This is a genomic window from Flavobacterium sp. FlaQc-28, from assembly GCF_044007415.1.
In the GTDB taxonomy this organism is placed as follows: domain Bacteria; phylum Bacteroidota; class Bacteroidia; order Flavobacteriales; family Flavobacteriaceae; genus Flavobacterium.
The window spans coordinates 1-115,343 of sequence record NZ_JBIPCM010000008.1 but is presented as its reverse complement, the minus strand read 5'-3'; the positions used below and the strand labels follow the sequence as shown (position 1 = coordinate 115,343).

The 115,343-nt window shown below is 32.8% G+C and carries 98 protein-coding genes and 2 tRNA genes (1 of these 100 running past the window's edge); 57 read left to right on the top strand and 43 right to left on the bottom strand.

The features are described from left to right. From fmt to ACHRVL_RS18615, 3 genes are all read left to right on the top strand, one after another. Window positions 1–839 carry the 3' portion of a methionyl-tRNA formyltransferase gene (fmt, locus tag ACHRVL_RS18625; protein WP_395414884.1) on the top strand. It extends 109 nt beyond the left edge of the window, so only the last 839 of its 948 coding nucleotides appear in the window; its start codon lies beyond the left edge, outside the window; its stop codon occupies window positions 837–839. A gap of 180 nt (window positions 840–1,019) precedes the next feature. Then, window positions 1,020–1,292, top strand: coding sequence for an HU family DNA-binding protein (locus ACHRVL_RS18620; protein WP_042567273.1), 273 nt, complete (start codon window positions 1,020–1,022; stop codon window positions 1,290–1,292). Between the two features lie 128 nt (window positions 1,293–1,420). Next, the gene (locus ACHRVL_RS18615) at window positions 1,421–1,981 is read left to right on the top strand and encodes a YqgE/AlgH family protein (RefSeq protein ID WP_089054126.1); all 561 of its coding nucleotides are present in this window, start codon (window positions 1,421–1,423) and stop codon (window positions 1,979–1,981) included. Here the strand turns inward: ACHRVL_RS18615 and ACHRVL_RS18610 are convergent. Next, entirely contained in the window at window positions 1,978–2,814 is an 837-nt protein-coding gene (locus ACHRVL_RS18610) for an aminotransferase class IV (protein ID WP_395414883.1), read from the bottom strand. The two genes, ACHRVL_RS18615 and ACHRVL_RS18610, sit on opposite strands and share 4 nt — an antisense overlap. Before the next feature lie 54 nt (window positions 2,815–2,868). Next, window positions 2,869–3,261, bottom strand: a complete 393-nt coding sequence (locus ACHRVL_RS18605) for an START-like domain-containing protein (RefSeq protein WP_026984135.1) — start codon at window positions 3,259–3,261, stop codon at window positions 2,869–2,871. A 150-nt stretch (window positions 3,262–3,411) separates the two neighbouring features. Between ACHRVL_RS18605 and ACHRVL_RS18600 the strand changes: the two genes are divergently transcribed. From ACHRVL_RS18600 to ACHRVL_RS18580, 5 genes are all read left to right on the top strand, one after another. Continuing rightward, a tRNA-Met gene (locus ACHRVL_RS18600) sits at window positions 3,412–3,485 on the top strand. Window positions 3,486–3,619: 134 nt separating this feature from the next. Continuing rightward, a complete protein-coding gene (locus ACHRVL_RS18595; protein ID WP_089054124.1) occupies window positions 3,620–3,877 on the top strand; it encodes a hypothetical protein in 258 nt (85 codons plus the stop codon). Window positions 3,878–4,233: 356 nt separating this feature from the next. Further along, window positions 4,234–5,703 carry a glycoside hydrolase family 130 protein gene (locus ACHRVL_RS18590; RefSeq protein ID WP_395414882.1) on the top strand — a complete coding sequence of 490 codons (1,470 nt, stop codon included), beginning with the start codon at window positions 4,234–4,236 and terminating at the stop codon, window positions 5,701–5,703. Between the two features lie 146 nt (window positions 5,704–5,849). Continuing rightward, window positions 5,850–6,413 (top strand): Crp/Fnr family transcriptional regulator, encoded by a 564-nt coding sequence (locus ACHRVL_RS18585; protein WP_395414881.1) that lies wholly within the window; start codon window positions 5,850–5,852, stop codon window positions 6,411–6,413. 67 nt (window positions 6,414–6,480) lie between these two features. Then, a complete protein-coding gene (locus ACHRVL_RS18580) occupies window positions 6,481–6,807 on the top strand; it encodes a DMT family transporter (RefSeq protein WP_395414880.1) in 327 nt (108 codons plus the stop codon). A 61-nt stretch (window positions 6,808–6,868) separates the two neighbouring features. On the opposite strand, the gene ACHRVL_RS18575 is transcribed toward ACHRVL_RS18580, so the two are convergent. After that, entirely contained in the window at window positions 6,869–7,777 is a 909-nt protein-coding gene (locus ACHRVL_RS18575; protein WP_395414879.1) for an EamA family transporter, read from the bottom strand. A gap of 163 nt (window positions 7,778–7,940) precedes the next feature. Between ACHRVL_RS18575 and ACHRVL_RS18570 the strand changes: the two genes are divergently transcribed. From ACHRVL_RS18570 to ACHRVL_RS18550, 5 genes are all read left to right on the top strand, one after another. After that, a complete protein-coding gene (locus ACHRVL_RS18570; RefSeq protein WP_395414878.1) occupies window positions 7,941–8,399 on the top strand; it encodes an Lrp/AsnC family transcriptional regulator in 459 nt (152 codons plus the stop codon). Between the two features lie 199 nt (window positions 8,400–8,598). Next, complete coding sequence (locus tag ACHRVL_RS18565) at window positions 8,599–9,162, top strand: DUF6642 family protein (protein ID WP_089054118.1); 564 nt, start codon at window positions 8,599–8,601, stop codon at window positions 9,160–9,162. 2 nt (window positions 9,163–9,164) lie between these two features. Further along, window positions 9,165–10,085, top strand: coding sequence for a helix-turn-helix domain-containing protein (locus tag ACHRVL_RS18560; protein WP_395414877.1), 921 nt, complete (start codon window positions 9,165–9,167; stop codon window positions 10,083–10,085). Between the two features lie 71 nt (window positions 10,086–10,156). Next, window positions 10,157–10,357 (top strand): hypothetical protein, encoded by a 201-nt coding sequence (locus ACHRVL_RS18555; protein ID WP_164975030.1) that lies wholly within the window; start codon window positions 10,157–10,159, stop codon window positions 10,355–10,357. Window positions 10,358–10,390: 33 nt separating this feature from the next. Next, entirely contained in the window at window positions 10,391–10,963 is a 573-nt protein-coding gene (locus ACHRVL_RS18550; RefSeq protein WP_395414876.1) for a pentapeptide repeat-containing protein, read from the top strand. Window positions 10,964–11,056: 93 nt separating this feature from the next. On the opposite strand, the gene ACHRVL_RS18545 is transcribed toward ACHRVL_RS18550, so the two are convergent. The 4 genes from ACHRVL_RS18545 to ACHRVL_RS18530 all read right to left on the bottom strand — a co-directional run bounded on the left by ACHRVL_RS18545 (window position 11,057) and on the right by ACHRVL_RS18530 (window position 19,481). Beyond that, window positions 11,057–12,631 (bottom strand): DUF5123 domain-containing protein, encoded by a 1,575-nt coding sequence (locus ACHRVL_RS18545; RefSeq protein WP_395414875.1) that lies wholly within the window; start codon window positions 12,629–12,631, stop codon window positions 11,057–11,059. Between the two features lie 27 nt (window positions 12,632–12,658). Further along, a complete protein-coding gene (locus ACHRVL_RS18540) occupies window positions 12,659–14,452 on the bottom strand; it encodes a RagB/SusD family nutrient uptake outer membrane protein (protein WP_395414874.1) in 1,794 nt (597 codons plus the stop codon). A gap of 17 nt (window positions 14,453–14,469) precedes the next feature. Then, window positions 14,470–17,700 carry a SusC/RagA family TonB-linked outer membrane protein gene (locus ACHRVL_RS18535; protein WP_395414873.1) on the bottom strand — a complete coding sequence of 1,077 codons (3,231 nt, stop codon included), beginning with the start codon at window positions 17,698–17,700 and terminating at the stop codon, window positions 14,470–14,472. 614 nt (window positions 17,701–18,314) lie between these two features. After that, window positions 18,315–19,481, bottom strand: coding sequence for an MFS transporter (locus ACHRVL_RS18530; RefSeq protein ID WP_395414872.1), 1,167 nt, complete (start codon window positions 19,479–19,481; stop codon window positions 18,315–18,317). A 102-nt stretch (window positions 19,482–19,583) separates the two neighbouring features. Between ACHRVL_RS18530 and ACHRVL_RS18525 the strand changes: the two genes are divergently transcribed. The 6 genes from ACHRVL_RS18525 to ACHRVL_RS18500 all read left to right on the top strand — a co-directional run bounded on the left by ACHRVL_RS18525 (window position 19,584) and on the right by ACHRVL_RS18500 (window position 25,046). Then, entirely contained in the window at window positions 19,584–20,417 is an 834-nt protein-coding gene (locus ACHRVL_RS18525; protein WP_395414871.1) for an AraC family transcriptional regulator, read from the top strand. A gap of 71 nt (window positions 20,418–20,488) precedes the next feature. Then, window positions 20,489–20,875, top strand: coding sequence for a hypothetical protein (locus ACHRVL_RS18520; RefSeq protein WP_395414870.1), 387 nt, complete (start codon window positions 20,489–20,491; stop codon window positions 20,873–20,875). 151 nt (window positions 20,876–21,026) lie between these two features. Continuing rightward, window positions 21,027–21,557: a DUF3347 domain-containing protein gene (locus ACHRVL_RS18515; RefSeq protein ID WP_395414869.1), complete on the top strand. Its 531-nt coding sequence runs from the start codon at window positions 21,027–21,029 to the stop codon at window positions 21,555–21,557. Window positions 21,558–21,559: 2 nt separating this feature from the next. Continuing rightward, window positions 21,560–22,120, top strand: a complete 561-nt coding sequence (locus tag ACHRVL_RS18510; protein ID WP_395414868.1) for a helix-turn-helix domain-containing protein — start codon at window positions 21,560–21,562, stop codon at window positions 22,118–22,120. A gap of 397 nt (window positions 22,121–22,517) precedes the next feature. Next, window positions 22,518–24,755, top strand: coding sequence for a multicopper oxidase family protein (locus ACHRVL_RS18505; RefSeq protein ID WP_395414867.1), 2,238 nt, complete (start codon window positions 22,518–22,520; stop codon window positions 24,753–24,755). A 132-nt stretch (window positions 24,756–24,887) separates the two neighbouring features. Beyond that, a complete protein-coding gene (locus ACHRVL_RS18500) occupies window positions 24,888–25,046 on the top strand; it encodes a hypothetical protein (RefSeq protein ID WP_395414866.1) in 159 nt (52 codons plus the stop codon). A 253-nt stretch (window positions 25,047–25,299) separates the two neighbouring features. Here the strand turns inward: ACHRVL_RS18500 and ACHRVL_RS18495 are convergent, their stop codons facing one another. Both ACHRVL_RS18495 and ACHRVL_RS18490 read right to left on the bottom strand, forming a co-directional pair. After that, on the bottom strand, window positions 25,300–28,695 hold the full coding sequence (locus ACHRVL_RS18495) for a polysaccharide deacetylase family protein (protein ID WP_395414865.1): 3,396 nt from the start codon (window positions 28,693–28,695) through the stop codon (window positions 25,300–25,302). 322 nt (window positions 28,696–29,017) lie between these two features. Further along, window positions 29,018–29,470: a DUF4442 domain-containing protein gene (locus ACHRVL_RS18490; RefSeq protein WP_129024411.1), complete on the bottom strand. Its 453-nt coding sequence runs from the start codon at window positions 29,468–29,470 to the stop codon at window positions 29,018–29,020. Between the two features lie 230 nt (window positions 29,471–29,700). On the opposite strand from ACHRVL_RS18490, the gene ACHRVL_RS18485 reads away from it, so the two are divergent. The 5 genes from ACHRVL_RS18485 (at window position 29,701) to ACHRVL_RS18465 (ending at window position 34,051) form a co-directional block, all read left to right on the top strand. Next, window positions 29,701–30,180 carry a DUF4870 domain-containing protein gene (locus tag ACHRVL_RS18485; protein ID WP_395414864.1) on the top strand — a complete coding sequence of 160 codons (480 nt, stop codon included), beginning with the start codon at window positions 29,701–29,703 and terminating at the stop codon, window positions 30,178–30,180. A gap of 128 nt (window positions 30,181–30,308) precedes the next feature. Then, complete coding sequence (locus tag ACHRVL_RS18480) at window positions 30,309–30,641, top strand: PadR family transcriptional regulator (protein WP_008464689.1); 333 nt, start codon at window positions 30,309–30,311, stop codon at window positions 30,639–30,641. A 3-nt stretch (window positions 30,642–30,644) separates the two neighbouring features. Next, window positions 30,645–32,366 (top strand): PspC domain-containing protein, encoded by a 1,722-nt coding sequence (locus tag ACHRVL_RS18475; RefSeq protein ID WP_395414863.1) that lies wholly within the window; start codon window positions 30,645–30,647, stop codon window positions 32,364–32,366. A 3-nt stretch (window positions 32,367–32,369) separates the two neighbouring features. Then, window positions 32,370–33,104 carry a head GIN domain-containing protein gene (locus ACHRVL_RS18470; protein WP_395414862.1) on the top strand — a complete coding sequence of 245 codons (735 nt, stop codon included), beginning with the start codon at window positions 32,370–32,372 and terminating at the stop codon, window positions 33,102–33,104. 86 nt (window positions 33,105–33,190) lie between these two features. Further along, window positions 33,191–34,051: a GIN domain-containing protein gene (locus tag ACHRVL_RS18465; RefSeq protein ID WP_395414861.1), complete on the top strand. Its 861-nt coding sequence runs from the start codon at window positions 33,191–33,193 to the stop codon at window positions 34,049–34,051. Between the two features lie 129 nt (window positions 34,052–34,180). Here the strand turns inward: ACHRVL_RS18465 and trxB are convergent, their stop codons facing one another. Beyond that, window positions 34,181–35,128: a thioredoxin-disulfide reductase gene (gene trxB, locus ACHRVL_RS18460; protein ID WP_089054099.1), complete on the bottom strand. Its 948-nt coding sequence runs from the start codon at window positions 35,126–35,128 to the stop codon at window positions 34,181–34,183. 177 nt (window positions 35,129–35,305) lie between these two features. Here trxB and ACHRVL_RS18455 point away from each other — a divergent pair. The 8 genes from ACHRVL_RS18455 to ACHRVL_RS18420 all read left to right on the top strand — a co-directional run bounded on the left by ACHRVL_RS18455 (window position 35,306) and on the right by ACHRVL_RS18420 (window position 41,649). Further along, window positions 35,306–35,380 (top strand) — tRNA-Pro (locus tag ACHRVL_RS18455). A 249-nt stretch (window positions 35,381–35,629) separates the two neighbouring features. Next, a complete protein-coding gene (locus tag ACHRVL_RS18450) occupies window positions 35,630–36,034 on the top strand; it encodes a septal ring lytic transglycosylase RlpA family protein (protein WP_395414860.1) in 405 nt (134 codons plus the stop codon). A gap of 306 nt (window positions 36,035–36,340) precedes the next feature. Further along, complete coding sequence (locus tag ACHRVL_RS18445) at window positions 36,341–37,108, top strand: ParA family protein (RefSeq protein ID WP_089055893.1); 768 nt, start codon at window positions 36,341–36,343, stop codon at window positions 37,106–37,108. A 5-nt stretch (window positions 37,109–37,113) separates the two neighbouring features. Beyond that, the gene (locus ACHRVL_RS18440) at window positions 37,114–38,016 is read left to right on the top strand and encodes a ParB/RepB/Spo0J family partition protein (RefSeq protein WP_089055892.1); all 903 of its coding nucleotides are present in this window, start codon (window positions 37,114–37,116) and stop codon (window positions 38,014–38,016) included. Beyond that, window positions 38,016–38,585 carry a DUF5683 domain-containing protein gene (locus ACHRVL_RS18435; protein ID WP_089055891.1) on the top strand — a complete coding sequence of 190 codons (570 nt, stop codon included), beginning with the start codon at window positions 38,016–38,018 and terminating at the stop codon, window positions 38,583–38,585. Before ACHRVL_RS18440 ends, ACHRVL_RS18435 begins: the two co-directional genes overlap by 1 nt. Before the next feature lie 37 nt (window positions 38,586–38,622). Further along, on the top strand, window positions 38,623–39,324 hold the full coding sequence (dapB, locus tag ACHRVL_RS18430) for a 4-hydroxy-tetrahydrodipicolinate reductase (RefSeq protein ID WP_395414859.1): 702 nt from the start codon (window positions 38,623–38,625) through the stop codon (window positions 39,322–39,324). A gap of 67 nt (window positions 39,325–39,391) precedes the next feature. After that, entirely contained in the window at window positions 39,392–40,945 is a 1,554-nt protein-coding gene (lepB, locus tag ACHRVL_RS18425) for a signal peptidase I (protein ID WP_395414858.1), read from the top strand. Between the two features lie 89 nt (window positions 40,946–41,034). Further along, the gene (locus tag ACHRVL_RS18420) at window positions 41,035–41,649 is read left to right on the top strand and encodes a WbqC family protein (protein ID WP_395414857.1); all 615 of its coding nucleotides are present in this window, start codon (window positions 41,035–41,037) and stop codon (window positions 41,647–41,649) included. A 70-nt stretch (window positions 41,650–41,719) separates the two neighbouring features. Here the strand turns inward: ACHRVL_RS18420 and ACHRVL_RS18415 are convergent, their stop codons facing one another. From ACHRVL_RS18415 to ACHRVL_RS18390, 6 genes are all read right to left on the bottom strand, one after another. Next, window positions 41,720–42,766 (bottom strand): endonuclease/exonuclease/phosphatase family protein, encoded by a 1,047-nt coding sequence (locus ACHRVL_RS18415; protein WP_395414856.1) that lies wholly within the window; start codon window positions 42,764–42,766, stop codon window positions 41,720–41,722. Between the two features lie 18 nt (window positions 42,767–42,784). Then, complete coding sequence (locus tag ACHRVL_RS18410; protein WP_395414855.1) at window positions 42,785–43,648, bottom strand: rhomboid family intramembrane serine protease; 864 nt, start codon at window positions 43,646–43,648, stop codon at window positions 42,785–42,787. A gap of 45 nt (window positions 43,649–43,693) precedes the next feature. Beyond that, window positions 43,694–44,506, bottom strand: a complete 813-nt coding sequence (locus ACHRVL_RS18405; RefSeq protein ID WP_395414854.1) for a rhomboid family intramembrane serine protease — start codon at window positions 44,504–44,506, stop codon at window positions 43,694–43,696. Beyond that, the gene (gene mutL, locus ACHRVL_RS18400) at window positions 44,503–46,431 is read right to left on the bottom strand and encodes a DNA mismatch repair endonuclease MutL (RefSeq protein WP_395414853.1); all 1,929 of its coding nucleotides are present in this window, start codon (window positions 46,429–46,431) and stop codon (window positions 44,503–44,505) included. The genes ACHRVL_RS18405 and mutL overlap by 4 nt, the downstream gene beginning before the upstream one ends. A 345-nt stretch (window positions 46,432–46,776) precedes the next feature. Further along, complete coding sequence (gene ribH / locus ACHRVL_RS18395) at window positions 46,777–47,349, bottom strand: 6,7-dimethyl-8-ribityllumazine synthase (protein ID WP_089057981.1); 573 nt, start codon at window positions 47,347–47,349, stop codon at window positions 46,777–46,779. Window positions 47,350–47,430: 81 nt separating this feature from the next. Then, window positions 47,431–48,210, bottom strand: a complete 780-nt coding sequence (locus tag ACHRVL_RS18390) for a hypothetical protein (RefSeq protein WP_089055883.1) — start codon at window positions 48,208–48,210, stop codon at window positions 47,431–47,433. Window positions 48,211–48,454: 244 nt separating this feature from the next. On the opposite strand from ACHRVL_RS18390, the gene recF reads away from it, so the two are divergent. The 4 genes from recF (at window position 48,455) to ACHRVL_RS18370 (ending at window position 52,392) form a co-directional block, all read left to right on the top strand. Next, the gene (gene recF / locus ACHRVL_RS18385) at window positions 48,455–49,534 is read left to right on the top strand and encodes a DNA replication/repair protein RecF (RefSeq protein WP_395414852.1); all 1,080 of its coding nucleotides are present in this window, start codon (window positions 48,455–48,457) and stop codon (window positions 49,532–49,534) included. A gap of 263 nt (window positions 49,535–49,797) precedes the next feature. Next, window positions 49,798–50,496 (top strand): thioredoxin domain-containing protein, encoded by a 699-nt coding sequence (locus tag ACHRVL_RS18380; RefSeq protein WP_395414851.1) that lies wholly within the window; start codon window positions 49,798–49,800, stop codon window positions 50,494–50,496. 10 nt (window positions 50,497–50,506) lie between these two features. Continuing rightward, window positions 50,507–51,184: a DUF2461 domain-containing protein gene (locus ACHRVL_RS18375; RefSeq protein ID WP_099720495.1), complete on the top strand. Its 678-nt coding sequence runs from the start codon at window positions 50,507–50,509 to the stop codon at window positions 51,182–51,184. Between the two features lie 152 nt (window positions 51,185–51,336). Beyond that, window positions 51,337–52,392: a glycosyltransferase gene (locus ACHRVL_RS18370; RefSeq protein WP_395414850.1), complete on the top strand. Its 1,056-nt coding sequence runs from the start codon at window positions 51,337–51,339 to the stop codon at window positions 52,390–52,392. A 26-nt stretch (window positions 52,393–52,418) separates the two neighbouring features. Here the strand turns inward: ACHRVL_RS18370 and ACHRVL_RS18365 are convergent, their stop codons facing one another. Continuing rightward, complete coding sequence (locus tag ACHRVL_RS18365; RefSeq protein WP_395414849.1) at window positions 52,419–52,913, bottom strand: hypothetical protein; 495 nt, start codon at window positions 52,911–52,913, stop codon at window positions 52,419–52,421. A 173-nt stretch (window positions 52,914–53,086) separates the two neighbouring features. Here ACHRVL_RS18365 and hisC point away from each other — a divergent pair, with 173 nt between their 5' ends. The 7 genes from hisC to ACHRVL_RS18330 all read left to right on the top strand — a co-directional run bounded on the left by hisC (window position 53,087) and on the right by ACHRVL_RS18330 (window position 59,291). Beyond that, entirely contained in the window at window positions 53,087–54,190 is a 1,104-nt protein-coding gene (gene hisC, locus ACHRVL_RS18360; RefSeq protein WP_395414848.1) for a histidinol-phosphate transaminase, read from the top strand. A gap of 110 nt (window positions 54,191–54,300) precedes the next feature. After that, a complete protein-coding gene (gene murB / locus ACHRVL_RS18355) occupies window positions 54,301–55,314 on the top strand; it encodes a UDP-N-acetylmuramate dehydrogenase (protein WP_395414847.1) in 1,014 nt (337 codons plus the stop codon). Between the two features lie 120 nt (window positions 55,315–55,434). Then, window positions 55,435–56,049, top strand: a complete 615-nt coding sequence (locus ACHRVL_RS18350) for an FMN-binding negative transcriptional regulator (protein WP_395414846.1) — start codon at window positions 55,435–55,437, stop codon at window positions 56,047–56,049. Window positions 56,050–56,133: 84 nt separating this feature from the next. Beyond that, window positions 56,134–57,240, top strand: coding sequence for a glycosyltransferase (locus ACHRVL_RS18345; protein WP_395414845.1), 1,107 nt, complete (start codon window positions 56,134–56,136; stop codon window positions 57,238–57,240). Beyond that, complete coding sequence (locus ACHRVL_RS18340; RefSeq protein ID WP_395414844.1) at window positions 57,231–57,782, top strand: RNA polymerase sigma factor; 552 nt, start codon at window positions 57,231–57,233, stop codon at window positions 57,780–57,782. The genes ACHRVL_RS18345 and ACHRVL_RS18340 overlap by 10 nt, the downstream gene beginning before the upstream one ends. 154 nt (window positions 57,783–57,936) lie before the next feature. Then, on the top strand, window positions 57,937–58,761 hold the full coding sequence (locus ACHRVL_RS18335) for an energy transducer TonB (RefSeq protein ID WP_395414843.1): 825 nt from the start codon (window positions 57,937–57,939) through the stop codon (window positions 58,759–58,761). A 149-nt stretch (window positions 58,762–58,910) separates the two neighbouring features. Further along, complete coding sequence (locus tag ACHRVL_RS18330; protein WP_089057968.1) at window positions 58,911–59,291, top strand: PH domain-containing protein; 381 nt, start codon at window positions 58,911–58,913, stop codon at window positions 59,289–59,291. Between the two features lie 68 nt (window positions 59,292–59,359). Here ACHRVL_RS18330 and ACHRVL_RS18325 read toward each other — a convergent pair whose 3' ends face one another. Beyond that, a complete protein-coding gene (locus ACHRVL_RS18325) occupies window positions 59,360–60,232 on the bottom strand; it encodes a M48 family metalloprotease (RefSeq protein ID WP_395414842.1) in 873 nt (290 codons plus the stop codon). A gap of 214 nt (window positions 60,233–60,446) precedes the next feature. Continuing rightward, window positions 60,447–61,316: a M48 family metalloprotease gene (locus ACHRVL_RS18320; protein ID WP_395414841.1), complete on the bottom strand. Its 870-nt coding sequence runs from the start codon at window positions 61,314–61,316 to the stop codon at window positions 60,447–60,449. Window positions 61,317–61,613: 297 nt separating this feature from the next. Here ACHRVL_RS18320 and lipA point away from each other — a divergent pair, with 297 nt between their 5' ends. From lipA to ACHRVL_RS18305, 3 genes are all read left to right on the top strand, one after another. Beyond that, window positions 61,614–62,480 carry a lipoyl synthase gene (gene lipA / locus ACHRVL_RS18315; RefSeq protein ID WP_089055870.1) on the top strand — a complete coding sequence of 289 codons (867 nt, stop codon included), beginning with the start codon at window positions 61,614–61,616 and terminating at the stop codon, window positions 62,478–62,480. An 85-nt stretch (window positions 62,481–62,565) separates the two neighbouring features. Next, window positions 62,566–63,564, top strand: coding sequence for a type I glyceraldehyde-3-phosphate dehydrogenase (gene gap / locus ACHRVL_RS18310; RefSeq protein ID WP_395414840.1), 999 nt, complete (start codon window positions 62,566–62,568; stop codon window positions 63,562–63,564). Between the two features lie 26 nt (window positions 63,565–63,590). Beyond that, window positions 63,591–65,759 carry an ATP-binding protein gene (locus tag ACHRVL_RS18305; RefSeq protein WP_395414839.1) on the top strand — a complete coding sequence of 723 codons (2,169 nt, stop codon included), beginning with the start codon at window positions 63,591–63,593 and terminating at the stop codon, window positions 65,757–65,759. A gap of 9 nt (window positions 65,760–65,768) precedes the next feature. Here the strand turns inward: ACHRVL_RS18305 and ACHRVL_RS18300 are convergent, their stop codons facing one another. Continuing rightward, window positions 65,769–66,581, bottom strand: a complete 813-nt coding sequence (locus ACHRVL_RS18300) for a purine-nucleoside phosphorylase (protein ID WP_129054704.1) — start codon at window positions 66,579–66,581, stop codon at window positions 65,769–65,771. Further along, window positions 66,553–67,578, bottom strand: a complete 1,026-nt coding sequence (lpxK, locus tag ACHRVL_RS18295) for a tetraacyldisaccharide 4'-kinase (protein ID WP_395414838.1) — start codon at window positions 67,576–67,578, stop codon at window positions 66,553–66,555. Before lpxK ends, ACHRVL_RS18300 begins: the two co-directional genes overlap by 29 nt. A gap of 129 nt (window positions 67,579–67,707) precedes the next feature. Here lpxK and ACHRVL_RS18290 point away from each other — a divergent pair, with 129 nt between their 5' ends. From ACHRVL_RS18290 to rluF, 5 genes are all read left to right on the top strand, one after another. Then, window positions 67,708–68,802, top strand: a complete 1,095-nt coding sequence (locus tag ACHRVL_RS18290) for a Nif3-like dinuclear metal center hexameric protein (RefSeq protein ID WP_395414837.1) — start codon at window positions 67,708–67,710, stop codon at window positions 68,800–68,802. A 3-nt stretch (window positions 68,803–68,805) separates the two neighbouring features. After that, window positions 68,806–69,585, top strand: coding sequence for a zinc ribbon domain-containing protein (locus ACHRVL_RS18285; RefSeq protein WP_395414836.1), 780 nt, complete (start codon window positions 68,806–68,808; stop codon window positions 69,583–69,585). 183 nt (window positions 69,586–69,768) lie between these two features. Then, entirely contained in the window at window positions 69,769–70,629 is an 861-nt protein-coding gene (locus tag ACHRVL_RS18280; protein WP_395414835.1) for an alpha/beta fold hydrolase, read from the top strand. A 67-nt stretch (window positions 70,630–70,696) separates the two neighbouring features. Then, on the top strand, window positions 70,697–71,041 hold the full coding sequence (locus tag ACHRVL_RS18275; RefSeq protein ID WP_395414834.1) for an antibiotic biosynthesis monooxygenase family protein: 345 nt from the start codon (window positions 70,697–70,699) through the stop codon (window positions 71,039–71,041). A gap of 114 nt (window positions 71,042–71,155) precedes the next feature. Beyond that, a complete protein-coding gene (gene rluF, locus ACHRVL_RS18270) occupies window positions 71,156–71,980 on the top strand; it encodes a 23S rRNA pseudouridine(2604) synthase RluF (protein ID WP_395414833.1) in 825 nt (274 codons plus the stop codon). Between the two features lie 46 nt (window positions 71,981–72,026). Here rluF and ACHRVL_RS18265 read toward each other — a convergent pair whose 3' ends face one another. The 11 genes from ACHRVL_RS18265 to ACHRVL_RS18215 form a co-directional block, all read right to left on the bottom strand. Then, on the bottom strand, window positions 72,027–73,418 hold the full coding sequence (locus tag ACHRVL_RS18265) for a DUF4173 domain-containing protein (RefSeq protein ID WP_395414832.1): 1,392 nt from the start codon (window positions 73,416–73,418) through the stop codon (window positions 72,027–72,029). A 58-nt stretch (window positions 73,419–73,476) separates the two neighbouring features. After that, a complete protein-coding gene (locus ACHRVL_RS18260) occupies window positions 73,477–73,767 on the bottom strand; it encodes a transcriptional regulator (protein ID WP_089055859.1) in 291 nt (96 codons plus the stop codon). A gap of 4 nt (window positions 73,768–73,771) precedes the next feature. After that, window positions 73,772–74,386, bottom strand: coding sequence for a hypothetical protein (locus tag ACHRVL_RS18255; protein WP_395414831.1), 615 nt, complete (start codon window positions 74,384–74,386; stop codon window positions 73,772–73,774). Between the two features lie 315 nt (window positions 74,387–74,701). Continuing rightward, on the bottom strand, window positions 74,702–75,628 hold the full coding sequence (locus ACHRVL_RS18250) for a magnesium transporter CorA family protein (protein ID WP_395414830.1): 927 nt from the start codon (window positions 75,626–75,628) through the stop codon (window positions 74,702–74,704). Window positions 75,629–75,847: 219 nt separating this feature from the next. Next, window positions 75,848–76,735: a bifunctional 5,10-methylenetetrahydrofolate dehydrogenase/5,10-methenyltetrahydrofolate cyclohydrolase gene (locus ACHRVL_RS18245; RefSeq protein ID WP_395414829.1), complete on the bottom strand. Its 888-nt coding sequence runs from the start codon at window positions 76,733–76,735 to the stop codon at window positions 75,848–75,850. A gap of 125 nt (window positions 76,736–76,860) precedes the next feature. Beyond that, window positions 76,861–78,213, bottom strand: a complete 1,353-nt coding sequence (gene ffh, locus ACHRVL_RS18240; RefSeq protein WP_395414828.1) for a signal recognition particle protein — start codon at window positions 78,211–78,213, stop codon at window positions 76,861–76,863. A 291-nt stretch (window positions 78,214–78,504) separates the two neighbouring features. Further along, window positions 78,505–80,184, bottom strand: a complete 1,680-nt coding sequence (locus tag ACHRVL_RS18235; protein ID WP_395414827.1) for an MBOAT family O-acyltransferase — start codon at window positions 80,182–80,184, stop codon at window positions 78,505–78,507. A gap of 1 nt (window position 80,185) precedes the next feature. Next, on the bottom strand, window positions 80,186–81,517 hold the full coding sequence (locus ACHRVL_RS18230; RefSeq protein WP_395414826.1) for a GDSL-type esterase/lipase family protein: 1,332 nt from the start codon (window positions 81,515–81,517) through the stop codon (window positions 80,186–80,188). An 82-nt stretch (window positions 81,518–81,599) separates the two neighbouring features. Continuing rightward, complete coding sequence (locus ACHRVL_RS18225; RefSeq protein WP_395414825.1) at window positions 81,600–83,081, bottom strand: SGNH/GDSL hydrolase family protein; 1,482 nt, start codon at window positions 83,079–83,081, stop codon at window positions 81,600–81,602. Between the two features lie 233 nt (window positions 83,082–83,314). Further along, entirely contained in the window at window positions 83,315–84,406 is a 1,092-nt protein-coding gene (locus ACHRVL_RS18220) for an HmuY family protein (RefSeq protein ID WP_370433374.1), read from the bottom strand. Between the two features lie 17 nt (window positions 84,407–84,423). Next, the gene (locus ACHRVL_RS18215) at window positions 84,424–86,538 is read right to left on the bottom strand and encodes a TonB-dependent receptor plug domain-containing protein (RefSeq protein ID WP_395414824.1); all 2,115 of its coding nucleotides are present in this window, start codon (window positions 86,536–86,538) and stop codon (window positions 84,424–84,426) included. Window positions 86,539–86,642: 104 nt separating this feature from the next. On the opposite strand from ACHRVL_RS18215, the gene ACHRVL_RS18210 reads away from it, so the two are divergent. Then, complete coding sequence (locus tag ACHRVL_RS18210) at window positions 86,643–87,548, top strand: DUF6607 family protein (protein ID WP_089055850.1); 906 nt, start codon at window positions 86,643–86,645, stop codon at window positions 87,546–87,548. Window positions 87,549–87,725: 177 nt separating this feature from the next. Here ACHRVL_RS18210 and ACHRVL_RS18205 read toward each other — a convergent pair whose 3' ends face one another. The 6 genes from ACHRVL_RS18205 to argS form a co-directional block, all read right to left on the bottom strand. Then, a complete protein-coding gene (locus ACHRVL_RS18205; protein WP_395414823.1) occupies window positions 87,726–89,228 on the bottom strand; it encodes a SusD/RagB family nutrient-binding outer membrane lipoprotein in 1,503 nt (500 codons plus the stop codon). Window positions 89,229–89,237: 9 nt separating this feature from the next. Further along, window positions 89,238–92,441 (bottom strand): SusC/RagA family TonB-linked outer membrane protein, encoded by a 3,204-nt coding sequence (locus tag ACHRVL_RS18200; RefSeq protein WP_395414822.1) that lies wholly within the window; start codon window positions 92,439–92,441, stop codon window positions 89,238–89,240. A gap of 666 nt (window positions 92,442–93,107) precedes the next feature. Continuing rightward, on the bottom strand, window positions 93,108–94,583 hold the full coding sequence (locus ACHRVL_RS18195; RefSeq protein WP_395414821.1) for a SusD/RagB family nutrient-binding outer membrane lipoprotein: 1,476 nt from the start codon (window positions 94,581–94,583) through the stop codon (window positions 93,108–93,110). 17 nt (window positions 94,584–94,600) lie between these two features. Then, on the bottom strand, window positions 94,601–97,765 hold the full coding sequence (locus ACHRVL_RS18190) for a SusC/RagA family TonB-linked outer membrane protein (RefSeq protein WP_395414820.1): 3,165 nt from the start codon (window positions 97,763–97,765) through the stop codon (window positions 94,601–94,603). Between the two features lie 649 nt (window positions 97,766–98,414). Then, window positions 98,415–99,125 (bottom strand): hypothetical protein, encoded by a 711-nt coding sequence (locus ACHRVL_RS18185; protein ID WP_395414819.1) that lies wholly within the window; start codon window positions 99,123–99,125, stop codon window positions 98,415–98,417. 331 nt (window positions 99,126–99,456) lie between these two features. Continuing rightward, complete coding sequence (gene argS / locus ACHRVL_RS18180; protein WP_395414818.1) at window positions 99,457–101,235, bottom strand: arginine--tRNA ligase; 1,779 nt, start codon at window positions 101,233–101,235, stop codon at window positions 99,457–99,459. A gap of 324 nt (window positions 101,236–101,559) precedes the next feature. Between argS and ACHRVL_RS18175 the strand changes: the two genes are divergently transcribed. Continuing rightward, entirely contained in the window at window positions 101,560–103,980 is a 2,421-nt protein-coding gene (locus ACHRVL_RS18175) for a TonB-dependent receptor domain-containing protein (protein WP_395414817.1), read from the top strand. Window positions 103,981–104,070: 90 nt separating this feature from the next. Here the strand turns inward: ACHRVL_RS18175 and ACHRVL_RS18170 are convergent, their stop codons facing one another. After that, window positions 104,071–104,742: a copper homeostasis protein CutC gene (locus ACHRVL_RS18170; protein ID WP_395414816.1), complete on the bottom strand. Its 672-nt coding sequence runs from the start codon at window positions 104,740–104,742 to the stop codon at window positions 104,071–104,073. A 146-nt stretch (window positions 104,743–104,888) separates the two neighbouring features. Continuing rightward, a complete protein-coding gene (locus ACHRVL_RS18165; protein WP_089055930.1) occupies window positions 104,889–105,896 on the bottom strand; it encodes a 3-oxoacyl-ACP synthase III family protein in 1,008 nt (335 codons plus the stop codon). Window positions 105,897–106,161: 265 nt separating this feature from the next. Here ACHRVL_RS18165 and ACHRVL_RS18160 point away from each other — a divergent pair, with 265 nt between their 5' ends. Further along, window positions 106,162–108,573 carry a prolyl oligopeptidase family serine peptidase gene (locus ACHRVL_RS18160; protein WP_395414815.1) on the top strand — a complete coding sequence of 804 codons (2,412 nt, stop codon included), beginning with the start codon at window positions 106,162–106,164 and terminating at the stop codon, window positions 108,571–108,573. 62 nt (window positions 108,574–108,635) lie between these two features. Here ACHRVL_RS18160 and ACHRVL_RS18155 read toward each other — a convergent pair whose 3' ends face one another. The 3 genes from ACHRVL_RS18155 to ACHRVL_RS18145 all read right to left on the bottom strand — a co-directional run bounded on the left by ACHRVL_RS18155 (window position 108,636) and on the right by ACHRVL_RS18145 (window position 110,914). Continuing rightward, entirely contained in the window at window positions 108,636–109,586 is a 951-nt protein-coding gene (locus ACHRVL_RS18155; protein ID WP_089055932.1) for an ABC transporter ATP-binding protein, read from the bottom strand. 106 nt (window positions 109,587–109,692) lie between these two features. After that, on the bottom strand, window positions 109,693–110,388 hold the full coding sequence (locus tag ACHRVL_RS18150) for an OmpA family protein (protein ID WP_089055933.1): 696 nt from the start codon (window positions 110,386–110,388) through the stop codon (window positions 109,693–109,695). A 19-nt stretch (window positions 110,389–110,407) separates the two neighbouring features. Further along, the gene (locus ACHRVL_RS18145) at window positions 110,408–110,914 is read right to left on the bottom strand and encodes a lipocalin family protein (protein ID WP_164973706.1); all 507 of its coding nucleotides are present in this window, start codon (window positions 110,912–110,914) and stop codon (window positions 110,408–110,410) included. Between the two features lie 203 nt (window positions 110,915–111,117). Between ACHRVL_RS18145 and htpG the strand changes: the two genes are divergently transcribed. From htpG to ACHRVL_RS18130, 3 genes are all read left to right on the top strand, one after another. Next, window positions 111,118–113,001, top strand: a complete 1,884-nt coding sequence (gene htpG / locus ACHRVL_RS18140; RefSeq protein ID WP_099720467.1) for a molecular chaperone HtpG — start codon at window positions 111,118–111,120, stop codon at window positions 112,999–113,001. 119 nt (window positions 113,002–113,120) lie between these two features. Then, window positions 113,121–113,948, top strand: coding sequence for a hypothetical protein (locus ACHRVL_RS18135; RefSeq protein ID WP_395414814.1), 828 nt, complete (start codon window positions 113,121–113,123; stop codon window positions 113,946–113,948). Window positions 113,949–114,079: 131 nt separating this feature from the next. Continuing rightward, window positions 114,080–114,796: a DUF4369 domain-containing protein gene (locus tag ACHRVL_RS18130; RefSeq protein ID WP_395414813.1), complete on the top strand. Its 717-nt coding sequence runs from the start codon at window positions 114,080–114,082 to the stop codon at window positions 114,794–114,796. Window positions 114,797–115,343: the final 547 nt, after the last annotated feature.

Genomic DNA, 115,343 nt, shown 5'->3' with positions numbered 1-115,343 from the left:
ATAAACCAGCCGGCCGCGGACAAAAAATAAAATATTCGGCAGTAAAAGAATATGCACTGGCAAACAATCTTACTTTATTACAGCCAACTAATTTAAAAGACGAAAGTTTTTTAGCCGAATTAAAAGCTTTAAATGCTAATTTACAAATAGTAGTTGCCTTCAGAATGCTGCCAAAAGTAGTTTGGGAAATGCCAAGTTTAGGAACTTTTAATCTTCACGCTTCATTACTTCCAAATTATCGAGGTGCAGCGCCAATTAACTGGGCTATTATTAATGGAGAAACTAAAACTGGAGTTACAACTTTCTTTATTGATGACAAGATTGACACTGGAGCCATGATTTTAAATTCGGAAATCGCCATTGAGCCAGAAGAAAATGCAGGACAATTGCACGATCGATTAATGTTACTGGGAAGTCAGACTGTAATTGACACTTTAAAAATTATTGAAAGTGGAAATGTTACCACAACAATTCAGGAAGACAATGACGAAATCAAAACGGCATACAAACTAAACAAAGAGAATTGTAAAATTGACTGGACAAAATCTGGAGCTGAGATCAATAATTTAATTCGAGGATTAAGTCCGTATCCAGCTGCGTGGTGTTTTTTGAAGGATAAAAATGAAGAATTAAGCATCAAAATATATGAAGCTAAACTAGCTGTAGAAGCACATTCTTATGAAATTGGAACTTTAATCAGCAGTAAAAAAGAAATCAAAATTGCAATTAAAGAAGGGTTCATTCAGCTTTTAAGTTTACAATTACCCGGAAAAAAGCGAATGCAAGTAGCAGAATTATTAAATGGAATAACTTTTTCTGATAGCGCAAAGGTCTATTAACATCAGTAAAACAGGGGTTTGTACCTGTTTTTGATCGATAAACAACACCCTTTATGAACAAAAAAAGCAAGTTATCAACAATTCTAGCTAAAATTAAAGAAAACACTTGCACGCAACGGATTTCCTACTAAATTTGTGTATTAACAATTTTTTTTAACCAACAATTAATAACTAATTATTATGAACAAATCAGAATTAATCGATGCTATCGCTGCTGATGCAGGAATTACAAAAGCTGCGGCTAAATTAGCTTTAGAGTCATTTTTAGGAAATGTAGGATCTACTTTGAAAAAAGGCGGAAGAATTTCATTAGTAGGTTTTGGATCTTGGTCAGTATCTGCGAGAGCTGCTAGAGACGGTAGAAACCCTCAAACAGGAAAAACTATCAAAATTGCTGCAAAAAATGTAGTAAAATTTAAAGCTGGTGCTGAATTAGAAGGAGCAGTGAACTAATAAGAAAGTTCTCTAATCTAAATAATATAATTAAAACCCTCCTCATGGAGGGTTTTTTTATGCGGTTTAACGATTTTATTTGTGATTTTAATTTTTTTATGAGTAAATTTAATAAAAATTGTAGCCGTATGATTTCAGAAAAATTAAAAAAAGGACACCTGCTTATTGCCGAGCCTTCAATAATTGGAGATTTATCTTTTAACAGATCGGTAATTTTATTAGCAGACCATAACAAAGAAGGATCAATAGGATTTATCATTAATAAACCGTTAAAATACACGATTAATGATCTTATCCCGGAAATTGATGCGACCTTCAAAATATACAATGGAGGCCCAGTTGAGCAAGACAATTTGTACTTCATTCACAATATTCCTGAGTTAATCCCGAATAGTGTCGAGATTTCTAATGGAATATACTGGGGAGGTGATTTTGAATCGACCAAAGACTTAATAAACAACGGATCAATCAGCAAAAACAATATCCGTTTTTTCTTAGGCTATACTGGTTGGGATGAAAATCAGCTCGAGAATGAAATGCAGGGAAACTCCTGGATTATTGCTGATAATAATTACAAGAATAAAATTATTGGAAAGTCTACCACTCACTTTTGGAAAGAACAAATTATTGAGCTTGGCGGCGACTATCTCATTTGGTCAAATGCACCTGAAAACCCATATCTGAATTAATTTTCAGATATGGATTCATTTAGTTTTTGCACTAATAAATGAGCCAGATTACTTGTAAACTCTTTTTTTCGATATTTAGTTATCGGTTGTATTCCCGTGATTACATTGGTAAGAAATAACTCATCTGCTTTTTGAAGATCAAATGGCGAAATTATTTCCTCACTTATTTCTATGCCCTCAACTTTTTTAGCTAAAGCCAAAATTTGCTTACGCATAATTCCATTTAAACAACCTTCAGAAACGGGCGGTGTAATAAGTTTTTTGCCTGCAAGCATAAACAAATTTCCTTGCAAAGCCTCGACAACATTTTTAGCATCATTTAACAATATACAATTTGCAAGTCCGTTTTCATCTGCAAAAATACTTCCCGTAACATTAATCATTTTATTAGTCGTTTTAATCGACGATAATAACTGCTTTGTTACATAGAAGTCTTTATACAAATCAACTTCATATTCAGCGGTATTTAAAGCATATAAAGTGTTTTCGAGTGCAACTGCGTGAATCAAAAAAGAAACTTCATTACTCTTTGGAAGATACAGACCGCCATCTTTTCTAAAAACTGTAATTCGAGCTCTTGCAGATGTGGAAATATTCTTTTCTTTAAGCAGATTTAAAATTTGCTCTTCAAAATATTCCATTGTAAAGTTCATTGGAATTTCCATTCTCACCACTCGCATTGAAGCCATTAATCTAAAATAGTGATCTTCAAGAAACAAGATTTTATTATTGATTACTTTTACCGTTTCAAAAACGCCGTCTCCATATAAAAAAGCACGATTTTGCGTTAAGATATTTTCTTCTAGTGCTATGTTTCCGTTAAAATTGATCATAAAAAAACCCTGAATTTTGTTCAGGGCAAATATAAGGCATAAAATAGACTTTTACTAAACAGATCCTATAAGATGTTTCAAATCTGAGATTTGATTCTCCCACAATTGTTTAGCTTCTCCTACTTCTTCTTTTTCAGCGAAATCAACTACCATTAATGATACATCTTTAGTCAATTCATCAACTAAAATATGCAGCTCAAAAAAGTACTCAGTATCCTTACTACTTTCATCAACCCATTTAAATTTTACTTTTTCACCAGTTTTTTTAGAAGCTAATCGCGCTTTTTCCTGCGAATCATTCCAAATGAAAGTAAAAAATTCACCTCTTGAATTAACATTGTCAGCAAACCATTCTGATAAACCTGACGGTGTTGATATATATTGATACAATAATTGCGGCGAAGAATTGATCGGAAACTCGATCTCGTAACGTATTTTTGGATCCATGTGCTACTTTTAATTTTTTCGAAATATAAGAATATATGTTCAAAAACAATGCATTTTTAAAAATATTTTTTTTTCTTCATTTTATGCTTGTACGCTTTAATATTATTTCTATCTTTGCACCCGCAATCAAGAATTCATGATAGCAGTCCAGGCGAGGTAGCTCAGTTGGTTAGAGCGCAGGATTCATAACCCTGAGGTCACGGGTTCAACTCCCGTCCTCGCTACAGGTAAAAAGGCATCACTTAAAAGTGATGTCTTTTTTTTATTTACAGTGATTATTTATGGCAAAATTTGTAACTTACATTTTATAATTATCGCTAAAACAGCCTTTTAAAAACTAAGTAATTCATTAAAAATCATGGATATAGTAAAATTTAAAATCACATCAAAAACGATAAAGGTAGAAGTACGCAATTCGAATAATTATGTTTTTAATTTCAATACTGCTTTAGAAATTGAAAAAGAAGACAAAGATGTTTTATTAAAACTATACAATGCATTAGATCTTCTATTTAAAAAAGAAGCTGTGAGCGAAGTAAAAAACTACATTTCGCCTAACCAAACGAATATACTTGACCAAATTTCTGCCGTTGATAATTTAGAGCAAGAAAAATAATCAACTACTTTTAGTTTTCTAATAATTTAAGGGTTAAAGAAGTTCTTCTTCTTCTTTAACCCTTTTACATTTTAAAACACCACTACTTTTACAGCCACACAACACTCACAATCAAACACTTGTACCTACTCCTTTTACTAGCTCTAAAAACAAAAAGCAACATTTTTAATAAAAATTTAAGCTCTTTTCTTTTACAAAATCATTAACTTGTTATAAAATTTAAAACTACACTAGTTTTAATCTTATTTTAAGCAGACCATTTTCCATCATTTTACCCATAAATTCAAGCATCTGTTAACAGGATTTGCGGTCTGCCACATGCAGTTATTTTATTTTAATTAAAAAAGAATAAATCTATGCGAGTATCTGTAGTCCGAAAAAACATAAAATTTATCCCCGATTCAAAAAGAGTTGTTGCCCGCTATTTTATGAATGGCGAAGAACGAACGCAGCAAATGGTTGCTCGAATAATGACGCTTAATGAAAAGCAGGTTCTAGAGACTCTGGAACAAACACTTCGTGAATTTGCAAGACGTCATCGAAACATCTCGTCTATTTTCATCAAACATTGCGAAAAAATAAGCCCCATAATCGAGTCAATGCAAATTGACTACGAAGGAATGTCTCTGGACCGGAAAATGCTTATTGGCTCGTATTGCACAATGGAATATGCGATCGAGTCAGCGGCTATCTTCAACCCTTCTATTGTAGAAGATTTTGATCAATCTGGTTTAGAAGCAGGTGAAAAACGTGTTATCATTTCTTTTCGCGCGACAGGCGAAGGTCATATATCATCAATTGTTTTTAGAAGAGGAATTCTGGATAAGCACAACAATTTGCAGATCATGAAAATTGGTCACAATATTGATAAAGCCGAAATTGAACACAAAACTTTATTCAACAAAGAGCGCTTCTTGACTAAGTTGTATGAAATGCATACAACAGACAAATATATTGTTCAGATTATGCAGGATTTACCAGATGAGTTTGAGTTTGCTATTTTAAAAAACATACTGAATACTGCACTCAGCGATCCATCTATTCGAGAGGAAAGAAGAACGGCACTTGAAGAAATACTTTGGCTTGCCAATTCATTTTATGATCTGCTATTCAAACACGATTCTGATATTACAGAGCGTGTTATATTTCCAATTTCTGATTCTGAAAGCCGTGGTATCGAAGACGCTCGTTTTGTTCGTTTTATTGACGATGACGATTCCGTGCGCATTATGGCAACTTATACGGCTTATAATGGTCATACTATTTTACCTAAACTTATTTCTACTGAAGATTTTTATAGTTTTAGAGTAATGCCTTTAAATGGTGAAGGTGCTCAAAATAAAAATCTTGCTTTATTTCCCAGAAAAATAAAAGGAAAATTTGCGATGCTTGCCAGAATAGACGGCGTAAACAACTACATTATGTATTCTGACAGAGTAACACAATGGAACAAAACAATTCTCCTTCAAGAGCCGCGTTATACTTGGGAATTTACACAAATAGGAAATTGTGGCTCACCTTTATGGACTGAGGAAGGATGGCTTATTATTACTCATGGTGTTGGCACTATGAGACGATATTGTATTGGCGCTTCATTGTTTGATCTTGATGATCCTTCAAAAGAAATCGGAAGACTTCCTGAACCATTGCTTTCTCCGCTTGAAGACGAAAGAGAAGGTTACGTTCCTAATGTTGTATACTCTTGCGGTGCCATTATTCACAACAACAGCCTTATATTGCCATATGCTGTATCTGACTATTCTTCTACTTACGCCGTTGTTGATCTTGTTGAATTATTGAGTGCTTTAAAGAAAAGTAAACAATAATTTCAAAAACAGAAAACGCATAGAATTAGAAATAAATCTAAAAATATCATTTGGAAGAAAATAAACTTAAAAAAGTTTTTCTTTATTTTGACCTGCATTACAACAAAACAATAATCTTTATCTCTTAAATTTTAAAATAAAGTCCAATGAAATTAGACCAAATTCTGGATAACATTCTTCCTATACCAGAAACTTCAAAACGGCTTCTTCAAGATTGTATTGAAGAAAAAAGTTATTCTAAAGGACATATTTTATTGAGAGCTGATAAAATTGAAACTACTATTTATTTTATCAAAAAAGGAATTGCAAGGGCTTACTCTAATCAAAATGATAACGAAGCAACTTTTTGGTTTGGCAAAGAGGGCGATACTATTTTATCTATGAAAAGCTATGTTGTTTATCAAAAGGGATATGAAGATGTTGAACTGCTAGAAGATTGTGAACTATACGAATTGAAATCAAATAAACTTCAAAAGCTTTTTGAAATCGACATTCATATTGCAAACTGGGGTAGAAAATTTGCAGAAAAAGAACTTATAAAAACAGAAGAACGCCTTATATCACATCAGTTTAGCAATGCAACAGAGCGATATTTGGAGCTTTTGCAAAATAATCCGCAATTAATTCAGCGCGTACAATTAGGCTACATTGCTTCTTATCTTGGCATTTCACAAGTAAGCTTGAGCAGGATTCGAGCTGAAATTAAATAACTTTTATTTTTTAACATTTGTTAAAATCTCCCTGACTTCCTTTTCTAATCTTTGCAAAAAAAAAGATATGAACTGGATTATTTTAATTATTGCGGGATTGTTTGAAGTTGCTTTTGCAACGTGTTTAGGAAAAGCGAAAGAATCAACTGGAAACGAAATGTATTTATGGTATACAGGCTTCCTGATTTCTCTTACAATCAGTATGGGACTTTTGATAAAAGCTACACAAACTTTACCAATAGGCACAGCTTATGCGGTATGGACAGGCATTGGTGCGGTGGGAACTGTTTTGGTTGGAATCTTAGTTTTTAAAGATCCTGCTAACTTCTGGCGCCTTTTCTTTATCACTACCCTTATCGGATCAATTATTGGGTTAAAATCATTATCACATTAATAAAATGTCCCCCAACATTTTCAAGAACTGCTTACAGCTTTTTCTATTTAAACTTGATCATTTAGATTAAGCTGTTTGCCGTTTGTTTTTGAATTGCTTTTTCTTTTTTGACTTTTGCTACATTAAGATAAACTATAGCACCCAACATAACTGCAATGCCTACTAGCTGCAAAAGAGTGACTTTTTCTCCTAAAATAATATGCGCACAAAAAACAGCGGCAGGCAATTCTAAAGTCAGCAATACAGAGCTTAAACCAGCTCCAATTTTTGGCATCCCTACGGAAAAACAAATTGGCGGAATCACCGTTCCAAAAATGGCTAAAAAAGTTCCCCATTGCAGCAATCCAAAATCTAAATGTGTACTTGTAACAATTGCTTCACAGTTGATTAGAAAGATTATCATTGCTGACCCGCTTGTCATTAAAGCGCTTTTTTCAAACATTGGTGTCTCCTTTCCTATCTTACTGGTAAAAACAATATAAAGCGTATATAGCAATGCTGACAATAAACTTAGTAAAACTCCAATAATCGAAATATTAGAGCTGCCCAAATCTAACAGATTGCCTGCTAAAACGGTGCCCAAAATCACAAAAACAGCGCACCATACCTCAACAACATTAGGCTTCTTCTTAAAAAACAGCCATTCTACAGCAATACTCAGCCACGTAATCTGCATTAATAAAACAATCGCCAGTGAAGCTGGAATGTAAGCTACCGAAAGATAATAGGTATAAGCAGAGGTTCCCATTGAGGTTCCTGCCAAGAGTAATTTCCAATTTGGCGTAATTTTTTTTCTGTTCTTTATACTTTTAAAAAGTACTATTGTCCACAAAATCAAAGTTCCCATTAAGGCTTGTGTCAATGTAACTTCCGCAGCAGTATAGCCCTCTCCGTAGGCAATTTTAGCAAATGATGAAAGCATTCCAAAACTTAATGCTCCCAATGCTACAACGAGTATATATTTATTCATTATTTCAACTAAAAATCTATTTTTTGTCCAAACAAAAGTACGCAACAGCGAACAACAATCTATATTAAGAAAATAAATATGTGTTTTATTCTTAAAAAATACAAATAAATCGTTTTTTATCCTAAATTAGAATCTTTTTTATTATCTAACTGGAAAAAATCCGATGCAAGAATTAAACAAACAAGAAATTGAGTTATTGAGAATCCTTCAAAAAAATGCAAAATTTGACATTACGGATCTCACTGAGAAATTAAATATGTCCAGAACTTCTGTTTATGATCGAATAAAAAAACTGGAGAACGAAGGCTATATAAAGGATTATGTTGCGATAATTGATCCTAAAAAAGTAGGATTGAATTTTACTGTTATCATAAATGTTTCCTTAAACAGTCAGCGTCTTGAACTTGTTGAAGAATTTTCTAAACAGGTAGCTGTCCTTGAAGAAGTGGTTGAGGGATATATAACTGGAGGAATTTTTGATTATGTTTTAAAAGTGGTTGTAAAAGATCCTGAAGCTTTTAACGATTTTATTCGAAAACTTTCAACGATTCCAAATATCAGCAAAGTGCAGAGTTCGTTTGTAATGAGCTATATTAAACAATCTACAACTTTGCATTTTTAGTCTCTTAAATTATAAATTTAAGAAGTTTTGAATTGGCGTGAGTCCACCGCTTTTCGGCAGACTTTTTGCTCTTCATAAAAAACTTACAACACTCTAAAAAATGAGTTAAAATAAACTCTTGACATCAATTTTTATTGATAAAAAAATATATTTGTCTAAAACATTATTGACCTTTTTTTAGAACCAGAAAAACATTAGTATGGATAATGAAAAATTTATTTTCTGCCTTGAAGGCGTTCAGGATGTAGATAACATTACAGCTACCGATGTGGTCAAAAATCTTGAAGAAATTGCTTTCGACCAAGGTATTGCCAGTATATACAAAACCTGCGATACTATAGAAAGTCTAGAAGAAAGTCTGAACACATTACTGTATGATGATCATAATTTTAAGGATTATGAAATTATTTATCTAGTAATGCCTGGTCAGGAAAATAACATCTGTCTTCATGATTATTACTATAGCTTAGAAGAAATAGCTGAACTTTTTGAAGGAAAAATGAAAGGAAAAATAATTCATTTTGCTAATAAAAAAAGATTAGACCTCAACGATGATGAGGCGCAGTATTTTCTTGATATTACTGGTGCTCGTGCCATTTCCGGTTATGGTTCTTCTTATAATAAAATTGCCAGCTGCAGCACTATTGACAAGGCTTTTTTCAGCTTATATCAAGAAAACGACGATCTTACTGAAGTGGTCGAAGATTTATATCAAAAACACTATGCGCTTTGCAAATTACTAGATTTTAGATTGTATTATTAAATATGAAAACAAAGGCAGGTGAAAATGTAAAAACATACGAAGCAAAGGGGTTTAGAGAGAAATTTTTAGGCGAGGACAATCCGATGCATGTTCTTTTCAGGTCAAACTCGGATCATTTTTTCTGTTTAAAAATGGAAGAAATGATGCGTTTGCAATATCCTGTTCCACCTTCCAAACACAGCTGTCATACTTTAATTTTTGTAAGCTCCGGCTCGCATATTATGAAGTCGGGATACGAAGAGTACCAAACGGTTTCTAATGAAATTATTGTTGTTCCTGCAGGTCAAGTTTTTTCAATAAAAAACATCAATAATGCACATAATGGCTATATCTGCCAATTTCACCCAGATATTTTAATTGGGAAATATGGCAATCGGGAAATGCTGAATGATTTTGATTTTTTGAAAATTTCCGGCAACCCTAAAGTTACTTTGACTCCAGAAGATGTCCCTGATATCGAGACCATTTTAAACCGACTTCAAAAAGAATATTCTGAAACGACAACCGCAAATTTAAATATCGTGCAATCGTATTTAATTGCTTTGTTTCATGAAATGAACAAAAATTCGATTAAAGTTTCCAAAAATATTTCGGCTGCTGAAGTTATCACAAATAAGTTCAAGGAACTAATTCACCAAAACATTAAGACACAGCATTTGGTTCACTATTACGCATCACTGCTAAATGTTACTCCAAACCATTTAAACAAATCGGTAAAAACTGTTACGGGCAAATCTGCTGCCAAATGGATTGATGAAACCATATTGCTTGAGGCTAAATATCTGCTTTTTCAAACGACACTTTCTGTAAGTGAAATCGCAATACAAGTAGGTCACGAAGATCAATCTTACTTTAGCCGTTTCTTTAAAAAACATGAAGGAATTACACCTATTCAATACCGAAAAATGATTGATAAGTCCTAATTATTGATTATTGAATCCTATTAAACACGATTACTTTTTTCAGAAATTTGCCTCTTCAAAAAATGCAAATTATGATTTATGTATTTAAAACTTCTGTAGACAGCACTTCAAAATTTGAGTCAGCTTCTGCATTGCTTCACGAATTACTGCCCGATACTTTATGGAATTTTGATCTGGAAGACTGTGATAATATTTTGAGAATTGACAGCGAACTCGACATCCCCAATTTGATTCTTAATAATGCTGTTTTTGACTGCATTGAATTAGAATAAAACTTAAATATTTATAACGCCTTCACTTACTTTATGGAATCTAAATTATACCAAAACCGAACTTTTGACACTGTCGATTACTCTGATCAAAGTTTATCGAATACTGAATTTGTAAACTGCGAATTCATCAATTGCAACTTTTCTAAAAGCGATTTAAGTCATAATGATTTTCTAGATTCTACTTTTAAAAACTGTAACCTTTCACTGGCGATTCTTAAAAATACGGGGTTAAAAAACATCAATTTCATTGGCTGTAAATTAATGGGATTGGATTTTAGCGCCAGCAACAGCTTTTTGTTTTCAATGAATTTTCAAGATTGTCTTTTAGATTATTCGACTTTCATTTACAAAAAACTAAAGAAAACTAATTTCGTTGATTGCTCAATAAAAGATGTCGATTTCTCGAATAGTGATTTGTCTTTGTCTCTTTTTAAAAACTGTGATCTAGCTAATGCCACTTTTCAGGATTGTATTTTGGAAAAAACTGATTTTAGAACGTCTAAGAATTACGCTTTTGATCCATCTGAAAATAAGATCAAAAAAACAAAAGTTTCGCATGCCGCTCTTGCTGGATTATTAGAAAAATTTGATTTAGAGATTGAATAATTTTTCGTCATTTATGCAAATATCATTGTCTAAATAAAAAAAGGGATGCGAAATAAAACCGTATCCCTTTTCTAACTAAAACTTAAATACAAACTAAGGTCTCCAACGCGGATCTCCTATCTTATTATCAATTAATGTTTGATTTTTAACTGTAAAATTCCCTGTTGCCGCACTGGTAAATTGCGGGTCTAACGTTGTGTATGTTGCAGATTTATCAACCGTTATTGCTGCTGCTCCTACTGTATACAATAAACTAGCATTAAAGTAGTTATTTGATGCAAATGTTGGCGGAGTTGTAGGCGTTCCTGTTCCGTTTTGATTTGAATAAATTGCTGTTGTTCCTGCAATTATTGTATTTTTCACCGTAGAGGTATTGGCTCCAAATCGAAGATATAAAATTCTTTTTGATGCTACGTTACTTGAAACATTATACAACGTACTGCTGTCGATTAATACATTTGACGTTAAACCTGTACCTGTTAATCCGGCATTATCGATACGAATAAATTCACGTCCGATTGAACAAGAGTCAAATGTGCTGTTTTTCACTACTACACTTGCCACATATGTATTTCTAAAATCTATCGTTTCAGCCTGCTGATTAGTACTTACGTTTTTAATTATACTATTTTCTACTGTAAACGAAGCTACTTTTGCAGCGTTAACACTTCCGTAAACTAAAGCTCTTAGATAATCATGAACATAACAACCGCTGATTAAGATATCTTCATATATTGCAGATGCTGTATTGATAGTAATAAAGCTGAAATCTCCAACTCCTGCACCATCCAACTCTAAATCAATTAATGAAAAATCAGCTGTTCCAGAGTTCAATGTAAATTTAACCTGCAGCTTTGGTTTATCAGCAGGACGTAATCCTCTTATGGTAATCGCTTTATTCACAATTATATCTCCTTTGTACACATTATAATCTCCCGGCATTAAAACTAGAATTGCCCCAGAAGCTGCTTCGGTTATTTTCGCATTTAAATCGTCTTCTGGTTTCACTAAAATTCCAGTTCCAATATCAATTCCAGTAGTAAACGTTCTAACACCTCTTTTCTTTGCTCCATTTAATAAAGTTGCTGTATAATTAGTTTCACCTGTTAAACCTGTTACTTTAGCAACTCCAGCTGCTTTTTCTGCCGGCGTAATAGCATGTGTAATATTGCCCGGCATAACAGAGATTTGTGTAACTGAACTATTAGGCGTCCATCTTAAGGTCACTTCTTTTGCTTCAATATCGGCATCAGCAACTGGAAATAAAATTTGCTCGGTCAATGTTGTCGCACTTGTAACTGTCCATTTAGAATCTGCCACTCCTGCTGAACTTACAGCTTTCACTCTAATAGAATAAACTGTTTCTCCTTCTAATGCAACTTGAACTGGCAGTTCTTTCGGCGCTACATTTACGGTTTTATAAATTGTTGTGAAGTTGACATCATCTGCACTAAATTCTACTACATAATGATCTGCATCCTCTTTTACCGTCCAGTTCAATTCGACTGTAGTTTGATTTCTAATTGTTGCTGTAAGTGCTACGGGAGAAAATGCTCTATCTGCCCCAATGTCCTGCAAGACTGCTTCATTGTAACTTTCACAGCCGGCGCTTAGTACTGCTAATAAAAACATAGTCAGCAAGCCCTTAAATATATATTTTGCTTTCATAATTATATTACTATCAATTAATTATTATTAGTTTCCAAAAACCCAGTCATTTACCAATTTCCCATTGCTTCCATCAATAAATGTCTGCCAGATTGGCCAAAATTGTCTTTTATCTGGATTTACTCCTGCTTTGTATAAAGTGGTTATTTTATTGTCCTCCAGTTTATCCCAGCTTTTTGAAGTATAACCTACCGGGGCTTGAGTTTCGCCACGATTTAAACCATAAATATCCAATGTAAATCCATCATCTTGATATTTGTAATATAATGTTTTAGGCACATCTTGATATTTACCAGTACGCGCTTTCAGATCTGCCATTTTAACTTTAGCTTCGTCTAATTTTGTTTTTAGCAAATTCCAACGGATCAATGCATATTTACGTTCCAATTCTCCTGTAAATTCTAATTTATTTTCCTCAATAATAGCATTTATCATTGCATCTTTACTTGTCAATGCATCTACATAAGCATCTACTTTTACAGCTTGATTTGCTGGAGCAAATGCTCTGCGGCGAATTTCTTTTAGGTAAACTGCAGCAGATCCTGCTCCTTCTAATTCGTTAGCAGCTTCGGCTGCAATTAAAAGTACTTCTGCATAACGCATGTAAATTTTGTTTACACCATCGTCATTTGGTGCGCTGGCAATACGTTTCATCCATTCAAAACGATATTTACCAAAATACCAAGTCTGTAAATCTGTAAGTTCTTGTTTTGATTTACCGTTTACCGCAGCACCCCATTTATAAGGAACACAAGTTACATCTCTTCTAGTATCAGCTTGATCATAGTCATAAAAAACAAATGGCAATGGTCCGTTAACTCCTCCCTTATTGGTTCCCATAGCTTGAAATTGATCAACAGCATCATGTCTAACCGCAAAAGTAAACAGCATTCTTCCTCTAGAATCAGCAAAGGGAATTTCCCAAAGAGACTCTCCTCCTGCAGTTGTATTTTCTTGATTGTATTTTCTCCACAGCCCCTCAAAAGTTGGCTCTAAACGTGCCGTTCCACTTGTAATAACCGAACGACATTCCTCTAATGCTAACTTGTACATGGCAGCTACTGAAAGTTCTGGATCATTACTTCTTCTTACTCCATCAGGATATTGCTGATAACCACTTGCCATCATAGCCAATCGAGCTCTAAATCCTTTTACAAAAGCTTTATTTACACGTTCTGTACTAGCAGTTGCAGAAGTCGCATTAGGCCATGCTACCAAAGTTGAAGCTTCTCCTAAATCAGCGATCAATTGCTTATAAATTTCATCACGACCCGTTTTAGGAATATAAATAGTGTTAGTAGAAACAGGCTCGAAACGTACAGGAACATCTCCCCAGTTTCTAACTAAATCTGCATAGTAAATAGCACGTAACGTTAATGCTTCTCCTAATAACTGCCCCATTTCAGCATTTGTAGAAGGATTACCGTAGGTACGAATTCCTCTGATACATAAATTTGCTCGCTCAATTCCTTCATACATCATTGCCCATGCATTTTTTGGCGAATTCATTTCAGTATTATCAGCCTTAGCGTCATAAACTACTAAATCAGATTTAGCGTTATCACTTGAAGATGCTAAAAGCCACTCACTATCTGTATTTAATCCTTGATAAGCCAAAAGCCTTCCTCTATAAGATTGTTCTTCTCCAAACGATACTTTTATTCCATCAACTGCTCCTTGTGCCAATCCTGGTGTAGAAAAAATAAGCTGCTCATCTAATGTTGACTGTGCAGGAGTATCAAAAAAATCATCGGCAGAATCCTGACAAGACGTCAATAAACCTGAGATAATTAAACCTGCTATTATTATTTTATGTTTCATTTTGATAAATTTTAAAATTAGAAATTAAGGTTTAAACCAAAAACCAATTGTCTGCTTCTCGGGTATGCTGAATAATCAACTCCCGGTGTTAGTGGTGTTTTTCTTTTTGTTGACACCTCAGGATCTGGACCAGAATAATTTGTAATTATAAAAACATTTGTTGCTGTAAAATAAAATCTTAATTTACTCACTCCAAGTTTAGATGTGAACGATTCTGGAGTACTGTATCCTAAAGTCAACGTATTCAATCTAAAGAAAGAACCATCTTCTACCGCCCAGTCAGTAAACATAAATTTCTGCATATAAGGAGACCACATTGTTGTATTAGCATTAAGCGCTTCTAATTGTGCAGGATCAGTAACTAATTGTCCTGAAGCAGGATCTAAGTTTGTCCATCTTACGCCATCAGCCATTTCAGTGCTTAAGTTTTTATATTGTCCATTTCTGTTTGATGTAGAAAACTCAGCTTTATTAGCGTTATAAATATCATTTCCAATTGTCCAGTTAAAAGCAGCAGAAAGATCAAAACCATAAGCATTTGCATTAATAACTAAACCTCCTGTACTTTTTGGATTAGAATTACCAATAATAGTTTGATCTGATGCTGTAACTTTATTATCAGCAGAACCATCAGTATTTTTCAACTTCATCATTCCTGGTTGTAAAGCGCCAATAACACTAGTAGCATCAGCAACACCTGATTTTAAAATGTATTTTCCTCCAACATAATCAAAATCTGAAACTTCATAACGTCCAGCACTTTGATAACCAAACATTAATCCCATTGGCGAACCTACATTTACAGCATAATCATTACCTATATCTGTTGATGCCCAATTGGTATTTACTCCAAAATTATCCATTACTCCAAGAGAGTTAATTCTATTTTTGTTAACCCCAACGTTTACAGAAAAGTTTAAGCCATAATTTTTCTTTTCAATTGCTATAAAGTTTACTGTAGCTTCAAAACCTGTATTTTGTGTTTCACCCATATTTCTGTACTGCGTTTTATACCCTGTACCTCCTACCGGAAACTCAATTAACAGATCTTTAGTTACGTTTTTGTACACATCGAAAGTACCGTTTAGGCGATTTTTGAAAAATCCGAAATCAAGACCAATATTTTGCGTAACAGTAGTTTCCCATTTCAAGTCTGGATTTGCCAAAACACTTGATGGCGCCCAATAGCTATCAAAACCATTTATATAAGAGTTTGTGTTAGATTGATAACTTTGAACTGTTTGTCCTACAGGAATATTGTTATTTCCTGCTTCACCATAACTCAGTCTTAATTTAAGAAGGCTTAACCAAGAAGCATTTTTTAAGAAATCTTCTTCAGAAATTTTCCAAGCTGCTGCTGCTGCTGGGAAATACCCCCAACGGTTGCTGTTTAAAAATCGGCTAGAACCATCTGCACGGAAAGAAGCCGTCAATAAATAACGATCTTTATAATCATAATTTAAACGTCCAAAAAACGAAAGTAACTTGTCATCAGGGCTATAAAAATTATCAACTGAAAAAGGCGTTCCTTGAGTTGTTAATTTTTTTGCTTGATCTAAATTAAAGAATTTAGGGTAGTTTAAAATTGTTGTAGTTACAGTATTTGAAGTAGTAGTAATCATTTCTTCTCCTAAAAGCGCTGTCAAATGGTGGTTTGCTCCTAAGATGTTTTTAAAGTCATAGTTTAATGTATTCGCATTTCTAAAACGAACATCTTTACGATCGCTCATCACCATTCCAGGTTTTCCTGCCCCAACTTTAGCAGTACTTGAAAAATAAGTAGAAGAACCGTAAAAACGATAATCTGTATTATTAAAATTATCTAATCCTAAATCACTTTGAAATTTTAGGTTTTGAGCAAGCTTCCAACCAAAGCTTCCTAATAAATTATAGTTTTTTCTAAACTGTTGACGGTTATTATCTGAAATCGCTAAAAATGGATTCACTAAATAACTATTAACACTTTGATCATCATTATCTGTAGTTAATCCCGGCATTGGAATTGGTGAATATCCAACACTATGACGCAAACGGCTGTCAAGAGATGAAACTTCATTTTGCTCATTAGCTCCTCCTCCATTTATTTTTGTATCAGAATAACGTACTGTAAAACCAAGATCGATTTTATCACTTGCTTTATTCTTTAATGCTAGCGATAAGTTGTTTCTTTTATAATCAGAGCCAACCATGATGGCTTTCTCATCGTAATACGCATAGTTAAAATTATAACTCAATTTTTCAGTACCTCCGCGAATTCCTAAATCACGACTGTTTACTTCGCCGCGACGACCATAAATTTGCTTTTGCCAGTCTGTTCCTTTTACTCCGTTATATAAATCGCGATCTTGCCAGTTTCCAAAATACTTAGTATAAGATGTTGGATTACTTAAAATAGTTTTATCTGTTTGACTTAGTAAAGCATATTCATACTGCCATTTCACAAAATCTTCTGTAGGCAGCACATCAATGTCATTAGCCATTGTTTTCATACCATAAAACATATTATAGCTTACTGCCATTTTTCCGTCTTTACCAGTTTTAGTAGTTACGATAATAACACCATTTGCACCTCTTGATCCATAAATTGCAGTAGAAGAAGCATCTTTCAATACGGTCATCGACTCAACATTTGAAGCCGCAATATCACTCATACTGTTTACAGGAAAACCATCAACAATTATTAAAGGCGAAGCGTCTTGTGTTAAAGATCCGCCTCCACGCACTCTAATTTTAATATCTGCATCTGGAGAACCTTCAGTTGAAACAACCTGTACACCAGCAATTCTTCCCGTTAAAGCTTCTGCAATATTAGAAACGGGTACTTTTTTCAATTCATTTCCTGAAATTGAAGCAACTGCACCAGTTAAATCAGATTTTTTTGCAGTACCGTAACCTATTACAACAACTTCATTTAAATTATTAGCATCTTCAACTAACGATACATCAACCTTAGTCTTACCTGCCGCCGAAACTTCTTTAGTTACAAATCCTATGAAAGAAAAAGTCAAAACTGCTTTCGGATTTGTCAATTTAATCTTGTAGTGTCCATCAAAATCTGTCGAAGTTCCATTCTTTGTCCCTTTTTCAAGAACATTAACTCCCGGCAGAGAAAGTCCTGCCGCATCCTTAACAGTTCCTTCTAATGTCACAGTCTGAGCATGCGCTCGATTGCCCATCAGTAAGCACAATAAGAAAACAACAGCAAAGCAACGATTTGTTCCTTTGTTTAATAAATCATTAAAATTCATGGTTGATTGTTTAAGTTATTAATTGTTTTAAAAGTGGTTTTTTGTGGTTTTTTTTTAATTTACAATTACAGCTTTTGCAAACGTTTTTTCTTTTTCTTTTAATAAAATAGGAGGTTTTATCCCTTTTATTGCTATTAAAAACCAAAGCATTTTTAACAGCTTGAAAAAATTGTAATCGATTGCACAAACATAGATATTTTTTTTATACAAAAAATTAAAATTCATAAAAATTTCATAATAAAAATTATATAAGCAAAATAAAATCGACTTTTTATACAATATATGTAATTTAATCGATGTATAAATATTAAATATATTATTGTAATTTTAGAATTCATTGCGATTTTCCAAAAAAAACAATCGATTACATGTTTACAATTTAAGATATTTTTAAGTGTGTTTTTAACATTTAAAAGACAAAAAGCACAAAACCAAACTTTATATCGCTCTCCTTTTTTTACAAAGTTTTTCTTTACAAAAAGATAACAGCAAATACTCAAGACAAACTTTTAAAACATTAAACACTTTTCGACCTCAACAAATAATATAAAGCCATAAAAAAACCCTCAGAAAATATCTAAGGGTTTAAATAAAATTTAAAAAGCAAGAAGTAATTAGATCCTTTGAAGTTTCAAGTTGTTCCTATGTGCTCTAATTAAAGTAATCGTTATAAGCATTCCCATAACAGACATTGCCACTCCTATTAAATTTGGTGAAGCATAACTATAACCGGCTGTCAAAGGCAGTCCTCCTAAAAACGCTCCTAAAGCATTCCCAATATTAAAACTTCCCTGAAGCGCAGCAGAAGCAATCATCTCAGCACCTTTGGCAGTTCGTATCATAAGCATTTGAATTGGCGCTATTACCGAAAAAGAAATACATCCTGTTAAAAATGTCAAAAACAACGACACATATTGATTTGAAGAGAAAAAGTAAACCAAAATCAAATCGATTGACATAACAAACAGTAAAGCCAATGTGGTTGGCGCTGGTGAAAATTTATCAGCCAGTTTACCGCCTGCAAAATTCCCGACTACCATTCCAAGCCCCGCCAAAATTAAAATAGACGAAACATCACCTTCAGAGAATTTAGAAACATTAATCAGCAAGGGAGCAATGTAACTAATCCAAGCAAACAACCCTCCAAAACCAATTGCTGTAATTCCAATAATCAGCCAAGCTTCGGTTTTCTTGAAAAACTCCAATTGTTTTTTCATATTAACTGTCTCTCCTTTTTCTAAACTCGGCATCCATAAATAAATGAATAAAAAAGTGAGCAGTCCAACAATTGTAATCAATACAAAAGTGTAGCGCCATAAAAAGTGATGTCCTATATAAGTTCCTATTGGAACTCCAATTAAATTAGCCAAAGTTAAACCCGAAAACATAATAGCAATTGCCTGAGCTTCTTTTCCTTTATCTGCCAAACGACTTGCTACTACGGCACCAACACCAAAAAAGGCGCCGTGTGGTAAACCAGACAAAAATCGCGAAGCAAATAAAAAGTTATATGTTGGTGCAATAATTGAAAGCGCATTAAAAACCGTTAACATTAATGCCAAGATTAAAAGCATTTTTTTTGGCGGAAAATTTCTTCCAAGGATTACTAATAATGGTGCTCCAATAACAACACCAAGTGCATATGCCGAAATAAGATACCCAGCAACTGGAATCGACACTTTCATATTTGAAGCAATATCCGGAAGCAGACCCATCATTACAAATTCAGTAATACCGATAGTTAAGCCTCCAAATGAGAGCGCAATAAGACTTTTTTTCATTTGTTTTTACAAGAAAGGAATAGATTTTCTATACCGCAAATTTAACACTATGCGTCTAAACTAAAATTGTACATTTGCGATATAAACTTGTAAATTTAAGTTATGCCAAAATTAAATCAATTCAAAACTTTGGTTATTGATGAATTTGAAGATGACAAATTTCACCTGCCTCCACACACACATACATATTACGAAATCATTTACATTAAAAAAGGGAATGGAATTCATCATCTGAACAACAATTTACTTCCTTATAAATCAGGTGATCTATTTGTAATCTCGCCAGAAGATGAACATTACTTTGACATTAAAAAAACAACTCGATTTGTTTACATTAAGTTTACCGATAATTATTTCAACTCTAATAAAAATCTTTTTTGCGATGATTTACTTCTAAATACGCCAGAGGATTTTATGCGGGATAAACTTTTAAAAGAAACTGTTTTAAAATTAGACGATCCTTGTAAAACGATTCTAAAAAACACAGTCGAAAACATTACGGCTTACAACTGCAAAATAGATGTTACGACTTCGCCCATCGTTTTTTATCAAATTCTTTCCATATTTGGTTTGATTAAAGAAACAATTAGAGGAATGAACCTGCAAATGAAATCGGCTCATATCGACAATGAACAAATAGCAACTTATATTCATCAAAATATTTACCAGCCAAAACTTGTTCAAATTAAAGTTATAGCAGCTCATTTTAATATAGCGCAAACCTATTTCAGCGCTTATTTTAAAAGAACTTTTTCTATCAGTTACAGAGATTATATTCATAATTTGAGAACTACTTTAATAGAAAAAAGAATTCACAACAATCAATTACCGATTAAACAAATTGCCTACGAATTTGGCTTTACAGATGAAAGTCATTTATCGAACTATTTCAAAAAGAGAAAAAACATGAATCCTACAGATTTTAAAAAAACCTAACATTCAAAATCTTAAATATATAGGAGCTCTTAAAAAATTTATTTAAATTTGTACTTCTAAAACAGTTGTAATTGACGAAAAAAATCCACATATTATATCTATTTTTAACTCTTGGTATCTTTTTGATGTCAGCTGAGAGTTATGCTTGTGGACGCTCTTCTGAAAAAACTTCACATGAAAAAAGCACTTCTTCAAAAAAGGAAAACCTTGACACTTGCCAGAAAGAATGCTGTAAAAAAGATCAAAGTCCTAAAAAAGATCAACATGGCTGTAACGGAAAATGTGATCACTCTGGATGCACACCAACTGCTTTATCGTTTAGTTTGATCGCTTTGAATGAATTTGAATTTGACACTAATTTGTTTAATTTCTCTACCGAGAAATCAATCTCGTTTCACAAAACCGCTGCTATTTCAGATGGTTTTACTTCTATTTGGCTCCTGCCCAAAATAAAATAATTGTATTTGCAACAGCCATAATTGGGTCTAAACCAACCTCCAATCTATGGTTTTTCATACAAAAGACGCAAATAACTTAACATCGAGACTTTAAAAAACATATTAAACTTAAAAGGAAAAATTAAAATCCTTTTTATCAAATTTAGAAAAAATGAAAAATTTCACATTTACAATAGCACTAGCAATCGCATTATTATTTTCTGTACATTTTGTGCAGGCCAATTCAATCGCAACAGAATCAACTGCAACAGAGATTGCTGATTCAAATCAATTACAATCTGTTTATGACGCTTATTTTGCAGTAAAAGATGCTTTAATAAAAAGTGATGCCAAATTAACTTCGGCGAAAGCAAAAGATTTATTAGCCGCTATTACAGAAGTTAAAATGGATAAACTAAAAAGTGACGAACATAACGTTTGGATGAAAGCGGTAAAAAAAATGACTGCTGATGCAAAAAGCATTTCTACAAGCAGTGATCTTAAAAAACAACGTGAAACTTTTAAATCGCTGACTAAAAGCACTTATGATTTAATCAAAGTTTCAAAATCTAATGAAGTTGTTTACAAACAACATTGCCCAATGGCTGATGCTGATTGGTTAAGCAAAGAAAAAGCGGTTAAAAATCCATATTATGGTTCTTCAATGCTAACTTGCGGAAACGTAGTAGAAACCATCAAATAAATATGACGCTCTACATCAAAAACATGGTGTGCGCTCGTTGTAATATGGTTGTGAAGTCTGAGCTTGAAAAACTTGGACTTCAAACTATTTCTGTAGAATTAGGCGAAGTCAAATTACAAGACGCCATTACTGAAAATCAAAAAGAAATTTTACTTAAGAATCTTCAATCTTTAGGTTTCGATTTAATCGATGATAAAAAAAGTAAAACAATAGAGAAGATTAAGAATCTTATTATTGATTTAGTTCATCACAAAAATGTAGAACTCAAAACTAATTTATCTGATTATTTAGCAGAGAATCTAAATCAGGATTATAATTCATTGAGCAATTTATTTTCAGAAATTGAAAACACCACGATTGAAAAATATTTTATCTGTCAAAAAATAGAAAAGGTAAAGGAGTTATTGATTTACAACGAACTTTCGCTAAGCGAAATTGCTGATATGTTAAACTACAGTAATGTAGCGCATTTGAGCAATCAGTTCAAGAAAGTAACAAGCTACACACCTACCAATTTTAAACAATTGAAAGATAAAAAACGCATTCATATTGAGAATTTGTAATTTTTTGAAACCGTAAAGCATGCAAAGAAACATGTTGTTTTTTTAATAAGTGAACATCTCGTTTGTCATCTTGAAAAACGGAAAATCATACAAAAAATGATACTCTTTACGTGCTTTGCGGTTAAATACTTTTTCCTAAATATTACAAATCATTCTTATAATTATACAACCCGAAATAAACCTTACTTCGGACATTTGCATTGTAATAACTAAAAAAGATAAACGATGACTCATCAATATATTACTTCAAGAATGTCAAGCAATGATTATCGTAAAAAGTCAGAAAACCTAAAACATTATTGAAGGAATTTAGACTGTTTTAGCAATGAGTTTAAGTTCGGTTTCTGTAATCGTAAAACATTTACAATTACGAAATCTTAATCTTTAAAAAATCAATATGAAACTATATACTATTATAATTATTTTTTTGATCGGCTTTAGTGCCCAAGCACAAAAAGTAGTTCGATACGATTTACACGTTCGCGACACAATTGTAAATTTCTCGGGAAAGGAAAAACGTGCACTTACTGTAAATGGAAAAATCCCAATGCCGACTTTGACTTTTACCGAAGGTGATATTGCCGAAATTTATGTGCATAATGATTTAAAAAAGGAAAACACAGCAATGCACTGGCATGGTTTGTTTTTACCAAATAAAGAAGACGGTGTTCCTTATTTAACACAAATGCCTATAAAACCAGGAACAACTCATAAATATACTTTTCCTATAATCCAGAACGGAACTTATTGGTATCACAGTCATTCAGGTTTACAGGAACAAATAGGTTTATACGGGCTTTTTATTATCAACAAAAAGAAAGACGATCCTACTTTTAGAAAAGGCATTGATGATTTGCCCACTATTCCAGTAATTTTAAGCGAATGGACTGATTTGAAACCAGAGAATGTGCAACGAATGCTGCACAATGCCAACGATTGGTTTGCTATAAAAAAAGGAACTACACAAAGTTATGCCGAAGCGATTCAAAAAGGAAAATTCTCTACAAAAGTCACCAACGAATGGAAACGTATGAATGCCATGGATGTGAGTGATGTTTATTATGAAAAGTTTTTAATTAACGGAAAAAACGAAGATCAGCTTTCGCAATTTAAAGCAGGAGATAAAGTGAGACTGCGAATTGCAAACGGAGGTGCTTCAAGTTATTTCTGGCTGACGTATGGCGGCGGGAAAATAACAGTTGTAGCCAGCGATGGTAATGATGTTGAACCTGTAGAAGTCGATCGATTGATTATTGCTGTTTCTGAAACTTATGATGTAGTTGTAACAATTCCTGAAAACAACAAATCTTTTGCTTTTTTGGCCACAGCCGAAGACAGAACTGGATCAGCTTCTTTATTTTTAGGTGAAGGGACCAAACAGCCTGTTTCACATCTTCCAAAATTGAAATATTTTGAAGGCATGCAAATGATGAATGACATGATGAAAATGAACGGCGAAATGAATGATATGGGTATGAAAATGTCACTCAACAAAATGGACATGAATGCCGTGATGTATCCTGAAATTTCTGGAGAAGAGGAATCATCTAAAAAAGATGATCATTCAAAACATGATATGGGCGACATGAAAATGTCAAGTGATACCACAGAAACTGCCGAGATCACAACTTTAAATTACGGAATGCTAAAATCGCCAACGATAACAACGTTACCAAAAGATGCGCCAGTAAAAGAATTACGTTTTGAGTTGTCTGGAAACATGAATCGCTATGTTTGGAGTTTAGACAATAAAGTAATCTCTGAAACAGATAAAATCTTAATCAAAAAAGGCGAAAACGTACGTATTATACTGTACAATGGATCAATGATGCGCCACCCAATGCACTTACACGGACACGATTTTAGAATTTTGAATGAACATGGTGATTATTCTCCGCTGAAAAATGTCATCGACATCATGCCAATGGAAACGGATACAATCGAGTTTCAAGCAAATGCTGATGGTGATTGGTTTTTTCATTGTCACATTTTGTATCATATGATGGCAGGAATGGGACGTATTTTTACTTATGAAAATTCAGCTCCAAATCCGTTGATTCACGATCCTAAAATGGCAGACAAAATGCTGAAAATGGATGATCGTATGTTTCATTTTATGGCCGAAAATGATTTTGCTTCAAATGGAAACGATGGAGAAGCTATGCTTGGTAACACAAGATGGAGCATTGGAACAGAATGGAGATTAGGTTATAATGACAAACATGGTTATGAAACCGAAACACACATTGGCCGATACATTGGAAAAATGCAATGGTTTATGCCTTTTATAGGTTTTGACTGGCGATACCGAAAAATGGGAATGGATGAACAGGAACAAAATATGTTTGGTCAAAAGAATACCAAAGACAATCGTTCGGTTTTTAGCGCTGGTATCGAATATACTTTACCAATGCTGGTAAAAGCACAGGTTGAGGTTTACACTGATGGTAATGTAAGAATACAGTTTGAGCGAAAAGATATTCCGCTTTCAAGACGCTTGCGAATGAATCTAATGTGGAATACAGACAAGGAATATATGGCAGGTTTAAAATATGTAGCGGGCAGAAATTTTGGAATCACAACGCATTATGACAGCGATATGGGAATTGGTTTTGGAATTAATTTGAATTATTAACACTAATTTTAATGCTTTTTTTCTCTCATTAACTTATTGTTGACAATTTCTAAAACTAAATCGTATTATATTTGACTTAAACATTTTTCAATCAAAAAAAGAATATTACCTAACAATTAAATTACACAAAAAATGAAAAAATTATTTACCGTTTTAGCAATCGCTTTATTTACAATTGGCGCACAGGCACAAGACACAAAACCAGCTCCAAAAAAAGAAAAAGATAAAAAAGAATCTTGTTCTAAAAAAACAGATGATAAAAAAGACAAAAAATGCTGCTCTAAAAAATAATTGCAACATTTATTAAAAGCAAAAGGCCTCAAATATTTGAGGCTTTTTTTTATGTTTTTTTTCGCCGCGAATTTCACGAATTGACACTAATTTAAAATACGCTTAAATTGGCACAAATTAATTCGTGCTAATTCATGAAATTCGCGACGAGAAAACTCTTAACCAACTTTGACAAAGTTTTAAACTTTGCCAAAAGTTCATTCACAAAGAAATCCTTTTAATCTTTGAATCTGTGTCAAAAAAACTTCAAAAACTATTTTACCGTTGCCACATTTCCTGTTCGTGTGAGAACTCCCCAACTTTGACTTTCGCCTTTTATCGCTCTTCGTAATGCTCTAAATAAAATTACATACATCAATTGTCTGTAAACAAACCGCTGCGGAATTAACCATATTAATTTGGTCAGTTTTTCTTTCTCAAAAATAAAAGCAATTACACTAACCAGCATATCAACCAACATAAATGCTATGTAGTAAATTAGTATTTTATGAAGGCTGTCTGGATCATTATAATTCCAAAATAAACTTAAAATAAGAACTAAATCTGCCAAAGGTGCAAAAATAGGCAGTACAATTTGGAAAAGCAGAATATTGGGCAAGGCAACCATTCCTAACCCTTTATACCTTGGATTAAAACACGCGTCTCTATTTTTCCAAAAAGCCTGCATAATACCATAACTCCAGCGAAAACGCTGTTTCATAAACTCCTTCAAACTTTCAGGAGCTTCTGTTACTGCTACTGCTTCAATACAATTTATAATATGATAATCGTTTCTTAAAATACGAATCGTTAAATCGCAGTCTTCTGCAAGTGTATCAGTTGTAAAACCTCCTGCTTTTTCTATTGCTTCTTTTTTAAACGCGCCAATTGCTCCGGGAACAACCGTAATTCCGTTGATTAAATCAAAAGCTCTTCTATCAAAATTTTGTGCCGTTGTATATTCAATACGCTGCCATTTCGTAAGCATTGTATTTTCATTTCCTACTTTTACATTTCCTGCAATAGCGCCAATTTCTTCATTGTTTTTTAACTGAATTCTAAATCCTTTCATTAATTGCGAAACCGCATCTGTTTTTAATTGTGTATCAGCATCAATACAAATTACATAATCATTTTGAGTCAATGCAATTCCGTAATTTAATGCCGATGCTTTTCCTCCATTAGGTTTCGTATGTACTTTTACTTTCAAATTATTAGCAAAAGCTTGATTGATCATTGCAAAAGTTTTGTCTTTAGAACCATCATCAACAAAAACAATATCAAAAAAAGGATAATCCTGACCCAATAAATTTTCGATTGTTTTTACGGCATTTATTTCTTCATTATAGGCAGGAACAATAATACTTACCTTTGGAAGCTCGCCTTCGAAGTCTTTATAAACTGGTGGATATTTGTGGTCCTTCCATTTTTTTATAAAAGCCATTACAGCCATTAACGCAATTCTTAAGAACCCCAGAAAAATGGCAACCCAAAATGTCGCTGTAATAAAATGTCCAAACCAATATCCAAAATCAAAAATAAAATTATCCAATGAGATAAACGGCCCCTTTGCTTCCGGCATAATCTCATCTTTAGTTTTACCCAGCAAATGAGAAACGGTTGTAAACTGAATATTTCTGTCTTTAAAATATTTAATGATTCGCGGCAAAGCAGCAACAGTAGCTTCTCTGTTTCCGCCGGCATCATGAAGCAAAATAATTCCTTTATCAGGATTTGCCTCATATTGCGATATTGTTCTCTTATAAATAGAATCAGCACTTACACCTTTTTCCCAATCGTTAGGATCTATGCTTTCGCCGACTGTATAATAATTTTGGGCTTTACTTAAAGCAATTGGTTTGAGTTCAGCTTCTGTGGTAGGCTCAGCATCTGCATTATAAGGCGCTCTAAAAAGAACCGTACTTCTTCCGGTAACTGCTTCGATTAATAATCGTGTTGTTTCCATTTCTTTTGCCGCCCTTTCCGGGCTTACCAAAGCAATATTGGGATGTGTAAAAGTATGATTCCCTATTTCGTGACCCTCTTTGTAAATTCTTTGCAGTAACGGAATATTGTTTTCTCCTTGAATACCAATGACAAAAAAAACGGCTGGTACTTTTTCTCTCTTTAAAATATCTAAAATCTCTGGTGTATAAATAGGATCAGGTCCGTCATCAAAAGTTAAAATAACTTGTTTGTTTACGTTTCCAAATTTGCTGATTACGTATTTAGTTGGTAATTCTACATATCTCTGTTCTGTAATGATTGTTTCTTCTTTATTGATTTCCAATTCAATTTTTCCTGGTGCAGGATCAGCAATAACATTTAATATTTCTCCATCGCCAATATAAGCAGGACTTTCTATTCGTGTATTGACACGTTTCATCATTTTAAAATCGAAAGGCTTTTTCTTGAGACTCTCATTCGTTAAACTTCGCTGATAGTAAGTCCACAAACGTTGATCTTCACTTCCTAAACGCCATAAAGCAGTTCCTGCCAAACCGTATTCATCACTAAACCTGATCGTGTTAAAATTGGTTGCTGCATCTTCAAAATCTACTTCATGTTTTTTTCCATTGCTGTCTGTATACTTAAAAGAGTTATTGTAGCTGTTATTATCAAACTTTATTGTCGCATTATATTGTTTCGCAACAGCAATTGCTTGATCGTAGGTAATGGTTTCACCTTCTTGTTTTTCCTGCCAATCGTAGCCGTAACCAGCAAAACAGAGAATAATTTTGTCTGACGGAATTTCTTTGGCTGTTTTGTCTACAATTCTTTCTATCCATTTTTGACTGCTTATTTCTCCAGGAATACTGCCGGCATAATGCTCATCATAAGCCATAAGAAACATATAATCATTGTATTTTGACAATGATTTTATATTAAAATCCTCATCGTTTGCCATAATGTCCTGCGTAACTAAATAGCCCAACGGATGCAGTTTTTCATATAATGATTTTTGAAAAGCAATTATGGGCTCATCTGCATTTTCCTTAAATTCTTCAAAATCGATATTTATTCCTTGCAAATCATATTTTTTCAAGGCCTTTACGATGTCATTAATAAGTCTTTCTCTTTTGTTTGTATCATGAAGAATGCGATGAATAAGATCCCCGTCAAATTCACCTTCACCTAAAGATTCATTTATATTATTAATTAGAGGAAGAATTTTAACCTTCCCTTTTTTCATTACTTTTAATGCTGCTGTATCAATTTCTGTTCGCAATAAATCTGTTTTAGGATCAATAAAAAACCATTCAGGAATGACCATATTGAGTTTGTCAATATTTTTTTGGAGTGAAAATAAACTTTGCGGATCCCAGTCTACATAAAAAGCGGCCCTAACTTCTGAAGCTGTTTTTGCAACAGCAAGCTGTTTTTTTAATTTATCTATTTTGCTTTTTGCTCTTAAAAAATAATCAAAACCTTTAAATTTTTTAAGCTCTTTATCTGTCAGATTTTTGGGTGTAACAGGATTTTCTAAACTATGTCCTGCTCGACTACTATTGGCTAAAAGTGGTAGTGGCGGCTTTAGCCCTCTTTTTAAAGTGATAAAAAAGATGGGAACCATTAAAATAAGAATAAACAAAATAAGTCGACTTGACCATTGAAAAGTTTTCCAGCGTTTTTGAGTAACAGTCTGAAATACTTGCTTTTTACCATCCATATACTTTTCCTTTTAAGTAAATGCTATTAAAAAAATCTGAAGTTTTTAAAACTTTCAACAACATTAATAAAAATCAATTCTTTTTCACAAAAGAAGTATTTATCCTACAAATGTAGTTTTTTAAACTATAAAATTAGTGTTACTAAATGAAGATTGTATTAATAATCTAATTTTATAAACAGCAGCAATCTCGAATAAAATTACAAAAGAAAAGTTTACAAAAACAAAACTAAACAATTAAAAAACAGGTATTTACAAAATACAAAGCAAAAAAAAAGACCTGTTTAGAACAGGTCATATATAAGTATATTATATCGCTATTTTATTTAAGTCGAACACTCCATTCAAAATCCATTTCTGAAACCTGCACTCCATCTTCATTTGTTCCTATAGATTTCATCCAGAACGTTTGACCATCGCCTGTTGCAATAGTTCTTTGAATTGCATCGGCAATTAAGTGCCCGTCATTACAAACAAAAGTAATTCGTCCCGTTGCTTTTTTGGTGAAGTTTCCTTTATTATTAGCAACAAGCATTGAGATTTTTTTACCGCTTTCTTGTATCTGCGAGATAACCAAAGCTCCTGTCGTTAATTCGGCTGCCATTGCTTGAACCGCAAAATACATTGAATTGAAAGGATTCTGATTTATCCAACGGTGTTTAACACTTACTATACACCTGTCCTTGTCGATTGCCTTTACACGTACACCACAAATGAATGCAGATGGCAATTTGAATAATACAAATTTGTTGAGTTTGGAAACTGATACAGCCATAGAATTTATTTTTTTTGTAAAAATACAAAAAAACTATGCGCGCACAATAAATTGCTTTTACTTTCCTAAATCGGCAGTAAAAACAGGGCTTACAAATGGTTTTCAGTCTTTTATAGGCATTTTTAAAAACTAAAACTTGTTAAAATTTTGTTAATATTTGGTACTATGCAAAACAAGATACTGTCTTTTAGCTATATATTTGTATAAGAAATTACTATATACTTTTAATCATGGAAACAACACCACCACTCATCATGGAAACAACATCAGAAAAGAACACTGCAACGTTCACACATTTAAGTACGTTAACTCAGTACATTATTCCGTTTGGAAATTACATTTTTCCAATATTAATCTGGACGAGTTACAAAGACAAATCAGAATTTGTAAATCACCACGGAAAACAAACATTGAATTTTCAATTGAGTTTATTGCTTTATACTTTAGTTTTAGCATTAATTGCAATTCCAATTTTCTTTGCCGTTATACTGCAGAACATTCCCATGCAAGCTGTTTTTAATGACGAAAATTTTGTCATCAGAAATTTCAATTTTGAAGGGAACATTGGATTAATCAGTATTGGTTTAACAGCAGTTTTACTTTTTGGAGTTTTAAAATTTGTTGAATTCTTTTTAGTGATTTATGCTTCAATAAAAGCTTCAAACGGAGAATTATATAAATATCCGCTCACGATTTCTTTTATAAAGTAATCAACGAATTAAAAGTTATAGTCGAAACTTTACAAGCAATCAACAAGAATGGTTTCGAATTCAATCATCAATCAATCATCATCAATCAAAAAACGAATTGTTCAATCTAAAAAAAACAAAATGAAATTATGAACATTGAAAACACAAAAGCCCAGATGCGCAAAGGTGTTCTTGAGTTTTGCATCTTATCAGTATTAAAAGAAAAAGACGCATATACATCTGAAATATTAGACACTTTAAAAAACGCAAAATTACTAGTTGTTGAAGGAACTGTATATCCACTTTTAACTAGGCTGAAAAATGACGGTTTACTAAATTATCGCTGGGAAGAATCGACCTCAGGGCCGCCACGAAAATATTATGGATTAACCGAGATAGGACAAACATTTTTAAACGAACTTAGCGGCACCTGGACAGAATTATCTGATGCTGTAAATCTAATCACCAATCAAAATCAATAAGTCATGAACAAAACAGTAAATATTAACTTAGGCGGTATGTTTTTTCACATCGATGAAGATGCATATTTAAAATTGACACGCTATTTTGACGCTATAAAAAGATCTCTTAATAACTCGTCTGGTCAAGATGAAATAATCAAAGACATCGAAATGCGCGTTTCTGAATTATTAACAGAAAAACAAAAAAGCGAAAAACATGTTGTAGGACTAAAAGATGTTGACGAAGTGATTACGGTAATGGGACAACCTGAGGACTACATCATTGAAGACGAAGAAAAATCATCTCAATCTTTTAATAATTACGGTGCAAGAAAACACAAAAAATTATACCGTGATAAAGAAAAAGGTATGATTGGCGGTGTAGCAACTGGATTAGGGCATTATTTTGGAATTGATGCTGTATGGATCAAAATCTTATTCTTAGTATTTGTTTTTGCAGGTTTTGGAACTGGAATTCTAGCGTACTTCGTACTTTGGATTGTAACTCCTGAAGCGGTTACAACTTCAGAAAAATTGGAGATGACTGGTGAGCCGGTAACCATTTCAAACATCGAAAAAAAAGTACGTGAAGAAATTGATTCATTATCTGATAAATTTAAAAATGCAGATTATGACAAAATGGGAAACCAAGTAAAGTCGGGAGCTGAGAGAATAAGTAGTTCATTTGGAGACTTTATCATGACCATCTTTAAAATCTTCGCTAAGTTTTTAGGCGTAATTTTAATCATGTCTGGAATTAGTGTTTTGATTATGTTATTGATTGGAGTTTTTACTCTTGGAACTAATGTTTTTGTTGACTTTCCTTGGCAAAACTTCGTTGACGCTGGAAACTTTACAGATTATCCTATATGGTCATTTGGTTTGTTAATGTTCTTTGCTGTTGGTATTCCGTTTTTCTTTTTAACTTTATTAGGATTCAAACTATTGTCTCCAAATTTAAAATCAATCGGAAACATCACAAAATACACTTTGCTGGCAATTTGGATTATTGCTGTCGCAATCGCAATCAGCATTGGAATTAAACAAGCTACTGAAATATCATACGACAATAAAACCGTAGAGAAAAAAGCACTTAACATTAGTACAAAAGATACTTTATTTGTAAAATTCAGATACAACGATTATTATGCAAAAGATCTGAATCACCGCAGCGAATTTGAATTTGTACAAGATTCAGCAAACAATCAGTTAATCTATTCTAATGATGTTCGTTTACATGTTTTACACACTGATGAAGCTGCTCCTTATATTCAAATAGAAAAAAGCGCAAGAGGCAATTCATTTATAGCGGCAAAACAAAGAGCAGAAAAAATTGATTATAAATTTCAAGTTAAAGGAAATTCTTTAATTTTGGATAACTATTTTCTTACAGATGTAAAAAACAAATTTAGAGGCCAAGAAGTTGACGTATACTTATACTTACCAGAAGGGCAGTTATTTAAACCAGACGCATCTGTACAAGATTATGATGATTCTGAAGATGATTTTTTCAATCTTCATTTTAGCGGAAACTACAACTACAAAGTTGAAGGATCAAAAATTAAATGTTTAAACTGCCCGGCTGATGAAAATGAATATGACGATGTAGAGGAAGTTAACCAAATTGATAATGATACAGTAAAAGAAGTTTCTATTAAAATAAATGGAAAAGAAGTTCTTAACGGAAAAAAAACTAACGGAAAGCTAACCACTGATAAAAACGGAGTTGTAATTAAAATTAACTAAGCCATGATCAAAATAATCATTCATATTACAAAATTTATTGTTGCGACTATTACCGCATTATTGTTTGCCTCATGTAATTTTAACGTGAAAACAATTGAAGGAAGCGGAAACGTAACCACCGAGAAAAGAATTGTTCAAGGAGATTTTCAGAACGTAAAAGTCAGCAATGCTATTGACTTGGTAATTGAACAATCTGATGCTACAGAAATTATAGTAGAAGCCGATGATAATTTACAGAAAGAAATCATCACAAAGGTTGAGAACGGAACTTTAGTTATTCACTGCAAATTCAATTCTTTCCGAGACATTACTATGAAAAAGGTGACTGTAAAAATGCCTGTTATTAATAAATTAGAGGCTTCCAGCGCATCATCTGTACAAGGTAAAAATATCATTCAGGGAGAAAACATAGAGCTTGAAACTTCAAGTGCTGCAAACATGAATCTTAATATAGAATCAGATAATATCATTATAAATTGCAGCAGCGGAAGTGATGTTAAGATAGAAGGAAAAGCATTGCGAGTTCAAACAAAAGCTTCGAGCGGTTCAAGCATTGACGCAAAGAAATTACTTGCAAACGAGGTTCAGGCAAAAGCTTCAAGCGGCGGAAGCATAGCTGTACACCCAATCGTGAGTTTAAAAGCAGACGCATCGAGCGGAGGTGATATTGATTATGACATTGCACCTAAAACAATCGAAAAAAATGTAAGCTCAGGCGGAAGTGTAAGCCAGCGTTAAGCTGCCCTTAACTGTTAAATATAAAAGAAATCATTCATCGAAAGTGGATGATTTTTTTATATTTGCTAAAATCAAATCTAGAATTAATGAAAAAAAATACTGCACTGCTGCTATTGCTTTTAGTTACAACATTAACTTTTGCTCAAAAAAAAGAAAAAATAAAAGGTTCTAAAATTGTTACTACATCAATTAAAGAAGTAGGAAGTTTTGATGCCATCGAAGTAGAGGACAATATAGAAGTTTACCTTGAAAAAGGAGAAAAAAACGAAATTAAAATTGAAGCCGATGATAATATTCATGATATTATTGGAACAGATTTAAAGGAAAAAACACTGCGTTTATTCACTACAAAAGAAAGTACCATTTTTAAAAAACTTGCTGTACATATTATATACACAAACTCACTGACTAAAGTCAGCGTTAAAAATGACGCAATCGTATATGCAATTCAAGAAGTTCAATTAGATGATATTACTTTTAAGAGCATCGATTTTTCAAAACTATTCCTGAATGTAAACTCAAAAAAATTCAATTTAATTGCTGATGACAGGTCAAAAACAGAACTAAATTTAAAATCAGATGAAGCCAGTTTACAATTGAGCAAATATGCCTCAATAAAAACCTTAGTTTCTGCTATGAAATTTAAATGCGATTTGTATCAAAAAGCCAATGCCGCAATTGAAGGAATTGCTGAAAAAGCTACGATTCGTTTAGACAACAATTCTGTTTTTACAGGAACAAAATTTACCTTGAAAGAAGCAAATGTTACAACCGAAGGCTCTGCTATTGCCTCTATTTTAGCAGAAACGACTATCGCAATAGCGGCTGGAGACAAATCTGAAATCTCATTATTGGGAGATCCAAAAATAGAGCTTACACGCTTTAGTGAAGAAGCAAAGCTGATTAAAAAACCGGGGGCGCCAAAAGCAAAAGCAACAACATTGTAAGCCTCTTTCTTAAACACTAGAATTCAGAAGAAATCGATATAAATAAAAAGTCCCATTCTTGATTGAATGGGACTTTTTTCATATTTACATTTTTCACATTCAAAGAACATGAAAGATAATCTTTTTAGTTTATTCCTTTGAAGCCAAATATCTTTCAGCGTCAAGCGCAGCCATACAACCAGTACCGGCAGCAGTAATTGCTTGACGATACACATGATCTGCAGCATCTCCAGCAACAAAAACACCTTCAACATTTGTTTTAGATGTTCCCGGAGTATTTACAATATATCCTGTTTCATCAAGAGTAATATAATCTGCAAAAATATCTGTGTTTGGTTTATGACCAATTGCTACGAAAAATCCAGTCGCAGGAATATCAAAAACTTCACCTGTAGTTTTATTTTTAGCTTTTATCGCATGAACAACATTTTCATCACCTAAAACTTCAACTGTATCGTGGTTCATTAAAATTTCGATGTTTTCAGTTTTGCGAACACGTTCTTCCATAATTTTTGAAGCTCTGAATTTTTCACTTCTTACTAACATGGTAACTTTTTTACAAAGCTTAGATAAATAATGTGCTTCTTCGCAAGCAGAATCACCTGCTCCAACAATCACAACTTCTTGATTACGGTAGAAAAACCCATCGCAAACAGCACAAGCAGAAACTCCGCCGCCCATTTGTAAATAATGCTGTTCTGAAGGTAATCCTAAATATTTAGCAGATGCTCCTGTAGAAATAATAACGGTTTCACAGTGTAATTCGATTGTATCATTAATCCAAACTTTATGAATATCGCCTGAAAAATCAACTTTTGTAGCCCATCCATCACGGATATCAGCACCAAAACGTTTTGATTGTTCTTGTAATTGAATCATCATTTCTGGTCCCGTAACACCATCAACATAACCTGGGAAATTTTCAACTTCATTAGTGGTAGTCAACTGACCTCCAGGCTGCATTCCTTGATATAACACTGGATTCATGTTTGCTCTGGCTGCATAAATTGCTGCAGTATAACCTGCAGGACCAGAACCTATAATAAGGCATTTAATTTTTTCGATTGTATCTGACATAATGTGAATAGTTTTTTTGTGATGCAAATGTAAACTTTATTATAAAAAATAACACCCAAAATAAATCCGAAATAACTATCTCAAAATAAGTTTTATTTATTTTTCATTTTTCCTTTTGTAAACAAAATTTATTACTATATTTGCATCCGCTTACGGGCAGTACAACAAATACATCTTCGGGGTGTAGCGTAGCCCGGTTATCGCGCCTGCTTTGGGAGCAGGAGGCCGCAGGTTCGAATCCTGCCACCCCGACAAAAGCCGAACAGAAATGTTCGGCTTTTTTATTTTCTTTCGTTTATATTCTATGTTTTTCGAAATCAATACAAAAAAACATATCCATACAGAAACCTGTAGAGTTTAAAAAAAAAAAAAAAAAAATAATCAAACAAATTATAACCAACTCTATCATCGAAAAGCCTTTCGATATTATAAATATAACTTAATGCATTTGGTTAAATTTTTTAAATAGACTTTTTTTGCAAACCATATAGAAACATTTAAATGAAAAAAATAGCCCTCTTTATTGTTTTAATTATTTCGACATTAGCTTTTGCACAGAAAAAAGCAGCAACTAAAGAACCCAAAGAAAAAAAGGAAAAATACACTTTATACAAAACCCATGCACATGCTTCTTATTACAACGACAAGTTCAATGGAAAACGAACAGCCAGCGGCAGAAGGTTCAACAACAGTAAATTTACGGCTGCTCATAAAAAGTTCCCATTTGGGACAAAACTAAAAATCACAAACGAAAAAAATAATAAATCAGTTATTGTAGAAGTTATCGATCGAGGACCTTATAGTAAAAGAAGAGAAATTGATCTTACCAAAAAAGCTTTTATGAAAATTGCCTCAAATAAAGGAAGCGGTTCGCTTAAAGTCAAAATTGAAGTTTTAAAAAACTAAACTGCAAACAAATCAATTAAAGCTATTTCAGTCTGACTGCCTTGCCGGGCTTTTGCAAAAAAATCAAAGGGAAACATTTATTTTTTTTGAGTTGATCTCAAAAATCAAGTTACAATTCCAGCCTTTTTGCCAAATCAAAAGACGAAACTGAGCAAAATTTCGTTATTCTTTTAAACATACATCAAAAATTAAATCTGTAAAACACGCACCGCACAACGATTAACCAACGTTTATTAAATGTTTACAAAATAGATTTTCAAAAACCATAAATAATTGTATTTTTACGGTTCAAAATTCAGAAAATAAATGGGCAAAATCATTGCGATTGCTAATCAAAAAGGAGGCGTTGGAAAGACAACTACATCAGTAAATCTTGCTGCCTCATTAGGTGTTTTAGAAAAAAAAGTATTACTTATTGATGCTGATCCTCAGGCAAATGCTACATCTGGCCTTGGGATTGATGTTGAGACTGTTGAAATTGGAACTTACCAAATACTTGAACATAGCCACACGCCAAAAGAAACTATCATCCAATGCACAGCACCAAATGTTGACGTGATACCTGCTCACATTGACCTTGTTGCCATCGAAATTGAATTGGTTGACAAGGAAAATAGAGAATATATGCTTAAAAAAGCATTAGAAAGTGTTAAAGAAGAATATGATTATATCATTATCGACTGTGCTCCTTCGTTAGGTTTATTAACCTTGAATGCTCTAACAGCAGCTGATTCTGTAGTAATTCCAATTCAATGCGAATATTTTGCACTTGAAGGATTAGGAAAACTATTGAATACCATAAAAAGTATTCAAAAAATACACAACCCAGATCTTGATATCGAAGGATTATTACTTACCATGTATGATTCAAGATTACGTTTATCAAATCAGGTTGTAGAAGAAGTTCAAAAACACTTTAACGATATGGTTTTTGATACCGTAATTCAGCGAAATGTTAAATTGAGCGAAGCTCCTAGTTTTGGCGAAAGCATCATTAATTATGACGCAACCAGCAAAGGAGCTGTTAATTATATTAACCTTGCTCAAGAAATTATAAAGAAAAACAGTAAATAGTTTTTATGACAAAAGCAATTAAAAAACAAGCCTTAGGAAGAGGATTATCAGCATTATTAAAAGATCCGGAAAACGACATTGTATCAGTAGAAGATAAAAATGCTGATAAGGTTGTTGGAAATATTATTGAGCTTGAACTAAGTGCTATCGAAATAAATCCGTTTCAGCCTAGAAGCAATTTTAACGAAGAATCATTACGCGAGTTAGCCACTTCTATCAAAGAACTTGGTGTAATTCAACCTATTACTGTTCGAAAATTAGATTTCAATAAATACCAATTAATTTCTGGAGAACGTCGTTTACGTGCTTCAACTTTATTAGGTTTAACTCACGTTCCTGCATACATTCGTATTGCAAATGACAATGAGTCTTTAGTAATGGCTTTGGTTGAAAATATTCAACGCCACGACTTAGACCCAATCGAGATTGCACTTTCATACCAGCGTTTAATTGACGAAATTCAATTAACGCAGGAACAAATGAGCGAACGTGTTGGAAAAAAACGTTCGACAATTGCCAACTATTTACGTCTTTTAAAACTTGATCCAATTATTCAAACTGGAATCAGAGATGGTTTTATCAGCATGGGGCATGGACGTGCCATTATCAATATTGAAGACTTAGATGTTCAAACTGATATTTATCAAAAAATCGTAAGTCAAAATTTATCTGTTCGTGAAACAGAAACTTTAGTAAAAAATTACCACGAAAGTTTAAAACCAAAAGCAGAACAAAAACCAAAATCTGATTCTTCATTTATGGTTAGAGAAACTCAAAAAAACTCTTTCAATGATTATTTTGGTTCAAAAGTTGATATAAAAGTCGCTGGCAACGGAAAAGGAAAAATTACAATTCCATTTAGTTCTGAAGCCGACTTTAATAGAATTATAAAATTAATTAACGGATAGTGAATAAGATTGTCCCCATAAGTTTATTGTTCTTTCTCATAGGAACCGTTTCTCTTTTTGCCCAAACAAAAAAAGACACGGTTTTGGTTGTTAAAGACACGAGTAAATTACAAGAAATTGACCCTTTGACACCAGCAAAAGCAGCGTTTTATTCTGCAATTCTACCTGGCCTAGGTCAAGCCTATAATAAAAAATACTGGAAAATACCATTAGTTTACGGTGCCATAGGAACCAGCTTATACTTTTACATCGATAATAATAAAAAATACCATGATTATCGTGATGAATACAAACGTAGACTTGAAGGCTACGGTCCTGGAACTGGCGGAAAGTACGATTATCTAGATGACAGCAGGCTTATTGCTGGTCAAAAATTCTACCAGCGAAACCGAGATTTATCAGCCCTTTTTGTTGTTGCTTTTTACGCTTTAAATATTATCGATGCCAACGTCGATGCCGCCTTGATTCAATTCAACGTAAACGAAAGATTATCATTACGCCCGGAAATTTATCCTGCTGATGTAACTTTTAAACCAAATGTTGGACTAACTTTTAATTACCACTTTTAACAGTCTTTAATGGCTTTTAAAACAAAAAAAATATAAAATGAAAATTGCACTTTTAGGATACGGAAAAATGGGTAAAGTAATCGAAAGAATTGCTTTAGAAAGAGGTCATGAAATTGTTTTAAAGAAAGATGAATTCAATACTTACGACGGACTTTCAACTGCTGATGTCGCAATCGACTTTAGTGTTCCTACTGCTGCCGTAGATAATATTTCAAACTGCTTTCATGCAAATGTTCCTGTTGTTTCTGGAACAACTGGATGGCTGGAACACTTTGACGAAATGACTGCTCTGTGCAACGAAAAACAAGGCGGATTTATTTCAAGTTCAAATTTCAGCTTAGGAGTTAATATTTTCTTTGAACTAAATGAGTATTTAGCCAAAATAATGTCGCAATTTGATTCGTATAAAGTATCGATGGAAGAAATTCATCACACTCAAAAACTAGATGCTCCAAGCGGAACAGCTATTTCTTTAGCAAAAGGCGTTATTGAAAACAGCAGTTATGCAAATTGGACTTTAGATGATGCTAAACAAGGTGAAATTCATATTGAAGCGAAAAGAATTGGTGACGTTCCAGGCACTCACACTGTAACGTACGACTCAATTGTAGACAGCATAGAACTAAAACATACTGCTCACAACCGCGAAGGTTTTGCTCTAGGCGCAGTAATCGCTGCTGAATGGCTTGCTGGTAAAACAGGAATCTACAGCATGAAAGATGTATTAAATCTAAAATAAAACATACTAAACTTAAGACTTCTACATAAGAACAACCTAAAGTTTAAAACATAAAAACACAAAAACTATGACACTATATTCTTGGTTCGTATTTTTCTTAGCGGTACAAATCATCCACTTTGCGGGAACTTGGAAACTGTATCTGGCAGCGGGTAGAAAAAGCTGGGAAGCTGCAATTCCAGTTTATAATTCGATTGTTTTAATGAAAATAATTGGCCGCCCAACTTGGTGGACATTTTTGCTTTTCATTCCAATTATCAACTTAATTATGTTTCCTGTTATTTGGGTTGAAACTTTAAGAACTTTTGGTAAAAAATCAACATTAGATACTATTCTAGGGCTATTTACTCTTGGTTTTTATATTTATTATGTAAACTATACTCAAAAATTAGAGTATAACGCAGACAGAAAACTGACACCTGATAACAAAACAGCCGATACAATCAGCTCATTGCTTTTTGCCGTTATTGTTGCAACTTTAGTACACACTTACGTTGTTCAACCTTATACAATTCCTACATCATCTCTTGAAAAATCTCTTTTAATTGGTGACTTCCTATTTGTGAGTAAAATAAATTACGGCCCTAGAGTACCAATGACAACAATTGCATTGCCAATGGTTCACGATTCTATTCCGTTAACGAAAAGGAAATCGTACTTAAGCTGGCCTCAATTACCTTATTTTAGACTGCCTGCTCTAGAAAAAATCAAACGTACAGACATTGTAGTTTTCAACTGGCCTGTTGATACCGTACATTATTTTTACGAACCAAAAGGAAGGCCGGGTGTTATTAAACCTATCGACAAAAGATCAAATTACGTAAAAAGATGTGTAGGTATTCCTGGAGACAGCTTATCAATAAAAGATGGTTTTGTTTACATTAACGGAAAAAAATTAGTTTTACCAGAGCGAGCTAAACCGCAATACTCTTACGCCGTAGCATTAGACGGAAAAACAAGCATCGATTTTGAATCGTTACTTAAAGAATTAGACATTACAGATCCAGCAGGTTTTAGAAGTGAAAAAAGAGACACTCTTTATTTTGGTTCATTAACCGAAGCAAGCGCTGAACGCATAAAAAACACTCCGGGTGTTACTGCAGTAGTACGAAAAATCGAGACAAGAACAAACAATGCTGTGTTCCCACATATCAATAAATGGAATGAAGACAATTATGGTCCGATTTATATTCCAGAAGCCGGTAAAACAGTTGCATTAAATAATGAATCTTTACCATTCTACAAAGACATCATTACCAATTACGAAGGAAAAAAATTAGAAATACAAGGTTCTAAATTTTTAATTGACGGAAAACCAACAACAACATATACCTTCGAACAAAATTATTACTGGATGATGGGAGACAATCGCCATAACTCTGAAGACAGCCGTTTTTGGGGTTACGTTCCAGAAAATCATATTGTTGGAAAACCAGTTTTTATTTGGATGAGCTGGGATACAAACGGAAAAGGCATCAACAAAATACGCTGGAACCGTGTATTCACCACTGTTGATGGTGAAGGACAGCCACAATCTTACTTCAAATATTTCTTAATTGTTCTTGGTCTTTACTTCGTTGGAGAATTCTTCTGGAGAAAAAGAAAAGAAAACAAAGCATAAAAAAAACGTTAATACGTTGAACTGGTAAATCGTTTAATTGTTTCTCAAAAAGAACGATTAAACGATTTACCGATTAAACAAAAACCACAATGAACTCTTTATTACTTCCTACTTATTTTCCATCAATCAGCCACTTTGCTGTTATGGCACAATCTGAGAATGTAACTTTTGAAATGGAAGATAATTTTCAAAAGCAGACTAATAGAAACCGCACATATATCTATAGTCCAAACGGAATTCAATTATTAAATATTCCTGTTAAACATTCTAAATCTGCACATCAGAAAACAAAAGATGTTTTGATTGAAAATGAATTTGACTGGCAGAAACAGCATTTTAAATCGCTGGAAGCAGCATATAGAAGCTCGCCTTTCTTCGAATTTTTTGAAGATGACATTACTCCTATTTTCGAGAAAAAACACACTTTCTTGATGGATTTAAATATGGAAGTTTTAGACATTACCACAAAATGTCTAAGAATGAAATTAGAATTCAGCAAAACAACTGAATACTTTCATGAAGTAGAAAATATTTCTGATTTCAGATATTTAGCAAATGGAAAAAAAGATCAAAATTCATTCGAAAAATACACTCAGATTTTTGACGACAAACATAGTTTCATCAACAATTTAAGTGTTTTAGATTTACTTTTTAACGAAGGGAAATTTGCGATGGATTATTTAAAAACACAGAAACTGCTATAATATCCTTTTGAATTTGTATCAAGTAACAGCGAACAGCTAAAACAATTTTAAAAATTTAAGAATATCAATTTTATTCCATTGAAAGTCTAGCCATTATAGGATAATGGTCTGAATTTTCGAAGTCAGGAAAGCTTTCAAAATGCTTTACTTTCATTTTACTATCTGTAAAAATATAATCGATTCGTGCTGGGTAATATCTAAATTTATAAGTTGCTCCAAAACCTTCACCTGCTTCTTCAAAAGCATCTTTAAGTTTTCCTTTAATATTTCGGTACACGTATGAAAACGGGCTGTTATTCATATCACCGCAAATAATAATTGGGTTTTTACATTGTTTAATATTTTCCTTAAAAATCTCTGCTTGTTCCTGCTGCTGCGTAAATCCCTTACTGATTCGAGCATAAATACGTTGTGATTTTTTCTGATTTACATTGTCTATATCATCTGAAATTTCGTTTACATCAGGCGAAATTTTAATTGACTGCAGGTGCATATTATAAACCCGAATAACATCTTTCCCGCGTTTTATATCTGCATAAATCGCATTATTATCTGATTTTGGGAAGATAATCTTCCCCTCGTTGATTATCGGAAATTTCGAAAAAATGGCCTGACCTGTTTTGATCTTTTTACCATCTATAAAAATATAGCGATGCGGATACACTTTTAAATCAAGATGAGCTGAATTAGAATACTCTTGTATACATAAAATATCAGGATCTTTTTCATCAATAAAAGCTTTAATATTTGAAGGAATGTCATCACGATCCAGCCATTTAAAAACATTAAACAGACGAACATTATAACTCATTACTGAGAAATCTTTTTCGCTTTTAACATATTCTTTCGCCGAAAACTTGTAGAATTTACTAATAAATGTTATCCCGGTTAATAAAACCAAACCAGACAAAATAAGGCGCTTTTTAAACTGAATTGCCCAGTAAACGAAGAAGAATCCGTTCATCACAAAAAAAGCCGGCATAAACAGCGTAAGCACCGATAAAAGAGGAAAGCTTTTAGGTGCTAGAAAAGGTAAAATATAGATACTAAATGTAAGTACAGTTAACACTATATTCAAAAAGAACATTACTTTATTAAACCACGAAAGGTTTTTCATATTTTTTGGCTAAAAGGATTATTTCCCTGCTTTAAACAAAAACTCTTTTTCTTCTTTAGTCAAACAATCATAACCAGATTGACTAATTTTATCTAAAATCTCATCAATTTGCTGTTGTGTTTTATCTTTAGTAACAATTCGTGAAGTTACTTTTTCTGTCGGTTTTTTATAATTTTTATGAACTTTTGTAAATGGCGTGGTTGGAGATTTTCTAAACAAATTAGCAAAAAAGTCTAATACTTTAGAAACTATTTTACTTAAATCAGTTCCTTGCTGCAACAGTTTAATAAAGATAAAACCAAAAACAGCTCCTGCTAAATGAGAAATATGTCCTCCCATATTATCTAAGCGAAACTGCATTAAATCTAAAATTAAAATTACACCCGTAATATGCCACAACTTTACATTACCAATCAACATTAAACGAATGTTCATTAAAGGCTGATACGTTGTAACAGCAACTAAAACAGCCATAATTGCAGCCGAAGCACCAACTATAGGCGCTGAAATATTTAAAAAGTAAAAACTTAATGAAAATGCAACTCCAGCAAAAATGGCTCCTAAAATATACAAGCCCAAATATTGCTTTTGACTAAAAAAAGTTAGAAATAGATTACTCGCAAAGTTTAAAACCATCATATTAAATAACAAATGCAAAAATCCGTAATGAAAAAATGCATACGTTAAAAAAGTCCAAGGCTTAAACAAAAAAACCTGAGGATCTGAAGACAATGCAATCCAATTTGGAAACACAAACTGACCACTTGAAAACTGGTAGAAAAAAATTAAAGAAATAAGAAAGCAGGCAATATTCCAATAAATTACTCGCATTGCGATTCCACCTAATTTATATTGGAGTTTTAAATCGTCAAGAATATTCATAAAGTCTTCTTTTGGTTTCTAAAATTAATTATTTAAAGTTAAAAATTAATTCCAACGATTGTTATTAAACTGATTTTTTTTCCAGTACAACATCATTAAAAAACCAGCAATTGCACCACCAACATGGGCAAAATGAGCAATTCCAGTACCACCACTTCCAAATAAAGAACTTCCCTTAAATCCTAAAAACAAATCAATTGCTAAAATTCCAGGCACAAAGTATTTTGCTTTAATAGGAATAGGAATAAACATTATACCCAATTGAGCATTAGGAAACATGAAAGCAAAGGCTGTAAGCAAGCCATAAATTGCACCAGAAGCTCCTAAAACAGGTGATTGAACAATTCCACTTGCTTGTGCCAAGGCATTAAACTGCTCTTGAGTACAATGTGCATTATTTAAAATAGCTGCAACTTCACCTTGTATCATTTTACCGTTTGAATCAAATAAAGACGAATAATCCGCATTCAAAATTAAATGAAGATCAGCTTTAGATAAATTCAAACTAGAAACTGAATCTAAAAGAGATTGTAATTGCAAATAATTTACTCCAGTATGAAGCAAAGCGGCACCTAATCCACAGGAAATGTAGAAAAATAAGAATTTTTTACCGCCCCAAAAATGCTCTAATGCAGATCCAAAACTATACAATGCAAACATATTAAATAAAATATGAGCAAAATTTGGCAATTTTGCATGCATAAACATATGCGTAATAATCTGCCAAATCCTAAAATTATCACTTTCCGGATAATACAACATTAAATAATCATATGAAATTGGCACTAGTTGGGAACCTATAAAAAATATAATATTAATTATAAGCAGTTGTTTTACAACGGGAGTCATATTCATCATAAGGCAAACTTTTTATCTATATCTTCAACACGCATGGTGATGAATGTAGGTTTTTGAAAAGGTGAAATATTTGGATCTTTACAAGCAAACAAACCGTTTACGAGATTATCTTGTTCTTTTTCGGTTAAATAAGATCCTGTTTTAACCGCTAAACTTTTTGCCATCGATTTGGCTATAGTATCATTCTGACTGTAACTGCTCGCTGGGATTCCATCTTGTAAATCACTCAACAATTGCTCAATTACAAGAGAAACTTCACTTTCGGTAATATTTACTGGAATTCCCGAAATTACAATATGGTCTGTTTTTGCATCTTCAAACACAAATCCCGTAGTTTCTAATGAAGGTTTTAATTCTTCAATCAATTTCATTTCTGATGAAGAGTAAAACAAATCCAACGGAAAAAGCAATTGCTGACTCGAAGCTTGATTTACTGTCATATTCAACAAAAACTGCTCGTATAAAATACGCTGATGTGCACGATGCTGATCAACAATTATCATTCCAGACTTTATTGGCGAAACTATATATTTTTTATGTATTTGATACGTTTTCTGACTTGCTTGTTCTACCTCATCATCATTAAACAAAGATGAAGTTACTTCTTCATTCTCAAAGTTAAAAGGCGAGCTTTCGATACTTTCCGTATTTTCTGTATCCAAACCAACGTATAAACTTTCCCAACTTACTGTTGGCTCAACTCTTTTCGAATACCCCGAATAAGAAGAACCTGAAAAAGAAGAAGACGAAGATCCTGAACTATAACTAGAACCTGATCCTGAAGCCGCTTTTGAATAATGCTGATTGGTTTTATCATCTGTAAATGGATTAAAAGTTCCATCAACCTGAATTGTAGGCGTTTCTGCTTCTAAATCTTTATAATGATAGGGCGTATCTAAATTTGAATCTCTTTCAAAATCTAAAACTGGAGCAACATTAAACTGTCCTAAACTATGTTTAATTGAAGCTCTTAAAATGGCATATAAAGCCTGTTCATCATCAAACTTAATTTCGGTTTTAGTGGGATGAATGTTAATATCAATTGTATTGGGCGGAACTTGTAAATACAAGAAATAACTTGGCTGCGAACCATCTTTCAAAAGTCCGTCATAAGCCGCCATAACTGCATGATGCAAATAACCGCTTTTTATAAATCGGTCGTTTACAAAAAAGAACTGTTCTCCCCTATTTTTCTTGGCAAATTCTGGTTTACAGACAAATCCTTGAATATTTATAATCTCAGTATCTTCATTAACTGGAACTAACTTCTCGTTAGTTTTACCAGACATAATCCCAACAATTCGCTGACGATATCCTGCTGCAGGCAAATTGTACAACTCACTTCCGTTATGATAAAAACTAAAATGAATATTTGGGTGCGCCAAAGCCACACGCTGAAATTCATCCATAACATGACGAAATTCTACTGTATCGGATTTTAAGAAATTACGACGGGCTGGAATATTAAAGAATAAATTTTTAACAGAAAATGAAGTTCCTTTTGGTAAAACAGCTACTTCCTGCGAAACAAACTTACTTCCTTCAATTACAATATGTGTTCCTAATTCATCTTGATCCTGTTTGGTTTTCATTTCCATGTGAGCAATAGCCGCTATCGAAGCCAGAGCTTCTCCACGAAAACCTTTGGTACCTAGAGAAAATAAATCTTCGGCTTGACGAATTTTTGAAGTTGCATGACGAGCAAAACACAAACGAGCATCCGTAACTGTCATTCCAACACCATTATCAATAACCTGAACTAATGATTTGCCGGCATCTTTTATAATCAATTTGATATCAGTTGCTTTTGCATCTACAGCATTTTCTAACAATTCTTTTACGACTGAAGCTGGTCTTTGAACCACTTCTCCGGCAGCAATCTGGTTAGCAACGTGATCTGGAAGCAATTGAATAATACTCGACATTTAATATTTAGGATTGTAGATTAACTATTTAAGATTTTTGATTTGAAATCTAAACCAAGAGGTACAAATTTAGTAAATTTTGACTGGCTTTCAGAATATCTGCAATCATAAAAAAAACAAAAACCTCAATACTCTAAGAAACAGAAAGATTAAAGTTATTGATTTTTATTTCTAAAAGAAAATCAATTAACTTTTACAATCGAAAGTATTCTATTTATCAAAAACAAAATCTTATACACCAATCCGAATACATTATTCTTCCTGATAATTTACCTCAAAAAAGACATAAAAAAACCTATACTATTTTACAGTATAGGCTTTACTATTTTTAAAACAATTGTGTTTTTATTCTTTCTCAATTTTTCTAGGACCGTCTTCTATTTGAAGAGCTCCTGACGAAAGTAATGGCTGATTAAAAGCATGCGCCATTGAAGCCTGCTGACGAATATACGCCATTTTTATTGCTGCAATTGCCGCTTCGGTTCCTTTGTTTCCATGAATCCCTCCACTTCTATCAATAGACTGCTGCATGTTATTATCTGTCAGTACACAAAAAATAACCGGAATATCAGTTTGAACATTCAGATCTTTAATTCCTTGTGTTACACCTTCGCAGACAAAATCAAAATGCTTGGTTTCTCCCTGAATAACACAGCCAATTACAATTACTGCATCTACATTTTGTGTTTGCAGCATTTTCTTTGCGCCATAAATCAATTCAAAACTCCCTGGAACATTCCATCGAATGATTTGCTGTGCAGGAACTTCACAATCGATTAATGCTTCAAAAGCACCATTATAAAGTCCTTCTGTAATAGTTTCGTTCCACTCAGAAACAACAATCCCAAATCGAAAGTCTTTCGCATTTGGGATTGTGTTTTTATCGTATTGTGATAAATTTTTATTTTCGGTAGCCATCTGTAATATTTTAGATTTTTGATTCTAGAATTTAAATTCTTAATTACAAATCTACAATCTTAAATCTAAAGTCTAAAATTTTTATTGTGCTAATCCAATCAAAGCATCAACAGAAGCAGCTTCTGGAGTTGCATCAAAATTATCTTTAATATCTGTAAAGTATTTTAACGCATCTTCTTTTTGACCTAAAGCTAAAGCCGTTTTACCAGCTTTTAATAAGAAACGAGGTGTTGTAAAATCGTTTTTATTAGATTCAGCAGCTTTTACATAATAATCTAAAGCTTCTTTTTGTTGGTTTTTTTGAGAATAAGCATCTCCAATTGCTCCTTTTGCTAAAGCACTTAAAATTAAATCTTCTGATTTAAAATTACCTAAATACTTAATAGCATCATCAAATTTACCTGTATTTAAATAAGCCATACCAGCATAGTAATTTGCTAAATTTCCTGCATCAGTTCCAGAATATTCGTCAGCGATTTTCACAAATCCGAATTTACCTTCAGAACCATTCAAAGCCAACTTATATAATGAATCACTTGCTACACCATCAACAGCTTTTTGAAAGTTTTGTTGTGCAACAAACATTTCGTTTGCAGCTTCGTCTTGTTTAGGAGCTTCGATAAATTTTTGGTAAGCCAAATATCCAATAGTCGCAACTGCAATACCAGCAACTAAACCAATAATGATTTTTTGATTTTTAGCAACCCAATCCTCAGTTCTTGAAGCAGTTTCATCTAACTTAGAAAAAACCTCAGCAGTTTTGCTGTCTTTCTCGTCAATAATTACTTGTTGTTCTTCAGTTACTTCTTTAACTTCCTTCTCCTTTGGTGCTTTATATCCTCTTTTATTGTAAGTAGCCATTTAAAATTAATTTAGTGAACGGCAAAAATAAAATTTTTATTGAAACTGAGGTAAAAAAAATCAATTTTATCACTATTTTAAAACAAATATTTTTAAGAATGCTAACTCCTTTCACATCAGCGCCAAAATAAATCAACTTGAAACGCGCCAAAACCCTTTTATATCGATAAAATTAGATAATTTTACAGTCTCAATTTTACTAGTTGCAAAAACAGTAATTTTTCTTTTTAGAGTCTCTTAAAAAATGCATTTAAACAAAATCTCATTATTCAATTATAAAAATTTCGCCGAAGCTAATTTTGATTTCGACATCAAGATTAATTGTTTTGTCGGCAAAAACGGAATTGGAAAAACCAATATCCTTGATGCTATTTATCATTTGGCTTATGGGAAAAGTTATTTCAATCCGCTTGCTGTTCAAAATATCAAACACGGAGAAGAGTTTTTTGTTATTGATGCTGAATTAGAAAAAGACGAGAGAACGGAACAAATTGTCTGCAGTTTAAAAAAAGGACAAAAGAAGATTTTAAAAAGAAACGGAAAAGCTTATGATAAATTTTCAGATCATATTGGTTTTATTCCGTTAGTAATCATCTCGCCTGCTGATCGTGATTTAATTGTAGAAGGCAGCGAAACACGCCGTAAATTTATGGACAGCGTAATTTCGCAATTAGACTCAAATTATCTGCATCAGCTTATACAATATCAAAAAGTAATTGTACAGCGAAATGCGCTTTTAAAATATTTCGCTCTCAATCATACTTTCGACAATGATACCTTATCTATATATAATGAACAGTTAAACAGTTTTGGACAATCTATTTTTGAAAAACGAAAAGAATTTCTAGAACAATTTATACCTATATTTAATATCCATCATCAAGCCATAACAGGATCTGAAGAAACTGTTCAGGTGGTTTACGAAAGTCATTTGTATCAAAAAGATTTATTAACGCTGTTAAGAGAAAACATTAATAAAGACAGAGCACTGCAATATACAAGCACTGGAATACACAAAGATGATCTATTGTTTGAAATCGACTCCCATCCTATTAAAAAATTTGGCTCGCAAGGACAGCAAAAATCTTTTTTAATCGCATTAAAACTAGCTCAATTTGAATTTTTAAAGAAACAAAGCGGCGTAAAACCTCTTTTACTTTTTGATGATATTTTTGATAAGTTAGACGAAACCAGAGTAGCAAAAATTGTCGAAATGGTAAACAGCGAAACATTTGGACAGCTTTTTATTTCAGACACACACCCGGATCGCACAGAAGCTATTGTAAAGTTGACGCATCAGAGTTATAAAATTTTTAATTTATAATTGTTTGCCGCGACACGAGCGATAGCGAACTGACGAAGTAATTTCACGAATTAGCACGATTTTAAGATTAACAAGATGTAAAACCTTGACAAAGTTTTGAACTTTGTCAAAGTTGTTCGAGGTCAAAGAGAAATTAAAAAATTCGTGCTAATTCGTGAAATTCGCCGCAAAAGAAAACAGCAATTTGATTTTATAATTCTATTAAGACTTTAAAAATGAAAAATCATTATTTTAGCCTAAATCATTTTTAAAACCCAAATAGCATGAAATTCCCTAAAATTTTACTGGCAATAGTTTCACTTGTACTCTTTTCTTGTAATGAAAAAAAAGCAGTTCCATTTGAATCACTCTCACCACAAGAGTTTGCAGAAAAAATTAAAACAACCGAAAATCCACAAATCCTGGATGTTAGAACCCCAGATGAATTTGCATCAGCACATATCGACAAAGCCGTAAATGTAAACTGGAATGGTGACGATTTTGATTCAAAAGCAGCTGTTTACGACAAATCGAAACCTGTATTTGTTTATTGCTTAAGCGGTGGAAGAAGTAAAAAAGCCGCTGCAAAATTAAATGAACTAGGTTTTACATCTGTTTATGAACTTGATGGAGGTTTCATTAATTGGAATGATAAAAACGCTCCAAATGCGGAAGCTTCTGAAAATGGAATGACAATGAATGAATTCAATGCTTTATTAAATACAGATAAAAAAGTGTTTGTTGATTTTTATGCTGAATGGTGCGGGCCTTGTAAACAAATGGAACCTCATATTTTAAAACTAGAAAAAGAATTGGCTGACAAAGCAGTTATTATCAGAATTGATGTAGATAAAAACAAAGATTTAGCACAGCAGATGGAAATAACACAGCTTCCGACAACTTTTTTATATGAAAATAAAACAATGAAAAAGAAAAATATCGGATACATCAGCGAAGAAGAATTAAGAAAACAACTGCAATAAAACATTAAATATGCTAACGAAAGAATCATTGCAATTTCTAGACGATTTAAAGAAAAACAATAATCGAGATTGGTTTCAAGACAATAAAAAGCGCTACGAGATCTTCAAAAAAGATTACCATCAATTGGTAAGTGATTTTCTAGACGCGATGAAACCGCTTGACTCTTCGTTAGAATTGTTAGAAGTTAAAAACTGCACCTTTAGAATCAACCGTGACATTCGATTCTCAAAAGACAAATCTCCTTATAAAGCACATTTAGGCGTTTGGCTTTCTGGTGGAACAAAAGGTTTAAACCGAGCAGGATATTATGTTCATATTGAAAAAGGAGCTAGTTTTATTGCCGGCGGATTTTACTCTCCAGAATCTGAAGACTTAAAAAAAGTCCGCAAAGAAATTGCTTTTTTTCACGATGATTTAGAAGCTCTTCTAGCTGATAAAAATTTCAAGAAAGAGTTTGGAAGTTTAGATGTAAATGAAAACAATTCGCTGAAAAACCCGCCCAGAGGTTACGAAAAAGAACATCCTGCAATCGAGTTTTTAAAACTGAAAAGCTTTACTGCAACTCAAAAATATGATATTTCTGAAGTGACTGAAAAAGATTTTGTTTCTAAAATGAGTAAAAAACTAATCGCGCTAAAACCTTTAAATGATTTTATCAATCGCGCTTTAGACACGGAAGAATTTTAGTTTTATTTGCCACAGATTAAAAAGATTAAAATGATTCTTGATTTCGGTTGTTGCTTACTACAAAAATTAATTAGTAAAAATTTGTGTAATTAGCAACAAAAGAAAATCCTTTTTAATCCTTTTAATCTGTGACAAAAAACAAATAATAATTAATGAAAAGAAAAATACTTTTTCTTGGAGAATCTTATCGTGCCGATGCTATAACCTGGATGAGAGGTTTAAAAGAATTTGGCGATTTTGAAATTATTACTTGGGAACTTCAAACGCCAAACACTTCAAAATTTAATAGATTCAAACGTATTCTAGAGTATTTTTTCGCTCCAATTTCAATCCAAAAAATCATTAGAAAAGAAAAAACAGACATGGTTATTGCTGAAAGAACCACAAGTTATGGATTTCTCGCAGCATTATCTGGTTCTAAAACGATTGTAATTGCACAGCAAGGTCAAACAGATTTATGGCCGGAAGATTCTATTTTGTATCCTTTTAAAAAAATCATTCAAAAATACGCCTTCAAAAAAGCACATTTAATTCATGCTTGGGGACCTGTAATGACAATTTCTATGAGAGCAATTGGAGTCGATATGAACAAGGTTTTGGTTCTACCTAAAGGAATCGATTTATCACTTTTTACGCCTTCAACAAACAATTCAAACAAAATAAAAGCTATTGTCACTCGTTCTTTAGAACCCGAATATCGACATGATTCTATTTTAATGGCATTTTTTATTCTTAATCAAAGAGGAATTGACTTTTCCTTGACCATCGTTGGCGACGGAACAAGATTGCAGTTTTTAAAAGATTTGGCAAAAAAATTACAAATTGAAACTAAAGTAATTTTTACAGGAAGAATCCCAAACACAGAACTTCCAAAATTATTACAGCAATCTAATATTTATATAAGCATGCCTATTACTGAAGGTGTTTCGGCATCTTTATTTGAAGCTATGGCTTGTAATTGCTACCCTATTGTTTCAGACATTCCCGGAAATCAAAGCTGGATCAAACATCGCAAAAACGGACAATTGATAACAATCGATGACAACGAACAACTTGCTGAAGAATTAATCTGGTATTTTGAAAATGTTGAATCTCGAAATCAGGCAACTATTCGAAACAGAAAATTTGTAGAAGAAAATGCGGATTATGATATTAATATGAAAGTTATCGCTGATCGATATCACAAATTGATTGATTCTAGAAAATAACTTAACCACAAAGGCTATCCCGATAGCTATCGGGATATACCAAGAACACTAAACCTTTTATCTTTGTCTTCCTGTAAATTACCATTACTCGGAATTAATCGAATTAAATTTGAATCTTCATAGATGTAAAAAATCCCTAAGTCCTTATTCAAATTTAATTCTGAGTCATTTACTTTATTATAACTGCTTGACGATTTACTTTTTACAATAAAACGAATATGTGAATCATCAATCTTTATAAAATTTCCTGAAACATTTCTAAAAACATCATTTCCGCATGGAGCCGTATTTCCGCACAAGAATGTTCCATCTAGATGTAGTGTCAACACATTACCCCAAGGATTCTTATCATCCTGCCTAACTATTGAATATTCCTGAAAATCACCCAAACCTAATATTTTATCAATCTTCCAATTTCCATACATATTAATTTGTGCCAAAACTATTGATTGAACAAAAAACAACAACGCAGTTATTATGTACTTATTTGAACATAGTTCTTTGTTATCTCTAAAGGCCATCTTCTTAATTTTAGAATTATTAAATCATTAAAAATCAATAAACACCTATCAAATATAAAACTTAATCTGAATAGCAGCCAATAATTTTGCACACAAAAATAAGACCGTAACTTTTCTCCAATCTCAACGACATATTATTAAAACGAATTTTCTAATTTAATTCTTAAAGCAATATGAGTAATAGAAGAAACTGGTTAAAACAAATCGGGTTAGGCACAATAGGATTAGGTTTTTGTCAATTTGAAGCATTTGCAAATCCTCCATTAGAAAATTACATCCCTCCAAGTTTAGACAAATCTCCTATTTTATTACGGTCGAATGAAAATCCGTACGGACCTTCTCCATCAGCTCGTCTTGCCATGCAAAAAAGCATCAACAACAGCAATCGTTATGGTTGGAATGCTTCAGGAGAACTAATTTCTTTAATTGCCAAGAAAAATAGTGTTTCAGATAATAATATTCTATTGGGCGCTGGTTCAACAGAAATTTTAGATTTAGTACTTCAATATACTGCTTTAAAAAAAGGCAATTTTATACTTGCCGAAACCACTTTCGACTATTGGACATTTCCTTCTGAAAAATTAGGATTAAAAAAAATCACAGTTCCATTAACTGCCGATAAAAAGCATGATTTAACAGCCATGTTAAAAGCAATCGATTCAGATACAAAAATGATTTATATCTGTAATCCTAACAACCCAACAGGAACAATCTGCGATAGAGAACAGTTAATTTCTTTTGTAAAAGAAGCTTCTAAAAAAACAATTGTTTTTGTTGATGAAGCTTATATCGATTTTACAAAAGAGCACTCACTAAGCGATCTTGTAATTGAAAACAAGAATTTAATAATCACTAAAACATTTTCAAAAATGTATGGTTTGGCTGGTGCACGTATAGGTTATGCCGTTGCAAACTCTTCGACAATTGAAGAACTCAGTGTTCTAAAATCATCTCCTAACTTATCAATCAGCGTCGTAACAACGGCTGCAGCGATTGCATCTTTAAATGATGAAAAATTTATTCGAGAAGTATGCTCTTTAAATGAAGAAGTAAGGAAATATACCCTAGAACAACTTACTCGATTAGGTTTAACCTGCATTCCATCTTATTCTAATTTCATTTATTTTTCTTTAGAGAATTACAAAAAGGACTACTTTAAGCAATTGGAAAACCACAATATTATGGGAACAAAGATTTATGAAGAAAACGGTAAATGGACAAGAATTACAATAGGAACAATGAAAGAAATGCAGCAATTTATTGAAGCCATAAAATAAAAATTCTCAAAAAAGTCTTTTTACAGAAAATCTGTTCAAATAAATTATAATCGTTACTTTTGAACTCAGAATTTTTCCGAAGTTTCGGAACTCAAAAAAGCCTTTTATTTATGGAAATCCAATCCAATTTTTCTTTAAAAAACTACAATACTTTTGGTATCGAAGCCAAAGCAAAAAAATTTATTGCTGTTCATTCAATTGCTGAATTAAAATCCATTTTGTCAGCAAACAAAAATGAGGAAAAGTTCATTTTAGGCGGAGGAAGTAATATGCTTTTAACTAAAGATATTGAAGCGCTGGTTATTCATATTGATTTAAAAGGAAAAAAAATCATTAAAGAAGATGATAATTTTGTTTGGGTCGAAAGTCAGGCTGGTGAGACTTGGCACGATTTTGTACTTTGGACAATCGACAACAATTTTGGCGGTTTAGAAAATATGTCTTTAATTCCGGGAAATGTCGGCACAACTCCAGTACAAAATATTGGCGCTTACGGAACCGAAATCAAAGATACTTTTGTTTCTTGCGAAGCGATGAATATTGCAACTCAGGAAATGAAAACCTTTACTAATGCTGAGTGCAATTTTGGGTACCGCGAAAGCATTTTTAAAAATGAAGTAAAAGATCAATTTATTATTACTTCGGTTATTTACAAATTGACAAAACGCAATCATAAAATCAATACTTCTTATGGAGATATTTTAGCTGAATTGGCTAAAAAGAACATTACTGAACCAACATTAAAAGAGGTAAGTAATGCTGTAATTGCCATTAGACAAAGTAAATTACCTGATCCAAAAGAACTGGGAAACAGCGGAAGTTTCTTTAAAAACCCAATTTTATTAAAATCTGATTTCGAGAAAATTCATCAAAAGTTCCCTGACATGAAATTTTATGAAGTTTCTGAAACCGAAGTAAAAGTTCCCGCTGGATGGCTTATTGAGCAAGCTGGTTTAAAAGGAAAACGTTTTGGAGAAGCTGGAGTTCATAAAAACCAAGCTTTAGTTCTAGTAAATTATGGCAACGCAACTGGGCAAGAAATCCTAGCCGTTGCTAAAGAAGTTCAAAAAACAGTTTTTGAAACTTTTGGAATTCATATTGAAGCGGAAGTAAATGTGATTTAAAAGTGCAAATTTCGTTTCGTGATGTGAACTTAATTTTGTCAGACTGAGCGAAGTCGAAGTCCTCTTTAGCATAAAAACATTTCGACTTCGCTCAATGTGACAAACCTCAAAAAAAACAATATGTATACACCTGATTTATACAAAAACGAGAATCCTGAAGAAATCAGAGATTTTTTAAAAGAAAATAGTTTTGGAATCCTGATTAATCAAACTAACGGAAAATTGTGTGCAACTCATATTCCGATAGAACTTGAAATCAATTCTGATGGAAAAGAGATTTTGCAGGGACATATTTCAAAACTGAATCCTCAAGCAGAAGGTTTTGCAGCAAACGATCAAATCCTAGCGGTGTTTACAGGACCGCACAGCTATATATCTTCATCTTGGTACGATCACGAAAATGTACCGACTTGGAATTACATAGCCGTACATGTTTATGGAAGAATTAAAATTGTTGACTACGAAACTTCGGTAGAACAATTAAAAAAGTTAGTTGATAAATACGAAGCAAATTCAGAGAGTCCTATTAGAGTTGAAGACTTATCTGCTAAAACAATGCGTGAAGCTCGAGGGATTTTTGGTTTTGAAATAGAAATTGACGAAATTCAGGCAACTAAAAAATTATCGCAAAATCGAGACGATCATAATTATAAAAACATAATTTCGGAATTAGAAAAGACTGAAAACCCTCAATCTATTGCTGTTGCAAAGGAAATGTTGAAATGCCGAAAGTAAATCTGTATTAATCATTGAAATTTACTAATTCATAACTACCTTTGTACTCGCAAAATTTCAGATATTAATAGACATTAAAACCATATGCTTATAACTTTATTTTACTTCTTTATTGCTATTGTTTTTATTCAAGTTTTCTACTACTTAGGAATTTTTGGAAAGTTTGCATTCGCTAAACCTCAAAATATTACACCAAAAAGAATTCCGGTTTCAGTTATCGTCTGCGCAAAAAATGAAGAAGAAAACGTAAAGAAATTTATCCCATTATTAGCTGAACAAAATTATCCTGATTTCGAAATTGTTTTGATTGATGACGCTTCAAGTGATGAAACTTTAGAGGTTTTTGAAGAATTTGAAAATCTATATCCTAATATTCGTTTGGTTAAAGTAAAAAACAACGAAGCTTTTTGGGGAAATAAAAAATACGCTTTAACATTAGGAATTAAAGCAGCAAAAAAAGAGTATTTATTGTTTACAGATGCTGATTGTTACCCAACTTCAAAAGAATGGATTACAGCAATGACTTCGCAATTTACAATGAATAAAACTATTGTTTTAGGATATGGTGGTTATGAAAAAATAGAGCGTTCTTTACTGAATAAAATTATTCGTTTTGAGACTGTTTTAACTGCGGTTCAATATTTTTCGTGGACTAAAGCAGGTTTTCCATACATGGGAGTTGGAAGAAATTTAGCGTACAAAAAAGACGAGTTTTTTAATGTAAATGGCTTTATTGATCATATACAAGTTCGTTCCGGCGATGATGATTTATTTATTAATCAGGCCGCAAACAAATCAAATACGACCATTTCTTATACTCCTGAAAGTTTTACTTATTCTAAACCAAAGGAATCGTATAAAGAATGGTTTACTCAAAAAAGAAGACACGTTTCTACGGCTGAATATTATAAATTTTTCGACAAATTTCAGTTGGGAGTTTTCTTCTGTTCGCAATTGTTTTTCTTTTTATCTGTCATTATTCTGCTTGCTTTCCAATTTCAATGGATTGCAGTTTTGGCCATTCTTGCAACCCGTTATACCATAGTTTGGACTGTTATTGGATTCTCTGCAGGAAAATTAAAAGAAAATGATATTAAAATTTGGTTTCCAGTGCTTGAAATAGCGCTTATATTCACGCAAATTAATATCTTTATATCTAATATCTTTTCAAAACCTGTATATTGGAAATAAATTCTAAAATAGAAAAAGCAAAAAAAGGCGATCAAGCCGCCTTTACTTTTTTATTAGATTATTATTGGAATGAAGTTTACAGCTTCATGCTTAAACGAACAGAAAACGAAACGACTGCCGAGGATATTACCATTGAAACCTTTTCTAAAGCATTTGACAAAATTGCTTCTTACAATTCTGAATTTCAATTTAACACTTGGCTGATTGCTATTGCAAAAAATGTCTACATTGATTTATTGCGCAAAAAAAAATCCAGTCTTTTTATAGAAATTACTGATGCCGATGATCAGCAGGCTTATAATATTGCCGACACTACTCTATCTGCTGAAGACGCTTTAATTAACGAGCAAAACCTGTCTCGACTGCTTCTGTGCATTAAAGAATTGAAACCTCATTATCAAGAGGTGATTCAACTGCGTTATTTTCAAGAAATGACGTATCAAGAAATTGCCAGCAAAATAGACGAACCTTTAAGTAATGTTAAAGTAAAGTTACTTCGCGCTAAAAAATTGTTAGCAGAAATCATTAATCGTAACAGATAATTTATTATCTTTAAGAAAAGAATAACACATTATCTGGTTTTTTCTTAAAAAAATTACTTTAACACACTAAAACAACAACTTCTGCGTTGTTTGTCAAAACCCTAATTCTTATCGCGTATGATTTAAAGTTACTTAACCTTAAAACCCAAAAATCATGTCTAAATTAAGCATCTATGAAAACAAGTGGATTGATCTTGTTTTCGAAAACAAAAACAAAGAGTACGGTGCGTATCAATTACGCCAAGAGAATTCTAAAACTACTATTACAGCTCTATTCATGGGATTGTTGTTACTAGCAGCCTTAGGAAGCGTATCGATGCTGATTAATAAATTTAGGACACCAGTTATTAATGAACCAGAAGTAATTTCATGCCCTATTGTACCAGTTAACATTGCACCAGATCTGGTAAAACCTGAACCACCAAAACCAATTGCACCACCAGAGCAAAGTGCAGCTTCCGCGCCATCAATTAACACACAATTGGTAAACCCGGTCGTTACATCTGCTACACAGGCTACACCTGACATTGCCACAAACATTGACAATGCGCCAGCTGTAGAAAATACTTCTACAGGTCTAGGAACTGTTGTAAATGCTATACCAACATCTGGTGGAAATGGCGGAGAAGGCACTTCTTCAACTCCTGTAGACAATACTCCTGTAATTGCAGCAGCTTTAGACAAAATGCCAGAATTTCCAGGTGGAATGGCTAAATTCTATGCCTATGTTGGAAACAACTTTAACAGACCAGAATTGGATGCCGAAAAAACATTACGAGTGTATGTTTCATTTGTAATTGAAAAAGACGGTTCAATTACCGATATCATGGTAAAAAATGATCCGGGTTACGGAATGGGGAAAGAAGCAATTAGAGTTTTAAAATCATTAAAAACAAAATGGACTCCGGGAATACTAAATGGTAAAGCAGTAAGAACTGCTTACAATCTCCCGATAACAATAAAAACAGAAGCAGAATAAAAATAGAAAAAAGCAGAATTTAGGTTCTGCTTTTTTTATGCACTTTTTTTTCTTAAAAACATAAGTATCTGATCGAATTAAACATCTCCTATTTTTGCTACTTTTACACTTCTAATCACAAATTAATAATCACTGTAAAAACAAAAAAAATGGGAATATTTTCAGCCCTTATGGGTAATGCAGGTACTGTCACTCAGGAAGATTTACTTAAAAAGTATGGTCAGTTATTAACTGATAATGAAGAAATCGAAATGGGTTTTAAATTAATCCGTGATACTTTTATCTTTACAAACAAAAGATTAATCTTAGTTGACGTACAAGGATTAACAGGAAGTAAAACCGAATATAAATCTATTGCATACAAAAGCATCACTCGTTTCAGCGTAGAAACGGCTGGAACTTTTGATCTTGACGCTGAATTAAAAATATGGGTTTCAAGCGAACTGAATCCAAGTATCGTTAAGCAGTTTAACAAATCGGTAAATGTTTACGACGTTCAAAAAGTTTTAGCACATCACGTTTTAGGCTAACAATAATATACAAAAAAGAGAACGGCAGATCATATGATCTGCCGTTCTCTTTTTTAAACTAGAAATTATTATTTCTTTTTGGTTGTTGTTTTTTTGGTTGCAGCTGGCTTTTTAGTCGTTGCAGCTTTTGGAACCGTATTATCTATTTTTTGCTGCACATATGGTTTATACAAGCCGTCTTTTTCAGCTCTCTTTTTCGCATCATCTGCTCTTTTCTTAGAATCTGGATGTGAACTCATCATTTGATCAATAAAAGAAGCTTGAGCTCCTTCACTCATTTTTGCCAAAATTCTAAACGCTGATTCTTCTGCATTTACGTCATAACCATTTTTCTTCAAGAAATTATACGAAAACAAATCCGCTTCACTTTCTTGTTTACGGCTGTGTTTGCTGTCAATCATAGCGCTTCCGATTTTCCCTAACTGACTATCAGTTACTGAAGATATTTTTGCTGATTGAGAAGAAACTCCATCAATTACTGCTTCTTTTTGGTAAGCCGCACGCATTGCATCTCTGGAATCATTGTTGGCAACGTGGCCAATTTCATGACCAATTACAGCCAGCAATTCATTATCATCCATAATATCCATTAAACCCGAATACACACGTACACTTCCATCTGCAGTAGCAAAAGCATTCACTTCTTTAACTTTGTATACTTTATAATTTAAAGTATATCCATCGCCGGCTGTATGCTTTCCAAACACTCTGTTTAATCGTAATGTATAACCATCAGTTGGACCAGCCACTTCATTTTCAGTATCTAATTTCGCGACTGCTTCTTTAGACAACGCTGCTGCATCAGCATTAGTCAATGTAAAAGCCGTTACCCCTTTTTGAACCGCTCCAATTGCTTTATCGCCTAAATTAATTTGCGCATTTGTTTTTGTAAATCCAAAAGCGGCAAACAAAACCCCTAATACAATAAATTTCTTTTTCATATCTCTAAACATAATTATTATTTAACAACAAATGTAGTACAAGAAAACACTATTTCATTTCAATAAAAGCTTGTTTTTTTAACAAATTAAAGATATAAATTTTTGATGAGTTGTATAACGATCTACAGCTATTATTCATAGTACTCAATGGTATAACAAAAAAAAACGGCAAGTTATCTAGAGAATCTGCCGTTTTTAGGTTTTATGAACAATATTACTTTTTCTTTGTTGTGGCCTTTTTAGCAGTTGCCTTTGTTGCTGCTTTTGCCTTTACAGGCGCAGTATTATCAATTTTCTGCTGTACATAAGCTTTATACAAACCATCTTTTGTTGCTTTCTTTTTAGCATCATCTGCTCTTTTACCAGAATCAGGATGCGAACTCATCATTTTAGTCATAAAAGAAGATTCAGCTCCTTCACTTAAATTTTGAAGAATTCTAAAAGCTGACTCCACCGCATTTACATCGTAACCATTCTTTTTCATAAAATCATACGAAAACGAGTCAGCTTGAGATTCTTGTTTTCTACTATGCTTGCTGTCGATCATTGCACTTCCAATTTTTCCTAATTGAGATCCTGTAAGAGTCTCTATTTTTCCTGATTGTGACGAAGCTGCATCTAGTAAAGCTTCTTTTTTATAAGCAGCTTTAATAGCATCTCTTGTGTCGTGATTAACTACGTGACCAATTTCATGCCCGATAACGGCAAGCAATTCATTATCATCCATAACATCCATTAAACCCGCAAATACACGAACACTTCCATCGGCACAAGCAAAAGCATTAATATCTTTCACTAAATAAACTTTATAATTTAAATTAACTCCCTCACTAGAAGTGTGTTTTCCAAACAAACGATTTAATCGAATTGAATAACCATTAGCAGGCTCAGCAACAGGGTTATTTGCATCCAATTCTGCAACCGATTCTTTTGCCAAAGCAGCAGCATCGGCATCACTAAAAGTAAATCCTGAAACACCTTTACCTAATGCCCCCATAGCTTTGTCTGAAAGTATTTGCGCATTCATGGTAGTAAAACCAAAAGCAGTCAATAAAATTCCTAATACAATAAATCTTTTTTTCATGTTTTTTAAAGCTTTAAATTAACAGCAAAATTACTACAGCGATAATTTCACACTGCCATGGAACGCTAAATTTATAGCAGAATAAGACAAAATTTAGTTTTTAAAAAATCAAGCTAAAGCGTCAAAATACTCAAGAAGAGTAAAAAAATAAAGCAAGAAAAACATCCAAATACGAGTAATTAATATTTGAACTTATTCGTTTTAAATAAAATCAAAAAACACAAACTGTAAACGAAAATTAAATTAGCATCTCCAAATAAACTACATTATGTATCTTTGTACTTTGAATTATGATATATGGAAACAGTCATTGAAAACATACCAGCCGCAAAACCTAAATGGTTGAAGGTAAAATTACCAATTGGACAAAAATATACTGAACTTCGCGGTTTAGTCGATAAATACAGTTTAAATACAATTTGCACCTCTGGGAGCTGCCCAAATATGGGAGAATGCTGGGGAGAAGGTACTGCTACTTTTATGATATTAGGAAACATCTGCACTAGATCTTGCGGTTTTTGCGGTGTTAAAACCGGCAGACCAGAAACGGTAGATTGGGATGAACCTGAAAAAGTAGCTCGTTCTATAAAAATCATGAATATCAAACATGCTGTTATTACAAGTGTTGATAGAGATGATTTAAAAGACGGCGGTTCAATAATCTGGATTGAAACTGTAAAAGCGATTCGCAGAATGAATCCGAATACTACACTTGAGACTTTAATTCCGGATTTTCAAGGAATGGAAAGAAATCTGGATCGAATTGTGGAAGCAAATCCTGAAGTAGTTTCGCATAATGTTGAAACCGTAAGACGCTTAACAAGAGAAGTTCGTATTCAAGCAAAATACGATCGCAGTTTAGAAGTTTTGCGTTACTTGAAAGAAAAAGGAATAAACAGAACTAAATCTGGAATCATGTTAGGTCTTGGAGAGACGGAAGAAGAAGTTTTTCAAACTATGACGGACCTGCGAAATGCAAATGTTGATGTTGTTACTATTGGACAGTACTTACAACCAAGCAAAAAGCATTTACCAGTAAAAGAGTTCATTACACCTGAACAATTTGCCCGATATGAAAAATTTGGTCAAGAATTAGGTTTCAGACATGTAGAAAGCGGGCCTTTAGTTCGTTCTTCATACAAAGCACAAAAACATATATTATAAAAGGTTATTTGTTTAACTGTTTAATCGTTTAATTGCATTGATAAAACGATTAAACGGCTGAACGATTAAACAAATAAACAAAATATTGAAAACAAGAATTGCTATTAATGGTTTTGGAAGAATTGGAAGAAACTTGTTCCGTCTGCTTCTAAACCACCCTGAAATTGAAGTTATTGCAATTAACGACATTGCCGATAACAAAACCATGTCGCATTTAATAAAATACGACAGCATACATGGTGTTTTGCCATTTAAGGTATCTCATGATGAAAATGGGATAATTGTTGATCATAGACACTTTTTATTTTTTCATGAAAAAAGCATTTCTAACTTAGATTGGAAAAGTCATTCTATCGACTTTGTTATAGAATCAACAGGAAAATATAAAACACACGAAGAATTAAATGCGCATATAGAAGCTGGAGCAAAAAAAGTAATCCTTTCTGCTCCTTCTGAAGTAGACACAATAAAAACGGTTGTTTTAGGGGTAAATGAAACTATTCTAGACGGAACGGAAGACATTGTTTCTAATGCAAGCTGTACGACAAATAATGCGGCTCCGATGATAAAAATCATCGAGGAATTATGCGGAATTGAACAAGCTTACATTACAACAATACATTCCTACACAACCGACCAAAGCCTTCACGACCAGCCACATAAGGATCTACGCCGTGCGAGAGGCGCAAGTCAGTCAATTGTTCCAACAACTACAGGTGCAGCTAAGGCATTAACAAAAATTTTTCCTAAATTGCATGAAAAAATTGGAGGCTGCGGCATTCGTGTTCCAGTTCCCGATGGTTCATTGACCGACATAACGTTTAATGTAAAACGTGCTGTCAGTATTGACGAAATTAATAAAGCATTTGAAGAAGCCTCAAAAACAAATTTAAAAGGAATACTAGATTATACTGAAGATCCAATCGTTTCGGTTGACATAATTGGTAACACACATTCATGTCTTTTTGATGCACAACTAACATCTGTTATTGATAAAATGGTAAAAGTTGTGGGTTGGTATGATAATGAAATTGGATATTCATCAAGATTAATAGATTTGATTTTACTGATAAGAAAAAAATAAAATTCATTGTAAAAGCATTGCAATACATGAAATACCACATTCTTATTCTGGTTTGTTTTTTAAATTCATTTTTGTATTCTCAAACTAAAAAGAATACGGATAGTGTTTCCTATTACAATAAACTAGCCAATAAAAATCTTAGCAGTAAAAAATACAACAATGCTGTTTTTTACACTAAAAAATCAATTGACTTTTGTGAGACACATCATCATACCCAAAATCTAGCCAACCAAACCTTTAAGCTTGGAAAAATATTTTACAATCAGCAAAAATATGACGAAGCTTTAAAGAACTTTCACAAAAGTGTATCCTCATTTGACAGTGTAAAACCCAATTGCACAAAAATTTTGGCACTACATTATATTGGTGCCGCAAACACGGCAATGGGTAACTACAAAACTGCCGATGTTTATTATGCAAAAGCCCAAGACCTATTAAAAGAACTGGGAGTTATTGACAGCGCCGAAGTTCTCAGCTATCAAAAAGCGATGGCTTTTAAGTCAAATCAAAACTTACGCTTAGCCGCTAAGACTTTACGACAAATCACCAAAAAACCTGACAATCCTGCTATTTTAAAAACAAAAAGCAGTTCTTACTATCAACTTGGATTAATTGAAAGCACACTTAAACGCAATGATTCTGCTATAATTTATTTTGATAAAGCACTAGATTATAATGCGATGATAAATGATCTTCCGCAAAAATCTAAAATTGTTTTAGCGATAAGTCAGTACTATAAAAAAAACAGAAACTTTGATCTTGCTTATTCTTATTTAGATGAACATTATCAATTAGAAAACTACATTTTAAAATTAAAAAATGCTAAAATTGATTTTAATGAATATCAGAAATTCAAAAAAAATCAATCTTTAAATAACAGCATAAAACGTGAAAGCGAAGAAAAAATTCAATTAAAAACCTATCGCTATTCTAAGTTGGTCAGTATTTTGGCAATTGCTTTAATTTCGATTCTATCGCTTTTGAGTTTAGCGTTATACAAAAACAACATTATTCGAAATCAAAACAACCTGCTTTTACGCGAAAAAAACAAAGAGTTGATTCTAGCCAAGAATAAGGCTGAAAAAGCTTCAAAAGCCAGATCAGAATTTTTATCAACAGTAAGTCATGAACTCCGCACACCGCTGAATGCGATCAATGGAATTACTCATTTATTACTTGAAGATGATCCAAAAGAAACGCAACTAAAATACTTAGAATCCTTAAAATTTTCAGGAAATTACCTGACCACTTTTATCAACGAAATTCTTGAAATTAATAAAATCGATTCTACTAAAGTCGAAATTGAAAGTATCAGCTTTAATTTGAAAGAGCTTCTTTTTAACATTCAAAGTTCTTTAAAAGAATTGGCTACTGCCAATAAAAACTATTTCAATCTTGAGATAGACAAATCAATTCCTGACAATTTAATTGGTGACCCTACTAAATTGTCTCAAATTATATTGAATTTAATCAACAACGCGCTAAAATTCACTCAAAACGGAAATGTAAATGTAATTGCAAAATTATACGCTGAAGAAGATGATACCGCAACAGTTTATTTTGAAATTGTTGATACCGGAATTGGAATTCCTGAAGATAAATTGCAAACTGTTTTTGAGAGTTTTTCGCAAGGATCAATAGAGGTAAATCGAAAATATGGCGGAACTGGTCTTGGACTTACTATTGTAAAAAAACTAATTGAACTTTTGGGCGGCGAAATAAAACTAAAAAGTGAAGTTGGCAAAGGATCTACTTTTACTTTTAAATTAGATTTTAAAATTAACAAAGAAGCTTTGGAGGTCGTTCAAGAAGAAAAAACATACGACGATTCTCAATTACAACACAAATCAATTTTACTGATTGAGGACAATAAAATCAATCAGATGATTACTCGAAAAATGCTTGAGAATAAAGCTATAACCTGCGAAATCATCGATAACGGAGAAGAAGCTGTCGAGCTTTTAAAAGTAAAGCGTTTTGATATGATCTTAATGGACGTTCATTTGCCTGGAATTAACGGAACAACAGCAACGCAGCAAATTAGAGAGTTTGATAAAACAACTCCAATTATTGCGCTGACTGCGATTTCGCTTGACGAAAACAGAGATATGCTTTTATCCTATGGAATGAATGATGTTATTACAAAACCATTTGTTCCAGATGAGTTTTACAGCACAATCGCCAAGTTTTTTTAAAGTAAAAACTTAATATTCTATAATCAAGTTTTTTATCAAAGCTCTTACTTGAGGCTCTGCCATTTTTGCTGCTTCAAGAACTTCGTCATGAGAGATCGTATCTATACTTTCCTCATTACCCATATCAGTAATTACTGAAATTCCAAAAGTTTCTACGTCCATATGGCGCGCTACGATAACTTCTGGAACTGTAGACATTCCTACGCAATCTGCTCCAAGAATTTTAACCATTTTATATTCAGCCAAAGTCTCAAAAGTAGGCCCTTGCAAACCAAAATAAACGCCATCATGAATTTCGATATTCAGTCTTGATGCAATTTCTTTCGTTTTAGCAATCATTTTTCGAGAATAAGGCTCACTCATATTTACAAATCGAGGTCCAAAGCGTTCATCGTTTTTACCACGCAAAGGATGTTCCGGTGCAAAGTTTATATGATCTTTAATAATAACAATCGAACCTACTCTGTAAGCTGCATTTACTCCTCCCGACGCATTTGAAACTAATAGTTTATTAACTCCTAAAAATTTCATTACACGAACCGGAAACGTAACTTCTTCCATCGTGTATCCTTCATAAAAATGAAAACGACCTTGCATCGCAACTACTTTTTTATCCCCAATAGTTCCAAAAACCAAGGCGCCTTTGTGCCCTTGAACTGTAGACACAGGAAAATTAGGGATTTCATCATACGGCAGCGTAAATGCTATTTCTATATCATTTGTAAAACCTCCTAAACCTGAACCCAAAATCACTCCATATTCTGGTGTAAATTGTGTTTTTGACTTTATATAACTAACTGTTTCTTGAACTTTTTCCCACATAACTTAAAATTGTTTTATCAAAATTATTTTGCTCCCTGATGAAAGAACTTTTTATAGGCAAATAAAATAATTGCGATACAATACTTGTGTCCTTTAAACGAACATAATCCTTCTCGGTTGTAATAATTTTATATTGTTTTGCTTTCTCTGCAATTGTTGTAATATCTTTTTCTGTAAAATGATGATGATCTGGAAATGTAAGACATTCATCTTCGTTAGATTTTAAAAAATTAAAAAAGGGTTTTGGTTTTGCGATTCCTGCCAAAAGCAGCTTTCGTTCCTCTTTAATTTCCGCTACTGCTAATTTCTCTGTTCTTGAATAAACAGAATCATCATAATCTATAAAGGTAAAATATAATTCTTGCGAAACTTCAAGTTTTAACTTTCTTCTAATATTTTCCTGTTCAGATTCATCCAATTTAGAAGGGCATTTTGTAACTATAACAATATTGGCTCTTTTTGCTCCGCTTCTAGCCTCACGCAAATTTCCTGTTGGCAGCATAAAATCATCAGCATACAAATCACCATATGAAGTAAGCAAAATATAAAACCCAGCTTTTACTTTGCGGTGCTGATAAGCGTCATCAAGCAAAATTATTTCTGGCTTTTCTTTTTGCGAAAGTAATTGAGTAATTCCGTTTGTACGATTTGCATCAACGGCAACCTGCACACTTGGAAATTTTTGATAAAACTGAAACGGTTCATCACCAAGTATTGAAGCATTAGAATTTTCATCTGCCAAAACAAATCCTTCCGACTGACGTTTGTAACCACGACTTAAAGTCGCCACTTTATATTTACTTGATAACAATCGAATCAAATACTCAATTTGAGGTGTTTTGCCGGTTCCTCCTACACTTAAATTTCCAACCGCAATAACAGGAATATCAAATGAAGTCGATTTAAGAATTCCTTTATCAAAAAGAAAATTCCTAATTGATGTGATTAATCCATACAAAATTGCAAAAGGGAAAAGTATTTTTCGAAGTATATTCATTTTACGAAAGTATAATTTTTTTCGTTAATTTGTTTTATGAATTTGTTTCAGATCTCCCGTTTCAAGTTTTTCTCTTTCGCATTAAACTTGAAACAAATAGAACCTGAAACCTGAAACTAAAAGTAAAAAATGAAAATCAAAAATATAATAGAAGTTCTAGAAGAAATGGCGCCTTTGGCTTACGCCGAAGATTTTGATAATGTGGGGCTTTTAGTTGGAAATACTGAAACAGAAAGCACAGGCGTTTTAGTCTGCCATGATGCTTTAGAAACTGTGATTGACGAAGCTATTGCAAAAAACTGCAATCTAGTAGTTTGTTTTCACCCTATTTTATTTTCTGGGATCAAAAAAATTACAGGCAAAAATTATGTTGAACGCGCCATTTTAAAAGCAATCAAAAATGACATTGCTATTTATGCCGTTCACACTGCATTAGACAATCATTCTGCAGGCGTTAATAAAATATTTTGTGATTCTTTGGGTTTGATAAACACAAAAGTTTTGATACCGAAACAAAATTTCATTCAAAAATTAGTAACCTATACAACTCCAGATAATTCTGAAAAAGTTCGAAATGCCATGTTTGCAGCTGGTGCAGGAACTATTGGAAATTATGATAACTGCAGTTTTAACACTGAAGGTTTTTTTACTTTTAAAGGAAACGAAGACAGCAATCCTGTAATTGGAGAAAAAGGAAAATTACATACAGGAACTGAAATAAAAATTGAAGTTGTTTTTGAAAAACATTTACAATCTAAAATTCTTAAAGCTTTATTTGCCAATCATATCTACGAAGAAGTAGCTTATGAAATTTATGATCTTCAAAATTCACATCAAAATATAGGATTAGGAATGATTGGCGAGTTTGAAACTGAAATGAATGAAAAAGATTTTCTTCATTTTGTAAAAGAAAAAATGATTGCTGACGGAATACGTCATTCTAAGTTTTTAGGTAAGAGAATCAAGAAAGTAGCAGTTCTAGGCGGTTCAGGAAGTTTTGCCATAAAAAATGCAATTATGGCTGGAGCTGATGCTTTTTTAACTGCTGATTTAAAATACCATCAGTTTTACGAAGCTGAAAATCGATTACTTTTAGCAGATATTGGTCATTTTGAGAGCGAACGCTATACAAAAAACTATATTGTTGATTATCTTCGAAAAAAAATCCTTAATTTTGCCATCATTTTATCAGAAGAAAATACAAATCCAGTTAAGTACTTATAGAATATGGCGAATACGAAAGAATTAAGTGTTGAGGACAAGTTAAGAGCAATATACGATTTACAGCTTATTGACTCTAGAATTGACGAAATCAGAAACGTACGAGGTGAGCTTCCTTTAGAAGTGGAAGATTTAGAAGATGAAGTTGCAGGTTTAAGCACGCGTTCAGAGAAACTGAAAAGTGAACTTGAAGTAATTGAGGAGCAAATCAAGTCTAAGAAAAATGGTATTGATGAGCATAAAGAGGTTATCAAAAAATACACAAAACAACAAGAATCAGTTCGTAATAACAGAGAATTTAATTCTTTGACTAAAGAGGTTGAATTTCAAGAATTAGAAATTCAATTGGCTGAAAAGCAAATCAAAGAAATGAAAGCTTCTATCGAGCATAAAAAAGAAGTTATATCTAACTTAAAAGAAAAGCTTGACGCAAAAAGTTCTCATTTAAAACATAAAAAATCTGAACTTGACGCTATTATGGCAGAAACTCAAAAAGAAGAAATTTTCTTATCTGAGAAATCTGCTGAGTTTTCAAGCCAAATCGAAGACAGATTATTAGCAGCTTATACAAGAATCAGAACTAGTGTTCGTAATGGTTTAGCAGTAGTTTCGATCGAAAGAGGAGCTTCAGCAGGATCTTTCTTCACTATTCCACCGCAAACTCAAGTTGAGATTGCTTCTAGAAAAAAAATCATTACTGATGAGCACTCTGGAAGAATTTTAGTTGACAGCGCATTAGCTGAAGAAGAAAAAGAAAAAATGGAACAATTGTTCTCAAAATTCTAAATAGAAGTCCCGATTTAATCGGGACTTTTTTTTATCTCTTTTTTTGCCACGAATTTCACCAATTTCACTAATTTTTACTTTGACTATTTAAAGAATAAAAATTCGTGCTAAATTTGTGTCATTCGTGGCAAATCTTTTAAGGATAAGTTTTTCGAATATACTTTCATCATTAATCTGCTTATTTTGGGAATTAAAAAAGGAATCCGTTTTATTACTTTAAAATCTGTTGGGCAATACATAAACTTTCTAAGTTATGTTCGTCCTCAAAAAGCTGTTGAGCTTTCTTATGCCCTTTTTAGTCAGCCTCGAATTGGAAGATTACAAAAAGAAGCTCTTCCAAAAATTTTGAGAAATACGGAAACGGAAACTTTCAACCTTAATGAACATCATTTTCAAACTTACATCTGGAAAGGAAACGAAACTAAAATCTTATTAGTTCATGGCTGGGAAAGCAATGCTTCGAGATGGAAAAAAACGCTTCCGCATCTTCAAAAATCAGGAAGTACTATTATTGCTATAGACGCTCCTGCTCACGGTCAAAGCAGCGGTAAAGAATTTAATGTTCCGCTTTATGCCCAATTTATAAACAAAGCGGTAGAAAAATACCAGCCGACAATTATAATTGGTCACTCGATTGGCGGCGCAGCCTGCGTATATCACCAATACCTATTTCCGAATACCAGCATAAATAAAATGGTTATTCTAGGAGCTCCATCAGACTTAAAAACATTAATCGATAATTATATCTCAATGTTAAGCTTGAATACTAAAATGTTTTCACTTTTAGAAAGTAAATTTTTAGATCGATTCAATTTTAAGCTTGAGGATTTTTCAGGACAAAAATTTGCTTCAGAATTTAATGTTGAAGGTTTTATTGCGCATGACACTTCAGATGATGTCGTTGCTTTTGCAGAAGGAAAAAAAATTCACAGCAACTGGAAAAATAGTCAATTTATAGAAACCAAAGGCTTAGGCCACGGAATGCATGATGATGAATTGTACAGCAAAGTAATTGAGTTTCTTTTTTCTGAACGTTCAAAGTAACAAAGACTCAAAGAAACAAAGGTTTTTCTTATTTTGTATTTTATTTCTAACACATAATTCAAAAAAAATGATTGCCGTAATTTTTGAAGTCATTCCTAACGAAGGAAAAAAAGAAGAAAATTTAGACATTGCAGCGAAACTACGTCCGGAATTAGATCACATCGAAGGTTTTATCTCAATAGAACGCTTTCAAAGCATTAGTAATCCTGACAAGGTTTTGTCATTGTCTTTTTGGAAAGACGAAGAAAGCATTCAGCAATGGAGAAATCTCGAAATGCATCGTCACGCACAGGCAAAAGGACGCAATGAAGTTTTTAAAGATTATCATTTAAGAATTGCAACTGTTGTTCGCGATTACGGAATGTTTGATCGAAAAGAAACTCCTGAGGATAGTTCTCAATTTCATAAATAAGAGACAAAGCTCCAGAGGGAAAAAGAGACAAAGTTTTTTTTTAAGGTTCTAAGTTTTTTCTTTTCTAAAAATCTAAAATTCTAAGAAGTCTAAACTTTTGCCTATTTTTGCACTATGGAAGAGAATTTAAAACGTTTGAATAAATTTATTGGCGAAACTGGCTATTGTTCACGTCGTGAAGCTGATAAACTTATAGAGGAAGGACGTGTTACAATAAATGGTGCTGTACCTGAAATGGGAACTAAAGTTTCGCCAGATGATGAAGTACGCATTGACGGAAAACTAATTGTTGAGAAGCACGAAAAGATGGTTTATTTAGCATTCAACAAGCCAGTTGGAATTGAATGCACCACTAATCTTGAAGTTCGAAATAACATTGTTGACTACATCAATTACCCTAAACGTATTTTCCCAATCGGGAGATTGGACAAAGCCAGTGAAGGCTTAATTTTTATGACCAATGACGGCGATATTGTAAACAAGATTTTACGCGCTAGAAACAATCACGAAAAAGAATATACGGTTACCGTAAACAAACCTATCACAGATCGTTTTATTCAGCGAATGGGAAATGGTGTTCCTATTTTAGACACTGTTACTAAAAAATGTAAAGTGGAACAAATCAGTAAATACACTTTCAAAATCATTCTAACGCAGGGATTAAACCGTCAGATTAGAAGAATGGCGGAATATTTGGGTTATGAAGTTACGGCTCTTAAACGTATCAGAATCATCAATATTTCCTTGGATATTCCAGTTGGCAGATACCGCGATTTGACTGATGATGAAATCAAAGAATTAAATCAGTTAATTGAACCTTCGAGTAAAACGGAAGAAGCAAGTTTACCTAAAGTTGAAACTCCAAAACCAGCTTCAAATAGAAGAACAACGTTTATATCGAAACACGATCCGAGATTTAAGAAAAGAGGCGAAAATTAAATATAATAGAGTCCCATCCGCCAGAGCAGATGGGATTTTTTTTTATTTATTTACTCTTATGATCTAAAAATTCATAATACAAAGCTTTAGATAAAAAGTTTTCATTCTGATAATTAGAAATCAATTCTTCTCTCACCGCTTCTGAATCTTTTCCGTATAGATTATTTTTATTAAAATAGTCTCTTCTAGCATCATCATTAAAATTCAATTCGCTTAAAAAAACTGGTTCTACTCCTTTATTTACCGAAATATTGTAATTGGTTATAAGATTTCCCCAATTCACAAGACTGCAAACTAAAATTGTTCCGTAGAAATACCAAACCATTTGATTGACTAGATAAGCATTTGTTTTTTGTTTTGTAATTTTTAAAAAAGTATAAACCAGACCTATAATTGCTAAAATTAAAAAGGCGTAAACTCCTAAACGCTTATATGTTAATCCAAAAGAAGAAACATACTCTGAATTTTTGATAATAGCACTAACGATCAAAACTGCATTTAGAATAATCCAGATTTTAGCGAGTTTTTTTAATGATGTCGCTTCCTCATCAAAGTTGAATCCTCCTTTGAAATAAAACAGAATTACACCAACAGCCATCAAAATTGAAAAAATCACAGCATTTACACGTTCGTGAATATCAGCACTTAAATTTGCTTTATCTGCAGCTTCAAAAAACTGCTCGTAATTGTATGTTCCAATAAAAATTAAAAGTAAAATATTAAGCATTGCCAAAGTAATTACACCGCTCTTTCTTTCGAAATCAAGATCTAAAAATGAAAATGTACTTTGACTCTTTACTTCAGAAATATTAGTAAATTCATTATTCAACTTTGGATTGAATTCATAACAAGCATCGGGCACCCAATAATTCCAAAAGCTAAACGAGATATAAAATCCTAAAATACACATTGCAATTAGCTGAGGCAGATTGATATCTAATTCATAATCTGTAAATAATGAAGAAAAATGGTCGCTTCCGAAAGAATAAACGATAAAAAACAATCCTAAAAAAACAATCGGAATAATTACAAAGGCCACTAATTTCTTAGCAAAATCGTTATGAATTTTTCGTTCAGGCAGCCATTGACTAAAAATAAAAATCCTTCCTATTGAAGTAAATCCATTTAAAAATACCAACGGAAAAATCTGTACTATTTTCAGTTCTGTATCCTGAGTTTTAAACTGTAAAAAAAGAACTGAGAGCGCTAAAGCAAAAAAAGAAGCGGCATCGCCATACCATGCAAAAGCAAAACAAGACAAGATTGACGTAACCACCAATACTAAATGTGACCTATCTACAAACTTCTCCTGAAAGAAGTAACTAACTAACAATGTTAAAATTACACCAAAAATACCAATGTTAACCCCTGGATTTTGATTGTAAAAAAGTAATATAAAGACCACTGTACAAGCTAAAATAATTTGATGTTTTTTCATGATTAAATTTTTAAAAGTACTTTGCATTTCAAAGTTATTAGACAAAAAAATATAGTTATTACGATTTCATTAATTTTTCGAGATAAGAAAGGTGTTCTTTAAACGCCGCGCGGCCAAGCGGTGTTACTTGATAAGATGTTTTAGGCTTTTTACCCACAAATTCCTTCTTAACTTCGATATACTGAGACTTTTCTAATGCAGAGGAATGACTTGCTAAATTACCATCGGTGATATTTAAAAGCGTTTTCATCTCGGTAAAATCTACCCAGTCGTTAACCATCAGAACGGACATAATACCCAGTCTGACACGGCTTTCAAAATCTTTATTTAGTTTATCAATAATTCCCATTAGGTTATTTGTATTTTTTGAACATCACTAATCCGTATACAATATGCAGGATTCCAAATCCAATGATCCAAAATATCAATCCATATCCAATATAAAAAAGTGAAATACATCCTAAAACAAGTTCAGAAAAACCTAGATACTTTATGTCTGAGAAAGTATATTTTTCTGCATTTACAACCGCAAGTCCATAAAATATCAAAGTCGATGGTGCAACTAAACCATAGTTTCCATGATACATTAAAGCCAGACAAAATATACCTCCCACAGTAAGCGGAACAGCAAGATTAAACAGCATATTTTTTGTTGCAGATGTCCAAATTGGCAGATTGTATTTTCGGCTTTTTCTGATTGTAAAAAAGGCTCCAAATACAAAAGCGCAGACTAATATTATGATCCCTGTCAAAAACAAATGAGAAACTAAACTGCCTGAAAGCAAAACATGCTCATCTGTAAAATACTCAATACCATTAAGCTTAAATAGCTGATACACATACAAACCTCCTATTAAGGCTGAAAGTCCAGCAAAGACTCCCGAAAGCCCGCTTAAGGATATAAATCTTGAAGAACGCTCCATCATGGAACGAATGTGTGCTAAATCTTCTTGGTGTTTCTGATTCATAATAAAAGTACTTTGCGGTACAAAGTTATTATTTATTTTGAATTGGCAAATAAAAAGTGTAAAATATTTTCGTGAATAATGTAGATTCCTGTAAAGTTTTGAAAGCTATGCAAGAAAACACAAGGTCTGGTAAGCTGCGTGAGGGATAGGAATAAGCTGCCGAAGCAGCATGGATAGCCCGACCGTATTTGCAAAAAGGCGCACCTATGCGGCGAGATTGGAGCGCCTTTTTGCAAATACGGTCACGCCCAATGCCTAAAATGGAAAAAGCCTATTCTCATGAATAAGCTTTTATATTATTTTCATTTTTTTTATTTAGAACCATCTTTTTCTTTTAAACATATACACCCCAAATGCTGATAATAGAAATGAAATAAAAAGAATAATCCAAATACCATATTTACTTTCTTCTAAACCATTTGGTACATTCATTCCGTACACACTGGCAATTAAAGTAGGAATTACTAAAATAATAGAAATCGAAGTCATCTGCTTCATAATATCATTCATATTATTAGAAATTACAGATGCATATGCATCCATCATTCCTGTCAAGATATTGCTATAAATATTGGCTGTATCCTGTGCCTGACTTAATTCAATTTCGACATCTTCCAGCAAATCAGGATCATAGCTTGTTTTATGCGCGCGCAGATTTTTTACACGATGAAACAAGACATCATTTGCTTTTAGTGAGGTAATAAAGAAAACCAAACATTTCTCGATTTGCAGCAATGCCTGCAGCTCTTCATTTTTAATTGATTTTTCTAAATTGTCTTCTGCTAGTCTTATCTTCTGATTTATTTGTTTTAGATATTTTAAATACCAAACGCTTGATGATAAAAGCAACCTTAAAACCCAATCGAAATTGTCTTTAACTTGAATGTTTTTACGTCGTGAATACAACATAAAATCATGTATAATTTCTGTTTTATAAAAAGTAATTGTTACGCAGATATCACCTCTAAAAATTACGCCTAGCGGAATAGTCTGAAAGGGAAGTTTTATATCGTTGCTTTTTATAGGAACACGCATGATAATAAGCGTCCATCCGTCTTCGATTTCGATACGGGGTCTTTCGTCGATATCCTCTATATCATTGTAAAAAGCTTCGGGAATTTGAAGTTCTTCGAGTAAGTATTTTTTTTCTGCTTCGGATGGATTTTCAATATTAATCCAGCAATTTGGAGTCCATTTTGAGACTTCTAGTAATCCATTATCATTTGTGTAAAAGGCTTTCATTTCAAAATACAGGGTGTTATCACAGCATTTTGAAATTTTCAGAAGCTGCTTTTAATTTAATACTAACGAATAATAATCGTCCATTTGGATAAGCGTTTTTTTAGTGGTGCAAAAGTATCCTTTATTTTTAAGAACCGAAACTTTAAACTATTAATTAAATACTAAAAACAATAAAGCCTATTCTTTTGAATAGGCTTTATTATAATATTTTGAAGTAAATTATTTATTTTTTGCACTTCTCATTTTGCGCGCTAAAAGTGTATTTTTTAATAGCATTGCAATTGTCATTGGTCCTACTCCACCTGGAACTGGCGTAATGAATGCTGCTTTTTTGCTTACGCCATCAAAATCTACGTCACCTTTTATCACATAACCTTTTGGGTTTGATGCATCGTCTACACGCGTAATTCCAACATCGATAACCGTTACTCCCTCTTTTACCATATCGGCTTTTAAAAATTCAGGAACTCCCAAAGCTGTAATAATAATATCGGCATTTTTAGTAAATTCGGCTAAGTCTTTAGTACGGCTGTGAGTTAAAGTAACAGTTGAATCTCCTGGATTTCCTTTACGGCTCATCAAAATACTCATTGGACGTCCTACGATATGACTTCTTCCAATTACAACAGTGTGCTTTCCTGAAGTTTCAACTTTGTAACGTTCAAGCAATTCCATAATTCCGAATGGTGTTGCTGGAATAAAACTTTCCATTTCAAGCGCCATTCTACCAAAGTTTGTTGGATGAAAACCATCTACATCTTTATCAGGATCGATTGCTAATAAAATTTTTTGCTCGTCGATGTGTTTCGGCAACGGCAATTGAACGATGTATCCGTCTAAATTGTCGTCTTCGTTTAACTCTTTAATTTTAGCTAACAACTCTTCTTCAGTAATCTCTTCCGGTAAACTTACTAAAGTTGAATCGAAACCAATTTGCTGGCAAGATTTTACTTTACTTCCTACGTAAGTTAAACTTGCTCCGTTTGTTCCCACAATTACTGCTGCCAAATGAGGTACTTTTCCTCCGGCTGCTTTTATGGATTGAACTTCGGCTGCAATTTCATTTTTAATATCCTCTGATGTTTTTTTACCGTCTAGTAGTTGCATTGTATTGTTTCAGGTTTAAAGTTTCATGTTTCACGTTATTTGCGAAACTAATATTTATTTTATCGAAAAAAGTTTCAAATTTCAGTCTCTAACTTGAAACCTGAAACTTGAAACTTTTAATTTTATTATCTCGGCATTCCGCCTGGCATTCCTTTCATGCCTCCCATCATTTTCATCAGATTTTTTCCGCCCGGACCTTGCATCATTTTCATCATTTTGCTCATTTGGTCAAACTGCTTCATTAACTGATTTACCTGCTCAACTTTGGTTCCGGAACCTTTTGCGATTCTGGCCTTCCTTTTTACGTCGATTATGGCTGGTTTGCTTCTTTCGATTGGTGTCATTGAGTGAATGATGGCTTCAATATGTTTAAAAGCATCATCTTCTATTTCTACATCTTTCATGGCTTTTGAAGCTCCTGGTATCATTCCAACCAGGTCTTTCATATTACCCATTTTCTTTACTTGTTGAATCTGCGTTAGAAAATCATCAAAACCAAATTCGTTTTTAGCGATTTTCTTTTGAAGTTTTCTAGCTTCTTCTTCATCAAATTGTTCCTGAGCTCTTTCAACAAGCGACACAACGTCTCCCATACCAAGAATACGCTCCGCCATACGATCTGGATAGAAAACATCAATTGCTTCCATCTTCTCGCCTGTTCCAACAAATTTGATTGGTTTGTTTACAACCGATTTAATCGAAATTGCAGCTCCACCACGAGTATCTCCATCCAATTTCGTTAAGATAACTCCATCAAAATTCAAGATATCGTTGAAGGCTTTTGCTGTGTTTACAGCATCTTGTCCTGTCATTGCATCGACAACGAACAAAGTTTCCTGTGGCTGAATTGCTTTGTGTACACGTGCAATTTCATCCATCATTTCCTGATCTACTGCTAAACGTCCGGCTGTATCGACAATTACAACATTAAAACCGTTTGCTTTTGCATGTTTGATTGCATTTTGAGCAATTTCAACAGGATTTTTATTTTCTGGCTCTGAGTAAACCTCAACACCTATTTGATCTCCAACAACATGTAACTGATTGATCGCCGCAGGACGGTAGATATCACACGCTACAAGAAGTGGTTTTTTATTTTTCTTAGTCTTTAAAAAATTCGCAAGTTTTCCTGAGAAAGTCGTTTTACCAGAACCTTGTAATCCTGACATTAAAATAACTGAAGGATTTCCAGAAAGATTAACTCCGGCAACATCACCTCCCATTAATTCAGTCAGTTCATCTTTTACCAGCTTCACCAATAATTGTCCTGGCTGAAGCGTTGTTAAAACGTCCTGTCCAATTGCTTTTTCTTTTACTTTGGTTGTAAAATCTTTGGCAATTTTAAAGTTAACATCGGCATCAAGCAAGGCACGACGAACTTCTTTTAAGGTATCGGCAACGTTTACTTCTGTAATTTTACCATGTCCTTTTAATATATGGAACGCTTTATCTAACTTATCACTTAAATTATCAAACATACTATTTTCTTTATTTGAAGTGCAAAGATAATCTAAATAGCTATTTCAGGCAATTTTTATTTATACGCATTTTTTGCCACAAAGGCACAAAGACGCAAAGTTTTTTTGCCACGAATTGCACGAATTTCCCTAATTGTGAAAATTATTTTTTCACTCTCGCAGATTTAGCAGATTGGGCAGATTACTTTTTTAAAGTAAACACAAAAATCAGCTAAATCTGCGAGAAACAAAAAAGGCGCAAAGAATAAAACCTTTGCGCCTTTGTGACTTTGTATCTATGAACCTACTATTTTAAAACTGGAAGTAAATAAACGGCTGTGAACCAGCAACCGCTGTTGCGTAAACAATCCAGTAAACAAAACCTAGAATTACAGCTTTTAATAATAATGGTGTTTTATCAAAAACAAATTTCATTTTATCTGTTATTACTTCTGGTAAGAAGTGCCAAACGTATCCAAAAAGCATTAATAAAAACACATTTTTATAGCCTAAAATTATGGCCTGCCAATGTTCTGGTTCGAAAGTTAACTGACCAATATTGTTAATTACCTGTAAAGCAGTTTCGAAATCTCTTGCGCGGAAAAAGATCCAGCAGAAAACTACAAAATGGAATGTAATCACTATTGAAAAGAATCTCCATAAAAAATTTGAACCTTCTTTTTTAGATGGAAAAAATTCCATAAAAATCTTATGAACGGCCAATGCTAAACCGTGTAATGCTCCCCAAACAATAAACTGAGCTCCTGCTCCATGCCATAATCCTCCTAAAAGCATTGTTGTAAATAGATTCAGATTTGTCACTAAAGTTTGTCGGCGTTTGCTTGAAAGTAAAAAAGACAAACAAAAAAGTGCAATTGAACCAAATGCAATTATTAACGGAATTACACTAGTGCTATAACTTGTTATTCCCCACAACAGCAATCCAAAAAAGAATAAACTCGGAAATAAATATCCTGCAAATGATCCTTCTCTATTTCCACCTATAGAAATATACAAGAAATCTTTTAGCCAAGTTGAAAGCGAAATATGCCATCTTCTCCAGAAATCTGTAATCGATGTAGATTTATAGGGTGTTCTAAAGTTAGCTGGTAATTTGAATCCGAGTAATAAAGCGATTCCTATTGCCATATCTGAATATCCAGAGAAATCACAATAAATTTGGATAGCGTAACCATAAGATGCCATTAAGTTTTCGAACGAAGTATAACTCATTGGTGTATCAAAAACTCGGTCGACAAAATTTACTGAAATGTAATTTGAAATTACTGTTTTCTTAATTAATCCTCCAATAATCAAAAACAAAGCGTTGTTGACATCTTCTTTTGTTAGATTTAATTTTTGATAAATCTGCGGCAGGAAATCTTTGGCACGCACAATTGGCCCGGCAACCAGCTGCGGGAAAAATGAAACGAAAAACAAATATTCGATGTAGTTTTTTGTAGGCTTAATTTCTTCGCGGTAAATTTCAATAATATAACTCATTGATTGAAAAGTATAAAACGAAATTCCGACAGGAAGGAAAATATCATGGAACTTAAAATTACCATTGAACATATCATTGTAGGTCGCAATCATAAAATTGGTATACTTGAAATATCCAAGTAATCCTAAATTTAGAATTACACTTATAACCAGATATAGTTTTTTTCGACTGTCTTTTGTTTCATTATAGATAATTTGGCTTAACCCATAATCCACAACTGAAGAGAGCAGCAACAGTAAAAAGTAAATTCCGCTTGACTTATAATAAAAGAAAAGCGAGAAGAGAATAACGTAGGTTAATCTTAAATAAAATGTTTTGCGCAAAAAACCATACACAAAATAAAAAACCAAAAATAATCCTAAGAATAATCCCGTATTAAATAATAGTTTTTCGTCTGGATTATAAATAAACCAGCTTCTTACTTGTTCTATTGTAATTGCACCAAAATGACCTATGAACCAATCATTAATGCTGTCTATTGTTATCAATTTAATTCTTTAATTTAAAATTTTCGTATGCTTTTAAAAATGCCTCTGTAAACAAACTGCCTTGTTTTTCATATCCTTTTTTGGAATAATGAACCCAATCTGGCCCAATTAATCCGGTAGTTTTCAGATTTCGAATTCCGTCCATTCCACCAAGTTCTCCATATAAATCCCAAACTGCAAAACCATCTGTTTTTGCAATTTCAAGAATACTTTTTGCGTAATCTCTGATGTAAACATTTGGTCTTCTAGCTTTGAGCAGTGAAGGCGGTGGAGTTGTAACTATAATAGAAACATTACTATTATGCTCTTTTACTTTTTTTATAAAATCGCGTAATTCTCCTATATAGGCAGCACTTTCCATATGATCATAACTTTCGTTTGTTCCCAGCGAAAGAACCAACAAATCTGGATGCAATGATTTTAACTGCTCAAAAAATAAAGGATATTTATTATAATCTGAAAACTTTGCTCCATTTACACCAATTCCGCTATAAATAATCCCCGGAGCATCTTTTTCTAAAACAATTCCGTTAAGCTCATATTTCTCTGCATTTTTGTTAGGAAGCAGATAAATCTTATCCAACGGTTTGTCTGAATGGTAGGTATGAGAAAACGAATCAGATTCTAAAACTAAAGTGACAAATTCTGAACTTACAATATTCTTTGGTCTAGTTTCGTTGGTTGAAATTTTTAATGTTCTTCCAGCACGAATATTATTAGATTTTAAGTGATTGTCTCTTTTTATTTCGGCAATCGACACATTGTATTTATCTGCAATTGTCGAAATTGCTTCTCCTTTTTTTATTTTATGTGTAATGACTTTTCGCTCAGTTGTCTGAATTGTTTTAGTTTGGGTTGATGCCGCCAAATTAAACATATCCTGATTTTGAGGTGTTATAATATAAATGGAATTAAATTTATAAGCTGCATCTTTAATATTCAATTCAACAACAAAACCGTCATTATCCCTCCAAAGTGCAATTCCGCTTAAACCAACAGGACAGTTTTTAAAAGGATGAATATTGCGATAGCTTTCCCATGCTCTATTTGAATAAAAACGTTCGTTGTAAGAACCGTTTGTTTTTGCCAATTGATAAGGAAAAACTAAACCTCGCCCAGCATTTCCAAATTTTTGCTGGAGATTTTTCCTGATTTCATTCGTCATTAAATCACTCTGAATATGAGAATCTCCAATGTGAGCAATATTTATTTTATGATTATTATTGCTTTCATTATCCTTTACTTTCTTAAAAAACGACTCTAATACAACTGCATTATAAATTTGATTACCTGAAATAGGCTCAATTACTGCTGTATCAATCTTATGAATCATATTTTTTGTTATTGAAAGTGAATCTGTCTTAGGAGTTTTATCGTTTGTTGAGAAAAAAAGACAACAAAAGAAAATAATTAGTCTATTCATTTACGCTGTCTATTTTTACAGATACGGAATCTGTTTTGGGCTTTTTACTTGTTCTAGCTGTAACGCCTGATTCGCGTTTTTCACGTAAAACTTTATATTGTTCGTAACCTTTATTTAATTGATTGTACAACAAATTACCAATTGCTTTTGCACCTCTTTGATTAAAGTGCGTATAATCTTTATTGGCTTTTGCTGGAGCTTCGTCAACCCATTTTACCATCGAACCGTCACCACCCATTAAGGTATACAAATTAACAAAACCTGATTCTGTTTCTAATGCATATCTTTTTTGCGCTTTCATTAAAGGAACTACGGCAGAATCTGTTTTCATCTCTAAATCATATTTAGTCGATTTATCTGCGGTTGAAACAATTAAAATAGAAACTCCTGGAAATGATTCTTTTATTTTGTTAACGGTTTTTGTCATTCCTTTTTCATACCAAAAATAATTTTTGGTTCCATAATTCAATACATTGGTTCCGTAATGAAGAATAATCAAATCGTATTTTAAGCTATTATTAAAAGCTTTCATCACATTAGCATCAAACATAGAAATTGGCAGCCCTGAATTTCCTCTTTGAGAGAAATTATCAACATGAACACCACTTCCGTTGTCAAAATTAAATCCGTAAATTGGAATTGAATCGGCGTGAATAAAATTTGCTTTAAATGCTTTTATACTTCCTGAAGTCACTTTTAAACTGTTGACCAGATTACCTGGGGCTAGAGTTTTTCGCAACGTATCTTTTCCTATTATAAAGTTTACATTTCCTTTTTTAGAAGATCTTCCGTAAAATAACGTTGGATTATCTAAGGTTTTTGTATGTTTTGGAAGCCCGGCTTCGTATTGAACCCAAGTAGTGTTTGATTTGTCATTTGCAAAAAACACGTGTCCGTTTACACCAAAAGGACTTGTTGGTCTTTTTACATTTAAATACGATTGGGTTTTCCAGTTTTTAGAATAAGTCGATTTTACTGATCCGCGTGAAGCTGCAGATTCTGATGTTATAGGCACAAAACCTACTCCATTTCCGCCAAAACGATCTTGATAATTTGTTCGAACGTCTTGTACAATTAAATCCCCGTCTGTCATCGAATCTCCATAATAAGCAATTCGGACTTTACTTTGCGGATTTTGTTCCAGTTGATATAATTTTTCGTAAAAAGAAATCAAGTATTGATATCCTTTATAATTATCAAATGTTTCTGACGGAAATTCGATTCCTTCAGATGCATCATAAACAATTTTTTCCTGCCCAAGTTTACGTTCGCTTTCCTCAATACTGTCGCTTTTTGAAGACAAAGAATCTTTTGCGACAGACTCTAGAAGCAGACTGTCGATTAGTACATTTTTTGAATCTACTTTACTGTCAGAAAAAATCTTATCTGGCAAGATTTGCTTAAATCCAATGAAAGCAACAAACGCTAATGCTACGATTGCAAAAGACTGAAAGAAATATGATTTTGTATTCACTTACTAATTATAATTTGAAGGGTAGGATTTCAAGAACTAATTATCAAAATTCTTGTTAATTCTGTTTGAAAAAAATAATGCGCAAAGATAGAATTAAATCATTCATTTTTTGCTCATTTTAACAATAAAGAAAACAAAAAAAAGAGGCTAGAAAAATCTAACCTCTTTATCAAAAAAAAAATAAAAAAACAAAGCTAATGATTAACTGAATTTTTAATGTTTTTATTCATGGATTATTTTAAGATAGCATATTCTAAAACAATATTACCTCTTTCTCCTGCATCATTTGTCATTGCAAGGAATTTAACTTTATAATAGTTTCCTGCAGCATCTTTAACTACATAAAAACGATCTGTTCTAATACTTGGTAATGAACCGTTTTGTCCTCCGCCATTTCTCCAGTTAGCTCCAATCATTCTTTGATCTGTAACAGAAGGTTTAAAGCTGTCTTCTACAACTTTTGCTTTTGTAAAATCAGCATAAGATCCCCCTGCAGAAACTAAAACTTGATAAACTTGCGTTCCTCCTTTTAAATTTGTAGTAATAAAATCTGAATATCCGTAAGTAACTTCACCGCTAGGTCCCATGTTTAAATAATTTGTAAACACAGTAAAGTTTAAATCCCATTTCGCTTTTGCAGGTTCAACTGAAACCGTATTTCCTGAAGTTAAACTAAAAAATGTGAAATTAAAATCAGCATCTTTAGAAACTGTTTTTTCTGTAAATGTTTTTGAAGCTAATTCAGCATATTGAATTTTATATCCATTACCGCTTCTTAAAATTCTAACTTTCCTCCATCCTCTAGGATCTCCATCAACTGCAACATTACCAACATTTGCCTTTGCAGTACCTACTGCATATCCAAGATTTACTAAATATACTTTGTTATCAGCATCTGTTGCCGAAATTTCTGCAATTGCAGTACCGATACCTGCTCCTGCTCCTGCCAAAACCCCTGTAGGATTATCAACATATCCGTTTGAAGCTAGAGTTTCTCCTCCTCCTGCTAAAACTTTTGTATCGATTTCTTGCGCTACTGTAATATCAGATGTTTCTAATTTTTTAACAGCCATTTTAAGTGATCCATTAAGGATAACTCTAAAATCTGTACCTGTAGAAAATCCAAAATCCCAAGCTCCTCTATTTACAGATTTAGATTCTGCAGTACTTAAATCAAGATAAACTTGATTTGGCTGATTTGCTCCGCCTACTGATTCTTTCAACGTTTCTCCTACTGTTGGAACTTCAACTGGAGTACTATCATCATCACTTGAACATGCAGCCAGCGACAATAGGGCGATTGATAAAAATAAAAGTTTTTTCATTGTATTCTGTATTTATATTAAAGATTAAGGTTATATGCTAATTTTAAAAAATAGGAACGACCGTATGCAAGCATTACTTCTCCTGGTGAAGCATGCACCGCATTTTGATTTGTTCCTGATTGTATTACATTGGTAACATCAAGAATATTTCTTGCTCCTATAGTGACTTCAAATTGATCTTTAAAGAAATTTTGTCGAATTGAAGCATCAAGCCAATTGCTTGGGTCGATTGTAGACAAAAGATAAGATGACGAACCTTCAACAAACTGCTGTGTTCTGCCGTTGTATTTATAATAACCAGAAATTATAGTTTTCCATTTCGGAATTATATACGATGCACTTGCATTTAAATTAAAGGAATAAAGAAACTTATCATCTGATGTAAATTCTTGATTTTTTATCTCTTGAGAAATTCCAACAATCGCTGCTCCAAAATTAAAAGTTAGATTGTCTTTTTTAAATTGATTCATTGTCGAGAAATTCCACATTCTGTATTTACTGATATTAACGTATTCGTATTCTGGATTACCTGTATCAGGATTGAATCTTACCAAAGCCATATCAATTCTATCATCAACATCTAAATAACTTCCTGCAAAGGTGTTTGAAAGTTGAATTCCTGACGAAAAAATGGTTGTTTTTTTAAGACTAGCTTCATAAGACATACTTGTTTCTGGAATAAGGTTTTCGTTTCCGGTAAAAAAATGTCCATCAAATATTTGCTTTGAATATAACTCTTCAAAAGTCGGCGTTCTAAATGAGCTTCCGTAAGAACCTCGAAGTTCCACCCCTTTATCAAACAAATATCTCAAACCAAGAGATGAGGCATATTGATTATCAAATTGAGATTGTGCAGAAAATCGTATTCCTGGTCTAATAGAAAATCGCTGCGTTGCCATAATTTCTGAAGAAGCAAAGAAATCGTAATTTTCAAGTGTTTTGCGAACAGGGGACATAATGTTATTTGCTTCTTGAACAAGGGAATAACCACGATTATTGACAAACTCATATCCAATTTGCAGATCAACTTTTTTGTCTGAAAAAAAGTTATTCAATGTTCCTGTAGAATAAAGCACTTCCATCGACTGATCTTTGACCGTAACATTATTTGCTTCTGTTTTAGTAGATAAGTAATATCTAAAGTCTTCTACATCACGTGCTTGTTTTTGATGAGAAAGAGAAACATTGTAATTCAATTGTGAAAACAGTTTACCTGTCGCATTTAAGTTATGAAAATAACGATTTGTTAAATATCGTTTGTCATCTGCATAACGATACGAACCTAAAGTAGAATTGTATCCAGATTGTACTGTACTATTATAATAATCTACATTTTCATCCAAATACTCGAATTTGTAGAAAAATCGAAAATTATCTTTATGGTATGCGATTACTGCCGAACCGTTTAACTGGTCTTTTGGAAGCCATCTATATCCTCTTGTACCATCATTTTCACTATAATCAATTCCATTTTTATCACTCAAATAGCCTTGAAAATCATTTCGATTGGCACCTAATGAAAAATACCAATTTTTATTAAATGTATGAGATACTTTTAAAGCCTGTACGTGGCGTCCTTCCTTAAAAAGAGAATATTCATCGCTAACAGTTTCTTCTTGAACTGATGCTGTAATTCCCCATTTATATTTCGAAGATTTTTTGGTTATAATATTTAAAACACCACTTACAGCATTAGCTCCATAGGTAACTCCCATTGAACCTTCAACAATTTCAATATGATCAACATCATTTAAATTGATTTGCGATAAATCAACATTATTTCCTAAACCTGCCTCATTAACCAATGGAACATTATCTATCAAAATTTTAAAATACTGCGCATCTAATCCAAATAAAGAAACTGTAGATCGACCGCTTGTTCCACTTGGCCTTACTGTAATATTTAAATATTGATTTAAAACATCAGCCAAATTATTTGCTGCTAAATTTTGTATATCCTGATTTGAAATCACACGAACATTAAATACTGACTTCTTAATTGATTGTGGCTCAAACTGGCCAGTAACAACAACTTCAGAAAGTTTTTCTCGTGAGGTAATAGTATCTTTTTGCTGTGCAAAAGAAATTTGACAAAAAGGCAATGCTGCAAAAAGGATAAATTTTAGTTTCATTATTTTTATTCAGTCTTAATAATCGGTGCAAATATATAACTATTTTTAATTGTTCTAAATAAAATTTATATATTTGCAAAAATTTAAAAACAAAACAATAAGTTATGATTTCAAAAAGCCTCTACTTTTCAGCCATTATGGCTTTGACATGCAGCCTTGGTTTCAGTCAGGACGCAAAAAAACAGCAAGACATTAAATCGATCAAATCGATGTGCGGTTGTTATGAAGTGAAATTTAATTTTGCAGAAACTTTTCAATATGCTAAAGATTCAGCAACATACAAACCATCACAAACTAAGCATGAATCTGCTTTAGAATGGGTAGAATTGCTAGAAGATACTCCAAACAAAATTGTGATGCAGCACTTATTAATTGTAAGTGATGACATGATTATTAAACACTGGAGACAAGATTGGCTTTACGAAAACACAGACTTATACTCTTTTGATAAAGGAACTTCTTGGAAGTATAAAAAACTGGATAAAAAAGCTGTAAAAGGACAATGGACTCAAAAAGTATATCAAGTAGATGACAGTCCAAGATATGAAGGATCATCAACTTGGGTACATGTTGACGGAAAAGATTATTGGGCAAACGTTGCTGATGCACCATTACCAAGAAGAGAGCAAACACACCGTAATGATTACAATGTTTTAAAAAGAAGAAACATTCATGAAATCACGGCAACTGGCTGGAATCATGAGCAAGATAATGACAAATTGGTTAGAGATGACAGCGGAAAAGATGTTTTGTTAGCTCAAGAAAAAGGATTTGATGTTTACACAAAAGTACCAGATATTAAATGTATCGCTGGTCAAAAATGGTGGGTTGCAAACAATGCACTTTGGAAAAATGTTCGTGATAAGTGGCAAACTTTATTCGACAGACATCAGGATTTAAACTTAGAAGCTAAAGTTGACAGAAAAGCACTTTACTCACTTTTGTTTGACTTAAAACCAAACGCAACAAAAGCGGAGAGTGATGCAATCATCAACAAGTTCGTAAAATAAAAAATGTTTGTGTTAGTTGTAAAAAAGCCGATAGTTTTAGGACTATCGGCTTTTTACTGTAAACAAAAAACCGTCTGAAATTTAATTCAAACGGTTTAGCATTTAATCATTTTACTAAAACTACTTCAAATAGTTAAAATCAAACAATGCATAGTTACTTTGAAAGATTAAAACTATTTAGTTTTTATCCCAAAATATTTTTGTAGATAACTTATCTCCCCCAATTGCAACCGCAGCCGCATTGTAATTTGTAGCATTTAAAGTCTGTTCTCTAATTGGGTAAGCCATTCTTGAAGGGATTTGTCCATTTGCAGCCGCATCAGCGTTAGGCGGCGGCGTAAGGGCTGGAAAGTTTAACCTTCTTGTAAATGTCCATCCTTCAAAACCTCTATTAAACATGGCGTACCATGCTTGTTCGCCAATTTTTTGCTGCCAAGTCCCAACAGCAGTACTATATGCAACTGTTGGCTGCGCTAAGTAAGTATCAGCAGCAGCTGTTGATATTCCCCAATCTTGCATTGAAGCTTTGATTGCATTATTGTAATGACTTTCTGCTGTCCCACCTGCTGGAATACCTCTTTCTACTGCTTCTGCTAATAAAAATTCAACTTCTGCATAATCCAAATAAGTTCCTTTAAAATCGGGTGCTTGAATTAGATCGCTGATATGTGTAAATTTTCCAAAACTATTTTTAACTCCAATCACCCCGCCTTTATATGGCAACGGATTTCCATCTTCGTCTTGTAAATTTTGAGCAAAATAAGCTTTTGTTCTAGGGTCATTCTTAGCAACTAATGCATCCACAAATGGTTTCGCTGGTACAAAATCATGTCTGCCTCCAAAAACTAAATCTACAAAAAGCGGATTAGTATTTGGTACATTTTTCTCGTACGCTATTTTCGCATTATCAGCGTTAGATGCAAATACATTTTTTGATGCAGAAATAATTGCAGCATCAGCAATAGCATCCTCTAAGCCCGAAGCTTTAAGATTTATCCCTAATTTCAATTTAATACTATTTGCAAATTTTATCCAAGAAGTTAAATTATCTCTGTAAATAACATCTGCATTTCCAAATGCACTATATCCTGTCTCAATATTGGCAATATCATTATCAAGACGTACAATTAAATCCTTATAAATATCTACTGCTTTATCATACTTTGGAAGATAATTTCCTGAACCTTTTAATGCATCTGAATAGGGAATATCTCCAAAAGTATCCACTAAAATCTGATAAGAGTAAACCGTTAAAATATCAATTAAAGCAAGTTGATTCTTTTTTGTTGCAGTCTTTGCTGCAAAATCAGGATCAGAAGCTAAGATAAATTCATTTTCTACTGCCGATTTTGCCATCACTAAATCGCTTAAGGATCCATCATTTGTTGTTGTTCCTGAGAAATAAGCATTCCAATGATTTCCTGAGATATTTCTGGTTGTCCATTGATAAACTGATTCATCTATATAAGTAGTCTCAGTCCATTGCTGGTTCACTAGTCTAAATATATTTTTATTTACACTGGTATTAACAACTTGCTCCGCAATACCTTTTTGAGCACTGGTAAAAAGTGAAGCAGCGGGCACCTCAGAAGGATTTTTTTTATCTGTATTCAAGTCCGTCAAATCACTACAAGAACTTGTAAGTGCTAAAACACTTAAAAAATAAATTATTTTTTTCATGATATTGTATTAAAATTTAAATGTTAAGTTAAATCCAATGTCTCTTGTTGTAGGCAATGAACCAACAGAATAACCTCTTGAGTTATTTCCAGATGACAACCCACTCTCAGGATCTGCATATGGCAGATTTTTACTTATTATCCATAAATTAGAACCTAACAAACTAAATGTCGCAGCGTTAACAAATGTTCCTTCAAACATTCTCTTAGGAAAATTGTATGAAATAGAAACCTCTCTTAATTTTACATAAGAAGCATCGTAAACAAATGCTTTTGCCGGCTCTGCTAAGTAACCATAGTTATTAGAATAAACACCTGGATTCTGCGATATCACTTTATTTGGAGTTCCATCAGGAGCAACTCCTGCATTTAAAATACCTGTTTCACGAATAGTCCCCACAGCAGTTTCTTTATACAAACCAGTAGCTAGTCCGTAGTACATATCTAAAGAAAAGATATCACCTCCCTTTTGAGTATCGATTAAAAAACCAAGAGAAACGTTTTTGTAGGTAAACTTGTTTCTCACACCACCTATCCAATCGGGAGTAATGTTTCCAATTGTATTATCAGACGTAGTTGTGATCATATATTTCCCTGTTTTTTGATCTATTGTTGGCTGACCATTTGTATAAACATAATCTGTTCCTTTTATACTTCCATAAGCTTCATTAAGAGTTGCATTGGTTGTAACACCTCCTTGAAAAGATGCTAATTGTAAATTCTCAATACCTCCTGGCAATGAAACAACTTTACTTCTGTTGTTAGACCAGTTTACAATAATATCCCAACTAAAATCTTTTGTTTTAATAGGAGTTCCCATAATTTGAATTTCTAACCCTTTATTCTCAATATTACCACCATTTACAACTGCATTTGTAAATCCTGATGCAGAAGATACTGCTGCAGATACAATTTGATCTACAGAATTTGTCTTATAATAGGTAACATCAAATCCTAAACGTCTATTAAACATGCTTGTTTCTAAACCAGCTTCAAAAGATTTTGTTCTTTCAGGTTTTAGATTAGGATTTTTATTAATATTAGGTAGAGTATACATTGGTTCATTATTAAAATTAGAACTTCTTGTATAAGTATTTGTTAGTTGCAATGCATCTGCATCATTACCTACTTCTGCATAATTCATTCTGAACTTCCCTAAATTCAACCATTCAGCTTTCATTAAATTGGAGAATAAAATAGATCCCGAAACTGCAGGATATACATACGAATTATTTCCATTAGGAAGTGTCGAAGACTCATCACGTCTAACAGAAGCATCCAAAAAATAGGTGTCTTTGTAACCTAAAGAGGCCTGAGCATAAATACCATTTACTTGTTTCGTATATTTTGCTTCTGTAGGAAAAGGCAATGCATATCTTGAATTTGATAATGCATATATTCCTGGTGTCACTAAACCTCCAATTGTAGATGAAAGCACACTTTCTTTATCATTTCTTCTCACGTTCGCACCTAATATTCCTGTCAAACTAAAATGTTCAGCAAATTTTTTATTGAAATTCAACATGAAATCGTAATTAATTTCCTGAAAATTATTATCAAATCTCTGATAACCTGAAGTTTCATCAACAGGAGATAATCCAAAACCTGAGGCAATAGAACCAACAGCTCTTCTTTCTTCTTGAAGTTCTTTATATGTATCTAGAGATACACGACCTAAAGCACTTAACCAATCTGTAATTTTATAATCTAGAGATGCATAACTAAATAAACGCGTTCTATTATCTGAAGAATAATTTTGATAACGAGTAAAATAAGGGTTATCCCAATAAGCTGGTACTAAACCTTCTGCCGAAGTTGGATCTGCCCAATTCCAAGTAACGTTTTGTCCGCCAGAAGCTTTATAAACATTTTGCAGTTCTTTTAAATCAGTATTGGTTTGCCACCATTGTCTAAAATTCCCTAAAATATTATCATTATAACCCGTAGAGTTTCTACCAACAGTACTTTGCAGCGTAACGGCAGCATATGCGTTTGCGGTTAATTTGTCTGTAATTTTTTGACTAAATCTAGCACTTAACTGATTCTTTTTTAATTCACTGTTTGGTAAAATCCCCGATTGAAGTGTATTTACATAAGACAATGAAAGGCTCGATCTTTCGGTAGCTTTCTCAAGAGATAAGCTGTTTACATTTGTCTGAGCCGTTTTAAAAAAAGTAATCGGTCCATTTTTAGCTGCGCTCCAAGGAGTTGCTTGTCCATAATTTTTTGAATATGGAGTAAAGGCGTCCCATTGATAAACAGGTTGTCCAGTAAAAGCATCTCCATAAGAAGCGTCATTAGAAGTATCGACGGTAGGAATAGGGCTTTCAGCATCAAGAAAGGAACTTCCAATTCCATATCCAGATCCATATTTAGTTTGATATTTAGGAAACGTCGATTTGTCAACTGTCCCTACAGTAAAGCTGCTTGAAAAAGTAAATCCAACTTTCTTGTCTTCTTTCTTTCCTTTTTTTGTTGTTACCATAACAACTCCATTAGCTGCTCTAGATCCATACAAAGCTGTTGCCGCTGCTCCCTTAAGAATATTTATACTCTCGATGTCTTCTTGATTGATATCAGAAACACTATTTCCATAATCATATCCTCCACGTCCACTCATCTGAGTCGTTGTATTCGAATTTGAATTATCTACCGGTACACCATCAATCACCCAAAGAGCCTGATTGTTTCCTGTTAAAGATTTATTCCCACGAATTACTACGTTTGTTGAACCTCCAAAATTTGTATTCCTCGAAACCTCAACACCCGCAGCTTTACCTGCTAAAAGATTAGCCACATTGGCATTCCCTGCCCCGCCATCTAAATCTTTACCTGAAATTTGCTGTGTTGCATAACCTAAAGATTTTTTTTCTCGTTTAACTCCCATTGCAGTAGTTACTACTACTCCTTCAAGTTCGGTGGTATTATCGACTAATTTTATATTAATCAAAGAAGAATTCACAACTGCTTCTTGTGTTTTCATTCCTACATAACTAAAAATTAGAACTTGATTTGTGCTGGCTTTAATTGTGTACTTTCCATCAAAATCTGTTTGAGTTCCCAGCTTAGTTCCTTTCACTAATACACTAACTCCCGGCAAAGGTACTCCCGCATTGTCAGAGACTGTTCCTGTAATTTTTTTCTCTTGAGCTGCTATTAAATGCATACCAAGAACAAAAAAAAGTACTACTAATAGTTTTAATTTTTGTTTCATTGTTTTTATTTTTTTTAATTAATTGGCATCGAACTTAAAAAATTAAAATAATTTTAACAAGAATTATATATTATTTAACATTATTAAATGTGCGAATATTAATCTAATTAAGGCTTGCTGAATACGATAAATAAAAACAAATCTTACAAAACAGCACATAAAGAGTCCGAATAAAAGAAAATCGCAGAATATTAGTAACAAGCATTTTTTTAAGAAATTTTCTAAAAACTCTTAGAGATTAAGCAAAAAAAAAAACGTCTAAATAAAGTTTAGACGGTTAACTATCCTTTTTCTATTTTTACTAAAAGCTTACTAATTCAAAATAGTTAAAACAAAAGATCAAGGAAGATATTTTTAAAGATGTCAATCATTTATAATTCTATATAAACTCAAAACATTATCTTAATCAACAAAAACCACTCTACAAATTACCAGCACAATTTAAGAAAGAATTAACCTACACAATTCCACTATAAGTTAAATTAACAGCAAAAAAAGTCAATAATTTAGAGCTACTCGCTTTAGCTTCACTTAAACAAAAACCAACCTGTCGTAAATCAACAAAATAAAAACACTTATGTCAGTTATTAAAAATGATCACAACAAAAAAGAGCATCCATTACAAAATGGATGCTCCTTTAAAACTGTTATAATTTAGAAAGATTATTATCTAGTTCCGCCTGCCCACCAAACGTTTTCTTTATAAACATAGGTTCCATCTCCAAATGCTGCTTTCACATTCTTGTTAGCAGATACATCTGAATTTCCATAACCAAATCTAAGTGGAAACTTAGTTGCATTTAATGGGTTTGCCAATTGAATTGGATGTGCAGCTGCCGATCCATACATTGCTAATAAACGTCTGTAATCATTATAAGCCTCAACAGATTCATCTTCATAGAATGAAAAATATTTTTGCACTGCAATTTCTTTTAGTAAATCAGCATTAGTTGTAATATTTAAACCTGCAACATAACTTGCTGCATTTGTTGTTGAAAAATTAATAGACTGCGCTTTATTAAAAGCTGCGCTTACAGCCGCTGTTAAACTAGCAGTACTTGTAACACTCGATGATTTTCTTGCTTCTGCTTCTGCTTTAATAAACAATAACTCATGATAACTTAACATAAATATCGGATTGCTTTTGTTTAGTAAAGCTGAATACGAATAATTTTGGCTTTGCGGGCTAACGCCATTTACAAAAAACTCGTATGTCAATGGTGCTCCGCTTGTTTTACTAATTTGTTGAAAATAACCTGTAGCACGCGGGTCATTTGCTCTGGCATTTAACTTGTCTGACAAACTTTTACTTGAAAATAAATATCCTCTAGCAATTTTTAATTGATAAAAAGGATTTGGAATACCACTATTTACCATCTTAAATTCTTCGCTTTTGCTTGTAAACGATTTACTTGCATAAGTTAAAACTTTATCATAATCAGGAGATTTAAAAGAAAGATGCAGTGTATAACGAGCCAATAATCCATTGGCCGCTTTTATCCACTTAGAGTTGTTTGGAGCGGCAGCAGTACCGCCTGGGTAAATTATATCCTGAGCTCCTAAAACTGGATAAGTAGATGTTTTTCCTAAATTAACAATAGCATCTTCTAGAGTTGTAAAAATTGTTTTGTATAGGTCTTCTTGACGATCCAGTTTAGGTGTGTAATATACTCCTGGCTGAAAAGCCTCAGAGAAAGGAACATCTCCATACATATCTGTCAGCAAGGCTAAATTATAAGCATATAGAATTTGTGCAATTCCTAATGTAGTATAGTTTCCTTTTTCTTCACCAGTTGTACATTTATCGATTATGATTTTTAAATTGTACATGTTAGAATATAGACTGTTCCAAGAATTATTATAAGTTGTTGCACTCTGAGGCTCCCCATTTCTTGTTTCAGCATTAAACATCTGACCAGAACCTCCAGCGTTTAATTCTACATAAACACCGGCATAAAAAGCTAATTCTGCACCTGTATCGCTAAATGCCGTACCTGTCATCGCATTAGTAATAGCAAAACGAGTCGCCACATCTACTGGTTTATTTACGTTTTTGTTTATGTCATCCATTTTATCTTCAGAACAAGAATTTAATGAAATTGATGTCATCACCAAAAGTAATATGACTTTATATTTTTTCATGATTTTTTTGAATTATATTAATTAAGTGTTAGATTCAATCCAACTCCAATACTTGTAGTTTGTGGAACAGATAATCTTTCAAAACCACCAGCCATGTTGTTGTTTCCTTGTGATGCTTCTGGATCTAAATTTGGCATTTTAGCCCACAATAAAACATTTCTTGCGAATGCAGAAACACGTAAATCTAAGCTTGTTGAAAGTTTTGGCAGTGTGTATCCCAAAGATAGTTCTCTTAGTTTTACGAAAGAAGCATCATATATGGCAGTTTCCGCAATATTTGAATACACCGCATAAGTAGCTTCTTTAGTTGCTCCTTTTGTATTTGGTTGTCCATCAGCAGTTACTCCCTTTTGAACCATCAGTTCATCACGATCTCCTGTTTTTGCACTTAACCCATAAGTATCTAACAATGAATTTGTCCCACTATACATTACACCTCCATTTTTCCAATCAAAAGTCGCTGCAAGCGTTACTTTTTTGTATCTGAAAGAAGTTGTCCCTCCTAAATTGAATTTTGGAGCTACCTCACCAAGTGACTTAGTTTCTCCCGCAATAGCTAATCCTTTATCATCAACTAGAATATTTCCTTTATCATCTCTTGCAAAAGCTGTTCCGTAAATAACAGGATAACGTTCTCCAATACTGGCTCTAACTTGTGGTGTTACAAATCCTCCTAAGAAAATATTTGGCACTCCCTCTTTTAATTCATCTACATAATTGTCTATTTTGGTAAAGTTTGCTGATATTGTCCAATCAAAATCTTTAGTTCTAACAGGAGAAACACTTACTACCAATTCATGACTGTTTGTATGAGCTTTTCCTCCATTCATTACTAAACTTGAAGCTCCTGTTGAACCTGCCAAAGGAACATTAAAAATCTGATCAATTATGTTCTGTTTGGAATAGGTATAATCTATACTAACACGATCTTTAAAAAAGCGAAATTCACCACCAACTTCATAAGATCTTGTATTTTGAGGCCTTAGGTTTGGATCGTACATTATACTATATGGTGTATATGAATTTACACCAGTAAGAGGATAACTTATAGGTGCACTTGTCCAAAATCCACCTCCATAAGTCGGTACTGAATAATAATTTTGTTTATAAGTTCCTGCCTGACCTACTTCGGCCCAAGACCCTCTAAGTTTTGCAAAAGATAAGGTTGAATTCCCTTTTAGAGCTTCCAATTCTGTTAATACAACCCCTAATGATACTGAAGGGTATACAAATGAACGATTACCTCGCGGCATTGATGATACAACATCCTTTCTTAAAGTAGCACCTAGATAAATAAAGTTTTTGTATGAAAGATTTAAATTTCCAAATAAACCAACAGTTCTGTTTTTATCAATGTTATCTACAGCAACAGTTTGCTGCGTATTGGCTAAATTAGGCCAGCCGCCAAAATTAAGATCATACCCCTCCATTTCGTAACTCTTCTCGTATTTATCATTGATTTCATTACCTACCAGAGCAGTTAAATTTAAATCGTCTGAAATTTTATATTCATAATTTACTGTGAATAATGAATTTATAATTCTGGATGTAATTCCATAAATATCTAAATAACCTGCTGTAGTCTGCTTATTCCCATATTCATCTATATCTCTATAGTTAGTGGTGTAAGCATCAGCGCCAAGCTGATATCTGAATGATATTTTGTGTTTGCCGTCCGTCGAGATATTTGGTGCAAATTCGACATAGCTGTTTCCGTAAAAACGATCCGTTTGTTCGTCATGTATATTGTGAGCAGCAGCCCAATATGGGTTATTGAATCCTGTTGGTCTGTAATAAATTTGTTTATAAGGATCTGTTGGACTTTCATATCCGTTTCCTTTCAAATCGTAACTTATTGGACTTGCAAATGCACCTGCAACAGATGAATCATTTGCACCTGTAGCCTTTTCGGTTTTACTAGTAACATAGTTTCCAACAAATCCTGTTTTCCATGTGTCTGATAACTTCGTACTAAACGCCGCTCTTGCATTATAACGTGTATAACCTGTTGCAGGCACAAAACCATCTTGATTTGTTGAGCCCAAACTAAAAGCATAATTCGTTTTATCTGTTGCTTGTGTCAAACTAAAAGAATTATTTATAGTAGTTCCGGTCTTAAAATAAGCACCAAAATTATCATATACTTTAGGCGACACCCATGGATCTAAACCTGCTGTTGCTCTTTGCGGTACATAATACTTACCTGCGTGAGCTGTTACATCTCCACCATTCAATGTGTTTGCAACATTACCACCATATGCCTTATCATTTGGCAAATCAGAAATTTTTGGTCCCCAAGAGTATGAATTTGTCGGAGCATATCCACCACTTACGCCTTGTGCATATTGATCTTGAAAATCAATCTTTCTTGAAACATTCTCAGCAGACATTGAACTAGAGAAATTTATGATAGGTTTTCCGTTTTTAGAAGCCCCTTTTCCACTTTTTGTTGTAATTACAACTACTCCATTTGTAGCTCTAAGCCCATAAAGTGCTGATGCAGCTTGTCCTTTTAGAATATTGATAGATTCAATATCATTTGGATCTATGTCTGCTGCCCTGTTTGAACTATCAGCCCCGGACACACTGTTTCCAGTACTGTAATCAGCTGTTGAAGCTACCGGCATACCATCAATTACATATAGAGGAGTGTTGTCTCCCGTAAATGAACGAGCTCCACGAATTACAATTCGAGAAGAAGCTCCCGGCGCACCACTTGAAGGTGTAATATTTACCCCTGCTAATTTTCCTTGAAGAGCACCAGCCAAACTATTGTTGTTTCCCTTTGTTAATTCATCGGCTTTAATTTCTTGAGTAGCATATCCTAATGCTTTTTTCTCCTTTTTAATTCCCAAAGCTGTAACTACTACTCCTTCTAATTCTTGCGCACCAGCATCAGCTAATTTTAAATTAATTGTTGTAGAAGTTATAGTTACCTCTTGAGTCTTCATTCCCATGTAACTAAATACCAAAACTTGACCTGAAGCTGCTTTGAGAGAGTATTTCCCGTCAAAATCACTTTGAGTACCTGTCTTCGTTCCTTTGACAAGTATACTAACACCTGGCAAAGGCATTCCCATATTGTCTGAAACTATTCCCATAATTTTTTTTTCTTGCGCAAAAGAGAATTGCAAGGCAAGCACAAAAAAAAGCATCATTAATCCTTTTAATTTTTGTTTCATTATTTTTTTGTTTAGAATTATTGGGGTCGAACTTATAAAATTAAAATAATTTTAACAAGTTTTATATGTCATTTAACATTATCAAATGACATATTTATACTACAATAAAAATATATTTTAATCAAATAGTAAGCAATAGCCTATAATTATCACCAAAGCGGATAGAAAAAAGAAAAGAATCTAGTCTATTAATAAATTAACTACATTTTTAATAGTACACTTAACAAAATGGAAAACTACTGCATCAAACATGAAAAAGCCGTCTAAAAATTTAGACGGCTTTTAACTCCTTACCATTTTTACACTAAAAGGGTTACTAATTCAAAATAGACAAAAATGAATATAAGGAAGATATTTTCATCCTACATTTGACGACAAAAAAGCGGATTTTTTATAGAGATAGTTGTTTTGCTGTAAAGAACAAAACATAATAATTATAAGAAGGGAGCCTTACATTACCAAACAAGATTTGTTTTTTTAGATTTCTGAAGCAAACATAGTAAAAATAAAGGTTATTTCCTACAAAAATATAAAAGAAAAATATATCTTACTTTAGTGTTTTATAATCATTTTACAGTAATAACAAAAAAAGCCAATAGTTTTTCAACTATTGGCTTTTTATAATTTTAAAGAATGCGGTGGTTAAACCTTAACTTGGATCAACACACTCAGAATAAGTAACGATATGTTTAGTCAAATCTGTCCATTTTGGCTCAGGATTATCAGAAATTACTTTTTGACAGCTTCCCCATAATGGTTGAAATTCTTTTTTATAATCTTTTTTCTTTAATAAAAATGCTGGAGAATCTTTTTTAGCAACATAATATGATTTTGCATCTCCACCAACAAACTTAACTCCTCCTACTCCTAAAGATGTAGTTTCTTTTGCATAAGGATCGCAGTATACTTTAACATCCTTACTGAATCCAGGATTTAAAAGCTGCATTAATAATTTTGAATTTTTCTTTTTAACTTTTACGTCAGCAGTTTCGAAATAAGCGTAACCTTGGTTTAAGAAATCTTGATTTAATTTCTCATCATTCCACTTTTTGAAATCTTCAAGAAAATTTAGTTTCTTTCCTAAATTATCAAGTCCACTTGGCGGTAAATACATAAACTTAATATCTTCTGGTTTTAGTTTGTGTTTTTTTCCCGCTCCATCTTGCAATTTGATGAATTCAATTAATCCTTTGTCTCTGTCAATATCTCTAATAGTTCCATTAATTTCAGTTCCGTCAGCCAAAGTTATATACGCTGTTTTACTGTGTGAAAATCCATAAGATGGGGAAATTAAATTTTGTGCTTTCGCTGCAGTAAATGCAATAAAAAGCATCATAAAAAATAACGGTTTTTTAATCATTGTTTTGGTTTTAGAATTGTGCCTACTCTTACGATTTTCGGCTTCCTCGCTTTATTTTCATAACACAAAAAGAAGATTAGCTTCCTAAAAAACACTTGTGTTTTTAATTACAATTGACAATCATTTTCCTACTGTAAACATAATTATAAAAACGATATATACAAGCCATAATTTATTTTTTTTACACGAAAATTCAGGCATACTAATGATAACATTTCACTAACAATAACTTTAACTTTTCTACACTTTTCAAACACCAACCATCAAATTAATTCAAAAAAAAAGCTGATAATTGTTTCCAATTATCAGCTTTTTAATAGGTTTTCTTCAACTACATTCTTTCCGGAACCTCAATTCCTAATAATTCAAATGCAGATTTTATAACTTCGGCAACTTTTTGTGAAAGCTGTACTCTGAATATTTTTTTTGTCAAATCTACTTCACCTAAAATATGAACTGATTGATAGAATGAATTGTATTCTTTTACTAAATCATAAGTATAGTTAGCAATTAATGCCGGGCTGTGATTTTGTGCTGCATTCTGAATTATCTCAGGAAAAAGCTCGATTTGTTTTACGAGTTCTTTTTCTTTTTCGTGCATCTCTTCAATCTGTGATTTAGCCGAAAAATCAAAATCGGCTTTACGAATGATCGATTGGATTCTTGCATATGTATATTGAATAAACGGACCAGTATTTCCAGCAAAATCAACAGATTCTTCAGGATTAAACAAAATACGTTTTTTAGGATCTACTTTTAAAATATAATACTTTAATGCGCCAAGGCCAATTGTTTTATACAATTTAGCTTTCTCCTCATCAGAGTAACTATTTAACTTCCCAAGATCTTCCGAGATCTGTTTTGCGGTATCTGCCATATCCTGCATCAAATCATCTGCATCAACAACAGTTCCTTCACGGCTTTTCATTTTTCCAGAAGGCAAATCAACCATTCCGTATGATAAATGATATAAGCTTGACGCCCAATCAAATCCTAATTTTTTAAGGATTAAAAACAAAACTTTAAAATGATAATCTTGCTCGTTTCCAACGGTATAAACCATTCCGCCAACATCCGGCATATCTTTAACACGTTGAATTGCTGTTCCAATATCTTGCGTCATATAAACGGCAGTTCCATCTGAACGCAATACAATTTTACGGTCTAAACCTTCATCTGTCAAATCAATCCAAACAGAACCATCAGGATCTTTTTCAAAAACGCCTTTATCAAGACCTACTTGAACAACATCTTTCCCTAATAAATAAGTATTGCTTTCGTAATAGTATTTATCAAAGTTAACACCAAGGTTAGAATAGGTTACAGCAAAACCGTCATAAACCCATTGGTTCATTTTTTTCCAAAGAGCAATAACTTTCTCATCCCCGGCTTCCCATTTTTTAAGCATTTCTTGTGCTTCAATAATAATTGGCGCTTGTTTTTTTGCTTCTTCTTCGGTTTTACCAGTTTCTATTAATTGATTAATTTCTGCTTTGTAAGCTTTATCAAATTCAACGTAATATTTACCAACTAATTTATCTCCTTTTAAATTTGAACTTTCCGGAGTTTCTCCGTTTCCAAATTTCTCCCAAGCCAGCATCGATTTACAGATATGAATTCCGCGATCGTTGATGATTTGCGTTTTATAAACTTTTTTTCCTGAAGCTTTAATAATTTCAGCTACAGAATATCCTAACAAATTGTTACGTACGTGACCTAAGTGTAAAGGCTTATTTGTATTTGGCGAAGAATACTCGACCATAATTGCCTTATCTTCAGCATTTGGAGTTACATATCCAAATTTAGAATTGTCTTTTATATCATTAAAGAAATTTAAATAATAGCTGTCTGATATTACAATATTCAAGAAACCAGAAACCACATTGAAACGAGCAACTTCTGAAACATTTTCAACCAGATAATTTCCAATTTTATTACCTAATTCCGCAGGATTGCTTTTAATAACTTTTACCAAAGGAAAAATCACCATTGTAATATCGCCTTCAAACTCTTTTCTAGTAGTTTGAAATTCGATTTTATCAACTGTAACGTCAAATAATGCTTGTATTGCTTTTTGTATAGAAGGTGTAAGAATTTGTGATAATGACATGTAAACTTATTTTTAAAGTGAGCAAAGATACTGCTTATTCATCAATAACAGAAAATGAATAACATATAAAATACTATATAACTATTAGAATTTCTTAAAACCTTCTTGCTTCCAAGTGTTAAAATTATCAAAAAATAAAAACCTTAATCCCTTACAATACAGAAGCATTCATAAAATCACACATTTTTTTAACTTTTTTTCTGTAACATATCGCTGACTAAAGAGTCTTAATAAGGGACTTCGAATTTATTATGAAAAACAAAAAGAGTAAAATAAACAAAAACAATCACATCATCAATCAATCAAAATAATCATTATCACATTATGAAACTAAAATTCTTTCTGTTGGCATTACTAGGTGTAATCTCGACAGTACAAGCTCAAAATTCAGGAACGGTCTCTGGAAAAATTACTGAAAAATCTAATAACGCACCTATTTCTTATGCTACGGTATCGATTAAAGATAACGGAAAAGTTGTTTCGGGCGTAAACACAGATGACAACGGAGACTTTACTTTTAAAAACTTAGCTTTAAAAAGTTATACAATTGAAATTCAATATATCGGTTTTAGAAAATATATTGGTTCAATTATTTTAAGTGAAAACAAGAAATCTGCAACGGTAAATGTTTCTCTTGAAGAAGAAGCAACACAATTAAAAGGTGTAAACATTGTTGCCGAACGTTCTACAATCGAACAAAAAATCGACAGAAAAGTAGTTAATGTTGGTAAAGATTTAACGACGGCCGGCGCTTCTGCATCTGATATTATGAACAATATTCCTTCTGTAAATGTAGACCAAGACGGAAAACTTTCACTTCGTGGAAATGATAATGTTCGTGTGTTAATTGACGGAAGACCTTCAAATATTGACCCAGCACAATTGTTAAAACAAATTCCATCAACTTCAATCAAAAAAATTGAGTTAATTACAAACCCAAGTGCAAAATACAATCCAGAAGGAATGTCTGGAATCATCAATATCATTTTGCACAAAAATGCAAATACGGGTTTTAACGGAAGCTACAGCGGAGGTATTACTTTTGGAGAAACAGCAAAATACAACCAATCTTTAGACTTAAATTATAAAACTGGAAAAGTAAATTTCTTTGGAAACGTTGGACAAAACTTTGGTAAATATCAAAATGAAGGTTTTATGAGAAGATTAGATCAAGATATTGTACAAAATATCGACGTTCTAAATGATAATGACTCTTATTTGTATAAAATTGGTATGGATTATTTAATTGATGATCGCAATACTTTGTCTATTTATACCAACCAAAATAAATCGAATGGTAAAGGATTTGTTGATACTGATATTGATTACAACAATGTAGCTGATTCTGACATTTACAATATTTTCCAGAAATCTAAATACACAGGACCAGATCAAGTGGGAACTTATAATTTAGCTTACAAGCATATTTTCAAAAAAGAAGGTCATACTTTAGACTTTGAAGGAAACTATAGTGATAATAAAGAAACCCAATATGCTTCTTTTGACACTAGAACAACTAAACTTGACAATACTACAAGCGATGTCATTTTTGAGGATCATATTAAAGGTACAAGAAAATTAACCACATTAAATCTTGATTACGTAAATCCATTAAATGAAAAAACAACGCTTGAAGCTGGTGCTGAGGCTAGACTTACTAGAACAGATAACGATTATACAACAGGAAATCCTTTAATGCCCATTGCTGATCGAGTTTCAAATTACACTTACGATACTGATATATACTCAGCATATGTAACTTTTGGGCAAAAATTTAAAAAATTCAGTTACCAAGTAGGTGCTCGTTTTGAAAGCTATAAAGTAGCGGCTAATTTGAACCATGGTAAAGATAAATTTGATGATGACTATATCACATTATATCCATCTGCTTATTTAACGTATAACTTAAATGAGAAAAACACTTTGCAATTGAGCTACAGCCGTCGTGTTGACCGTCCGAGTTTAGAACAAACAAAACCTATTCGTGAGTTTGCAACTCCATTAGTTACTTCTTTAGGAAATCCTGAACTAAGACCTCAATTCACCAATTCTGTAGAGGTAAACTATACAAAAACACTTGAAAAAGGAAGTTTTACTGCTGGTGTTTTCGTAAGAAGCATTAATGATCAAATTAGTAGAATTTTATACCCAGACCCAGCAGATGCAAGTGGTGAGAAACAAATTATGACTTTTACTAACTACGATAATAATACTGCATACGGTTTTGAAGCTTCGTTTAATTATAAAATTACAAAATGGTGGGATATTCAGCCATCTATTGATTTCTCAAGCATTAACCAAGAGGGAATCGTTTTCTTGTATGATCCTGCAACAAAGACAAGTAATCCATTAGAAAGAAAAATTACTGTTGCCGCATTCAACGGCCGTATGAATTCAAACTTTAAAGTAAACAAACGTTTAAGCTTTTTACTATTTGGTTTCTATAGAGGTGCTACAGACGGACTTCAAAACAACAGCCACGAAATGTATAAAATGGACATAGGTTCTCGTTATACTTTATTAAACAACAAAATGAATATAAGTTTACGTTTTAATGACGTTTTCAATACAATGAAATATGCCTTTGACACTATGTATCCTTACCCGCAATTGGGACAATTTACATGGGAAAGCCAAACCGTTTATTTAGGCTTAACGTACAACTTTGGAGGTGCAAAAATTAAAAACTTACAACGTAAACAAAGAGAAGACAATACTAATAAAGGCGGCGGCGGAATGTTCTAATCCCGCTTTTATTAGATCTATTTTAATATTTTAAATAATTACTTGTAGAAAAAAAGCCTGAAGTTTGCCAACTTCAGGCTTTTTATTTAGCTATAAAAAGTTTTTTAACTCTTTTACTTCTTCTGGATTTGCAGTTTCCGTATTATCTGTAATTGCCGATGAATGATAAAAAGTCGGCTCCAGTTTATCTTGAAGCAATTTAATATTAGAAGATCGCAATCCACCGCCGGGCATAATTTCAATTCGATCTTTTGCCAGTTTTTGAATCAATACCAAATCAAAAATACCTTCTTCAACATTTTTTCCTCGTCCAGAAGTTAGAATTGTATTAAAACCACACGCAATAACATCTTCAAGCGATTGCTCAAAATCATTGACAACATCAAAAGCACGGTGAAAAGTACACGAAAGTGAACCTGCCAAATTAACCAGCTCTTGATTTTGTTTTTTATTTACACTTCCATCTTCATTCAAAATTCCAAAAACAAAACCGTCAACTCCTAGTTTTTTAAACTGTTTTATGTCTTGTTTCATTTCGACAAACTCATCATCGGTATAAACAAAATTTCCTCCGCGTGGTCGTATAATTACGTGCATTTTTATATTCAGCTTTTCACGAACTCTTACTGCTGATATAGTATTGGGAGTTGTTCCGCCAAGCTGCATATTGTCACACAATTCAATTCGGTCAGCACCATTTTCTTGTGCTATTATTGCCGATTCATAATTGAAACAGGCTATTTCTAGTTGATTTTTTTTCATTTTATTTAAAGATGTTTCTTAAAATTTGTCATATCGAAGTAATCTTATACAACTTCCTTATTCCTCGCAATAACACAAACAAAATTATAAAAAAACCTGCTCCATAATGAAGCAGGTTTTCAAAATATAATGCAAGATGAATTAATTTACCATTTAATAATTGCGCTCGCCCAAGTAAATCCACTTCCAAAAGCAGCTAAAACTACAGTATCTCCAGATTTAATTTTACCTTGTTCCCAAGCTTCTGTCAAAGCAATTGGAATAGATGCTGCAGTTGTATTTCCGTACTTTTGAATGTTATTATGAACTTGATCATCTGACAATTTGAATTTATTTTGAATAAATTGTGAAATTCTCAAATTTGCCTGATGCGGAATCAACATATCAATATCTGAAACCTGCAAACCATTTGCTTCTAAACCTTCATTTATTACTTCAGCAAAACGAACTACGGCATTCTTGAATACAAACTGTCCGTTCATATACGGATAATAACTTTCGTCATTCGGATCGTTATCAGCAATAATATCTGTTACCCAACGCGCTCCCATTCCCGGCGCCTGCAAAGCCAATTCTTCGGCATGCTGTCCTTCAGAGTGCAAATGCGTTGATAAAATCCCTTTCGTCAAATCTTCTTCACGGCTTAAAACAGCTGCTCCCGCTCCATCTCCAAAAATAACCGAAACACCACGTCCGCGGGTTGTCATATCTAGTCCTGTTGAATGCACTTCAGAACCTATTACCAAAATATTTTTATACATTCCGGTTTTAATATACTGATCTGCAACCGAAAGAGCATACACAAAACCAGAACATTGATTTCTAACATCTAAAGCTCCTACTGTTCTTAATCCTAAATCACGTTGTACTAAAACTCCAGGTCCTGGAAAATAGTAATCTGGACTTAATGTCGCAAAAACCACAAAATCTATATCTTCTTTGGCTACACCAGAACGCTCAATTGCAATTTTAGCAGCTTTCACTCCCATTGAAGTTGTAGTATCTTCTCCACGAATGATATGTCTTCTTTCCTGAATTCCGGTACGTTCCTGAATCCATTCATCATTGGTATCTATAATCTTAGACAAATCATCATTTGTCACGACATTTGAAGGAACATAATATCCTAAGCCCGCTATTTTTGAATGATACATATTCTTTTATTATTTGTTAAAAATTTAGAATGCAAATTTAAGTATACTTTAAAAAATTAGCATACAAATTAGTCTTTTTTTCGTAATTATCAGTTTAATATCTTTTAATTATAAGACTGTTTAAAAACATTTAATTCTCAATTAAACATCAATTTAAACAAATAACTGAAAAGAATGAAAAATAACCTATAAAATGTAACAAGACTACTGTATCTTAGACAAACATTTTTATGTGTTCTTAATTCAAATCCAAAAAATCCAAATCATGAAATTAAAGGTTACTCTATTTTTACTTTTACACCTTGGTTTATTTTCTTTTGCACAAGAAAATTTAACGTATCAAAAACCTTCTAAATCTATTCTAGATCTAGCTGATTATCAAAGAGCTCCAACCGTATCTATGGATACAAAAAAAGAAAACATGCTCTTATTGTATCGAGATACATACAAAACGCTTGATGATTTAAATCAAGAAGAACTTCGTTTAGCAGGTTTAAGAATCAATCCTATTACTAACATTTCGAGTACTGTTACTTATGTAACCAATTTAAAAGTTAGAAAAATAAGCGGAAAAGATGAAACTCAGGTTTCAGGACTGCCAAACAACCCTAAAATAAGCAATATACTTTGGTCTCCAAATGACAAAAAAGTATTATTCTCTCACACCACAAATTCGGGTGTTGAACTTTGGGTGCTAGATATTGCAACTGCTCAAGCAACAAAACTTACTGAAGCAACTGTAAATGCAAATCTTGGAAATCCTTTCAGCTGGTTTTTAGACAATGAAACTATTTTGGTAAAAATGCTGCCAAAAAACAGACAGCCTCTTTTAGATTCTAAAAAAGATTTACCAACCGGTCCAATTATCTCTAACACTTCTGGAGAAAAATCTCAAAATAGAACTTATCCTGATATGTTGAAAAACAAAAATGATGAGGCTAATTTTGAAAACATAATTACATCTGAATTATATAAAGTAAAACTAAATGGAGATACTACTCTTTTTAAAGAAGCGGCTATGTTTGCCGGTGAAAGAATTTCTCCTGATGGTAACTATATAATGCTGACTACTATTCAAAAACCTTTTTCGTATGTAGTTCCATTAAACAGATTTCCGTCTAAAACAGTTGTTTATGACGTAAGAGGAAAAGAAATTAAAACGGTTAACGAAGTACCTTTAAACGAAATCATGCCAAAAGGTTTTATGGCTGTTCGCAAAGGAAAAAGAGAAATGGCATGGAGAAATGACAAACCTGCAACTTTATCTTATGTAGAAGCTTTAGACGAAGGTAATCCAGCAAACAAAGTAGATTTTAGAGATGAAGTTTTTCTATGGGAAGCTCCATTTACAAATGATGCAACAACATTAGTAAAACTTCCTCAACGCTATGGCTATATTACTTGGGGGAACGATAATATTGCTTTTATTACTGACGAATGGTATGACACTCGTAATACTAAAACATATCTAATCAATCCGTCAAATCCAGGACAACAGCCAAAAGTAATTACAGATAGAAACCAACAAGATGTTTATTCAGATCCAGGAGCTTTTGAAACAAAAAAGAATCAATACAATAAACAAGTTTTAGCGATCGAAAAAGACAATGCTTACCGAATTGGTGACGGATATACAAAAGAAGGACAATTCCCTTTTATTGATGAATTCAATTTAAAAACTTTAAAAACAAAACGTATTTATACTTCTCCTTACAAAGACAAGAAAGAAGATCTAATCGAAATTGAAGACTTCAAAACTGGAAAAGTTTTAGTTCAAATTCAATCTAAGAGTGAATATCCAAATTACTACTTTAGAAATATCAAAAAACAAAACAGTATAACACCTATTACTACTTTTAAAAATCCATTTGAAAGCATTAAAGATGTTAGTAAAGAAGTAATCAAATACAAACGTAAAGATGGATTAGAGCTTTCTGGAACTTTATATCTTCCTGTTGGCTATGACAAAGCTAAAAAAGAGAAAATGCCTTTATTAATCTGGGCTTATCCAGCAGAATACAAAGACAGAAACAGCGCAAGTCAATCAACCCAAAACTCTAACGAATTTACATTTCCATATTATGGATCATTTGTATATTGGGTAACAAAAGGATACGTAGTTCTTGATGATGCTGCTTTTCCAATTATTGGAGAAGGAACGACAGAACCAAACGACAATTTCATATCTCAGTTAGTAGACAATGCTGCAGCTGCAATTGATGCAGTTGACGCATTAGGTTATATTGATCGTAAAAAAGTGGCTGTTGGAGGACATTCTTACGGTGCATTTATGACGGCTAATTTATTGACGCATTCTAACTTATTTGCATGTGGAATTGCAAGAAGTGGTGCTTACAACAGAACGCTAACGCCGTTCGGATTTCAAACTGAACAAAGAAACTACTGGGAAGTTCCTGAAGTTTACAATACTATGTCACCGTTTATGAATGCAGATAAAATGAAAACACCATTATTATTAGTTCATGGTGAAGCAGATAACAATCCTGGAACTTTTACTTTACAGACTGAGCGTTATTTTCAAGCTTTAAAAGGCTTGGGTGCTCCAGCTAGAATGGTAATTTTACCGAAAGAATCACACAGTTATGTTGCTAAAGAAAACATTCTGCACTTACTTTGGGAACAAGATCAGTTTTTAGAAAAGTATTTAAAAAAATAAATCGCTATAATCGATTATAAAAATAAACCCGATAGATTTTGAAATCTATCGGGTTTTATATTTTACAAGTAATTTAAACCAAGAAATATTTCTTGCTCTAACGGGAGATCTATTTCACTTTCAAAAAACACTAATTGCCTTTTATAAACCGTTTCAATTAAAAAATGACTTCCTCTAAAATAAGTTCTTCTAATTTTTACAGGTAGTTTAGATTCCGAAACCATTTTAAACTGGTGCGGATAAACTAATGTTTTATGTGTTTCATCTTCATAAGGAAGTAATAAATGTGTTGCAATTTCATTTACTTCACCAAATAATGAAGCTACATATTTAGTTTCAGGATCCTCGTATATTTTTGTTGGATTGTCTTTTACAATTATTTCTCCGTGACGCATAACAATTGCTTCATCTGCAAATGACAAAGCATCTGTGCTGTCGTGAGTTGCAATAATACAGGTAATTCCTTTTTGTTTTAAATAACGAAATAAATTACGACGCAAAGCATTTTTACGAAAAGCATCGATCTGACTAAAAGGTTCGTCTAACAAGATAACTTCGGGCTCTAAAGCTAAAACTCTTACCAAAGCTACTCTCTGCTGCTGACCACCGCTCAAAAATTTTGCTTTAACATTTGAGAACGATTCCATTTCTACCATCTCTAACAACTCCTGAACGCGAAGTTTTTTCATATTAGCAAAACCATTCGACAGAAACTTACCTACATTTTCAGCAACCGTTTCATAAGGAGACAAATCAAAATCCTGTGCCAGATATTTCATAAATGGCATACCAGGAATCAAATTGTATTTTGGTCCTAAAATTGGTTTTTCACCATAAAACATTTTTCCTTCGTCTAGATTATATAAACCATATATAAGTTTTAACAGCGTGCTTTTACCACAGCCGCTCTCGCCAATAATAGCAATATTCTCGCCTTTGTTTATAGTAAAAGAAACGTCTTTAATAACGGGTTTATCGGTATACGTAAAAGAGATATTCTGAATGTCAAGCATGGGTTGTATTTGAAAGTCCAAATTTACAATGTTTAATTTCTAATGTCAAAAAAAAAAGCTGCATCAATTAAGAAACAGCTTTTTTTATATTTTATTTTATCTGAAATTATTTTCCAGCTTCAGCTTTTGCATCGTTAACCATTTTATCGTTTGCAGTAATAGAAAATTCTACACGACGGTTTTGAGCTCTTCCTTCTGGAGTATCGTTTGTTGCAATAGGATCAACAATACCTAAACCTGAAGTTTTAAAACGGCTAGATTTTAATCCTTTAGAAACTAAATAAGCTTGTACAGAAGCAGCTCTTTGTCCTGAAAGTGTCAAGTTATATTCTGGTTTACCAGTATTATCTGTATAACCAAAAATCTGAATATCAGTATCACCATAAGCATTAAACACAGGAACTAATTTATCTAAGTTCGCTTTTGCCTGAGCAGTAAGAGTTGATTTATTAGTATCAAAACGAACAGCATTTTCATTCAAAGTCAAGTGAATTCCCTCACCAACTCTTTCAACATCTGCACCTGGCAAAGCCTGATCGATCTCACGAGCCTGTTTATCCATTTTGTTTCCAATAAGAGCACCAGTTCCACCACCAACAGCAGCTCCAATAGCAGCACCTAAAGCAGCATTACCGCCATGTCCTAAGTTGTTTCCTAAAATACCACCAATAAGTCCACCAGCAACTACTCCAATTCCGGCGCCTTTTTGTGTATTATTAGCATTTTGCACTGAGTCGCAGCTTGTAAATAAACTAACTAATACAAGTAAGCTACTTAATCCTAAAACTGTTATCTTTTTCATCTTTTCCTTTTTTTATATATTAATTAGCTCTCTGAAATTGGTAAGTAACATCTGTTACTTGTCCGCCAACATTAATGTTGTCAATTAACTGAAATGAATTATCAGTAAGTCCTGCAACTTTAAGTAAATATCCTGATTTAACATTTTTTGATTTTGTTCCCGGATCAACAATTTTAAGTACAAAAAGTCCTTGATTGTTAATACTCCAAACAATTGGAGAAGTAAAACCAGTACAACTTGGAGATGTTAAAGCCATCGTACCCTTATTATTATTTGAGATAAAACTCCAAGTACTGCCTATAAAACACTTAGAATCTGCAAGATCAAAAGAAGTAACTTTGATATAATCAGAGCCTGGATAAGACACATTAGTAAGTACCCAATTTCCTTTAAGTGCAACTTGAGTCGGTCGATCAAGTTTAGTCGAAAGCGTTGGTGCTTCATTAGAAGAAGCTGTTGTAGACGAAGCTGATTTACACGCAAAAAACGTAGCGGCAACCATGCAAATGAAAATAATTTTCTTCATTTTGTTACATTATTTAAGTTAATACTTACTCGTTTAACAATTATTATACCACAAATATACGATTCGTGCCGACAAAATTTGTTTTAGAATCCATTTATTTTCTTTCAAAATTAACACTTGCGACAATTTGTCACCTTAAAAGCAATTGGTATTTTATTTGACGGAATGAAAATCATCAAGTTAAACTCAAAAAATTAAAAAATATGACAACAGGTAAAATTAATGTTTCGGTAGAAAACATCTTTCCCTTAATCAAAAAGTTTTTATACAGCGACCACGAAATTTTTCTTCGTGAGCTGGTTTCAAATGGAACCGATGCTACTTTAAAATTAAAACATCTTATCAGCATCGGAGAAGCCAAAGTTGAATACGGAAATCCAGTTATTGAAATCAAAGTTGATAAAGAAGGAAAAAAAATCCACATTATTGACCAAGGTTTAGGTATGACTGCTGATGAAGTAGAAAAATACATTAATCAAGTTGCTTTTTCAGGAGCCGAAGAATTCTTAGATAAATACAAAGATTCTGCAAAAGATTCTGGAATTATCGGGCATTTTGGTCTTGGTTTTTATTCTGCATTTATGGTTGCAGAAAAAGTAGAAATCATTACTAAATCATATAAAGATGAACCTGCAGCTCACTGGACTTGCGACGGAAGCCCTGAATTTACTTTAGAGCCAGCTGACAAAACTTCACGTGGTACAGAAATCATCCTTCATGTTGCAGAAGATTCATTAGAATTTTTAGAAGATTCTAAAATCAGCAGCTTATTGAATAAGTATAACAAGTTTATGCCTATTCCAATTAAATTTGGAACAAGAACTGAAACTCTTCCTAAACCAGAAGATGCTCCAGAAGATTATGTAAATGAAACTGTCGAAATTGACAACATCATAAACAACCCAAATCCAGCTTGGACAAAACAACCATCTGAATTATCTGACGAAGATTATAAAAACTTCTACAGAGAATTGTATCCAATGCAGTTTGAAGAACCATTATTCAACATTCACTTAAATGTAGATTATCCGTTTAACCTAACTGGGATTTTATATTTCCCTAAATTAGGTTCTGACATGCAAATTCAAAAAGATAAAATTCAACTGTATCAAAACCAAGTTTACGTTACTGATAATGTAGAAGGAATTGTACCTGAGTTTTTAACAATGCTTAAAGGTGTAATTGATTCTCCAGACATTCCGTTAAACGTTTCTCGTTCAGGTTTACAAGCTGATGGTGCTGTTAAGAAAATTTCAAATTATATCACTCGTAAAGTAGCTGATAAACTGAAAGCTTTATTTAACGAAAACCGTGCTGATTTTGAAGCAAAATGGAACGATATTAAAATTGTTCTAGAATACGGAATGCTTTCTGAAGATAAATTCTACGAAAAAGCGGGTGCATTTGTTTTGTATCCAACAGTAGATAATACTTATTTTACTTTAGAAGAATTAAAAGAAAAATTAAAAGAGAACCAAACTAACAAAGATGGTAAACTTGTAGTTCTTTATGCAGGAAACAAAGAAGAACAACATTCTTATATTGAAACTGCAAAAGAAAAAGGATATGAAGTATTACTTTTAGATTCTCCTATTATTTCGCATTTAATTCAAAAAATTGAAAACGACAATACAGATTTAACTTTCGTTCGTGTAGATTCTGATCATATTGATAATTTAATCAAAAAAGATGAAAACACGATTTCAAAATTATCTGATGAAGAAAAAGAAACTTTAAAAACATCATTAGAAGCTTATATTCCAAAAGCATATAGTGTACAACTTGAAGCTATGGACAGCCAAGCAGCACCATTCATTATTACGCAGCCAGAATTTATGCGTAGAATGAAAGAAATGAGTCAAAGCGGCGGCGGCGGAATGTTTGGAATGAACAATATGCCAGAAATGTACAATTTAGTTGTAAACACTAATTCTGACTTAGCAACAAGCATCTTAAATACTGAAGACAAAACACATCAGGAGCACTTGGTAAAACAAGCATTAGATTTAGCTAAATTATCGCAAAACCTATTAAAAGGAGAAGCATTGACTGCTTTTGTAAAAAGAAGTTTTGAAATGATTAAATAATCTTTTCAAAAAAATTCACTCTAAAATCCTACAGCACAATGCTGTGGGATTTTTTTTTGTGATTCATTTTTTTTATTACATTTGAATACCCTTTTTTTCTAACCTTAAACAAAACTACTATGAAAAAAACTTTTTTTCTCTTTGCAGCAATCTGCGTTTCCACATTTTTCTACATTTCGTGTTCAAGCAATGACGACATTGTAAACCAAACCGATACTAGTGCGGTTGGTGCATCTGTATTGATTGATGCTACAAGCGATATGGATATAAAAACTGGACTAACCGTAACTTCAAATAATAGTTCAACAGGTAAAACTGCTGAAAATACACCTGGAATTTGCGGAACTATTACTATTGAAAATTCAAATCAAAATTCTTATCCAAAGGTTTTCACTATCGATTATGGTACTTCTGGCTGTGCAAGCAATCAAATATTAAAAAAAGGAAAGTTAAAAATCACGCTTTCTGGTCCGGTAATTACAACTGGAAGTAAAATGACAATCGAACGAATTGATTATTCAATAAACAATCTTAAACTAGAAGGAACAATTGAATATACAAATACTACAACCGTTCCAACTGTGCCACAATTTAGCCGAAAAGTAATTAATGGTAAATTAACTGACTTAACAGGACGAGTTTATCTTAATTCAGGTCTAGTTACTGTAAAACAAACAGCCGGTGTTGATACACCATTTGTTTTAGAAGATAATGTTTATGAAATGCCAGAAGGCACACACACAATTACAACAGACAAAGGAGGATCCCTAACTTTGACAGTACAAGAAACATTAATCAAAAAATACTCCTGTGAATTTATCTCTAAAGGAAAATTAAAAATTTCAGGCGGCTCTTTAAATGGTATCATTGATTACGGAAACCTAGAATGTGACACTAAATATACCTATACACATGAAAATGGAACCACCTATATTCTAGCAATGTAAACGATTCATTATTAAAAATATATACAAATCCCAATTTAGAAATAGATTGGGATTTTATTTTTATTAAAATTTAATTCCTATTCATTACATTCAAACTATTTTCTTTATTTTGCACCAAAATCTAAAAACTAATGAAAAAATCAATTATTGCCTTTGTTACACTTGCATTACTTGCATCATGCAGCAAAAAAGAATCTGCTGACAACTTACATATAACTGGAAACATAAAAGGTTTAAAAAGCGGAACGCTTTATATCCAACGATTTGCCGACACAGCGCTTGTTGCAATTGACAGTATTAAAATTGATGGAAATTCGTCTTTTGAAAGAGATATAAAATTAGAATCACCAGAAGTATTGTATCTATTTCTTGATCGAGGTGTAACAAATTCTTTAGATAGTAACATTTTATTTTTTGCTGAGCCCGGAAACATCAATATTGAAACTAATTTAGATAACTTTATTTCAAGCGCAAAAATCACTGGATCTAAAAATCAGGAACTATACGAACAATATCAAAAAATAAACTCTCGTTTTATAGATGAAAACCTTACTATGGTAGCGTCGAAATTCAAAGCTATAAAAAGACAAGATCAAAAAGCAATAGATAGCATAGATGCCAAGCAACAATCAAATATCAAAAGAAAATATTTGTATGCCACAAACTTCGCCATTAACAATAAAGATTATGAGGTAGCACCTTATATTGCTTTAGCCGAAATTTACGATATAAATGTTAAATTTCTTGATACGATTCAAAAAACAATGACTCCAAAAGTAGCAAAATCGCTTTACGGAAAAAAATTAACCAAGTACGTAGCCGAAATCAAAAAGGCTGAACAAAAATAATCGTTGATATTAAAAAGGTCCTGAAATATTCAGGACCTTTTTTTATGCACTAAATTTAAAAACAAAGAATGATTTGTTTCGACAGCACCACTTAAGTCATCATAAAAAATTATATGCATACATTACCTTATTTCTTAAAATGCTCCTGCTAGAGATACTAACTACGTTTCCATCTTTTCTTATCTTATGAAGTACAAGAAATATCTCATGAGTATACGAAAAAGACAACTAACAAGATTCAGAATCTCTTTTTGATAAACAAAAGTGCATTACTAAATAAAATAAAAGCTTCTAAATGATTTCTTTCATTCGAATACAATCTTGTGTATAAAAAACAAAAAACAGCTTTAAAACAGCTGAAAACTAAAACCACAGTTATCGCTTTCAACCGCTGAGATACAATACATATTTCAGGAATGATTTCTAAAAGATTATAAAACAAAAAAATCCTCATCAAATGAATGATGAGGATTCTTAAAAGAAAGGCGACGACATACTCTCCCACAAAATTGCAGTACCATCTGCGCAGGCGGGCTTAACTACTCTG

What these genes read in the sequence shown, in the direction of transcription:
- ACHRVL_RS18465 (WP_395414861.1), top strand. Translation starts at nt 33,191, where the DNA reads ATGAAAAAAAATACTGCACTGCTGCTATTGCTTTTAGTTACAACATTA.
- htpG (WP_099720467.1), top strand. Translation starts at nt 111,118, where the DNA reads ATGACAACAGGTAAAATTAATGTTTCGGTAGAAAACATCTTTCCCTTA.
- ACHRVL_RS18585 (WP_395414881.1), top strand. Translation starts at nt 5,850, where the DNA reads ATGAAATTAGACCAAATTCTGGATAACATTCTTCCTATACCAGAAACT.
- trxB (WP_089054099.1), bottom strand. Translation starts at nt 35,128, where the DNA reads ATGTCAGATACAATCGAAAAAATTAAATGCCTTATTATAGGTTCTGGT.
- ACHRVL_RS18155 (WP_089055932.1), bottom strand. Translation starts at nt 109,586, where the DNA reads ATGCTTGACATTCAGAATATCTCTTTTACGTATACCGATAAACCCGTT.
- ACHRVL_RS18325 (WP_395414842.1), bottom strand. Translation starts at nt 60,232, where the DNA reads ATGAAAAAGAAATTTATTGTATTAGGGGTTTTGTTTGCCGCTTTTGGA.
- ACHRVL_RS18250 (WP_395414830.1), bottom strand. Translation starts at nt 75,628, where the DNA reads ATGAAAGCCTTTTACACAAATGATAATGGATTACTAGAAGTCTCAAAA.
- ACHRVL_RS18135 (WP_395414814.1), top strand. Translation starts at nt 113,121, where the DNA reads ATGAAAAAAACTTTTTTTCTCTTTGCAGCAATCTGCGTTTCCACATTT.
- ACHRVL_RS18375 (WP_099720495.1), top strand. Translation starts at nt 50,507, where the DNA reads ATGCTAACGAAAGAATCATTGCAATTTCTAGACGATTTAAAGAAAAAC.
- ACHRVL_RS18445 (WP_089055893.1), top strand. Translation starts at nt 36,341, where the DNA reads ATGGGCAAAATCATTGCGATTGCTAATCAAAAAGGAGGCGTTGGAAAG.
- ACHRVL_RS18365 (WP_395414849.1), bottom strand. Translation starts at nt 52,913, where the DNA reads ATGGCCTTTAGAGATAACAAAGAACTATGTTCAAATAAGTACATAATA.
- ACHRVL_RS18305 (WP_395414839.1), top strand. Translation starts at nt 63,591, where the DNA reads ATGAAATACCACATTCTTATTCTGGTTTGTTTTTTAAATTCATTTTTG.
- ACHRVL_RS18590 (WP_395414882.1), top strand. Translation starts at nt 4,234, where the DNA reads ATGCGAGTATCTGTAGTCCGAAAAAACATAAAATTTATCCCCGATTCA.
- ACHRVL_RS18440 (WP_089055892.1), top strand. Translation starts at nt 37,114, where the DNA reads ATGACAAAAGCAATTAAAAAACAAGCCTTAGGAAGAGGATTATCAGCA.
- ribH (WP_089057981.1), bottom strand. Translation starts at nt 47,349, where the DNA reads ATGGCTACCGAAAATAAAAATTTATCACAATACGATAAAAACACAATC.
- ACHRVL_RS18265 (WP_395414832.1), bottom strand. Translation starts at nt 73,418, where the DNA reads ATGAAAAAACATCAAATTATTTTAGCTTGTACAGTGGTCTTTATATTA.
- lipA (WP_089055870.1), top strand. Translation starts at nt 61,614, where the DNA reads ATGGAAACAGTCATTGAAAACATACCAGCCGCAAAACCTAAATGGTTG.
- ACHRVL_RS18555 (WP_164975030.1), top strand. Translation starts at nt 10,157, where the DNA reads ATGATTTATGTATTTAAAACTTCTGTAGACAGCACTTCAAAATTTGAG.
- murB (WP_395414847.1), top strand. Translation starts at nt 54,301, where the DNA reads ATGGAAATCCAATCCAATTTTTCTTTAAAAAACTACAATACTTTTGGT.
- ACHRVL_RS18615 (WP_089054126.1), top strand. Translation starts at nt 1,421, where the DNA reads ATGATTTCAGAAAAATTAAAAAAAGGACACCTGCTTATTGCCGAGCCT.
- ACHRVL_RS18290 (WP_395414837.1), top strand. Translation starts at nt 67,708, where the DNA reads ATGAAAATCAAAAATATAATAGAAGTTCTAGAAGAAATGGCGCCTTTG.
- ACHRVL_RS18255 (WP_395414831.1), bottom strand. Translation starts at nt 74,386, where the DNA reads ATGAATCAGAAACACCAAGAAGATTTAGCACACATTCGTTCCATGATG.
- ACHRVL_RS18500 (WP_395414866.1), top strand. Translation starts at nt 24,888, where the DNA reads ATGAAAAAATTATTTACCGTTTTAGCAATCGCTTTATTTACAATTGGC.
- ACHRVL_RS18570 (WP_395414878.1), top strand. Translation starts at nt 7,941, where the DNA reads ATGCAAGAATTAAACAAACAAGAAATTGAGTTATTGAGAATCCTTCAA.
- ACHRVL_RS18475 (WP_395414863.1), top strand. Translation starts at nt 30,645, where the DNA reads ATGAACAAAACAGTAAATATTAACTTAGGCGGTATGTTTTTTCACATC.
- hisC (WP_395414848.1), top strand. Translation starts at nt 53,087, where the DNA reads ATGAGTAATAGAAGAAACTGGTTAAAACAAATCGGGTTAGGCACAATA.
- dapB (WP_395414859.1), top strand. Translation starts at nt 38,623, where the DNA reads ATGAAAATTGCACTTTTAGGATACGGAAAAATGGGTAAAGTAATCGAA.
- ACHRVL_RS18275 (WP_395414834.1), top strand. Translation starts at nt 70,697, where the DNA reads ATGATTGCCGTAATTTTTGAAGTCATTCCTAACGAAGGAAAAAAAGAA.
- ACHRVL_RS18200 (WP_395414822.1), bottom strand. Translation starts at nt 92,441, where the DNA reads ATGAAACAAAAATTAAAACTATTAGTAGTACTTTTTTTTGTTCTTGGT.
- ACHRVL_RS18380 (WP_395414851.1), top strand. Translation starts at nt 49,798, where the DNA reads ATGAAATTCCCTAAAATTTTACTGGCAATAGTTTCACTTGTACTCTTT.
- ACHRVL_RS18370 (WP_395414850.1), top strand. Translation starts at nt 51,337, where the DNA reads ATGAAAAGAAAAATACTTTTTCTTGGAGAATCTTATCGTGCCGATGCT.
- ACHRVL_RS18320 (WP_395414841.1), bottom strand. Translation starts at nt 61,316, where the DNA reads ATGAAAAAAAGATTTATTGTATTAGGAATTTTATTGACTGCTTTTGGT.
- ACHRVL_RS18345 (WP_395414845.1), top strand. Translation starts at nt 56,134, where the DNA reads ATGCTTATAACTTTATTTTACTTCTTTATTGCTATTGTTTTTATTCAA.
- ACHRVL_RS18510 (WP_395414868.1), top strand. Translation starts at nt 21,560, where the DNA reads ATGACGCTCTACATCAAAAACATGGTGTGCGCTCGTTGTAATATGGTT.
- ACHRVL_RS18540 (WP_395414874.1), bottom strand. Translation starts at nt 14,452, where the DNA reads ATGAAACATAAAATAATAATAGCAGGTTTAATTATCTCAGGTTTATTG.
- ACHRVL_RS18215 (WP_395414824.1), bottom strand. Translation starts at nt 86,538, where the DNA reads ATGAAACTAAAATTTATCCTTTTTGCAGCATTGCCTTTTTGTCAAATT.
- ACHRVL_RS18350 (WP_395414846.1), top strand. Translation starts at nt 55,435, where the DNA reads ATGTATACACCTGATTTATACAAAAACGAGAATCCTGAAGAAATCAGA.
- ACHRVL_RS18550 (WP_395414876.1), top strand. Translation starts at nt 10,391, where the DNA reads ATGGAATCTAAATTATACCAAAACCGAACTTTTGACACTGTCGATTAC.
- ACHRVL_RS18230 (WP_395414826.1), bottom strand. Translation starts at nt 81,517, where the DNA reads ATGATTCATAAGATTGATACAGCAGTAATTGAGCCTATTTCAGGTAAT.
- lepB (WP_395414858.1), top strand. Translation starts at nt 39,392, where the DNA reads ATGACACTATATTCTTGGTTCGTATTTTTCTTAGCGGTACAAATCATC.
- lpxK (WP_395414838.1), bottom strand. Translation starts at nt 67,578, where the DNA reads ATGAATATACTTCGAAAAATACTTTTCCCTTTTGCAATTTTGTATGGA.
- ACHRVL_RS18565 (WP_089054118.1), top strand. Translation starts at nt 8,599, where the DNA reads ATGGATAATGAAAAATTTATTTTCTGCCTTGAAGGCGTTCAGGATGTA.
- ACHRVL_RS18580 (WP_395414880.1), top strand. Translation starts at nt 6,481, where the DNA reads ATGAACTGGATTATTTTAATTATTGCGGGATTGTTTGAAGTTGCTTTT.
- ffh (WP_395414828.1), bottom strand. Translation starts at nt 78,213, where the DNA reads ATGTTTGATAATTTAAGTGATAAGTTAGATAAAGCGTTCCATATATTA.
- recF (WP_395414852.1), top strand. Translation starts at nt 48,455, where the DNA reads ATGCATTTAAACAAAATCTCATTATTCAATTATAAAAATTTCGCCGAA.
- ACHRVL_RS18610 (WP_395414883.1), bottom strand. Translation starts at nt 2,814, where the DNA reads ATGATCAATTTTAACGGAAACATAGCACTAGAAGAAAATATCTTAACG.
- ACHRVL_RS18505 (WP_395414867.1), top strand. Translation starts at nt 22,518, where the DNA reads ATGAAACTATATACTATTATAATTATTTTTTTGATCGGCTTTAGTGCC.
- ACHRVL_RS18245 (WP_395414829.1), bottom strand. Translation starts at nt 76,735, where the DNA reads ATGCAACTACTAGACGGTAAAAAAACATCAGAGGATATTAAAAATGAA.
- ACHRVL_RS18205 (WP_395414823.1), bottom strand. Translation starts at nt 89,228, where the DNA reads ATGAAAAAAATAATTTATTTTTTAAGTGTTTTAGCACTTACAAGTTCT.
- ACHRVL_RS18190 (WP_395414820.1), bottom strand. Translation starts at nt 97,765, where the DNA reads ATGAAACAAAAATTAAAAGGATTAATGATGCTTTTTTTTGTGCTTGCC.
- ACHRVL_RS18160 (WP_395414815.1), top strand. Translation starts at nt 106,162, where the DNA reads ATGAAATTAAAGGTTACTCTATTTTTACTTTTACACCTTGGTTTATTT.
- rluF (WP_395414833.1), top strand. Translation starts at nt 71,156, where the DNA reads ATGGAAGAGAATTTAAAACGTTTGAATAAATTTATTGGCGAAACTGGC.
- ACHRVL_RS18485 (WP_395414864.1), top strand. Translation starts at nt 29,701, where the DNA reads ATGGAAACAACACCACCACTCATCATGGAAACAACATCAGAAAAGAAC.
- ACHRVL_RS18605 (WP_026984135.1), bottom strand. Translation starts at nt 3,261, where the DNA reads ATGGATCCAAAAATACGTTACGAGATCGAGTTTCCGATCAATTCTTCG.
- ACHRVL_RS18620 (WP_042567273.1), top strand. Translation starts at nt 1,020, where the DNA reads ATGAACAAATCAGAATTAATCGATGCTATCGCTGCTGATGCAGGAATT.
- ACHRVL_RS18150 (WP_089055933.1), bottom strand. Translation starts at nt 110,388, where the DNA reads ATGAAAAAGATAACAGTTTTAGGATTAAGTAGCTTACTTGTATTAGTT.
- ACHRVL_RS18535 (WP_395414873.1), bottom strand. Translation starts at nt 17,700, where the DNA reads ATGAATTTTAATGATTTATTAAACAAAGGAACAAATCGTTGCTTTGCT.
- ACHRVL_RS18470 (WP_395414862.1), top strand. Translation starts at nt 32,370, where the DNA reads ATGATCAAAATAATCATTCATATTACAAAATTTATTGTTGCGACTATT.
- ACHRVL_RS18185 (WP_395414819.1), bottom strand. Translation starts at nt 99,125, where the DNA reads ATGATTAAAAAACCGTTATTTTTTATGATGCTTTTTATTGCATTTACT.
- ACHRVL_RS18480 (WP_008464689.1), top strand. Translation starts at nt 30,309, where the DNA reads ATGAACATTGAAAACACAAAAGCCCAGATGCGCAAAGGTGTTCTTGAG.
- ACHRVL_RS18495 (WP_395414865.1), bottom strand. Translation starts at nt 28,695, where the DNA reads ATGGATGGTAAAAAGCAAGTATTTCAGACTGTTACTCAAAAACGCTGG.
- ACHRVL_RS18335 (WP_395414843.1), top strand. Translation starts at nt 57,937, where the DNA reads ATGTCTAAATTAAGCATCTATGAAAACAAGTGGATTGATCTTGTTTTC.
- ACHRVL_RS18515 (WP_395414869.1), top strand. Translation starts at nt 21,027, where the DNA reads ATGAAAAATTTCACATTTACAATAGCACTAGCAATCGCATTATTATTT.
- ACHRVL_RS18260 (WP_089055859.1), bottom strand. Translation starts at nt 73,767, where the DNA reads ATGGGAATTATTGATAAACTAAATAAAGATTTTGAAAGCCGTGTCAGA.
- ACHRVL_RS18330 (WP_089057968.1), top strand. Translation starts at nt 58,911, where the DNA reads ATGGGAATATTTTCAGCCCTTATGGGTAATGCAGGTACTGTCACTCAG.
- ACHRVL_RS18170 (WP_395414816.1), bottom strand. Translation starts at nt 104,742, where the DNA reads ATGAAAAAAAATCAACTAGAAATAGCCTGTTTCAATTATGAATCGGCA.
- ACHRVL_RS18130 (WP_395414813.1), top strand. Translation starts at nt 114,080, where the DNA reads ATGAAAAAATCAATTATTGCCTTTGTTACACTTGCATTACTTGCATCA.
- ACHRVL_RS18595 (WP_089054124.1), top strand. Translation starts at nt 3,620, where the DNA reads ATGGATATAGTAAAATTTAAAATCACATCAAAAACGATAAAGGTAGAA.
- ACHRVL_RS18420 (WP_395414857.1), top strand. Translation starts at nt 41,035, where the DNA reads ATGAACTCTTTATTACTTCCTACTTATTTTCCATCAATCAGCCACTTT.
- mutL (WP_395414853.1), bottom strand. Translation starts at nt 46,431, where the DNA reads ATGTCGAGTATTATTCAATTGCTTCCAGATCACGTTGCTAACCAGATT.
- ACHRVL_RS18560 (WP_395414877.1), top strand. Translation starts at nt 9,165, where the DNA reads ATGAAAACAAAGGCAGGTGAAAATGTAAAAACATACGAAGCAAAGGGG.
- ACHRVL_RS18415 (WP_395414856.1), bottom strand. Translation starts at nt 42,766, where the DNA reads ATGAAAAACCTTTCGTGGTTTAATAAAGTAATGTTCTTTTTGAATATA.
- ACHRVL_RS18530 (WP_395414872.1), bottom strand. Translation starts at nt 19,481, where the DNA reads ATGAAAAAAAGTCTTATTGCGCTCTCATTTGGAGGCTTAACTATCGGT.
- ACHRVL_RS18545 (WP_395414875.1), bottom strand. Translation starts at nt 12,631, where the DNA reads ATGAAAGCAAAATATATATTTAAGGGCTTGCTGACTATGTTTTTATTA.
- ACHRVL_RS18450 (WP_395414860.1), top strand. Translation starts at nt 35,630, where the DNA reads ATGAAAAAAATAGCCCTCTTTATTGTTTTAATTATTTCGACATTAGCT.
- ACHRVL_RS18390 (WP_089055883.1), bottom strand. Translation starts at nt 48,210, where the DNA reads ATGGCTACTTACAATAAAAGAGGATATAAAGCACCAAAGGAGAAGGAA.
- argS (WP_395414818.1), bottom strand. Translation starts at nt 101,235, where the DNA reads ATGTCATTATCACAAATTCTTACACCTTCTATACAAAAAGCAATACAA.
- ACHRVL_RS18195 (WP_395414821.1), bottom strand. Translation starts at nt 94,583, where the DNA reads ATGAAAAAATATAAAGTCATATTACTTTTGGTGATGACATCAATTTCA.
- ACHRVL_RS18145 (WP_164973706.1), bottom strand. Translation starts at nt 110,914, where the DNA reads ATGAAGAAAATTATTTTCATTTGCATGGTTGCCGCTACGTTTTTTGCG.
- ACHRVL_RS18165 (WP_089055930.1), bottom strand. Translation starts at nt 105,896, where the DNA reads ATGTATCATTCAAAAATAGCGGGCTTAGGATATTATGTTCCTTCAAAT.
- ACHRVL_RS18175 (WP_395414817.1), top strand. Translation starts at nt 101,560, where the DNA reads ATGAAACTAAAATTCTTTCTGTTGGCATTACTAGGTGTAATCTCGACA.
- ACHRVL_RS18525 (WP_395414871.1), top strand. Translation starts at nt 19,584, where the DNA reads ATGCCAAAATTAAATCAATTCAAAACTTTGGTTATTGATGAATTTGAA.
- ACHRVL_RS18575 (WP_395414879.1), bottom strand. Translation starts at nt 7,777, where the DNA reads ATGAATAAATATATACTCGTTGTAGCATTGGGAGCATTAAGTTTTGGA.
- ACHRVL_RS18405 (WP_395414854.1), bottom strand. Translation starts at nt 44,506, where the DNA reads ATGATGAATATGACTCCCGTTGTAAAACAACTGCTTATAATTAATATT.
- ACHRVL_RS18300 (WP_129054704.1), bottom strand. Translation starts at nt 66,581, where the DNA reads ATGTGGGAAAAAGTTCAAGAAACAGTTAGTTATATAAAGTCAAAAACA.
- ACHRVL_RS18220 (WP_370433374.1), bottom strand. Translation starts at nt 84,406, where the DNA reads ATGAAAAAACTTTTATTTTTATCAATCGCCCTATTGTCGCTGGCTGCA.
- ACHRVL_RS18285 (WP_395414836.1), top strand. Translation starts at nt 68,806, where the DNA reads ATGGCGAATACGAAAGAATTAAGTGTTGAGGACAAGTTAAGAGCAATA.
- ACHRVL_RS18210 (WP_089055850.1), top strand. Translation starts at nt 86,643, where the DNA reads ATGATTTCAAAAAGCCTCTACTTTTCAGCCATTATGGCTTTGACATGC.
- ACHRVL_RS18410 (WP_395414855.1), bottom strand. Translation starts at nt 43,648, where the DNA reads ATGAATATTCTTGACGATTTAAAACTCCAATATAAATTAGGTGGAATC.
- ACHRVL_RS18490 (WP_129024411.1), bottom strand. Translation starts at nt 29,470, where the DNA reads ATGGCTGTATCAGTTTCCAAACTCAACAAATTTGTATTATTCAAATTG.